Here is a 111,408-nt window from a genome sequence, read left to right on the forward strand (position 1 = left end):
GATCAATGCCTTGTGTATGTCATTCATCGGCGTACTAAGCTATATCAGCGATGACCAACAGCTGCGTACTTTTAGCTTATGGATGATGGGAACACTTGCGAATGTCGACTGGACTTCCTTAACGATTGCCGCCAGTGTTATCTTACCGACCTGCTTTGTCTGCCTTTGGCAAGGTAATAGACTTAATCTACTGCAACTAGGTGATGAAGACGCTCACTATCTCGGGTTAAATGTGGAGCGAACAAAATTTATTTTACTATTCCTTAGCGCCTTACTGGTAGGTTGTGCTGTTGCAATGAGTGGCGTGATTGGTTTCGTCGGCCTCGTGGTGCCCCATTTAATCCGTATGACGCTAGGCCCTGATCACCGCTGGCTAATACCTGGCTCTGCGATTGTTGGAGCGACCTTACTTTTAATTGCCGATACCATTGCTCGAACTGCGGTTTCTCCTGCTGAAATTCCTGTTGGATTACTAACAGGGCTCATTGGCGGGCCTTACTTTTTATGGCTAATTTTACGTCAACCAGCAGGGAGAGTTTAAACATCATGAATACACAAACTCTACTTGAAGCACGTAACCTCAGTTTTCACGTTGCCGATAAGGTATTAATAAAAGATATCAGTTTATCCATACAGCAACATGAAATGGTCGTCATTATTGGTCCAAACGGTGCAGGAAAATCCAGTTTATTAAAACTACTGACTGGTTTTCACTCTCCCACTCACGGGGAGTGTCTGTTAGAAGGTTTAGATTTACGCAAATGGCAACATAATGCATTGGCAAAAAAACGTGCGGTGATGAAGCAACAAAGTAGCTTATCATTTGCCTTTACTGTTGAAGATGTCGTGGCGATGGGGCGTAGCCCGTATGGCGCTGAGCATAAGCAACAAGCCATTGAAGAGGCGTTAGCACAAACAGATTGTTTGGAATTACGCCAACGCGATTTCCGTCAGCTTTCTGGTGGTGAACAACAACGCGTTCAGTTAGCACGAGTACTTGCTCAAGTCTGGCAACCCAACCATAGCCCTGCTTGTCTTTTTCTTGATGAACCAACTTCAGCTCTTGATCTTTACCATCAACAACATAGCCTACGGTTATTACACCAATTAACACGTGAGCGGCCTTTTGGCGTGTGTTGCGTCTTACACGATCTTAACCTTACCTCACTGTATGCTGATCGCGTGTACTTAATTCACCAAGGCCAACTTGCGGCGGCAGGTACGCCTGAAGAAGTTCTGACGACAGAAAATCTAACTCGTTGGTATAAAGCAGATTTAGATGTGATCTCACATCCTGAAACAGCCACCCCACACATCTACTTGCGTCGTTAATCACCTATTAGGTTTCTTGGGTCTTCTCAAGAAACCTAATAGTCTTCCCTTTGCATAATTTCATCTCCAGCTAACCTCTTTGCCAAAACAGGACATGAATGCCACGCCATGTATTTTTTGCTTATACCATATTGAGTCAAGTGATTTTTTTAAATTGTTAAAGATACGTTAAGTAAATTGACTTATTTGATAGTTCAACTAAAGTTAAACAGTCAACCATTAGCATCAAAAATCACAGATTATTGAGCATTAACCCCCGTCACTATTACCTCGGTATTTCCTAAGTATTGATGGTAAAAATCAGCACACCTGTCACAACTTAAGTTAAATTAATTTTTCAATATTTTACTTGGTTAATAATTTCGAATACATCCAACAAAAAAATTGAACTTGATATATCCGACTGTTTTTTTGATATATCAACCCCTACCATTTACACTCAGCTATTTGATTTTAATAGATAAATAACATACACTCTTGTATGTATAAGTTTGAGTTATTAATAAAATCTATCGTATCAATAACTATTCTCATTAAAAAAAAGCACGTTATGCCTATCGATATATCGGAAAAATGGGAAGAATAGACAGTAATTTCTTTAGTTATTATTAGTTATTAATGAACAATAACCCATAGAAGTGGGAGGTAAATATGTCTGAGAGTGTAGTCAACGATATTGTTAAATGGCTGGAAAGTCAGTTACAGCGCAATGAAGGCATCAAAATCGACACAATTGCCGATAAAAGTGGTTATTCAAAGTGGCATTTACAGCGTGTTTTCAAAGAAATGAAAGGTTGCACGCTTGGCGAATACGTTCGTAAACGCCGTTTATTAGAAGCTGCTAAATCATTACGCAATGGTAACCTGCCAATTTTAGATATCGCTCTGCAATATGGTTTTAGCTCACAAGCCACTTTTACACGTATCTTTAAAAAACACTTTGACATTACCCCAGCAAAATTTCGTCAAAGTGGTCAGTTGCCTGAATGTAAAACATTTATGTCTTGCAACTGCAACAACTAAATAAATTTCAGTTGTATAGTTGAGTATTAATAGTCCCCTTAATTATTTTTTCATTCCCTAAACATTGAAGTCTATGTCCGAGCCGGTAAATACCGGCTCTTTTTTTGAAATTTGCCCATATCGCTAACAAGTTTATCCTCAATACCGCCTTATATAGCAACAAAAGAAAGCTATCTTCTCTTAAAAGATCATTTCAGAACGGATAATAGAGTGATGTCATGCCTTTAAAGCACACACGTCCAATGTGTATTTTTTTGACATTCAGTGAAAAAAAACATAATCTGCGGCAACTCATTTATGAGTGTTATAGTTAAATTATTATTAATATTATTTTCTTATTGTTATAAAGGCTGTTTTTGTGGGACATTCCAGATTATTTGCATGGTATAAAAATAGAATGCAAAATAAAATCTTAAAAATAAAACACTATTTTTTATACATTATACCACTCATCATTCTTATCGTTTCATCAAAATTAATGTTGAAAGGTTCTGGGTATGCTCATCCAACTCCGAGAGACATTACGCTCGTCTGTGCTCTTTATATTATCCTTTACGCTTCAAAAAAAGCTTATTATTGGATAGGTGTACCAATAGCAATATTGTATGCTATTTATACGCCTATTGGACTGACCTTTGATAAACCAACCTACCAATATTTTGCTTCGGTTATTGCAACTGATGCTATTGAGGGCATTGAGTTTTTCACACAAATTCCATTTACTCATTATCTTTATGCCGTCCTCATTATTGTTGGAATATTCGCCTTCCAAAAATTATGTACAAAATTAAATATTAATTATTATCGAAACAAAACACTGATGATCATTCTGGTGATAATTGCCTTGATTAATCAATCGCCATTTGATTATTTCTACAATATTTATGAATCCATATCTAAGGTTAAGGGTGAGGTTAGCGCACTACATGATTTTACCAAATCCAGCGAATGGGGAAAATCAACGTTAAATAACAACAGCCGTTATGATGACTATGTATTAGTGATCGGAGAGAGTGTTCGCCGTGATTATATGGGTGTCTATGGATACCCTATAAATAACACCCCCTTCTTAAGCCGCGTGAACAGTACCATTATTGATGGGTTAAACAGTGCTGGAAATAACACTATTGGCTCATTAAGATTAATGTTAACACAGTCAGATAAAGAAAAATTAGAACCTAATTATGGCTTAAATCTAGTTGGACTCGCCAAATCAGCCGGTTTCAAAACATACTGGATATCGAATCAAGGTTATATCGGTAAACACGACACTCCAATTACCTTTATAGCAAAGCATGCTGATGTGAAAAAATTCAATAAACTCGGTGCCTTCAATTCTAATGATGAAAGTGATTTTTCCCTTATTCCTATCTTTCAAAAAGAATTAAATGCCCCTATCCAAAAGAAACAAAAAAGATTATTTATTATACATCTTTATGGTTCACACCCGAACCCATGCGGTAGAATTCAGGATTATGAAAATCATTTTATTACCCAAGATAGGCAATATCATAATATCTCCTGCTATGTTGCAAGCATTAATAAAACAGATGAGATCCTTGAGTCAATTTATTCATTGTTAGAGACGCAATACCAACAAAAAGAACGTAAATTCTCAATGATTTACTTTGCTGATCATGGTCTTTCCCATCAAGAAGAGGGAGACCAAATAAAGCTCCTACACGGAAAAACAAAATATGCGTATCGTGTTCCATTAATCCAGCTCTCTTCCGATCACCAATCAACTCAATATATTGTTGCTAACAAACTGGGATGATGTTTATTGATGGTATTGCTAATTGGTTAGGCGTTTCTAATCCGCTTCTAAATGAAAATTATCATTTATTTAATTCAGAAAATTATATAGAAGATTTTGGTTTGAGTGAAAAAATAGAAGACAAACCGGATGACGCTATTAATATTCATGGTAAATAACGCTTAATGTTACCTACCCCTTACCTATTTTTATTTCGGGTTAGGTAACATTTAAGCAGCATAGAAACAAAGCGTATTTAGCTTAACTCATGCACTAGCCAGCTTTCAAGATCAGATAACTGTTCGGTTAATTCAGGCCATATTTGATGCATTTCTAATATTAATTTACGAATGGTTTCTGTTTGGTAAACTTGATCGGTAAGTTTCTGGCTTAACCATTCTAATGGGGATGGGTCAAGACTGTCCGTAAAAAATTGGCAACGTTTAATAACCCCTTTTTCGATATCAAAATGAAATTCGATACCTCCCCATGGGAAACGTGTATCACTGTAATGGGTAAAAGCAGGTGCTTGACCGAAATTCCATTCCCAACTACTTTGCTTCGCAAAAGTTTCACGAAAATGCGGTAAGTCCGGTAATTTCTCAGGTGAGATAAATTCAGCCTCAACGGTTTCACCATAATAATCGAAAAAGCTTTTTACGATACCCTCGCACACTTTTTCATGACTGATATCTGATACCAGTTCACATAAATTCGTGACTCTTGAGCGAACTGAAGTGATCCCTTTAGCCTGTAATTTTTTAGGGTCAGGATTAAGATAATCTGCAAGCCGATTTAAATCAGAATTGATAAGTAAAGTACCATGATGGAATCCTCTGTCACGGGTTTCTCGGTAAGCAGATCCTGATATTTTCCTTGGCCCATCATCGGTGTTTAATACCAAATCATTGCGACCAGAAACCTCAGCATTGATCCCCACCCTTGCTAAGCCATCCACAATAATTTTTGTCGAAATACTTTTATCATATTCTGGTTTGCCCGCCATGAAGGTAAAACACGTATTGCCGAGATCTTGAAAAACGGCACCGCCCCCGCTACTACGGCGAGCTAAGCGTACATTATCCTCTTCCATACGACGCGTATTACACTCTTTCCATGGGTTCTGTGCTCGCCCAATAACGACCGTGTCAGCGTTACGCCATAAAAACATAACACGTTGATCGGCGGGCATTTGACGAAAAATCGTCTCTTCAACCGCAAGATTAAACCAAGGGTCGAAAGATTCTGAAATCAGTAAACGTAAGCGAGACATTAAGCTATCCTAGAAACAAAAGTTGCAACTAAGATAGCATAATTGAAGACAAAAATGAGGGGATCACACGGGAAATCAGATACGCCGCGCTTGCCAAAACACTTTTCGCCAATACACATTATCCATTGACGAACGGATCACACCCTTACTGGTCGATGCATGAATAAAGGTATTATCTGTATCATAAATTCCGACATGTAAACCATTTTCACCGGACCCCGTTTTAAAGAAGACGAGATCACCCGGCATCAGATCGGATTTATCAATACGCGTTCCCAATCGTGTTTGATCTATCGTTGTACGCGGCAATTGGATAGCAAAACGGTCGCTAAATGTACGGTAAACAAACCCAGAGCAATCAATACCGCTTTGACTCATCCCACCATAATTATATGGCGTACCATACCATTGCTCTAACTGTTCTTTAAGTTGTGCAATGGTCATTATAGGGTCAGATAATTGCGTTTTTAGTGGCGGTGGTGGCGTTCTTTTTACCGACGTGGAAGAGCAGCCAATCAACACTAATGAAAGCAATAATGGTAGGTGTTGCCATTTTATTATCATGTTGCACCCTTAAATAAACAATCGACACGCTTAATTTATTATCATAGTTGCTCAAATATGAAAAATAAATTATCACGCAACCAAATTATTCTACTTTTGAGATTGCCCTTTTGTTGGACGGCTAATTAACCAAACACCAAGGATAATAAATGCAACGCCCCCTGCTTTTAGCCAAGTCGCGGGTTCATGATACCAAGGTAAAATAACCGCCAATAGATAAACAAATACATAGCTTAAACTAATCAGCGGATAGGCTTTATTAAGCGGGATGGATTTTAGTGCAAACAACCAACATAGCATTGATAAGGCATAGCAGACTAACCCCACGAACACTATGCTAAGATTTGCCAGATTTGCGAGTAACCACTCAGGTTGTAACCAATGCCATCCTAATGTAAACGAAGGCAACCCCACTACACCTGCTTTTAAGCTTAATTGTGCAATGGTGACTAATAGCGCACTTCCTATTACCCAAAAATAGCCTTTGTTCATCCGCTTATACTCATCAAGAAAATACCAAACATAATTGCCGCCACACCTAACCAATGATTAAGCCCTGTCTGCTCATGGTAGACAAACTGACCAATCAAAGTAACCAACACAAAATTAATACTAAGCATTGGATACGCAATGCTAAGCGGCATGCTTTCGAGCAATTTAAGCCAAAACAGCATACCTAACCCAAGCATTAGCAATGCCAGCACCAGCCAACGAATGGCTGATGCCGTTTTATTATGTTTATCACCCTGCCAGCATACCACCGCTTGCTTTTGCGCTATTTGCCCAAGGCAAGTGAGTACACTAACTAAAAGCAGTAATAATAATTGAGCAATCATTGTTTGTGATACACCACTATCGCAATTCGCGAATTACTGATCACCTCATCTGGCTTAGGAATATCCGGTAATCCTTCTTTACGTCCAAGTAAGAAAACCACTGTCACTTGGCCTTCTTGGCGAGCTTTTGCCAACCAAGCCGCAAATTGATCAGGCTTCACTAAACGGTGTTGGCTATCCGGGTATTCCAAACCATAAGTCAGCTCACCGCTGCTATTATACAGGTAGATATTAGCGTTTTTCGTTTCCCACGCTAACCCGGCTGCAATGCCCACATTACTCGCCATAAGATATTTGCTATCCATCAACAAGTCATGGTTTTGGTGGATAAAGCTCTGTGGCAGTTTGGAATTTATCGTGTTATTTGGCAATGCACTACCGATACACAGGCTCACCGCCAACGAGCAAGAGGCGGCCCATAGCCAATATTTGGCATTTAACACGGTACATAGGTAACCGATGATACCCCAAATCGAAAAAGCAACGATACCAAGCACCATTTTTGACCATTCGTCGGCTTCGTATAACGGGCGCTTAATCACCGTACTGACAACAATGACAGCGATTACGGCGAGCACCCCAATCGCAACGTTGATCATGCCATTGGCCTTTAATGCTTTCATCTTCCCACTGCGTACACAATCCACCCCATATTTAGCCATGAGCAGTGCTAGTGGAGCCATAAATGGCAGCATATATGTTGGCAATTTGCCGCGTGAAATGCTGAAGAAGATCACAGGCACAATAAACCAACAGAGTAAGAAAAACATATCTGGACTTGATTTGCGCTCTCTCCAACCTTTCAGCAAAGAGCCAGGTAATAACCCAACCCAAGGTATACTGCCTAATAAAATAATCGGAATGTAATACCAAAAAGGAGCAATGTGTTGCGCATCATCGGCGGTAAAACGTTTAATGTGCTCTATCCAGAAGAAGTAATTCCAATAGTCAGGCTCCTGTTTAGCGATGGCTAGTGCCCAAGGTAAACTAATGATAACCGCTGATATAATCGCCAATGGCCCATACTTCACCATCTCAAGAAAGCGCTTTTGGTAGATTGTGATAGGCAACATTACAATCACAGGAATGGCAAGCGCAAGGAACCCTTTGGTCATAAAGGCCATCCCACACGCTAAACCAAGACATATCCATGCAGCAAGTTTTTCTTTTACTCCCCGCGCCTTCATTGCCCATAGGCAACAATACATACTGGCTGCTATCCAGAGTGATAGCATAGGGTCAAGTACACTATAGGTGCCGACAGCAAATACCAAGAACATCGACACATAAATAAAACTTGCGACATAAGCGACATGGTTGTTACGCCACATCATTTTTGCCATTCGGTAAACAAGTAATGCACTGAGCAAAATACAAAATACCGAACCAAAACGAACTGCAAAGTTAGTATCGCCAAAAATCATTTGGCTAATATTGTTGATCCAATAGCCTGCTACTGGCTTTTCAAAATAGCGTATATCCAGCATATATGGCACGATCCAATCACCGCGTTGTAACATTTCACGGCTGATTTCTGCATATCGTGTTTCGTCAGGTTGCCAGAGTAAACGGCTATTTAACGGTAGCAGATAAGTTAAGATAAAAAAAAGAGCCAGCAGAGAGGCTCCTACTTTGCTCGCTCGATTATTCAACATGCTTATACTATCCCTCTTCTTGGCAGCCAAGCCAACCCTCACGCCCTGGGAATGGCGCTCTCACGACTTTCCCTTTAGGTAAAGTGCTAATGTCTTCTGGCAGCAAATCACTCAATGTACAGAATTGGATTTCTTCTTGGGCAATTCGTTCCAATAATTGTGAAAATTGTTCTGATTTAGACATACCTTCAACTTCAGTATGAATGGTGTAAACGGGAACACCTTGATCCTCTTTTATCGCTTGAAGGATAAAATCATTAAAATTTTCATCACTGACAACGGTGCCAACGACTTCATCATAAGTCGGTAATGTGACAGGAATTTGTACCGTGCCTATTGAACCATCACGTAAAATGGGTCTAAATGGATACTTACCGCGACAATCGCTGTTGTAGTTAAAACCAAACTTTTGTTTAACCTCAAGCACACGTTCATCGCCTCGCCAGCCAGCAACCGCCGAACACGTAACAGGCTGACCGATGGCTTGCTGCAAAGCATCAACTCCCAATTTAACCTGCTCCGTTAATTGGGCTTCGCTCCATTTAGCCACTTTGGCTTGCCAACCTTGGTGATCCCAAGCATGCAACCCTACTTCATGACCTGCATCTAGCGTTTGTTTCATCAAATAGCCTAAATCTTTGGCTATTTTTTTACCTGGCCACGCTGTACCCGCCAATAAAATATCTAGCCCATATAGGGAGGCGGCATTTGACCTCAGCATTTTCCACAGGAATTTAGGACGCAAAAGGCGCCATAAATGGCGCCCCATGTTATCGGGTCCTACACTGAAGAAAAAGCTGGCCTGAATGTCATGCTGTTTCAGCACGTTGAGTAGTTGTGGTACACCTTCTAATGTGCCTCGATAGGTATCCACATCAATTCTCAAGCCAACTTTTTTCATTAGTTCTTACCTAATTCTTCTACCGCACCTTGCAAGAAGAAATCCAGTGTCTCTTCAATAGTATCTTTCATATCGATTGTTGGAACCCAATCAAGCAGACGACGTGCATTTTCCACGCTTGGTTTACGGTGCTCAACATCTTGATAACCTTTACCATAGTAGCTGCTACTTTCGATTTCACGGAAACCTGCAAACGGAGGGAAATGGCCGCGTAGAGGGTGTTTTTCGAAACTTTCAAGTAACATTTCAGCTAATTGGCGAATGCTTGCTTCGTTTGTTGGGTTACCGATATTGATGATCTGACCGTCGCATTTGCCGTCTTTGTTTTCAATAATACGGAACAGTGCTTCGATACCATCTTTAATATCAGTGAAACAGCGTTTTTGCTCACCACCATCAACCAATTTAATTGGCGAACCTTCAACTAAATTCAAGATTAACTGAGTGATCGCACGAGAGCTACCAATACGTGCTGAGTTCAGGCTATCCAAACGTGGCCCCATCCAGTTAAACGGACGGAATAACGTAAATTTCAAGCCTTCTTTCGCGCCATATGCCCAAATTACTCGGTCTAACAGCTGTTTAGACACAGAGTAGATCCAGCGCTGTTTATTGATAGGACCAACAATCAAACGTGACTCATCTTCATCAAACTCTTTATCATCACACATACCATAAACTTCAGAAGTCGATGGGAAGATAATACGTTTGTTATATTTCACGCAGTAACGCACGATTTTCAGGTTTTCTTCAAAGTCTAATTCAAAGACACGCAGTGGGTTACGGGTATATTCGATTGGTGTTGCAATCGCCACTAATGGCAGAATAACGTCACATTTCTTAATGTGGTATTCGATCCATTCGGTATGAATACTGACGTCACCTTCGATAAAGTGGAAACGTGGGTTACCAATAAAGCGGTCAATCGCCGATGAGCTGATATCCATACCATAGATATCATAATTATCATCTTGCAATAAACGCTCTGTTAAATGGTTACCGATAAAACCGTTAACACCTAAGATCAGAACACGCTTACGACGTTTAATTTGTGCAGTCGGTTTTGGCCCTACACGAACATCAGTCACGATACCCATTTCATTTGCTAGACGGTTGCCTTGCATATATAAACCGGAGTCACCCTGACCACTAACAACTTCAATAGCCCCTTCGCCACAAGCAATACGCAGAGGGTCACTTGATAATACTGTACCCGCGCGTTTACCTTGATTATCATCGAGCACACGTGCACGCCAAATTACCATTTTACGCTCACCTAAATAGGTAAATGCGCCTGGGTATGGCTCAGTAACAGCACGAATTAAGCAATCAATTTCTTTTGCAGAACGGTTCCAGTCGATCAAGCCATCTTGAGCGGTACGACGACCGAAATAGCTTGCTTGGCTCTCATCTTGCGCCACTGTTTTATAGCTACCTGCTTCAATCAATGGCAGTGTTTTATCTAACAGTACTTCAGCCGCTTCACGAACTTTTGCGTGTAACGTTAATGCAGTATCAGTATCGGTGATTGTGACTTTTTCTTGTGCAACAATGTCACCAGCGTCGGCTTTAGTGACCATTTTGTGCAACGTCACGCCTGTTTCTTTCTCGCCGTTCAGCAATGCCCAGTTAATTGGCGCACGACCGCGGTATTTAGGCAGTAAAGAGCCATGCAGGTTAAATGCACCTTTAGGGGCCAATGCCAGCAATTCTTCACTGAGCATATCGCGGTAATAGAATGAGAAAATTACATCAGGTTTTAATTCGCGAATACGTTCAATCCATAGCGGATGGTTTACGTTTTCTGGCGCGTAAACAGGAAGTTCCATGTCCGCGCTGACACGCGCTACTGAAGAGAAAAAGTGGTTTTCGTTAGGATCATCAGTATGAGTAAATACTGCTTGAATATCGAAACCTGCTTTTTTTAGCGCTTTCAGCCCTACACAGCCAATATCATGATAGGCAAAAACAATAGCTTTCATTAGTTTTCTTCCTGGTTTTTGTCAGTCTTAGCCTTAGCACCGACGACTTTTTGAATAAAATAACGGGGTCTCGCGCGCACATCATTATAAATCCTGCCGATATATTCACCAAGCAAGCCCATAGCAACAAATTGTGCACCGATAAACATAAAGAGTATTGCAAACAGTGTGAATACGCCGTCAGCGGCCCATGTTGCACCAAAGAGCAAACGTAATACGATTAACAACACTGCAAGCAAGAAACCGCCTGCTGCAATAATACTCCCAACAACACTTAACAAACGCAAAGGTGCTGTTGTTAAACACGTCAACAGGTCATACATTAAATTAATCAGCTTCATAAAGCTGTATTTAGAATCGCCAAACTCACGTTCAGCATGCGCTACATCAATTTCAATGGTTCTACGAGCAAACGTGTTGGCTAAAATTGGAATAAATGTACTTCTTTCATGGCATTGTAACATCGCATCAATAATATGACGGCGATAAGCACGCAACATACAACCATAATCGCCCATAGAACGACCGGTCGCTTTTGTGATCATCGCATTAATCATTTTAGATGCCGTTTTACGGAACCAAGAATCTTGACGGTTAGCACGACGCGTGCCAACAACATCATAGCCTTGTGCCGCCGTTTGCACTAAGCGAGGGATCTCTTCTGGAGGGTTTTGTAAATCAGCATCCAGTGTAATCACCAAATCACCATCCGCTTGATTGAAACCAGCCATAATTGCAGAATGCTGCCCATAATTACGATTCAAAATAATCGCGATAACATGGTTATCAGGATTTTCTGCTGCCTCAGTCAACATTTTAGCGGAACGGTCACTACTCCTATCATCCACTAAAATCAACTCATACTCTTGCGTAAGTTGTTTACACGCTTTAATTGTACGCTCAAGTAACTGAGGTAGGCTTTGCTCTTCATTATAAACAGGGATTACAACAGAGACTTTTTTTATCTCTTCAAATTCATCTACAAATGACACTATTTTGACTCCAAAAGGATTTCATTTATCGCTTTAACAACCCGATCAACATCTGCATCAGACATATCAGGGAAGAGAGGCAGGGAACAAAGGGTCGCGGTGTTCCATTCTGACTCTACGAGTGAGAGCTCTGGGTATTTCTCACGGTAATATTTCTGTGTATGTGCGGCACGGAAATGTAAACCTGTACCGATATCATACGCTTTTAGTTTTTCCATAAAGCTATCACGATCAATACCGCATACACTTTTATCGACACGCACCATAAATAAGTGGTTAGCATGCAAATGTGAATATTCAGGAACTGAAAGCATTTGTAATGGGGAGTCTTTCAGTGCGGCACGATAACGCGCTACCAATTGTGCACGACGTTGATTCATTTCTTCAACACGAGACAACTGAACAACAGCAATCGCTGCATGAATATCAGATAAATTATATTTTAAACCAGGTTCAACCACTTCTGCTTGTGGTTTTCGACCTTGCATTTGTCTATCAAAGGCGTCAACCCCGAGACCATGGAATTTTAAGGTACGAACGCGCTGTGCTAATTCATCATCATCAGTGACGACTAATCCACCTTCCGCACACGTCACATTTTTAATTGCATGAAAAGAAAAAATAGCGGTTCCCTGCTGACCAATCCATTCTTCTTTATAGCGCGTTCCCACCGCATGAGCCGCATCTTCAATCAACGCCACTCCCGCTTTTTGCGCGATAGCACGCAAAGCGTCAAGATCACAAGGAGCACCTGCGTAATGTACAGGAATTATCGCTTTCGTTTTCGCAGTAAGCGCTTTTTCTACCGCATCGGGTTGTACCATTAATGTATCACGGTCGACATCAATCATAACGGGTGTCGCGCCTAATAACTCAATCATATTAATGGTGGATACCCATGTCTGCGACGGGGTGATCACCTCATCGCCTGGGCCGATACCCAATGCCATTAAAACAACATGCATACCCGCAGTGGCTGAACTTAGCGCTATTGCATGCTTACAACCATAACGTTCACAAAAATCTTGTTCCAACTGATGGTTCTGAGGCCCTGTCGTAATCCAGCCTGAACGTAGAACTTTCTCTACTGCCTTAACCTCTTCGTCACCGATTGCCGGTTTTGAAAACGGAAGGAAATTGCTCATATAATCTGTAGCCTAATTTTTTATTAAGAAGAGAGTATTCTAGTTAAAGTTACTTTAACCGAACATCAACACCTGAAAACATTTCTTATATCGTAAAGCATAATGAAACCGACGATTAAAACAATTTTTCTGCTACTCGTCAAAACTAATTACTTGCCAAGTTTTCGTTTCGCTATCTGTACTTGAAATAATTTTACTTGCAAATATCTCAGATAAATTAAAGTCGGTCATCACTTGCTCAGGTTTACCTGAAAAAATAATTTCACCTTTTTTTAACATCCATATACGACTTGCATGTCGATATGAATGACTCAAGTTATGCCCACTCATTATAACCGTTCCTTGGCAATCACAAAAATATTTCACCCATTTATCAAGCTTGGATTGTTGAATAATATCTAAATTGTTTGTTGGTTCATCAAATAGAATAAATTTTCCACTTAAATCTTGACGATCCCAAACTTGCAAAAAAGTTGCAATAATACGGACTCGCTGCCATTCACCACCCGAAAGTTGTGTAATAGGTTTCATTAACAAGCACGCTAATTGGAAATCTTCAGTTAATTGGTTAAATAACGCTATTTGATACTCATTTGATGAATAAAACAGCGCCAGATATTGAAAGACTTTTAAAATAGGTTGCGTTGATACTTGCTGAGGAAAATAGGCTCTCTGCTGACGCAAAGCTTGCACCCGATACTCGTTGAGCGCCCGACCATTAATATTTAATTGTCCTTGAAAAGCTAAAAAACCACTCATTCCACTGAACAAAGTACTTTTCCCCGCCCCATTTGCACCAAGTAAATGAATTTGCTCTCCCGCAAACACAGTTTCATTAATATTGATAAGCCGGCTATCAATGGAAAATTGAATTAGCTCAATGATAGGTTGTCTATTCATCATTTTATTTTATCGCCATTGATTGTTACGCGCTAATAGCCAAATAAAGATAGGTGCCCCTAATGTCGCGGTTATCACACCAATAGGTACCTCAGCATTAGCAATCAGTGTGCGTGAAAGCATATCGGCTAATAATAACCCTCCCGCTCCTGTGATAGCACACCCCGGCAATAATGTTCGGTGGTCAGTCAATCCTGCCAACCGTAAAATATGGGGAATGACTAACCCAACGAAACTAATAGCACCCGCAATAGCAACGCTCAAACCAATTAGCACCCCCGTCACGATAATCAGAGCAAGACGCCAGCGATGGTGAGAAAAACCGAGTTGATAAGCTTGCAATGATCCAAGTGATAAGTAATTGAGTGTATTACCTTGGCAAATTGCCCACAATAAAAAAGGAATACAAGCAATGACTAGAGCAAATTGACGCCAATCAATACCGCTAAAGCTTCCCATCATCCAATAGAGGAGTTGACGTAGGTCTAGGCTGCTACTCATATAGACCATCCAGGTCATTATCGCACCACAAATCACACCAAGCGCCACGCCAACTAGCAGTAAGCTCGTGTTATTAAAATGCTTTCGTTTGGCAAAAAACAGCAGTATCGCGGTTAACAATAATGCACCAACAATTGCACCTGAACTTATTAGCCAATACTGAGTTACCCCATGAGAGAGCAAAACAATCAGAACGACGGCGACACCAGCACCATTGCTGATCCCCAATAACCCAGGTTCAGCCAGTGGGTTTTCGAATAAGGCTTGCATGATAGCCCCTGTTACCGCAAGGGCTGCACCAATGGTAATGACTGCCAATAATCGAGGAAAACGAATTTGCCAAATAAATAATTGTGCCGATTCGCTCGCCCATTGGTTTGGCCATAACCCTACTTCACCGACACTCAAAGCCAAGACACTGACAACGATTAAAAAACAGACCAATACACACAGTAACCGTATATCGGCGTGCCTCTGACGTTTTTGAAGGGTAAGCAATTGATTATTCATTAAGTAGAAAATATCTTAAATATTAACAGTATTGCCCAATTATAGCTTTTTGTGCAAGCGATACCAATGCAGCAAATTTATACTGCACATCCATTTTTATTTGAGCATTTGAAGGGACAATATGAAATCGACTTTATCAACATCAACGCCCGACTTCACTTCCACAACTAAAATAGCCGATACACCCCTTAAGCCTATCAATCAACCCAAAACAAGCCTCTTTGCTGCATCAATCCAACGAGTGACTAATGTTTTAAAAAAATTTTTAGGATTACCTTCGCAACACCAACATGAATCTATTGAAATAAAAAATAAAAATATTGATGTATTAAATTACAAAAAATTAAGCGATAGCGATCAAGAAAATGCGCTCCCCCCTTCTCAATACAAAACTCCGGCTGAATTAAACGCAATGCAAATGCGGATAGCGCAACAACAAACAGCAAAACTCATTGAAAAACAGAATATAGATGCTATCAATGAGTATATTGGTATCGCTTATGAAGATCGCCTTAAATACCAGCAAATTAATGAGATTGGTACTGCTATCTTATCTCATCCAAATTACTTACATGAAACAGGACCATTTCGAATATCAGGCAACAAACAGAGAGTTGAAATAATATTAGAGCATCTCGCTAGCAATAAATCTATTGATATCTTTTTTATTCAAAAAAATAACATTGACGTATCTGATCTAACATCAGCATATAAAAAATTAGTTGGCAACGTTTTAGATAGTTCATCGAGTGAACAAAAAACATTATCGACTCTCTTCACAAAATATCATGATGCAATCGGAAACAAAGCTACAGTGAAACGTGCTATTGAAACAAACCCAACATTGGCAACGAGCGAAAATAATATTTTAGCCGTTTCTGATACAAAAATTTTAGACTCACTGCCACCGCTAAAAAAACTGCCATTGATATTGCAAATAGCGGTGCCCCTACTTACCGAAATCAGCCGTCATGCAGAAAAACACCAGATGACCCCAGAAAATTTATCGATCGCCTTTGCCCCGACTCTCGATAGAACCGATTATTCTAAAACGGCGGGAAATCCTCTTGATCAACTCAAACAAATAGGACTTGCACAATTACCTATTAATTATTTTACCGCATTGTTGCAAAGATAGGCGACCGAATATAAATTTTTCCACCTTAAAAGTTATAGCTACCGATACCATAGGTAGCTATTTAAAATATCGATAAATACATCAGTGTGATCAATCCTCAATATCCTCTAAATATTTTCTAGCTGATAGTGTGGAAACCCTATTCTGCATCCAGATAGATAGCATAAAATATATTGAAATAATGCTGTGCCATGAAAAACAAAAGACCGCCTAAACGGCGGTCTTTTACTCGCAATGCAAGTCTACTATCACTCTTTTGGTGTCGCTTTTTCGACGCGGCTCTTCAATTTTTGGCCAGGACGGAAAGTGACAACACGGCGTGCAGTAATTGGAATATCTTCCCCAGTTTTTGGGTTACGACCGGGACGTTGATTTTTATCACGTAAATCAAAGTTACCGAATCCAGATAATTTCACTTGCTCACCATTTTCTAAGGAGAGGCGAACCTCCTCAAAGAAAGATTCCACAAGGTCTTTAGCATCACGTTTGCTAACACCCAGTTTTTCAAACAAATTTTCTGACATTTCAGCTTTAGTAAGCGCCATAGTTTTAGTCCCTCAAGGAGGCTTGGAATCGCTGTTTTAATGCAGCAATACACAGATCAACGGTCGCGGTTATCTCTTCTTCTTCCATGGTACGCGTTGTATCTTGGAAGACGAGACTGATAGCGAGACTCTTATAACCGTCTGCTATCCCTTCACCACAATACACATCAAACAAGTTTATGCCAACTATATGATTTATGCCAACTTTTTTACATTCTGCCAAAACATCTGCGGCGGCAACGTTTTCTGGCACAACAATCGCAATGTCGCGACGGTTCGATGGATAGCGTGAAATCGCCTTCGCATCAGGGATTGCACGGTGTGCTATCGCATCACAACGAACCTCAAATACCACAGTTCGACCATTTAAATCGAGTTTACGTTCTAGTTCTGGATGAACAACACCAATAATACCAATATGTTCATTTTCCAGATAAATCCCAGCACTTTGACCAGGGTGCAATGCCGGATGTACTTCAGGTTTAAATGTAATTTGATTCAGTTTGCCAGTCAATTCCAAAACAGCTTCAAGATCACCTTTTAAATCAAAGAAGTCCACAACTTGTTTATCTAATGACCAATGTTCATCGAATCGGTTACCCGCAATCACGCCAGCCAGCATGGTTTCCTGACGGATTTGATATTCTGCTTGATTATCAGGGATAAAGCGCAAACCTGTCTCAAATAATCGAATTCTATTTTGTTGACGATTTTGATTATAGACTACCGTAGTCAAAAGACCTGTTAAAAGTGACAAACGCATCGCCGACATATCAGCAGAAATTGGGTTTGGTAACACTAATGCTTCCTGCTCTGGGTGAAGCAAAGCTTGCACTTTCGGGTCGACAAAGCTGTAAGTAATTGCTTCTTGGTAGCCTTTATCAACTAACATCGCCTTAATACGCTTAAGCGGCAGATTAGCTTCTTTGTGCTTAGTCATGACTAAATCTGCACGCAGCGGTACATCTGGAATGTTGTTATAACCATAAACCCGTGCAACTTCTTCAACCAGATCTTCTTCGATCTGCATATCGAAACGCCAGCTTGGTGCAACCACATCCCAACGCCCTTCAGAAGCTTTCACTTGGCAACCTAAACGGGTCAAAATATCTGTCACAACATCATCCGCAATCGCATAACCAATCAATCGTTCGAGTTTATTGCGAGTCAGAGTAATATGAGCGACTTTCGGTAAATGTGCAGAGCTTGTGACATCAATAATGTCACCAACTTCACCACCACAAATATCCAGAATCAATTGTGTCGCACGTTCAATGGCTTTGAACTGTAATTCAGGATCAACACCACGCTCAAAGCGGTGAGAAGCATCAGTGTGCAAACCATAATTACGTGCACGGCCTGTAATCGCTAGTGGATTAAAAAACGCACATTCTAGAAGGATGTTTTTGGTTTCGCTGTTAACACCTGAATGCTCACCACCAAAAATACCCGCAATACCGAGTGGATTTTTCTCATCAGCAATCACTAGCGTATCAGCGTTCAGCGTCGCTTCGCTACCATCTAACAGAACCAGCTTTTCATCTTGTTTTGCCATACGCACCACGATAGCGCCATTTAGGCGATCGAGGTCATAGGCATGCTGAGGTTGACCCAGTTCAAGCAATACATAGTTTGTGATATCAACAACAGCATCGATTGAACGCACGCCACCACGGCGCAATTTCTCTTTCATCCACATTGGGGTTGGTGCAGAGACATCAATATTTTTGATAACTCGACCAAGAAAACGCGGACATGCTTCAGGTGCTTCAACGCGGATTGGGAAGGTATCGGTTGTAGTGGCTTTCACCGCCTCAATCTTAGGCGCTGTCAGTGCTTGTTTATTGATTACAGCCACATCACGTGCTACACCAAGAATGCTTAAACAGTCCGCACGGTTTGGCGTAATGCTAATTTCGATGATGCTGTCATCAAATTTCAAATAATCACGTAAATCAGTACCAATTGGCGCGTCTAATGGCAGCTCAATAATACCGCTATGATCATCAGAAATACCTAACTCAGAGAATGAACAAAGCATCCCTTCTGACGGCTCGCCACGGAGTTTTGCTGCTTTGATTTTAAAATCGCCGGGTAGAACTGCACCAACCGTTGCGACAGCTACTTTCAAGCCTTGACGGCAGTTAGGTGCCCCACACACGATATCAAGCAAGCGATCGCCGCCAACATTGACTTTTGTGACTCGTAGTTTATCTGCATTTGGATGCTGACCACATTCGACCACTTCACCAACAACAACACCTGTAAATTGCCCCGCCACCGGTTCAACACCATCAACTTCCAAACCGGCCATCGTGATTTGTTCAGATAATGCTTCACTGCTAATGGCTGGGTTCACCCATTCACGTAACCAAAGTTCACTGAATTTCATGAGAAAGTCCCGCCTTATTTAAACTGTTTGAGGAAACGAAGATCATTTTCGAAGAATGCGCGCAAATCAGAAACACCGTAGCGCAACATTGTAAGGCGCTCCATTCCCATGCCAAATGCAAAGCCTGAGTAGATTTCTGGATCAATACCCACATTGCGTAGTACATTTGGATGAACCATGCCGCAGCCTAACACTTCTAACCACTTACCATTTTTCCCCATAACATCCACTTCAGCAGAAGGCTCTGTGAATGGGAAATAAGATGGACGGAAGCGGACTTGGACTTCTTCTTCAAAGAAATTATTTAGGAAATCATGCAATGTGCCTTTTAGGTTAGTAAAGCTGATATCTTTATCAACAATCAATCCTTCTGTTTGATGGAACATTGGCGTGTGTGTTTGGTCGTAATCGTTACGGTAAACACGACCAGGTGCGATAATACGGATTGGCGGTTGTTGCCCATTCATGGTACGAATTTGCACACCGGAAGTTTGGGTACGCAGCAAACGCTTCGCATCAAACCAGAAAGTATCATGATCGGCACGAGCTGGGTGGTGGGCAGGAATATTTAATGCATCAAAGTTATGGTAGTCATCTTCGATTTCAGGCCCTGTCTCAACACTAAAGCCTAACTCACCAAAAAACTCTTCAATTCGCTGAATGGTACGGGTAACTGGGTGTAATCCCCCATTTTCCATACGACGCCCAGGTAATGAGACATCAATTTTCTCCGATGCTAAACGTGCATTCAGTATTTCAGCCTGCATGGCTGCTTTACGCATATTCAGTGCATCTTGAACCTGTACTTTGGCTTCATTAATCACAGCCCCTGCTGCTGGACGTTCATCAGCAGGCAGATCACGCAACGTTTTCATCTGTAGTGTGAAGTGGCCACTTTTGCCTAAATATTCAACACGAACTGACTCTAACGTAGCAACATCTTGGGCCTGTTCAATGGCTGCTTTTGCCTGTGCAACCAACTCAGCGAGATGTGGCATTATTTCCCCTTTATGACCTTACGGTCGTTTTGCTAGTTATTCACCGATTTATTAAGTTCTCACTTGCCATTTATTGAATGGATAAGCACTTAACTGATTTTACTGTATTTTTCTTCAATCAAAAACAAAAAAGCCTCCTGACGGAGGCTTTAGCGTAACTTTTCGTTTCTTTTCTTACGCGCGCAAGCCCCCGAAACTCAGGTGCTAAAGTAAAAGAAGAAACGAAAAGCGACGATTTGCATATAATTAATTCACTAAACAGATTGTATTACTTAAGTATTAACATAAAACCACATAAATGAAAAGAGGAAGTCTCCTTCCTCTTTTCAAGCAAACATTAAGCTAAAGCGCCTTTCGCTTTTTCAACTAAAGCAGTGAATGCTGCTTTGTCGAATACGGCGATGTCTGCCAGGATCTTACGGTCGATTTCAATTGAAGCTTTTTTCAAGCCATTGATGAAACGGCTGTAAGACAGACCGTTTTGGCGAGCCGCTGCGTTGATACGCGCGATCCACAGTTGACGGAACTGACGTTTACGTTGACGGCGGTCACGGTAAGCGTATTGACCAGCTTTGATTACCGCCTGAAACGCTACGCGGTAAACACGAGAACGTGCACCATAGTAACCTTTCGCCTGCTTCAGAATTTTTTTGTGACGTGCACGGGCGATTACACCACGTTTTGCGCGAGCCATAGCTATCTCCTATCGTCTTTAATCTTATTAACCAATGTTTACTTATGCGTAAGGCAGGCAGGCAACTACCAGACCCAGATCGCCCTTAGATACCATTCCTTTCGGACGTAAATGGCGTTTACGCTTAGTAGACTTTTTAGTCAGAATGTGACGAAGGTTTGCATGCTTGCGCTTAAAGCCACCGCCTGCAGTTTTTTTAAAGCGCTTTGCTGCGCCACGTACAGTTTTAATCTTTGGCATTTCTTTAATTTCCAACTTCGCATTGTGATAAACTACGAATTAATTAGGCGAATAGCATCTACATTGCTGTAAACACAATTACTTGATGGCCTAATTATTTCTTCTTAGGTGCCAGCACCATGATCATCTGACGCCCTTCAATTTTTGAAGGGAATGACTCCACAGACGCCAGCTCATCCAAATCGGACTTAATACGGTTAAGTACATCCATACCGATTTGTTGGTGAGCCATTTCACGACCACGAAAACGCAGTGTAACTTTGGCTTTGTCACCATCTTCGAGAAAGCGAATCAGGTTGCGTAGTTTGACCTGATAATCACCTTCATCTGTACCAGGGCGGAATTTAATTTCCTTCACCTGAACAACTTTTTGCTTCTTCTTCTGTTCTTTTTGAGACTTGCTCTTCTCATAAAGGAATTTGCCGTAATCCATGATACGACAAACTGGCGGTTCGGCATTTGGGCTGATTTCAACAAGGTCTACCCCTGCTTCTTCGGCTTTTTCTAGTGCATCACGCAGGCTCATAATGCCGAGCTGTTCGCCGTCTAAACCGGTTAAACGGACTTCATTCACACGAATTTCATCGTTAATACGATTTGGACGTGCTGTTGGGATTCTTTTTCCGCCTTTAATACTTTATTCCTCCAACTGGATAAAGAGATTTGCTTATATTCTCTAAAGCATACACCCTAGTTACCGTTTAATCTAATAGATTCAATACGTTGATAACTAAAGTGCCATATTCTTTGCCTACGTCACCTCGGGTAATTACCGAATGATAAGGCGATTCGACCGCGGATTTTAATGCTTATTGCCCGATTACTCAAGTAGATAATCAATTTTTTCGCACAAACCCATGTCTTTTCATACTATCAAGCCTATATTCAGCGCATCCAATATAGGTTGTTAGAGATTTTCAATGATTGGTTCAACAAGATATAGCACCCGCTTTTATGCGGGTGCTGTTCATAATGATAAACTTATTTTTTCTTTGGTGCTAAGACCATGATCATCTGGCGACCTTCAATTCTTGAAGGGAATGACTCCACAGACGCCAGTTCATCCAGATCGGCTTTAATGCGGTTAAGCACTTCCATACCGATCTGTTGGTGAGCCATTTCACGACCGCGAAAACGCAAGGTAACTTTGGCTTTATCACCATCTTCCAAAAAGCGAATCAGACTACGTAGTTTAACTTGATAGTCGCCTTCATCTGTTCCTGGACGGAATTTAATTTCCTTCACTTGAACAACTTTTTGTTTTTTCTTTTGCTCTTTCTGAGACTTACTCTTCTCATAAAGATATTTGCCGTAATCCATGATCCGGCAAACAGGTGGCTCAGCATTAGGGCTAATTTCAACTAGGTCAACACCAGCCTCTTCCGCTTTCGCAAGTGCTTCACGCACACTCATGACACCGAGTTGCTCACCGTCAAAACCGGTAACTCGAATTTCAGTTGCACGGATTTCTTCGTTAATACGATTTGGACGTGCTGTTGGGAGTTTTTTTCCGCCTTTAATACCTTATTCCTCCATCTGATTAAGCTGACGACTGCGAATTTCTTCTAGCAGTTTGTTTGTAAATTCATTGACATCTAGGCTGCCTAAATCTTTACCGCGACGGGTACGTACAGAGACTTTACCTGATTCAACTTCTTTATCGCCGCAAACTAACATGTAAGGAACACGACGCAAGGTGTGTTCGCGGATCTTAAAGCCGATTTTCTCGTTACGTAAGTCCGCTTTCGCACGAATGCCAACACTTTGTAGCTTGCTGACTAATTCTTGAACATAATCCGCCTGAGTATCAGTGATGTTCATCACAACCACTTGTTGTGGCGCCAACCATGTTGGGAAGAAGCCTGCATATTCTTCTGTCAAAATACCGATAAAGCGCTCAAGTGAACCTAATACCGCACGGTGGATCATCACAGGCACAATACGTTCGTTGTTTTCACCAACATAAGATGCATTGAGGCGGCCTGGCAAGAAGAAGTCTAACTGTACAGTACCACACTGCCATGCGCGGTCTAGGCAGTCATACAGTGTAAATTCAATTTTAGGACCATAGAATGCCCCTTCGCCTGGCTGGTATTCAAACTCAATACCTTGATCTTTTAACGCCTGAGCCAGATCCGCTTCTGCGGTATCCCACATATCGTCAGTACCGATACGTTTTTCAGGACGTGTAGACAATTTAACAACAATTTTTTCAAAGCCAAATGTTGCATAAACGTCATAAATCATTTTAATACAGTCGGTGACTTCACTTAAGATTTGATCTTCAGTACAGAAGATATGAGCATCATCTTGTGTAAAGCCACGTACACGCATTAAACCATGTAACGCGCCGGATGGTTCATTACGATGGCAGCTACCAAACTCAGCCATTCTTAATGGCAGATCACGGTATGATTTCAAACCTTGGTTGAAAATTTGTACGTGACCTGGGCAGTTCATTGGTTTCACGCAATACTCACGGTTCTCAGAAGACGTTGTGAACATCGCGTCTTTGTAGTTTTCCCAGTGCCCAGTTCTTTCCCAAAGTACCCGATCCATCATAAATGGACCTTTTACTTCTTGATAGTTATAGGCTTTTAGTTTAGTACGTACAAAAGTTTCTAATTCACGGAAGATTGTCCAGCCATCATTGTGCCAGAACGCCATACCCGGCGCTTCTTCCTGCATATGGTATAAATCTAATTGCTTACCAATTTTACGGTGGTCACGCTTAGCCGCCTCTTCAAGGCGTAATAGATAGGCATTTAGCTGCTTTTTATCTGCCCAAGCGGTACCGTAAATACGTTGCAGCATTTTATTATCGCTGTTACCACGCCAGTATGCACCCGCCACTTTCTGTAATTTAAAGTGGTGACAGAAACGCATATTAGGTACGTGTGGACCGCGACACATATCAATATATTCTTGATGATGATATAAGCCTGGGCGGTCGTCTTGACTAATATTTTGATCAAGAATTTCAACTTTATAATCTTCGCCACGGGCAACAAAGGTTTCGCGAGCTTCGGCCCAAGAAACACGTTTTTTAATTACATCATAATCTGTTTTGGCAAGCTCAAGCATACGCTTTTCAAGCTTTTCCAAGTCTTCCTGCGTCAGCGCATAATCTAGGTCAATATCATAATAAAAACCATTATCGATAACTGGACCAATTGCCATTTTGGTGTTTGGCCATAATTGTTTGATTGCATGACCTAGCAAGTGAGCACAAGAGTGACGAATGATTTCTAACCCTTCATCATCTTTGCTGGTAATGATAGCCAAATTGGCATCATGCTCGATCAGTTCACAGGCATCAACCAATTCACCGTTTACACGGCCCGCAATACACGCTTTTGCGAGACCTGCTCCAATATCACGCGCAACATCCATCACAGAAACGGCATGGTCGAACTGACGCTGACTTCCATCAGGAAGAGTAATAACAGGCATTAATAAATCCTTATCAGCAGTGGTGACCCACACGAAAGATCACTTGCTTGATTATTCCAAGTTTATAAAACAATACGTTACGATTAATTCCTCACTTCACTATGCGAGATATGTACACAAATGACTAACTGACTATGCACATTAAAAGTAACTCATTGACAATGATAACACAGACTGATTTATTCGCGATAGATGAGTGGTTATTATCGCCGAATAGTTCAAGCTTGCTCAAATAGAGCGATGGACACAATTTGAATAGTGCAACATAGAAAATGGTGAGTTTATATGAAGTACCAATCAATACGAAAATGAGCGCAATAAAAATACTGAGTCTATTTTCTACAATTAAAACAAGATATGCCGCATTGCCACAACAATATAAATAGGTATAAATACTAAAATAATCAACCCTTGGCTTTGCTCAACTGGAAAAATATTTGGATTGTCACCACAGGTTGCTAATAGCTGCTTCCCATTAAAGGCCGCCTATTTTTCAAAATGACGAGTGAAAAACTGAGCCTATATATCAGCGCAATGATAATCACAATTCAGTCAGCCCCTTTTTCACTAATGCTGACTTTCTATCCGATTTATTTAATCGTAGGTTTGCTCAATATTCATTCCCGTTTCGATTGGTTTAATTAACTCAATTGTGCGCGTGGAGGTATATAGCGGAATGTATAGGTGGTATGCGTCTTTCCACCAGCCTGCCTACACTCCCCATATACACCATAATGCTGTATATCCACTATCACTTATCCGATAACCCAATATTTCCCTTTTTGCCTTACTGTTGAGGCGATAAGATATTATTGGAATATCACTGATATCGCACTTGCCGCAAGCAATAGCCCCATAATTAAATTAAACTTTTTCAAAACATTAGGGTTCTTCAATCGTTCGCGCAACTCACTACCAAACATAGCCCAAATCGTGACAGATGGAAAATTAATTAGGCTAAAAATAACCGCCACAAGCAACATTGAGCTATAAGGGTTCGTTGAGTCTGTGTAGAGGGCCATACCCGATATCGCCATCATCCATGCTTTTGGGTTTACCCATTGAAACAGCGCTGCTTCTAACAACGTTAGCGGTTTTTCATTACTGTTTTTTGCTGATCCAACTGAACGGCTGATTGTCGTCTTCCAAGCTAGCCATAATAAATAGGCTATCCCTAGATACTTCAAAATATTATAAACGATCTCTGACGACTTAATTAAAGCCCCCACTCCCATTCCCACTGCAATTAGCATCACCAAAAAGCCTATTGAGACCCCTAATGCGTGTGGCATAGTTCGCTTTAGTCCAAAATTCATCCCCGATGCAAGTAACATGATGTTATTGGGGCCTGGGGTAATGGACGTGACAAAAGAAAACATCGATAACGAAATGAAAGTTTCAATATTCATAGTGTGTGCATCTATTGAGCAAATGGTTAATAAAAAATAGCAATGGATTGTTTACTCAATGCATTGGCCTTCAGGCCGCTGAATACTGAGTGAAGAGCAGTGTAAAGTGATCTGAATTCACTTTTTTTATCTCTGCGTGCGCATGCCTCGTTTTACGTCATCAACCAGTAAATAGATACCTCTAGTCGTGATACGCTCCGCTGATAAATAAACAAGACAATATGATAAACAACGATATTTTGCGCTAGTTGTTAAGAACAAAATGCATATTTAACGGTTATTTTAAAATACACACCGTATTCTTAAGTTACAGCCAGCGTCGTGTTTGTTGGCTATAACGTTGCCACTCCTCTTGAAAACGTGCTGATAAGAACTTTTCTTCTTGAGGGATGGTATACAGATCGGTCACCAGCCAAAATACAAGGCCTGATACAAGAAAATACGGTGATTGGGTAAACAGTGCCAAACTGACACACAAGGATGTAAACGCCAAATAGAGTGGATTACGAGAGAATTTAAATGGCCCCTCCGTGATCAACGCTGTTGCCTGAACGATGGGATTAGGGGATGTCTTGTAACGATAAAAATAATATAAACTGGCGGCTATCCACCCAAAGCTTTCCAACGCAACCAGTATCGCCAATATTCCCATCCAACCAGAGAAACTCCAAGACAGGCTATTTTTCGTATAAAGATAATAGAAGGCGATGGCGTTGAAAATTAGCCAATTTAAGAAAGGAAGTCTAAATATGCGCATGATACGCTCCCTAAATCAACACGGCATACTTAGACTAACACAAATCATGTAAGATGTTTTAAATAACAAATTTTGCTTTCTATCCTTGCGATATTTTCTGCACTATTTTGATTAAATTAACGCTAATTATTTCCCAAAAAGAACACACTTTTTAACCCTTCTAAGCGTGCATATTCTTGTTGGCAAACTAATTTCCGTACTTGTACTGGCATACTCTCAACCCGTGAGCGTATGGCATTCAATTGGTCGTCCAGTCCATTCATACCTTTAACGTTGACAACATCTTCATTTGTCTTTAAATATTCGGCAAAGGTTTGCAAATTACTTTCTAAACTGTCACATGCATTATAATCCGCACCCCAGCTTGGCATTAGCGCATTAATAGATTCAGGCAAAATACTTGCTACACTAGGATAGATGTCCTGCTTCCATTGCTGCGGAAAAACAATAAGCAGTGCAGCTATTGCGACTCCCATTAGCATGACGAATGCCGTCAGAGCCGTCATTACATTTTTCATTTACAACCCCAAAACTTACCTGTTTGACTTTAGTTAGCATAGTGCATAGGGCGTAAAGCAATATTTATAATAAAAAATAGTTTGTAAAGAAAACTCTAGCAATATTAATAGGCTAATAAAAGCAAGCAAATTAAGATGATACGTTTACGCTTAAGTGCTTATAGAAAATAGTTGTACTCTCAAACTCCTGTTGAGCATTCGATACAAAATGAGGAATTTCGCCCACCTCGATATAATCTTGTTGGCGATACAGATGTGCAGCAACATCACCTGTACGAGTATCTAATACAAGTAATGTTCGTTGATGGCTTAGCGCTACCTGCTCCACAGCGAGAAGTAACTGTTTAGCTATGCCTTGCTGACGAAAAGCTGTGTGTACCATGAGTTTTTCAACTTCTGCCCGATGGCGACCATTTGCCTTTGCGCAAAATGAAAGTTGAATTGCCCCAGCTAACTGTTTGTCGACTAATTTTACGAGTAATAAACGTTCACCGGTTTGCAAGCCTTGATCAACTGTTTGCCAATAATTGCGCGCTTCAACCTGTGTTATTGGAGCAATAAATCCAATCGAAGCCCCGCTGTTTACACAGTCGATTAATAACCAATCTAATTGTTGTTCCAACCCACCAACAGTCGCTACACTTTGAATAGACATAATGTTTCCCTATAACTTTCACCTGTGTTATCACCTATTCGCCGCGGTGTATTGACTATGAATAAAATACCATTCCGTCGTACGGCTTTTTGCGGCAACTCTTTAATCTATCTATTAATGAACCAACATGAATTTCTAATTGATGACCATCTGGATCTAAAAAATAGAAGGAGTCACCTTCACTGCGGTTATCTTTCCAGACAGTCACGCCGGCTTGATGCAATTTTTCAACGATATCCGAAAAATCCTCAGCTAACACCGTAAAAGCATAATGGGTGTAATCACGACGCTTTGCAGCAGCAACCTCTTGTCTCATCGGGTCATAAGAAAGGCATACCCATAGTGCACCACAGGTTAAATAAGCCCCTCGCTCCCAACTTGCATGTAACTGCATTCCTAATACCGTCTGATAAAAAGAAATACTTTTTTGTATGTCACTAACGGCTAGAGTTAAATGATTGATTCCAATTAGCATTTTTTCTCCCTCGCTCACTAATAAATAATTGTACACGTATTCTTTTAATGAATTTACATAACCAGTAAGTAAATAACAAAATTAACGGTATAACTTAACCATATCGAAATTTTGACAACCTACTAATAGATGCCCTTTCCCTTTTTATGTCCCCCATAAAAAGGGTTTTTTTTATCTTAAAAATTGAACATTTTTTAGCTCACTGTTATATCTCACTGTTATAAAAAGAGTAAATCAACTTATTCACAATAGAATGCGAATGTTATCCACAGTTAATGTGTACAACTACTTCTTTTTAAATCTTAAAAAAATCATCGCAATAAGACTGATAACTTTATCGCGTGATATATCAGAGATTGTGTAGCGAGATAAGCGGTTTTACGGGGCATCTGTGCATAATTTTTGCTATAGTGCCAATTCGCACTGAATTTTAACCTCCATTAAGAGCTTAATTTGCCTATTATGAATGATTTTCTTCAGCTATTTCAGGCCATCGGTATTGGATTGGTTTTAATACTTCCTCTTGCCAACCCATTGACAACAATTGCAGTGATGCTGAGTTTGTCTGGCAACATGACCAAAGAGCAGCGAAACCATCAATCACTTTTGGCTTCTATTTATATTTTCGCGATCATGACTATTGCCTTCTACGCAGGGCAATTAGTGATGAATACATTTGGTATTTCGATTCCCGGATTACGCATTGCTGGTGGGTTAATTGTGGCATTTATTGGTTTTGGTATGCTATTCCCTAGCGGTGAGAATAACGATGATACCAGTGCCTTAACACCTGATGACACAACCGTCTCTAAAAAACGTCAAAAATCACCTAATATTGCGTTTGTTCCCCTTGCCATGCCGAGTACTGCAGGGCCAGGTACCATCGCTATTATCATTAGCTCAGCGGCCTCTTTACAAGGTGATGTTGGCTTTGCCCCTTGGGTATTAAAAGTCGCTCCGGTAATCACCTTTTTCATTGTTAGCTTAATTGTTTGGTTAGCATTACGAGGTGCCACTTCTATCATGAAATGGTTAGGTAATGGTGGAATTGATGCGATATCAAGGGTAATGGGGTTCTTATTAATTTGTATGGGAGTGCAGTTTGTTATCAACGGTATCGTTGAGATTGTCGCGCAACTCCCACATTTAGTGGCGGCACATCATTAATTCATGGCTAATGAATTATAGGCATTTTTGACTTTCCATAAATAACGCGGAGCTTGAGGCGCTGGGTGTTTCGTTTGAACGTGTTGATAAAACTCTTCAGGTGTCAATCGATTAATCATCGCGATAGCTCTGCCTTTATCATTATCAAATGTCCTTAACAAGGCGCCAGCACCATTGACGTAAGCCACGACAGTCGCATAGTACATCGTTTGGGGATTGTTAATCCCAGCAAGGTGTTGCTCTTTTAATATCCGAATATAAGCTGTGCCAATATCAATATTTTTTCTCGGATCTTTTAAATCTCGCGTTGAAGGCTCCCCAGACTTCCCTTGGTAACGATATGCATCACGCCCCGCAGTTGAAGCTTTGATTTGCATTAAACCAATCGCATTCGACTTACTGACGACATCCGGCCGGAAATTTGATTCAACCTCAATGATGGCCCGAATTAAGGTTTCATCAACATTATAACGACTCGCAGACTCTCGAATGAACTCATCAAATGGCGTACGAGGAAAGGAAATATTTTGCTGCACTGTTGATAAATTGCTACTTTTATTTAACATCCGTTGTGTTGATACTTGTTTTTCTGGTTCACTAGAGCAACCCGCTAGCAACAGAAATACCAATGCGCCACTGATATTTTTTTTCACCGAGATATCCTCTGCTAATAAAACTGACGGAAGAATAACTAATAGTAAGAAAAATAAAATAATTTTTACTTAACTTTTACTTCAAGACATGTTTTAGTCATTGAAAAAAGTAATCACAATAATAGAAAAATCACACACTTTTTGTCTTGACTTTACCCAATTGATATTGATAATCATTATCAATTGACTTTTACTCCTGCTATTCTTTTTATGCGTAACAGGGTAATTAAAAAATCCACTAAGCCAATGATGTCAGGGTCTGAATAATGAAGAAAACACTATCTCTACTGTCTAAACCACTACTTTCTGCTGTCTTTGCTTTATCTACTATTTTACTAATCAGTCAACCTGCATTAGCTAAAAAGTTTAAGGTCGTCACAACTTTTACCATTATTCAAGATATCGCACAAAACGTCGCAGGGGATGCCGCCGTTGTGGAATCGATAACCAAGCCTGGCGCTGAAATCCACGGCTACCAACCAACACCAAAAGATATCATGAAGGCCTATGATGCCGACCTGATCTTATGGAATGGCTTAAACCTTGAAGTCTGGTTCCAACGCTTCTTTGAAAATTTCCAAAATGTTCCTGCTGTTGTCGTCACTGAGGGGATTGATCCTATGCCAATTCGTGAAGGCGAATATAAGGGGAATCCGAACCCACACGCATGGATGTCACCTGCAAACGCCCAAATTTATATCGAAAATATTCGCAAAGCATTGGTTAAGTATGATCCAGAAAACGCAGAAATCTACAACCAAAATGCGAAAAAATATGCTGAACAGATTGCACAACTTGATGCTCCACTGCGTGAGCGACTCAACCGTATCCCTGAAGAGAAACGTTGGTTAGTCTCAAGTGAAGGCGCTTTCAGCTACTTAACAAAAGATTATGGCTTTAAAGAAGCTTATCTCTGGCCAATTAATGCGGAAGAACAAGGAACGCCACAACAAGTTAAAAATGTGATTGATACTGTACGTAAATATAATATCCCTGTGGTATTTAGCGAAAGTACAATTTCAGACAAACCAGCACGCCAAGTTAGTAAAGAAACTGGGGCAAAATACGGTGGAGTCCTTTATGTAGATTCACTATCAACCGCAGATGGCCCAGTACCAACCTATATCGAACTGTTAAATACAACCGTTGACACTATAGCGAAAGGATTTGATCAGTAATATGAGTAACTCGAAACGCTTTGAACACCCTAATTTGGTTGTGGATGATGCCACTGTCACTTACAACAACGGTCACACTGCAATTTATGATGCAAGTTTTGATATTACAGGCGGATCAATATGTGCATTGGTTGGCGTCAACGGCAGTGGTAAATCCACCTTATTTAAAACGATCATGGGGTTAGTCACCCCATCATCTGGCAGTGTCACGCTCAATGGTGAGCCAATCAAAGAGGCTCTCAAAGAAAACATTATTGCCTACGTTCCTCAAACAGAGGAAGTGGATTGGAACTTTCCTGTGCTTGTCTCCGATGTGGTGATGATGGGGCGTTACGGCAAAATGGGCTTTTTTCGTATTCCTAAAAGTGAAGACAAAGAAGCGGTAAAAAAAGCACTTGAACGTGTAGATTTGGCAGGGTTAGAGCATCGCCAGATTGGCGAGCTTTCTGGCGGGCAGAAAAAACGCGTCTTTTTAGCTCGTGCGCTAGCCCAACAAGGTAAAGTGCTCCTACTTGATGAACCCTTTACAGGGGTCGATGTTAAAACAGAAAACGCCATTATTGACCTGTTACGTAGCCTACGTGATGAAGGCCACCTGATTTTGGTGTCTACTCACAACTTAGGGAGTGTGCCTGAGTTTTGTGACCAAGTCATTTTGATTAATCGCACCGTACTCGCAAGTGGTCCGACTGAAACCACATTTACCCAAAAGAATTTGCAAGTGGCTTTTGGTGGTGTGCTACGCCATATCAATCTTTCAGGTCAAGAGCTGCATGACGACGACGATCCACGCTCTGTCACGGTGATTACCGATGATGAACGCGCCGCCGTTTTCTATGGCCATGACCACAATGCCCCCGTTAGAACAAACCAGCCTATGGATCCAGTATGATCGAGTTGTTACTGCAACCTTTCGAGTACAACTATATGGTTAAAGCCATTTGGGTAAGCGCTATTGTGGGTGCCGTTTGTGCATTTCTTTCAGCTTACCTAATGCTCAAAGGTTGGTCATTAATGGGCGATGCCCTCTCTCATTCCGTTGTACCGGGTGTTGCCGGAGCTTATGCGTTAGGCTTACCCTATGCCGCCGGCGCCTTTTTTACGGGGATCCTCGCGGCCCTAGCTATGACCTTTATTAAGCATATTACTCGGTTACGTGAAGATGCCGTTATCGGCTTTATCTTTTCAACTTTCTTTGCCGCGGGGCTATTAATCGTCTCTTTAAACCCAACTTCAGTGAATGTGCAAACCATCATTTTCGGTAATATTTTAGGTATCGCCGACGCCGATGTATTGCAGGTTGAAATTATTATCGCCATCTCCTTTATCGTGCTACTGGCTTTATGGAAGGATTTACTCGCCGTGTTCTTTGATGAAAGCCACGCTCGTTCAATTGGCTTGAATCCATTGCGCTTAAAGATTATCTTTTTTACTCTACTAAGTGCTTGTACGGTAGCTGCATTACAAACGGTTGGCGCAATCTTAGTTATTGCTATGGTGGTAACTCCCGGGGCAACAGCTTATCTACTCACTGACCAATTTAAGCGTTTATTAATCATTGCAGTCGCTATTGGTACTGCCACCAGCGCGATTGGTGCTTATGCCAGCTATTTCCTCAATGGGGCAACTGGCGGCTTAATTGTGACGCTTCAAACGGTTATTTTCTTGTTGGCATTCTTCTTTGCGCCAAAACACGGCATTTTTGCTTCTCGTCGTAAGGCAAAACAGGAAGTCGAGAACCTGCATAAAATAAAACAACAAGGAGCCTCTAATGAGTGATTTTATTGACTTACTAACGGCACCGTTTATTTTCCCGTTTATGCAGAAAGCGATTATTACGGCTATCGTGACAGGTGCAGTCTGTGCGATTTTATCTTGCTTTTTAGTGCTTAAAGGCTGGTCATTAATGGGGGATGCCATCTCCCATGCTGTATTACCGGGGATTGTTATTGCTTCTGTTGCGGGTATACCACTTGCTATTGGGGCATTTGTTTCGGGCCTGTTTTGTGCATTTGCCACCGGATACCTCAAAGAGAATAGTCGTATCAAAGAAGATACCGTGATGGGAATTGTCTTTTCAGGCATGTTCGCCGTCGGCTTAGTGATGTTTGCCAAAATCGATACCGAGCAGCATCTTACTCATATCCTATTTGGGGATATTCTTGGTATTACCGACGCCGAATTTAAGCAAAACCTATGGTTTGCAGGCATTACCATCGCTATTATCTTACTAAAACGTAAAGATTTTATGCTGTATTGCTTTGACCCTAATCAAGCGCGTGTGATTGGCCTGCCTGTGAAGTTGATCCATTATGGTCTGCTCTCATTGCTCGCCCTTACCATTGTCGCCTCGCTTCAAGCGGTTGGGATCATCTTAGTCATTGCGATGCTTATCTCCCCGGGCATCATCGCTTTTGTCCTATGTCGAAGCTTTGGGTGGATGCTCTTTGTGGCCGTGATTGCCTCCGTCACCTCTAGTGTGATTGGAACCATTGTCAGTTTCCACATTGACGGTGCTACAGGCCCTTGTATTGTTATTACTCAAGCCATCTATTTCATCATTGCCCTGCTCTATAGCAAAATGGTCTTAGCGCGCAAAAAAGCGAAATTACCGCAAGAAAAGTTACAGTCGGCCTAATGCGCTGTTAGCGATAATAAGCAAAATAAAAAGCCACCCAATCATCTTAAGGGTGGCTTTTGTCTCTATGTCATCAAGAGATGGTGTTAAGACGCTACATCCACTTTTTCTAGTACCACTGGAATGTTTTTGTAAGCCGGAATACCACTTTGCGGGTCAAAATTATCCAACGCAATTAAGTTATTCGCTTCTGGGAAATAGGTCGCCACGCAGCGATCAGCCATATCATGGATAACCACTTTTAAGTTATCTAAGCGGCGATGAGTGCGCTTTTGTTCACTATCCAGTGCAATAATATTGACTCTATCGCCTGCGGCTAAGTTCTGTTTCTTAGCCTGTGCTTCGCTAATAAACATCACATCACGTTGGCCAAAAACACCGCGATAGCGGTCATTGAGTCCATAGATAGTGGTGTTATATTGGTCATGGCTACGTACTGTCGCCAAGACTAATTCGCTATTCACCGCTGATTTAGGGTCTTCAATAACGCCTTGCGTCGTAATGAAGTTTGCTTTTCCTGATGACGTCAACCAGCGTCGCTCTGCAGCCGCATTGGTTAAGTGAAAACCACCGGGCACACGGATCCGCGCGTTATAATCTTCAAAACCCGGTAACACCGCCTCCATCGCGTCACGAATTTTATCGTAGTCATCGATAAACTCATCCCATTCTACTTTAGTATTTGGCAATGTAGCCTTAGCCATACCGGCTACGATGGCACACTCTGATTTCAAGTGAGGGCTAGCCGGTTTTAGCTTACCGTGTGAAGCATGTACCATCGACATAGAATCCTCAACGGTAATACTTTGTGGTCCGGTTTTTTGTTCATCCCGTTCAGTACGCCCTAATACGGGGAATAGGAATGTGTTTTTGGCTGTCAACAGATGGGAGCGATTAAGTTTAGTCGCTGCATGCACTGCTAAGTCTAATTTTTTCATACCGCTATAGCAGGCATCCTGATCCGGCATCGCAACCGCTAAATTACCGCCCATACAGATCAATGCACGCGCACTTCCTTGAGAAATAGCTTGCATACTCGCGACAGCGGCATGGCCAAATTTAGCTGGGGGTTTAAAACCAAACCGTTGTTCGATTTTATCGAGAAAAGCTTGGCTTGGTTTTTCGGTGATCCCAACAGTACGGTCTCCTTGTACATTGGAGTGCCCACGTAAAGGACAGATGCCGGCCCCTTCACGTCCAATGTTCCCTTTGAGCAGCAGCAGATTCACTAATTGCTGAATATTTTGTGTACCGTGCTGGTGCTGAGTGATCCCCATTCCATAACAAATAATCGTGCTATCCGCCTCAATATATAATTGGGCTATTTGTTCGATTTCATCACGAGTCAGACCGCTAACACGTAATATATCTTCCCAACGCGTCGACATCACATCATGTTTGAGTGCCTCAAAACCGGCAGTGTGAGCCTGAATAAAATCATTATCTAATATAGGCGATTTACCTTGTGCGACCGCAGCCTCATGCTGCTCAATAACAACACGCATCACGCCTTTTATTAATGCAGTATCGCCACCGATGCGTACTTTATAATAGTGTTGAGCTAATTGAGTTGACTCTAAAGTCAGCATCTCAACAGGATCTTGTGGGTACTCAAACCGTTCCAACCCACGTTCTTTTAACGGATTGATCGCGATAATTTTTGCACCACGTTTTGACACTTCACGCAATGAGCTCAGCATTCTTGGGTGGTTAGTGCCGGGGTTATGACCAATACAGATCACTAAATCGGCTTTATCAAAGTCTTCCAATAACACAGTGCCCTTACCCACCCCAATAGATGCAGCAAGTCCAACACTCGTTGGTTCATGGCACATATTGGAACAATCAGGGAAATTATTCGTTCCGTACTCTCTTGCAAACAGTTGATATAAAAACGCAGCTTCGTTTGAGGTGCGCCCAGAGGTATAAAACTCGACCACATTAGGGTCGGCATAGCCAGATAAATGTTTACCTATTTGTGCAAAGGCTTCTTCCCATTCAATCACTTCATAATGGTCAGTTTGCGGATTATATTTCATTGGATGCGTTAAACGACCTTCATTTTCTAAATCGTAATCATCCCACTTTAATAATTCAGTTACTGAATGTTTTGCAAAAAATTCAGGTGTGGTTCTTTTCGATGTTGCTTCCCATGACATGGCTTTTGCGCCATTTTCACATATATCGAAGGAGGCATAATGTTTCGGATCAGGCCATGCACAACCAGGGCAATCAAACCCCTGAGGCTTATTCATTTCAAACATAGCAATCACATCATGACCAATTTCCATTTGGCCTCGAATAGCTTCAGCCACGGCTTTTACCGCGCCCCAGCCAGCGGCAGGACCAGTGTAATTTTCAATTTTCTCTTTCATTTTCATTACTCTTTTTAATTTAAATATTGCAAAAAATAAACATCGAATAATTACAATCTAATTATGTATAAAATTAATTTTATTATATTCATTAGAAAATATAGCAAATAATAGTCATTACAATAAGGCTTTATTTTTTAAAAAAGAAAAATAACATTTGAAATATATTCATAGTCTTATTTCAATATTTATTTATGACTAGTTATTAATTTAAAAACAATATATCGATAATAATGAATATCTAAAATAATCCATTCAACATAATGTTATAGTTGAGCCATTTCGTGATAGGCTCTTCTTTTTAAATAATTATTGCTGTTAATTCCTAAACTGTCGCTATAGAATCGTGTTAGTGAAGACCAAAGCAAAGCGAGGTGTATCATGTGGCAAGCAATGTACCGTTTATTAAGCGAACACTTAGGTGAAGCAGAACTTCATAACAAAGAAATACTTTCTGGGGGTGATATTCATCACACGATGAAAATCGATTACGGTGACCATACCATTTTCGTCAAACAGAATCTGCGTGAATTTCTGCCTTTATTTAAACAAGAAGCCGAACAGCTTGAAATGCTTGCCAAAAGCAAAACCATCACCGTGCCTAAAGTGTATGGTGTAGGGAGTAATAAACACCACAGCTTTCTGCTATTAGAATATTTTCCTTTAAAAAGTTTTGATGCAACTAACGCATGGCGTTTCGGTCAGCAATTAGCCCACCTACATCAATGGGAAGAGCAACCGAGCTATGGTTTTGACTTTGATACAATGTTAGGCACCATCACTCAGCCAAATGGTTGGGAAAAACGGTGGAACTCTTTCTTCGCCGAAAAACGTATTGGTTTGCAATTACAAATTGCCGCTGAGAAAGGAATGGTCTTTGGCGATATTCAGCAGATCGTTGATATTGTCAAAGAGCGCCTGACAGGACATCAACCGCAACCTTCCTTACTTCATGGGGATTTGTGGCCTGCCAACTGCGCTATGACACAAGAGCAGAATGGTATTTTATATGATCCCGCCTGCTATTGGGGGGATAGAGAATGTGATATGGCAATGTTGCCTTTATACCCAGAGTTACCCATCCAAATTATTGACGGATACCAAAGTGTGTGGCCTTTACCTTCGGGCTTCCTCGAAAGGCAACCTATTTATCAACTTTATTATCTACTTTGCCAATCCAATATTTTTGGCTTTGAAAAAAGCTATTTGCACGCACGTACCATTATCGATGAGTTAATTGGCGAGAAATAATGACGGTGTTGGCCCAGCGATGCCTGACTGGGCCAGATAATTACCAATTCAGCAACTTTAATGCCAAATAGATAACTATACCGAATGCGATTGGCGAAAAATAAAGAATAAAGAATTGGGTAAATATGGTGTGTCGAGGGATCGTCACTTTAGCTTCAAGCTCTTCTTTCGAGACTTCATTTCCTTTGGCTTTTTCCAATATCACGTGATCTTCGAGGCTTTCACGAATAAATTTAATTTGTCGATACATGCGTAAGCCAGAAGCGCTTAGTGCTAAGCCAACAAAGATAAAAAGAAAGATAATGATAAAGCCGATATTCGCGCCTGAAAAACCATTGGCAACTTGAGGTACTGGGGAGTTGTTCCAGAAGACATTAAGAAACGGTGTACTTTGGCGCGTCATTTCAGCCATTAATTTAATAAAATCATTGGCTACTGCATTAATACCCTCTCCTTCTAACCCTTTCATACCCGCCAATTTGACTAATGACGCTAAAGTGGAAATCAATGCTACAAGAAAAACAATCCAACCGATAATACGCTTGCCGATTGCGACATAACTTGCAGTCTGGTAATTCATTATTGACCCTCTAAAAATTTTTTTATAACTAATCATAACTGAATTTTTATAAAGCCACCAAATTTACCACAAGGAATAATACGGATACTCGCAATTTCAGATTATTTAACTTGCGCTTTCGTGACTGCCCATTGTCGTCAGTGGCAAAGCTGCCCACTTCTTAGACCGCAACCGCGATATGACGGATTTAGGGGCCTTGTCATTCCCATATTCCCGTGTGTCGGATATGGATTGCTGTGTTGATGTCTCAACCATGTTATCGAGCATTTTCAATCCATAACTGAATAGTTTCATAAAGATCCAACTTTTGGGGAACGTTCACACTCAAGATAAAGATGACCGTTTCGATATATATAATCAGTCAGTGACTTGCTACAATACTCATCGCAATAAAGGGCTATCAGTTTCAGATGATATGCAATACCTTGAATTGATACGGTGACAAATTAATTGGGTCAATCCTGTTATTGCATACAACACCTTGAAACATGGCAAGGTCACACATACATGAATGGAGTTTTGACATGTACCACAACTTATCCATCCAGTCTGTTATCTTTGATATGGATGGCTTGCTGATTGACTCTGAGCCTTTTTGGGCGCAAGGGGAGCGTGAAATTTTTACTCAATTAGGCATCGACCTATCCATCGCTGATAAACTACCCGATACACTAGGCTTACGAATCGACCATGTCGTAGAGCTTTGGTATCACGCTTCTCCGTGGCAAGGACATAGCCTAAAAGAAGTCGAACAGATGATTATTGATCGTGTTATTGGCTTAGTTGAAGAGCAGCGCCCCCTCCTTCCCGGTGTGCATCACGCATTAGAACTATGCCGTTCAATGGGATTGAATATCGCCCTTGCCTCTGCCTCGCCGCAATACATGTTAGAGAAAGTACTGAACTTATTTGAGATCCGTGATTATTTTTCGGCGGTTGTTTCGGCGGCTGATTTACCTCACAGTAAACCGCACCCAGAAGTTTATCTCAATGCAGCTGCTTTACTGGAGACAAAACCCATCCACTGCGTATCACTAGAAGACTCCTTTAACGGTATGATTGCTGCAAAAGCGGCAAGAATGCGCTCAATCGTTGTTCCTGACCAACAGCATTTTCATGATCCGCGTTGGGGATTAGCGGATGTTAAACTCGCATCACTTAATGAACTCACCGAAAAATATTTGCGTTAATTATCTATTGCCGCTTTTTTCGCCCGTCCCTATCACGTTTTGATAGGGATATTACATAAAAGTATAAAACTCTGATGTTATTTGCTAATAACTAAGAGTTTTTTGCATTTCTAGCCCTATCATATTCTTTTTAAACGCTTTATACTGCCCTCCTAACTGTATAGATAAACAGATGGTAATTTATCCACCATGACCGCTGAAGGGCACCTGCTATTTTCTGTCGCCTCATTAATAATGGCACATAAGCTAGAGATCACACCTGAGCTTGCTCAAGGTGATTGGCTGCATATGGTGCCAGGTGCGCTATTGGGGGCATTACTCCCCGATATCGACCACCCTTCATCGATACCCGGTCGGATGTTAAGGATCCTTTCCCTGCCGATTTCCAAATTATGTGGGCATCGAGGTTTTACACACAGTTTAATCGCATGGCTACTATTAGTGCTCGCCTGTTACCAATGGCTACCGGCCAACTGGCCTATTCCTAATGATTTGATCCAAGCATTTTTACTGGGTTATATGAGCCATTTAGTGGCTGATATACTCACCCCTTCCGGAGTTCCCTTCTTATGGCCTCTGCCTTTTCGTTTTTGTTTTCCGTTACTGCGTAGCAAGTCAAATAAACGTGCAGAACGTTTTATCGCGATCGTTTTGGCTGTTTGTGCTTGCTTTATACCCGTTAGTTATAGCTTTGATTTTCATAGTCAATTTGAAAGCATAATAAAATATATTCATAATCAAATAGATATACGCATGTCTACATAGTCATCTATTTTGTAATATACTGTAAGCATCATTCATCATAAGTTATTACTTTTCAGTATAAGAATTGTCTTTTATCTGCTGATAACATATAACCAGTTGTTAGGATGAGCTAATTCCTTATAACCTTTAAGGTTTACAGCGCTAATAACATAATTCAAAAAACTGCGATTGGAGTTCGGAATGAATATTCCTTTAATTATTAATGTGCTTGTCTTTGTAGCACTGCTCATACTACTGGCAAAACTAGGGGCAAAAGGCTGGAGCCTGTCGAAAAAAGTTCTATTAGGTCTGGTTTTTGGTGTGGCATATGGCGTCGCTCTCCATTTGGTGTACGGTACTAATCACCAAACACTGAAAGACTCTATTCTCTGGTTTAATATCGTGGGTAATGGCTATGTACAGCTATTGCAAATGGTGATTATGCCATTAGTTTTCGCATCGATACTGAGCGCGGTCGCACGTCTGCACAAGGCATCATCGTTAGGTAAAATCAGTTTCTTAACTATCGGAACACTGTTATTAACCACTGCAATAGCCGCACTTATTGGTATTTTGATTGCGAATCTTTTTGGCTTAACTGCCGAAGGTTTGGTTCAAGGTCAACAAGAAACTGCTCGCCTTGATGCAATTCAAAATAATTATGCGGGCAAAGTGTCTGATCTAACTGTTCCACAACTTATTTTATCATTTATTCCTAAAAACCCATTTGCTGATCTGACGGGAGCTAGCCCAACATCTATTATCAGCGTGGTTATCTTTGCTGCCTTCTTGGGGGTTGCTGCTCTGCAATTACTCAAAGATGACCAACAACGTGGTGAAAAAGCGCTCGCGGCTATCGATGTGCTGCAAGCTTGGGCAATGAAACTCGTCCGTCTAGTTATGCGCTTAACACCTTATGGTGTCATGGCGTTGATGATCAAGGTTGTTGCAAGCTCTAACCTATCAGACATCATTAATCTAGGTACATTCGTGATAGCGTCGTACGTCGCACTAGCACTGATGTTTATTGTTCACGGTATTTTCATTGCGGTAACAGGCCTCAGTCCTATTAAGTTTTTCAAAAAAGCAGGCCCTGTATTAACATTCGCGTTCACAAGCCGTTCGAGTGCCGCCAGTATTCCTCTGAATATTGAAACTCAAACTCGTCGCTTTGGTGTTCCTGAATCTATCGCCAGCTTCTCGGCTTCATTTGGCGCGACAATCGGTCAAAACGGTTGTGCTGGTATCTATCCCGCTATGTTAGCTGTTATGGTTGCCCCCACCATGGGCATTAACCCATTTGATCCACTGTGGATTGCGACATTAGTTGGGATTGTTACTGTTAGCTCAGCAGGGGTTGCTGGTGTTGGTGGTGGTGCAACATTTGCCGCGCTGATTGTACTCCCTGCTATGGGGTTACCTGTCACACTGGTTGCCTTACTGATCTCCGTCGAACCTCTGATTGATATGGGTCGTACCGCCCTCAACGTCAGCGGCTCTATGACAGCGGGCACGGTCACTAGCCAATTAATGGGTGAAACTGACAAAACCATCTACAACCAAGAGGATGATGGTGAGCTAAAACACGTCTAATTTACATTAGCGTAATTTAAGATAAAATTATCCACTGACTGCACCCCAAAAGTTGCAACACGACTGATTAAGGTGCAGTTTTTGTTTTTTAAAATTCTAATCGAATTTATTTATCGTATAGATAATGAGAAATATCAGTATGAAACACTGAAAAATCTTGCCAATCGGAAATAATACGTAAGATAATAGCGTTTGAGCAACGATTCTAGGCCTCCTGCCTATGTTGCGTCAGCCCGTTTTCTGCGGGTCATTATTTCCAAAATTTTTTAGTGATTTTATATATGACCAATATTACTCATATAATAAAAACTGATCCTGAAAATAATCCCTGTGTAAGTTGTGGTGCTTGCTGTGCTTATTTTCGCGTCTCATTTTATTGGGCAGAAAGCGAAAGTGGTGGTGGCACGGTTCCTCAAGATCTCACTGAGCAAATAACACCATTTATGAGTGCAATGAAGGGCACCAATCAAAAACACAATACACGCTGCACAGCATTAACCGGTACGGTTGGTGAATGTGTCTCTTGTGCTATCTATAGTCAAAGGCCTACCCCTTGCCGCGAATTCGAGCAATCATGGGTTGATGGCGTTCATAATGAAGCTTGTGACCGAGCTAGAGCGGCTCATGGTTTGCCCCCTCTTGAACCCCATCTGCCACAAATCGCTTGTTAGCCGTCTATGACCCAGATTATTCTGGGTTATCTCACTTATCCTCTAAAATAATAGCTAAATGCTACCACGTTGAACGTACTCTGCCATTTTGAGTCGCCCTCTAGCATTGGGAAAATAGGCCGATTCATTGTGCTCAATTGACAGAGCATCGTTTAAAAGCCAGCGTCTTGAATGCAATCTAGCCGAACAGAAGAAGCTTGGGCCACAGGTCAATACCTCTCGTTATCGCCTGTAGCCCATAAAAATGCGATTAACTCGTGATGCTAAACGGATTTTATATTAATGGAGTAAATAGTGTCGCTACCGCTATTCATAAGCGTTACTGCTCTCTCAGCGCCTGCATTGCTTGCATCGCTAATTCAAATGAATATAAGCGGGCTTGATGATCAAAAATTTGCCCATTAACCATGATTTCATCCGCTTGAGTTTGACGTAATACGGATGCTAGCCCATGGCGAATTTTGGCTTTATCCCCCACTAATGACATCCCGAGCGCTTGTTGCACGCCAAATTGTTCAGCAGGCGACCAAATTTTCCCCATATCTTCCACTGGAGGTGGTAATTGTGCAGGCTGACCTCTACGTAACATCACAAAAGCTTGCTGCATAGATGTAAATAAAAACTCCGCATCACGAACAGTATCAGCGGCAATAATATTAATACAAACTATTGCATATGGCTTAGCGAGCCTAGATGAGGGCGTAAAGTTTTCCCGATACGTCTGTAATGCCTGTAATAACAAATCAGGGGCAAAATGAGAGGCAAAGGCGAAAGGTAACCCCATTTGAGCTGCAAGTTGCGCACTGTATAAACTTGATCCTAGCAGCCACACAGGTATCTTTTCACCATAACCGGGAACTGGCCTGACAGGAGGATTAGGATCTGTTGCATCAAACCAATTCACCAATTCAGCCACATCGCGAGGGAAATTATCAATATCATGACTCATATGGCGACGTAACGCTCTCATGGTTTGTTGGTCACTCCCAGGCGCTCGACCGATCCCTAAATCAATTCGATTAGGATATAACGTATTCAATGTGCCAAACTGCTCAGCGATCACTAGCGGTGAATGATTGGGTAACATCACGCCCCCAGAGCCAAGATGCAGTGTTGTGGTATTGGCGGCAAGGTAACCAATCAACACCGAGGTGGCGGCACTGGCAATTCCCGTCATATTATGATGCTCTGCAAGCCAATAACGGTGGAAGCCAAGTTTCTCGGCCAATTGGGCTAAATCTAAAGAGTGAGAGAAAGCCTCCTTCGCAGAAGCGCCTTGTGGAATAGGTGCGAGATCTAATATTGAAAATGGAATTTGTATCTCAGACATAACGGCTCACTTTGTTGCTATTTTGTTATTTAACTACCATGCTAATCGATTATCATGCCGCCTTCCAGCCACTCAAGTAGACACAGCACAAGTGATGCTTTTTTATAGTCCTTGTCGATACGAGCGGGGCTAATTAAGTAGAAAATATGGAAAAAGTGCAGTAATTGTGAAGCTTCGGTCAAAGGAGGTAAAAGCGATTGCGGCAAAAAATGAATTAATTGATTATCTGAATCAATACAAATAAGAGGATATATCAATGAACAAACTAAATTCTGGTTTACTTGCTCTCATGTTAATGTCTGTTGGATTTGCCGCAGCAGCCAACGGCCCTGATAACCGCTCTTCACGCCCACATATGGGGAACCACCACAATGTGTTGTTTAGTGTTGCTCAACAAACAACGACACCGAATGAGACATTGAAAAAATTAGCGAATGACGCACCAAAAGCGGCTGATGGTAAACGTTACCTTGTTAAAATGAGTATTGTTGAAGTGCCTGAATATGTGCCAGCAAAACAGAAACCCACATCACAACCAACAAAGAGTGCACCAGCACCAGAGCCTGCTGCACAATAAACGCTAAAATAAAATATCTATAGATGCGACCTTTTAGATTAATATGCAGAATCAAATAGCATCTATTCTTCATATTCGTTATCTTAAACTAACAATAATTAGTTCTATTAATCCTACGATTGCCTCTATGTTATAGAGGCTTTTTTTTCAAATTAAATAGGCTCTGAAACTAGTAAATTTGCCTATTTATTTCTAATCTTAAGAGGCAATAGCGAGTATTGCGACATTCTGAGTGTCCACTTTATACCATTTTTGGAGTCAATCATGGGTTATTTTGAACTGAAAAAATCAACAAAAGACACCGCTCAGCCTTATTATTTTGTTCTTAAAGCGGCCAATCATGAGATTATCGCCAGTAGCGAGATGTATTCAACTAAACAAGCGGCATTAAAAGGGATTGCTTCTGTCCAAAAAAATGCAGCAACGGACGAAATCAAAGATCTTACCGTTTAATTTCCATCCACTCGTTTTATCAAATTATTGTGAATTAAACGCCCTTGTCCGTTTGAACGGGGCGTTTTAAGCTAATATCAAAAAATTAAGCGCAGTAATGCGGTCACCACAGAAGCAGATAACACAATGACAATAAAAGGTTTTTGATACCAAGTAAGCAATCCGGCTACACACACACCAATTATTTTAGGTATATCCGAAAAATGGTCACCTTCAAATACTGTCGAAGTCATCGCAACTGAAAACAAGATCACAATAGCTGCTGCTGAAAACAGAGCCTTGCTATTATCTGATAAAATAATTTTTCCTTTGAGCAAGGCACCCGATGAGCGCATTAGATAAGTGCCCACTGCCAGCAATAAAATTCCACTCAAAATCAGCCATGGGTTATCCATCATTATTAACCTCTCACATATATAACTAAGCTTAATAAGGCCAGTAATACGGGGATCCCTGCTGGTAAAAAGGGAGTAGCGATCACGGCAATCACAGCACCAACGATTGCCGCTAACCGCAATCGCTTATCTTTCAATGCGGGTAATGAAAGCGCCAATATAATTGCGGGGAACATCGCATCCATACCAAGTGTATGAGTATCTTGAATAAAGCTTCCTACACCTTCACCAATCAATACGCCTATTGGCCAACAAATTAATATCCCTAATCCGCATAACCAAAATGCCGCTCTTTTTTCTTTTTCAGTTTCCTGAGATAACCCAAATACCACACTTTCATCATTCATAATATGATAGCCCAATAGCGCTTTTGGGCCTTTCCCCGCTAACTCACTGACGGCAAAGCTAAATGGAATATGCCGTGAATTCACGAGTAACCCCGCCAAGGCAGCAGAAATAGGGCTTCCGCCTGAAAAAATGACCCCAATAAAAAGAAATTCTGACGCCCCTGCTAACACTAAAATAGAAAGAGTCAAAGGAACCCAAAAATCAAATCCTTGAGAATGCGCTAGTGCCCCATATGAGATGCCGACAATTAAATCCGCAAGACAAACCAGTGCAATGTTTTTTACCGTGCTATGATTAAGCGTTGAGGTTAGCATAATGAATCGTTCGATATATAATACGTTCGTTCATTATGTCGGTAGTTATCTAAAAGTGCAATCAAAATAGGAAACTAAAACTTGAGCTCCTTCACTCCACCTATTGAGTTAATCGCCAAAGCATTAGTCAGAGAACGGCAAAAAAGTGGTCTGTCACTCTCCGAACTCTCTCGTCAGGCGGGCATTGCTAAATCGACACTCTCGCAACTAGAGGCCGGAAATGGCAATCCAAGTATTGAAACTCTATGGGCTATCTGTGTCGCTTTAGATGTGCCGTTTTCTCGATTAATTGAAGATAGACATGAGCCAGTCACCGTCATTCGCCATGGTGATGGTATTCAAGTCAGTGCTGAACATGCTAATTATCTCGCTTTTTTACTTTCAGCAGCACCCGCGAACTCACAACGTGATATCTATACTGTGGTTGCTGAGCCTGGGCGAGATCGTATTTCAGAACCTCATATGCGTGGTGTGAGTGAACACATTATTTTGATGAGCGGTCGTGCCATGGTTGGCCCTTTAGATAACCCAACAGAGTTGTTTCCCGGTGACTATATCCACTACCCCGGTGATGAGCCGCATATTATGCGAGCACTTGAGCCAAATACCATGGCTGTCATGATCATTGATAAACAAAATTAGATGTCTACCATTTGACGCATACTCAATAGATAGAGCCTCAGTTATCACATAAGGCTCTATCTGAGTTTTTATCTAATTAAACGCTAGCAAGCGCCTATTCCCAAAAGTAGATATTTTTCTCTTGCCACCCTTTTCTTTTCATACAACTCATATATTCGCGATGGCGGCTATCTTTATTCACATCCAAAACATAACTTTCCGTCTTGGGAACTTTTTCCTCATAAGTTTTCTCTTTACCGCATTCATCGTTTTTCTTGCATTTTTTCGTAATTGTTTCATACACCGTTCTTTGGGCGACTTCGTTACGAACTGGAAATCGCTTAAAAGAATCAAATTCACATTGTGAATCTGCCTCTTGGTAAGTCCATTCCACAGGGCCTATTGGTTCCCATTTTGATGTACAAGCACACAGTAGAAAACACAGCAGTATAACGGTTAATTTCAATATCTTATTCCTATGCTAGATGTAATAAAAAATAAATCATCGACAGCCACAATAAATAATACTACCCACATTCCATGTGTTATAATTTTTAATCATGTCTATTGGAGATAGTTATGCAACACTACGACAATATTGTTAAACACGTTGACGCACTATTAGCAGAAAACTCAATCTCAAATATGAATATATTACTGGCACAGCTTTCTCACGACGCTCAATTAACACAAGAGCAACGTTTCGAGCAGCAACAACGTTTAAGAAAAGCGATATTTAAACATCATGAGTCTTAGCTTAATTGTGATGAGTTTCAATTATTGTTACTCATCACAATATAAGTAAAACTTCACCGAATTATATTAATGAAAACAAGCATGTCAATAAAACAGGCCACTTAAGTGAAATATACAATCATTTGTTTATATTTGACTATGCGTATTTTGGTAAAATATTTTAAACACTATATTAATAATTTATTTATTCGTCGCAAAATCACCATTTTTAATAGAATAAAAATAAAAACATTCTCTCTCTTTATATTTATAGCTAAATTTTAATCTCAATACTTCACGTATTCTAAAAATTTTAAATTGCGTCTCTTTTAGGGGAGATGACATTTATGGCTAGATTTATTTTTGATGTTCACAATATCCATCAAGGTATCTTGTGATTTAACGATGAGATAAAACGATTCTATCGGCAGGTAATAATACAAATAAAACCTTGCCGCGATTATCGCGACAAGGTGAACCATCAACTAGAAATTATCCTGTTGTAAATAGGACCATGCATATTGTGCATACAGTTCAGCTCCCGTTGCCATTGCGTCTTCATCAATATTAAAACGCCCATGATGGTGCGCCCACTGTGTATCTTTATCAGGGTTTCCTGAACCTAATAAAGCAAAACAACCTGGAATATTTTCGATATAAAAACTAAAGTCTTCGCCACCTGTCGTTGGTTTTTCAAACATCAACGCATCTTCACCAAATGCTTGTGTAATGACAGATTGCGCCAATAGCGCACTACGCTCTTCATTGATCACAGGCAGTGTTCCATACGTATAAATAACTTCTGCTGTAGCCCCATACATCGCTGCGGTATGTTCTGCATAACGTCTGATAGCCGCTTCAATACGATCCCGAGTTTCGATATTAAAACAACGTACCGTTCCGTCTAATACTGCATTCTCCGCAATAACATTAAAACGCGTTCCCACGTCCATTTTACCGATACTGACCACTGCAGACTCAAGTGCCGATGTTTCCCGTGAAATGACAGCTTGTAAGTTCATCACAAAAGAAGAAGCCACAACAGCCGCATCGACCGTTGCTTCAGGCATCGAACCATGGCCGCCACGTCCTTTAAACTTCACGACAAGTAAATCCGCCGACGCAAAGGTTCCCCCCACATTACAAGAGACTTTCCCAGAGGGGGTTGTAGACCAAATATGCATCCCAAAAACGTTATCAACATTGTCAATTGCACCTTGCTTGACCATTTCACGTGCACCTTGAGCAATCTCTTCCGCCGGTTGGAAAATCAACCTTACGTTGCCTTTCAAATCTTCACGAATTTCATACAACGCTTTTGCCGCCGTCAGTAACATAGAGGTATGCGCATCATGACCACAAGCGTGCATTTTTCCTTGATTTTGAGACTTATAGTCTAATGCATCATTCAGCTCAAGTACGGGTAGCGCATCGATATCAGCTCGTAATGCAACGGTTTTTCCCGGTTTACCGCCCTTAATTTCCGCGATAATGCCTGTTGGCTCTGTTAAACGATATTCGATACCGATTTTACTTAACTCTTCCGCAATCCGTTTAGTGGTTCGTACTTCTTCCCATGGCAATTCAGGGTGTGAATGCAGGTCTCGACGAAATGCAATCATATCTGCGGTATGTTTTTTGATTGCTGCTGTAATTGTTGTGTTTACCATTTTTCTACCTTTACCTTCTTATGCACAGACGCCTTCATCTGCTTAATCACATAATACTTCTCTTCACTTTAACACTCTGTTAGCGAACGAACCGTCGCGAACATTACATCAGTTCCTAGCGCAATTTGTGCATAATCCGTCCATTCATCAGGGTGATGACTTAACCCATTACGGCTAGGCACAAAAATTAACCCCGTGCGCGTAATACCGGCAAAAATCATCGTGTCATGTCCTGCACCACTGACCATAGTGCGATAACGCAAACCTTGCTTTTGTGCATGTTGTACCATCAATTGATGGATTTCAGGGGCTAATTCGGTAGGAGACACATAAAGAGGCTGAACGATATCACTTTGAATATTGCCTTTAGCACTCTCTTGTTTCACCAATGCAATGATCTGCTCGATGGTGTTACGCAAAGCGGATTCATTTCTTGAGCGAATGTCGACGCTAAAAGTCACTTCACTTGGGATCACATTTGCGCCATTTGGTAAGACGTTTAATCGCCCTACTGTTGCAACCGTATTATCCCCAGCGGCAGTAGCAATATCAGGAATTTGGCTAATGATACGGCTAGCGTTGACTAATGCGTCAGCGCGCATATCCATTGGTGTCGTTCCTGCATGTCCCGCCTTACCGCTTAGCTTCACTTCCAGTTGTGCAATACCAACAATAATATCTACAATTCCAATATCTTCATTGGCCTGCTCTAGCACTGGACCTTGTTCAATATGCAATTCTAAAAAAGCTTTGACTGATGAAGGTGCCAGCACCGCCTCTGCCGCCTTATCTGCATTAAAGCCCGCATCTGCCATGCGTTGCGCTGCCGAAACACCCTGCCTATCTTTCAGTTGATATAGCGGTTGAGTTCCGATAAGCCCAGTAATGACACTTGATGCCATCAAGCCACGACCAAAACTCGTTCCTTCCTCTTCGACTAATGCGATCACTTCAAGAGGGTAACGGGGTTGCAATTGTTGTTCACGAATACGCGCAACCACATCTAACCCTGTCACAATTCCTGCCGGGCCATCAAAAGCGCCGCCATGGGGAACAGAGTCAAAGTGTGAACCAATAATCACAGCAGGCAATCCCTCCTCAGAGCCTTCTAAACGACCATAAATATTACCGATGGCATCTTCTCGAACTTGCAAGCCAAGTGCACGCATTTGCTGTTTTATATAATCACGTGCTTGCTTATCTTGCTCGCTATAGCTCATTCGTGTCGTTCCTTGACCCGGCGTTGCTGTAAATTCAGCCAATTGTTCTAAATGGCGTTGTATTCTTAATGTACTTGTTTCCATCATCATTTACCCTGCAAGCGGTGTAATAAAACCAACCATAATCCCAGCCAATACCACAGAAACCATGGTTACTGAGATAAATCCACCGACTAACATCGGCCCTAACATATGTCCGGTCAAAATTTGACGCTCTTTCTCATCTTTGGTCAGCGCATTGATGGCTTCATTCGTAATGATATAGTCGGCAGGGAAGCCATACAGTGCGGTTAACGACACGGCAAAGGCCATCTCTTTAGAGACACCCAGTATTTTTCCCACAATCCACGAAGCTAAATACATCCCAATGACGGCTGCAATGATCAGCACCAACATAGGGTAGACAAGCCTTAATAACATGTCTGGGGTTGCATGATTCAGAGTGTCAAAAATAAATAGCATTAACGCCATAATGGCAAAACCAAAACCATTCGCTTTTTGTAGCGGTTGTCTTTCCAAAAAGCCCAGTGACGATGCAATAACGCCAAATAGTAAACATAATACAAACGGGCTAATACTCACGATAGGTGCTGCCCATGTAGAAACTAAATAAGCAAGGTACCCCACCGCTGCTAAGCGCAAAAACTTGAAGTAACTGGTATTGTAGTGAGAAGGAATTTTTTTAAATAATCTCGGCATCTCATCTTCTGAAACGACTGTTTTCACTTCAACATTATCAGCCCCTTCAACCGATAATGACGCCTTCCACTGACCATGACGATATTGCTCAAGCACTCGACGCCCTTCACGTTTTAACATTACCGCTGTCAATGGATAACCCGCAAACCCCTGCATAACGTAAATAAGGATGGCAAAAACCGATAGGTCAATAAGACCCGCATCAGCAGCACCTTTAGACATGATCAAGGATGACACGATACCACCGACTAATGGAGGGATCGCCACTAATACTGTATTCAGGTCAAATAACACCATTCCGACAGCATAAATAAAAACAATGATGCCCAAGATCCCTGATAACGAAATTAAAATGGTTTTCCACTGCCGCAACAGCTCTTTGAGTGATAGCAGCGTTCCCATATTAGTAATTAACAGATACATCAACATCACCGCCACGACTTGCGGTATTCCGGCAATGCTGACGATATCTTTAGGGAAGAATGTCCAATAACCGAATAGGAATAAAACAGCACATACAAATACGGAAGGGATCCACGCTTTGGTTCTTACTGCAATAGCATCCCCAATGTATAAAATCAAAACGATAATAAACAGTGCTAACATCTGTGACATAACTTTTCCCCGTCAATATCTGTTTCTAATTCAATTTTCTTTAGATGATAAATTTTATTATTTATTTTTATACAAAATATATTTTTAGTGATGGTGTGATATATAGCCAAAATTAAGATTATTTCGCTGCTATTAATAAAAACAGCAGTAAAAATCATAATATCATCGAAAATCAATATGTATAGATAACGTTCTAGAAGAATGGGCGAATAGCAAAATAGAAGACTCATCCCCTTAGCAGTGACAAATGACACCATAGCGTCATATAACATTAGAATTAGTCTGTTTTTTAGCTAAAGAGCAGCGTTATCGTTCTAATTAAAGCTCATTAACAATGAATAACACTTTAGTTTATTTATTAATCAACGGGATTATATTCTGTTGTCAGATGGAGAGTTTGCAAAAAATATACTTATTATTTTTAGAAAAGAATAATTTTGTAGGCAAGTAAAAGCAGTTATTCCAAACAATCTACTTTATTACTAATTTGTTAAATTTAACCCTCGAAACGTGTTTTTTTACTCACAATAACCATAAAATGACGACTAACCATCACTAAGATCACATACTATCTGGTGATATTTTATCCAAAAATAATGGGGGATTTATTGTCGAGATAGTCTTTAATAATATCATAGCTAAAGTGCGTTAGATTTCTTAAGTCATCCTTTTAGCCATAATGGAAAAATAACCACCTCAAAATACACCATCGTGGAATAACAGACTATTTATTGCTGTTGATCTCGATTTTACAGATCAATTGGGGAAATATTTTACGATTGCCGCTCTCAACACAGCAATATCAGAAGATGATTATCGAATGCCTAACAACCACATTTTTCACCTACATCTATCTACCCTACTCGTTGATTACGACTGAGTGAGCCAGTGGTGACTCATCATGCCTAAAAAAGTAAAAATGAGTGCGCCTATGACATGAATGGCGATTGTGCTCAATGCAACCATTAACTTCCCTTCTTGGATCAACGTTAATACTTCCAAAGAGAAAGTGGAAAATGTAGTAAACGCGCCACAAAAGCCGGTGACAATAAATAGTTTATAATTGGGGCTAATATTGGCATTGGCAAAATAAGAAATGGCAAAACCGATAACAAATCCCCCGACAAGATTGACAAAAACAGTTCCCATCGGAATATTTGGGTATAAGTTATTCAGCTTCAGCCCCACAAACCATCTTAGCCAGCCACCTAAAATTGAGCCTAATGCGATAGAAAAAAGTGATGCATACATACGAAGCCCCTTATCGCGCTTAAGGGGATAAATGAACGGGATCTCTCTCATTTATACCCCAAATATTCAGGGCACATAATACCTGTACCCTATCATTTAAAAAGGTGAACGTAGGCATCATCAGCCCTTTATTTGGACGGTTTTTAAACAGGAGGAATGCCATCTCCTTTTGTTAGAATATCTGCAATTAACAACAAGGTAAATAGCCCCAGCTTTAAGAATTTCTCTTGTTAAACACAATGTAACGTTAATTTCTTTGCACTACCATTAATGACATTCCTATTGCTACATATCGTTATTTGATTAAGCCATGTAATATGGTTTAAAAACCATCAATAGATGTATTTTCTTAATCCTAATCATCTTCTTTATTTGATCCCTGCTCCGCTTAATATGTCAATCTTAGCGTGAATGGCGCATAATATTTTGGATTACTATACAAGGTAAATTCCTTGTTCCGTTTCATGTCGCGAGCAAATCAATGATCAATTATAAAATTGCCTGCATGACGTCACATTAACTCTATGGGCTAAGCGTAAAAATGGATAAAAACCGCGGTTTATTGCAATTAGAAAATATTGGATATGTTATTGATAACAAAACAATACTAGATAAAGTTCAGTTTGATTTATCGGCTGGTGAATTTAAACTCATTACGGGGCCTTCGGGATGCGGTAAAAGTACGCTACTTAAGATCATCTCTTCATTACTTTCCCCTACCTCAGGGCAAATTATCTTCAATGGCAATGACTATTCAACCATCCCCCCTGAGGAATATCGCCAACAGGTTTCTTATTGCACTCAAACCCCCTCTTTATTTGGAGCCACCGTTTACGATAACTTATTTTTCCCTTATCAGATACGTAAGCTACCGTTTAATAAAGATAAAATTTATAAAGACCTTGGTTACTTTTCTTTACCCGATTCAATATTAGAAAAAGGCATTAATGAATTATCTGGTGGAGAAAAACAACGTATCTCGTTGATTCGCAACCTTCAGTTTCTACCAAAAATATTACTGTTAGATGAAATAACCAGCGCATTAGACGAAGCAAATAAAGTAAAAGTTAATGAGTTAATCCACCAGTTAGCGACACAACAAAATATCGCTATTCTTTGGGTGACTCATGATCAGGATGAAATTGCACATGCTGATGACATTATTACCCTTCCCGTCCATAATGCAGATAAATAGGAATGAGTCATGCACCAACCCACTATTACCAATGAATCTCTGGGCTTTTCTATTATGCTTGTTTTGGTCGCTATCTTTATCAGCCATAAAGAAAAACTGGCATTAGAAAAAGATATTATTTGGAGCACTCTACGCGCTATCATCCAGCTATTGATTGTTGGCTATATTCTAAAATACATTTTTAATGTTGATCATGAAGTTCTGACTATCGCGATGGTGATGTTTATCTGTTTTAATGCGGCTTGGAATGCCAAAAAGCGCAGTAAATATATTGATAAAATCTTTTTGACCGCTTTTATCGCCATTACCTCAGGAACACTCTTAACCCTATTAATACTGATCATCACAAAAGCAATAGCTTTTACCCCGATGCAAGTTATTCCAATCACAGGTATGATCGCAGGGAACGCCATGATTGCTGTCGGTCTGTGTTTCAATAATCTAGGCCAACGATTTAGTAGCCAACAACAACAAATACAAGAGATGCTAAGTTTAGGTGCAACACCTAAGGTGGCCTCTATCGCCATTATTCGAGACAGTATTCGCGCATCCTTGATCCCGACTGTAGATTCCGCAAAAACCGTCGGTATTGTCAGTTTACCCGGTATGATGTCTGGATTAATTTTTGCTGGGGTTGATCCATTAGAAGCAGTGAAATATCAAATCATGGTCACTTTTATGTTACTAGCAACAGCCAGCTTATCGACCATTTTGGCAGGTTATATGACCTACCTTAAGTTTTACAATAGCCGCCATCAGTTATTAATCAATACATTAAATAAATAACAATAAAGAAAACGCTTGATAATAGCGACGTTATCAAGCGTTAATCTTTATAGCCAGTTAATTTACAGCTTTGCTAATATTCAAGCCTTTCCTGTAGATACCTAATAATATTAAACAGTTATTACTTTACGTTTTAAATGTTAATAAAAAGTAAAATATCTATTTACTGACAATATCTTGTCCATAAAGATTCCATGACCGATAAAGGTAACAAATCATAATCACCTTCTACGAGCGGAATCGATAGTGCAATCCTGCCATCTTGATTTTTATACGTTTTTACGGCAAATCGCTTATAACCCTCGATTTTTGCATTTTTAACACGCAGTACTTCACCACAAACATAGCCGACCTCCCCTTTATCAGCCGTTGAGCGAATAAAATTATACTTAATATTCCTAAATGATGCGGATTCAGGATAAGACAAGTAATCTGCCACATTGTATTTGGCCAATTTAATCAGATCTGGGTTTGGCTTATAATTAACCATTACCCCTAATAAAAATGAACAACCAATAAGTAATACAGTAATGAGCAATTTAACCATATTCATACTTTTCGCTCTTGTATAACACAACGAGTAATTTGATAATAAAGACAGATCACTTGAACAGTAGGTATCTTAATCAAGTATTTCTAAATAATATGGATTGAGGTGCTATTTCTAATAGAGATATACATCCTATTAATTACTTAAAGTTACCTTACTATATAAATTAAAATGAACTCTCATCGATTAAAAAATCCTTACAATATAATAGATAGTAACAATTAAATGCTCGCCATTTCAGTCTTTACGCATTCCTTCACACAAACCGAGAGTAATCCTAACAGTAATAATGTTTAAAAATAAGAGTCAGCAATACAGCAAACTGTTACAATTTGTGTCTTCCTTCCAAAAAGAACTCTTGGGTATAACACTCAAAATAGTTATTTAATTTAAGTATTAATCATATTTCATTTTCAAGCATGAATAAACATAAATAAATTATTCAATTAGATAATATGTATTACAGAGTATTAACCAACCCTAAATAGGAGTAAATTGATCATAAAAAAATAAAAACTATCCTCTCAATTGCAATATATTCTGCAACCTATTCTGTTTTTTAGTGTTTATCACATGATGCTTTTGCTGATATTTGCTTGTATGTATCTTGTTTTCAAGATAACCGACATGAAGAAAATCCTCAGCTAAATGATCAGTTACCCTCTTTAGTTGTAGTGTGTTTCTTTATGTCTTTTTATACAAAGTACTCACCTGCATTCTGTCATTAACGTTCTCTATCAATTTTGAACGGGTACGATGATGCAACTTTCCTCTCTCGCGTGGAAACATGCTGTAGTACTACATGCCCATATCCATAAGCTAAATGTTACAACAGACACTAAACATAAAAATAATTTACATATAAACTCAAAAACCACTACTCCTATTGCGAGTATTTGTATTTCTTAATGCTATATTCATTATGGAAATTAATGAGTTTGAGGGGGTTTAGCGATTAGTAAGAAAGGGGCGATTAAATAAAGGCCATACCAGCAAACAACAGCAAATACAGAATATTCCTATAAATAGCCCTTTGATTGAAAAACTAAAATTTTACGGCTAATTTTGACAATAGATTTTATTTTAGTCCGGTAGCATCTACGTGTCTCTCTGATAGGGTGTACCATGACAAACATTCAATTGCTATTACTTGCAACCAACAATTTTAACGCAAGTGCTCCTCTCTCCCATACACATGCATCGTATGTATATCAATTTTATTACGCGCAGATTGCTCACAAGCAGTTAAAGCTTAATGATTTTATGAAGGGATTTATCGAACAAGTTGAACCTATATTGAAAAATAATAGCGATTTATACGATCGACGCGACGAAATCTACCAATTAATTCAAAGCTACTTGCAGCAAGCAGAAACGCGTTTTATTCAAAGAAAAATGCAAATTAATAAAGAATAATATTAAAAAGCGCCTCCTTAGTTTTCACTTAAGAGGCGCTCATCGAAAAAATGTGAGTTTCATTAAATAGACACAAATTCAAGTGCCGTAACTTCTTTTAACGATCCCCTCCGCTTTTGCATGGCACACAAGCTAACTGTTATTTAATCAATAAGTTAATCTTGTGCTTATTGTCACTCCTCAAACTGTGTGTCAATCACGACAGATTGCCGTTGAGTTTGCATCTCTCCATCAACATCATATTTGGTCAAAATTTGACAATTTGTTGGTGCACCAAAATGATTATATTGGCATTTTCTCTCAGAAATATAGCCCAAATCACCTAACATTTTCTGCTCTATTTGAATATCCGCATAACGGTTTATATCAGCTAATGGCTTGAAGAGAGTTTGCATATATAACTGATTTTTATCATAGTAATTCATTTCCTGTAACTCACCTAAATTACTATATACTACCTTATCAACGGTGCCGTTATCCTCTTTAGAATGGATACTCTTAATGTAGTTACGTTCATCATATTCAAAATACGTCGTACCATAAGAGTCTTTTTGGGATATAAAACGGCACTGTTCGTCTAAATCGATGATAATTTCCCCTTCATTGCTGCTGCCCTTCAGTTGGTTATTATCTCTTTTGAGTTGAATATGCTGCTGTATGCCATGAGAAATTGATTCAAAGCTTTCAATGCAACTCTTTTGATCCAATTTTAATTGGATATCCTGTGTCACCGTCTTATCTTCGGTATAAAAAGTCGCTTTTATCTCTTTCACTGGGCCTTTTACTAATACCCCACTAAACAATACATATATATTCTGTACTGCTGGTAAATATCCTTTCGCTATCGATGCCGCTGATACCGTTGATGTTGATAAACCCAATAATGTTAACAAAAAAACAACAAACTTCATCATTATGCGCTTTGCCTTGCTTCGAATTTATAGGGAAAAATAATTTCTTCTTGTTGATGCGGAGAACCACTATCAGGATCAGCTAACCATTTTTGTAATTTTTTCGCCGTTTCTTTCGCCATTTTATTGTAATCAATACGCACCGATGTTAACGACGGGTGAATATAATCACAATTAGACGACCCTTCAACACAAGCCACTGCCAACATAGAAGGCACTTTAATTAACCTTCTTTGGCATTCAAACAAAACACCTAGCGCAATCATTTCATGACTGCATATTACTGCATCTAATTCCGGCTGCCGAGTTAACATTTCACTAATCGCTTGACGACCAAAATCCATTGTCGCCACATACGGTGTCGTAATACTTTGCTCTGCGCTATGATAATGATTTAGCATCGCTTTAGTCCAACCACTCAGTTGTTGGCTCTGTATTTTGCTATCCATCTGAGCACCAATATAGCCTATTTTCCGATATCCCTTTTGCAACATGTAGTTGGTTAGAAAAAATACGGCTTCACCAATATTACTTCTTATATTTAATGAGAATAGATGACTCGACTCCCCCGCCACACCAATAACAGGAATATCAAGGTTTTTGAGATAACTAAATACGCTCTCTGAATTAATCCCACCAAAAATAACCACAGCAGCAGGGTTACTTTGCAGTAACGTAAATAGGACTTCAGACTCTTTTTTCTGCTGATAGTTATGACTACCAATAACAACCTGATAGCTATTTTTATTGAGGACCTCTTGTAATGGTTGCAGAAATGCAGAGCTTGCGTAATCCCTTAATGAAGGCACCAATACAGCAACTGTACGACTTTGACCTGATGCCAATATACCTGCGGCTGAATTTGGTATATATCCTAGCTCAGTGATTGCTTCATTGATTTTTTCTCGCAGTTTATCTGAGACCAAATCAGGTGTACGCAACGCTCTAGATACAGTCATTGAACCAACGCCTGCATATTTAGCCACATCCTGTAGCGTAACTCGTCCTGTATTCTTTCTCTTGCGTATTTTTTCCATAAAAAATTATTTTTTGCTCTATTCACTCTTATCTCACTATAACTTACCACAGGTTAGTTTTGTTCATGAGTGGACTTTCGTGTTCTTGAGTTTTTATTGGCTTTATTTATGCGAAATGATAGCGCTATCACGAAAATGAATAATTCGACTAGATAGCGCTACCATTGATCACTACTATGCCCTTAGTTAGAAAAAAAGCTAAAAATAGTTTTACACCACCAGGAGCAAACTTAATGTTAACCACATTATTGACCCCCAACGTCATTCAGGTTGTTGAAAGTGCCACCGATTGGCGCGATGCGATCCAAATCGCTTGCGAACCACTCCTCAAAAACCACCGTATTCAACAATCTTATGTTGATGCCATCATTCATTCACATGAAAAGATTGGTCCTTACTATGTACTAGGCCCAGGCATTGCAATGCCACATGCTCGCCCTGAAGACGGCGTCAATCAGCTATCTCTTGGCCTTACCGTTATTAAACGCGGTGTTGAGTTTGGTGCCGATGGCAACGACCCCGTTAAGTTATTAATTGTTCTTGCCGCAACCGATAGCAACAGCCATATCGGCGCTATCGCTAAACTCGCTGAACTTTTTGATAACCAAGAAGATATTGACAACATCATGCAATCAGAAAACGTCGATGACATCCTCAACATCATCGCGCGTTATTAATTATTAAAAGGAAACAATATGAAAATTACAGTCGTATGCGGAAATGGTTTAGGCACTAGCCTAATGATGGAAATGAGCATCAAAAATATTTTAAAAGATCTTCAAGTCAGTGCCGAGGTTGACCACGTTGATCTTGGCTCAGCTAAAGGTACCGCCAGTGATATTTTTGTTGGCACCAAAGATATTGCCGAACAATTGGTTGCTCAACAAGTTGCTGGGGAAATTGTTGCTTTGGAAAATATGATAGACAAAGTGGCAATGAAAGAGCACTTAAGTGTGGCTTTACGTAATCTCGGCGCACTATAAGCGGAGGCTGTATGTCATTTTTTCGTTTTCTGATGCAAGATGTGTTATCTGAACCCGCTATTTTAGTGGGTTTGATAGCGCTTATCGGCCTTATCGCTCAAAAGAAACCCGCCACCGAATGTATTAAAGGCACCATCAAAACCATTATGGGTTTTGTGATCTTAGGAGCGGGTGCTGGCTTAGTTGTTAGTTCATTAGGCGATTTCTCCGCTATTTTCCAACACGCATTTGGTATTAATGGCGTCGTTCCAAATAACGAAGCGATTGTTTCTATCGCCCAGAAGAGTTTTGGCCGTGAAATGGCAATGATCATGTTCTTTGCCATGTTAATTAATATCTTAATTGCACGCCTCACCCCTTGGAAATTTATCTTTCTCACAGGGCATCACACACTCTTCATGTCGATGATGGTTGCCGTAATTTTAGCAACAGCGGGTATGGAAGGCACTCTATTAGTGGTTGTTGGTTCATTAATCGTCGGCTTTTGTATGGTGTTCTTCCCAGCCATTGCGCATCCATACATGAAAAAAATCACTGGCTCTGATGACGTTGCAATTGGTCACTTTTCAACGATATCGTATGTCCTTGCAGGTTTTATTGGTAGCAAATTTGGCAACAAAGAACATTCTACTGAAGATATGAATGTGCCAAAAAGTTTGCTTTTCCTACGAGACACACCAGTTGCCATCTCATTCACTATGTTCATTATTTTCATTATTACCTGCTTATTTGCGGGAGGAGATTATGTTCGTGAAGTCAGCGGTGGCAAAAACTGGTTCATGTTCTCATTAATGCAATCCATTACATTTGCTGCGGGTGTTTACATTATTCTGCAAGGTGTACGTATGGTAATTGCGGAGATCGTACCCGCATTTAAAGGGATTTCGGATAAATTGGTTCCAAATGCTAAACCAGCGCTAGACTGCCCTGTTGTTTTCCCTTATGCACCAAATGCCGTGTTAGTCGGCTTTTTAAGCAGTTTTGCTGCGGGTATTATCGGTATGTTCATACTGTATGCGTTGAATATGACCGTCATTATCCCAGGTGTCGTGCCACACTTCTTTGTTGGTGCAGCGGCGGGAGTCTTTGGTAACGCAACAGGAGGTCGCCGAGGCGCTATTTTAGGTGCCTTTGCACAAGGTTTACTCATTACCTTCTTACCTGTCTTTTTATTACCTGTCCTTGGTGACATTGGTATCGCTAATACCACATTTAGTGATGCAGACTTTGGTGCTATTGGTATTCTTTTAGGCATTATTGTCCGCTAACCATAGTGCCCCGTAATACTTCCGTTACGGGGCATATTTATTTAATCAAGTTTCCCGACTAACGCCCCTTCTTTAAATAAGAATTCCTGTAATGATATTAAATCATCCGGCGTCACATGAATGACCCCCTCACCGGGAATATCAATTTCTGCGATCATAAATAGTGCCAGTGTTGTTAATGATGGCAATATGAGGATCAGCCAGTTTTTACCTTTAGTTCCTCGAATGTTATAACCAATTAAAACGTTAGAACAAATCGCAAAGAAAATTAATAAGAACCATGCTGCATTCGGTATTTGATGCCGCCAACTCGCCATCGTTTTTTGTTGTGAAAGATAAAGATCACTAAATGCAGTTAATACCGAGGCGATCACTGGATTTGGTGATTGATTTGCCTCTTTAACCGCAATTTCCCACAAGGTAGCTTGTTTTTCTAATGAGACTCTCCGCCATTGATTATTTTCATCGCTGACACCTGATTTAAAAAATTCAATTCTCGCGTCTAGGTACTGCTGCAATAAATGGATTGCTTCACGTCTGTCACTGCTGTTTAATAATTGCGCTCGTTGGTAAGCATTCCCTATCGCAATCGCTTCATTCTCTTCTGTTTGCTGACGATTGTTGTAGCCACTGATCGAGATTGAGAGAACAAAACCAATCAATAAGCCTAATAACGATAAGATAGCCCCTAATATAATTTTTGCTTCGTCATCAGCAATATCATCATTCAGCTTCTTACGCTTAAAGATAAATTTACCGATATAAGCTGAAATAATGAGCAAGAAAAATGTAATTATAAACAATAAGATAGAGTCAATTGGTGTATCATTAATAAACTCGGAAAAATTAAACATAAAACATGTCCAGACAAGTAATTTTCCGATGATATAACACATCCAGAATAAATTTTTCTAGCTTTTTCACTGGCAAAAATCAGTTTAGATTTTAACGCTAAAATGTCATCATCAAACGATAAAAACATGATAGTATTAACGATGCAATCATAAAAAACAGTCGCTTAACCTACTGTTTTTTAGTCACTTTTAGATATGTAATTTAACTTCAGTACAAGACAGATTTAAATGACAACATCCTTCTATTTTTAGAAGGATAGAAGAGTGCTTAGATACGGTATTATTGAACTAAACCGAGTAACTTTTGATAAAGTATTGCGCCTAATGTGTTCTCATCATACTCAAGGCTCGATGCAAGCTCATCAACGGCAGCGTGCATACTGTGATACAGCATAGAGCTAACCAGCCCAATTGGCTCTGCTGACCAAACACCTTGCGCCTTTCCATGTAATAAGATTTTTTTCACTTGTGAAATTGCCCGCTGTTCATGTACGTTGCTACACGTATGAAAACTTTCATGAAATAGCATGTCATGAATACGTCTTTTTTCAACATAGTATTGTACGCTGCTTTCACACCACTGGCTTAGCATCGCTTGACTGCCCACCTTCTCTTTCAGTGCATCATCAATTTTTCCCAAATACCATGTCATATAACGCTCGCGCAAAGCCTCTAAAATCTCATCCTTCGATTTAAAGTAGTGGTAAAAAGTACCTTTCGCCACATCGGCTTGGCTAACTATTTCACTCACTGTTGTCTCTAAAAAACCTTTCGTGAGAAATAAATGCTCAGCAGCATTCATTAAATCATCCAATCTCTCTTTTGCGGGTTTTGTTCTCGGCTTGTTCATTGGCTCCGTCATCAGCTTAAACCTTTTAAGTTAATTAGAGATAATGCAAAGAGTAATAGATTTTATGGTTTCACACAAACTTCCTACCGCTTTAAGCTAGCCAGAGAAATAACATGTTTAATAAACAAACAAAACACGAGATCTTACCCATCATTGCAGAACACCACAAGATTGTTCTCTTTTAGAGCATAAAATTATCCATTATGGAGTTCATTAGCATTTGATTAATGATATCAATATACTTCTTCTTATATTGATACCGATGCAGTAAAAAATAAATAATTCTCTTATTGAAGGGATCAGAGATGATAGTTAGGTAATCACTAAATGGTAATTAAGATAGCAGTAGAATTATAATCGTTTTAAATAACAGTACCTCCTTAAGGTAGGTATCTCGATAAGCCTCATTTTGGGCTTATCGTACAACTTATTTCTGATAAGAATGATTTTTCTATACTTCAAAATATTATTCTTTATTTCTATAACGTTTTTGAATTGCAATCAACATCGAATCAATAACCCAACTGAGCTTCTTTGTACCCAGGAAACCTATCATCGCACCACAAAACTCGGCAAGTGATGACCAAGCATCAGAATAATTTAAATAGACAAGTAACCATTGAAGCGCTCGAATAGCACTGACTGTAATAGCACCACATATTACAGCTTCTGCTAATGATTGCCATGTACTTTTACTCTCTCGCCACTCTCTAACAAATGCAATCAACGTTGCTAACATAACACCACTTAATAAAGGTAAATTGAGTTGAACCCAGCGGAAAACTTGCGCCCAAAAATCGATATTTTTTTCATGCATAATGGTACCTCCTAAATGGAGTGCTAGTTTATTGTCAATAAATGAAGCCCCCTTATTGTTTATATAAAACTATCGAAATAATGGGCATCACAATCATATGATATTAAATATTAATTATTTCAATAGTCATTAAAATTAATTTCACATTCTACTTATGTATCGTAATAACAAAAGAATAGTATTACAAACATTGTGAAAACCAAGCCAAATAAGATTAAAATAAAATCACAATCATTAATTGTTTACATATCTTAATTTACATTATCTAATATAAACTAGCATACAGAATGGATCCTTACACAAACTCTTCTCGACCTAAATATGCTATTTCTTTAGTGATTAATAATTATTACTCTTCAAATGACAACACAAAAAATATAACCCTACTGACAACAAAATATTACCTTTATGATTATCACTTTAATTATCTTTTTTTATGTATTGATAAAACACGCCTAAAATAATCAATAGCAACCCTATCGATTGTAAGAGTAAATGATTTCCAGCCTGCCCGTTGATGATATCTAAGATAAAGCTTGATACGACTTGACCAATAATAGCGAAGCGACTGTTCAAGGAGTGGGAATTTCGCTGCTACCCTGCTTTATCGCCGCCCCTTATATTGAAAAAGGTATGCTAACCCCTTTACTGACGGATTACTCATTGCCAGAACACTCTATTTATGCGGTTTATCCTAATAGACACTATTTACCCCATAAAACAAGAATGGCTATCGATTTTCTGTTTGAAAGACTGAATCCCAAGAGCGAATATGGCCAGCGTTATGAAATTAATTATTATGCTTCGCGATAACAGTCTGAAAGCCGCACTCGCGGCTTTGCAGAGCCATCGTCAAATTTTAAAGATGATGTTTTGCGACAAATGCTTTTTCTTCATCGCGTAAAGTTAAGACTTCATAACCGGTTGCGGTCACTAAAACAGTATGTTCTGATTGGGCCGATAATTTTTTATCTCGCGTCACAACTGTCCAACCATCTTTTTTGGTCTTAATTTTCATACCACCTTGGTTGATCATCGGCTCTATTGTGAATGTCATCCCTTCTTTTAAGGTAACCCCTTGCCCACGTACACCATAATGTAGCACTTGTGGAGCTTCGTGCATTTCACGGCCTATACCATGACCACAATATTCACGAACCACGCTATAACCATTTTTTTCTGCATGGTGTTGGATTGCAGAACCAATATCCCCTAGTGTTGCCCCTGGTTTGACTTGTTTGATCCCTTCCCACATAGCCTCATAAGTATCCTTAACAAGTTTACGTGCTAATGGTGAGGCTTCGGGCATCACATACATCTTACTTGAGTCTGCAATAAAGCCATTTTTCTCTAATGTGATATCAACATTGATAATATCTCTGGCTTTCAAATGTTCATCAGCTTTCGGTACGCCATGGCACACCACTTCATTAAGGGAGGTATTTAATACATATTGATAACCATACTGGCCTTTGCTGGCTGGTCTCGCCTGCAATTCATTAACAATATAATCTTCAACCTTGTCATTAATTTCCATGGTCGTAATACCCGGCACAATAAAAGTATCTAACATCGCAAATACTTTGGCTAATAAACGGCCAGATTCACGCATCAATTCAATTTCTTCAGCTGTTTTGATTGTGATATTACTCATGGTACTTCCCTTTATGGTTAACAGTTTCTTTTTCTAGCATTTCGCTGATAAGCGTTGTGAAGGTTTTATCGGGATTTAATTCGGCTTGGATACCTATTTTTATCCAAAATTCAGCCTGAGAATTGATCGAGCGTGACATCACTTGGCTAGCACGGCGCAAATAGTCATGCAGATCATCTGAAATTTTCACGATTCCCAAGACAGCACCTCATTAACATATAAAATATTACGATTTATATATAAACCATATAATAACTAAGATGAGAAAGATAGTCATTCAATGGGGAACCGCACAAATGAACTGTTTTTTCATCAAACCGTTTTAATTTTCTAACTTCAAGCCGCCGTCAAAGTATTGTTCGTTACAACGTTGTATTGTTATTGTTAGCTAACTCCATTTTTGTATTGGCTATAAGATGTTAAATTGATTAAATATTAAACTTATCTTTATTTTTACTGATTGTTTTTAACGGATAGATTTTAAATAGGCTTGGATAATTGTTCGGAGAACAATATGTATAAAAAAATTTTAGTTCCTATTGATATTACAGAGAAAAATTTAGCAAACCTTGTACTTCCTCATATTCAATACCTTTCGGAGGAAGAAGGCGCTCATATTCATTTTTTAGCCGTTATTCCTACTATCCCTTTTTATACCTCTATGGGCTTTGGTTTTGCCGAAAAGGCAGATAGCGAACAAGATAAAGTAACAAATCAATTAGTTGATATTATTAAAGATTTTAATCTTCCTAAAGAAAAGTTTACCGCTCAGGTCGTCATGGGAACGCCTAGGGATGAAATTTTGCGTATTGCCGATGATATTCAAGCAGATTTGATTGTTATTGGTTCTAGACGCCCTGGAATGTCAACGTATTTCTTAGGATCAACAGCTTCGATGATCATCCAAAACTCTAAGATTTCTGTCTTAACAGTACGATAATTCACTAACCCACTTCGGTGGGTTTTAATTTAATTCTTAGTAACAAACTAAAAAATATAAACTTTTAAATCTCATTCCTTTCAATTTTCCTATTCCTTCTCTCTGAAGAAAATAAAAAAACGCCTTAATGGATAAAGGCTTTCTCATATCAGAAATAATTCTCACTCTTTGCTGTTATTTATTTTTTACCACTATAGTGGGTAATTTACCGTGAAATAATGATAATCCCTTATTTTATGATTTTATCCATCAAACGATAGTCACACTATTTTCAGCCCATTTTGTTTCTCATATGAAACTAAAAATGACCATAATCTCGACACACTGCACATTTCAAAACAAATATTTTACATATGAGTAACATTCGATTGACTGTTTATCGCTCAGCCTATTAGGCTAGTTTTAAATAATAAACAATGTTTTATATATGAAACAACACTATTTTGCTGTGGAGGAAACAATATGAGTTGGGTCGCGATTTGTGATGTCTCGCAAGTACAAGAAGAATTTCCTTATTCAGCCCGAGTCAATGATACCGAGATCGGTGTTTTCTTAGTGGATGATCAATATTACGCCATGGAAGATGTTTGCCCTCATGCCTATGCCCTACTCAGTCAAGGGTTTGTTGAGGATGGCAAAGTGGAGTGCCCACTTCATGAGGCTGTATTTGATATCAAAACAGGAAAATGCCTACGTGAGCCAGGTGGTCGCGATCTCAAAACCTACCAGACTCGCATTAATAACAACCAAATCGAAATTAGCTTTATTGAGGAGTAGAAATGGAACCGATACAGAATTTCAACCCTTACTTACCTGCTAATCACCAAATTATACCGGCTCGTGAAGGCGGTAAAGGGCAAATCCAAGCACCGGGAACGGCGCCAAATATCGTTTGGCAAACTCGCTCACGTCTCCCTGATGACTATGAAACCGCTCTCATTGCCACATTGGAAATCTTATTTGATTCAGGTATTGAAACTCTCGAGCAAATTATTAGTGCACTCAATCAAAGACAACTCTTTGATAGACAAGGACAACCATGGAATGAAGCCAGTTTTCGCGAATTTCTTCAAGTAAACGGGTATTAATCTCCTGCCAGTGACGCAGAAATAATAATAACCAACGATACCCCACGACAACAGGAAGCAGATTATGACAACTCATGCACAACTTCAGAACTATCAAGATTATTTAGACGTTGGACTTAGAGGCCAGTGGTATCCCGTTTTATCCAGTTGGGAAGTCACTAGCAACCCAATCGGTATCACCCGCTTAGAAGAACAAATTGTGTTATGGCGTGATCAGCAAGGTCAAATTCATGCGCTTGAAGACCGCTGCCCTCACCGTGGTGCACGCTTATCAATGGGCTGGAACCTAGGTGAACGTATTGCCTGCTGGTATCACGGCGTTGAAGTTGGAGGCGATGGTATTGTCAAAGATGTTCCTGCTGTTAGCCAATGTCCATTAGAAGGTCAAAAGTGCCTAAAAACCTACCCAGTTCAAGAATATCATGGCGCAATCTTTCTTTATTTTGCCATTACTGATGAAGAGCCACCGACGCTAGCGTTCCCTGAAGAGCTGGCGGATAGTGAAAATCATAGCCATTTCTTATGTACAGCCACTTGGCATTGTAATTATCAATATGCACTCGAAAATGTCATGGATCCCATGCATGGCACTTATCTCCACTCTTCTTCGCATTCAATGGCGGACGGTGATAAGCAATCAGAGATGATTTTAGAACCGACTCAAAATGGGTTTATCTTCCGCAAAAATGACCAAATGGGGGTGAATTTTGATTGGGTTGAATTTGCCAGTACTGGCGCGAACTGGCTACGCCTATCCATCCCTTATCAAAAACGTTTCGGACCGGGTGGCCACTTCTGGATCATCGGAATGGTTGTGCCAGAAGATCGCTTCAATACCCGCGTCTTCTTTTGGCGTATCCGTAAAGTAAAAGATTGGCAACGTGATCTCTGGCGCTTTATGTACCGTAATCGCTTAGAGGGATTACATTGGGATGTTTTAGAGCAAGACCGTATTATCCTTGAAAATATGGCGCCTAATGCTCGCCAACATGAGTTCCTTTATCAGCATGATGTTGGGCTATCTCGCCTACGCCGTATTATGCAACGTGAAGCCAAAAAGCAATTTGACCAAATTTATAATAAGGAAACGTCAAATGCATAATTTACTGGCAGGCAAACGCATCGTCATTACGGGTGCAGCAAGAGGCTTAGGCTTTGAATTTGCGAAAGCGATCGCACAACAAGGTGCTCACGTCATCCTGTGCGACATATTAAGTGATCGCCTACAGCAAAGCATTACCCAGCTACGCCAAGCCAGTTTGACTGCCGATGGTTTTAACTTAGATATTGCCGACCCCGAGGCCATAGCGCATGTTTTTCAGCAGATTGGTCAACAAGGCAATATTGATGGCCTCGTTAATAATGCCGCCCTTGCCACTGGCGTTGGCGGCAAAACATTGGATGAGTACGACTTAAATCTATGGGATCGCGTCATGACCGTTAATGTAAGAGGCACATGGTTAGTGACAAAGGCGGCACTCCCATTTTTGCGCCAAAGTAGAAATGCCAAGATAGTGAATATTGCTTCTGATACAGCTCTATGGGGCGCCCCTAAGCTGATGGCTTACGTCGCGAGCAAAGGGGCAATTATTAGCATGACACGCTCAATGGCAAGGGAGCTTGGCACACACCGGATCTGTGTCAATGCTATCGCGCCTGGCCTAACTAAAGTTGAAGCCACCGAATATGTACCAGTTGAGCGCCACCAGCTTTATGAAAATGGGCGTGCTATTCAAGGGGAGCAAAAGCCCGAAGATGTGACCGGTACTGTCTTATATTTGCTTTCGCCAATGGCCGATTTTGTGACGGGCCAACTGATCCCCGTCAATGGTGGGTTTGTATTTAACTAAAGACGCCGCTTAATGCGGGGAGGTTAACGCTTTGAGTTCAACATGCAAATATTTGATCCCCGGTTTGGAAAAAGGATTGCAGCTTTTGTTACTCCTAGCACAGCAGCACCGAGAGCTAACCTTTGCTGAAATTTTACGTCTAATCGATATGCCGAAAGCGACGGCCTATCGTGCAATACAAACTTTGGTGCATTTAGACTTTATCGAACAACACCCAAGGACAGGGGCTTTTTCACTCGGTCGCAAAGTGCTTAGCTTAGGTTTAGGGTACATTGCCTCACTCGATCTAACACAGTTAGGCCAACCGATCATTGAACAATTACGCGACCGTAGCCAGTGCAATAGTCACCTCGTCATACGCGATGGGCGAGACATTATTTATATTGCTCGGGTTAGTGCTGCCGAATCAAAAATTAACCACGTGAGTGTTGGTACTCGGTTATTAGCTCACCGCACCTCAATTGGTCGGATGTTACTTAGTGGCTTAAGTCGAGAGGAGTTCGATACCCTCTATCCTGATGATGAGTTACCTGATGATGCGGGAAGTAAACAGGCATTTTGGACAATGATCCAAGCAGACCGGCTACGGGGTTATGTTATCGGAGAGTCTTTTTACCGTCGGGGTATCTCTTCCATTGTTTACCCTGTTTACAACCGAGACCACGGTGTCGAGGCGGCGATCAGTATTATGGTGCCAATGGATAGCATTCCCGCGCAAGAACGCCAACGATTACAAAATGAAGTGAGCAATGCAGCCCAAAAACTTACTGAGTTTATTGGCGGAATAACCTCCGCTAAAGCGGTATAGCGTTACCCATAAATAAAACTAAATATTAGGTTTATTGCCATAAGCCTCAGGCCTCTGCTTGCCCAAAAACAAGGTCGGCAATAAAAAACGATTATATAGAGGGTCAAATTATGTCAGTCATTGGTATTGAAAAATTAGAGTTTGGTGTTGATAACCTTGCCGCTTGTCAGCAATTCTTGCAGGATTTTGGACTGCAAACATCACCCAATAACCCTTCTTATTTTACAACACTGTCCGGTGCAAGCGTCGCCCTTTCATCGATTGATGATCCCCGCTTGCCTACACCTTTTGAATCAGGCTCCACCTTACGACGGATCACTTGGGGCGTAAAAGACCGCGTTACACTCGAACAGGTCATCAAACAGATTGAAGATTGTGCAGGCTTTCAACTCACCTCTGATGGGGCACAGTGCCTTGACCCAAACGGTATGACGGTGGCTTTTACGATTAGCCAACAACAAGATGTTACCGTCGATATTTCCCCTATCAACCAGTGGGGAGATATTCGTCGTATTGATGCGCCAAGCCCTGTTTATGACAAAGCAACCCCCATTAATATTGGTCATGTGGTCTTTTTTGTTGATGACCTACAGGCCACAGAAGCATTCTATTGCCAAAAACTGGGCTTCCAAGTGTCTGACCGTTATATCGACCGTGCGGTTTTTTTACGTACACAAATTAATGGTTGCCACCATAATTTATTCCTACTCAAGCTGCCTCATCGCGGGCGGGGCCTGAATCATGTGGCATTTACGGTTCGCGATATTCATGAGGTGATTGGCGGTGGCCTCGCCATGAACCGCCAAAAATGGAGTACTTTTATTGGCCCGGGTCGTCACCCTATTTCGTCTGCCTACTTCTGGTATGTCAATAGCCCAACGGGCGGTGCGTTTGAGTACTACACCAACGACGACTATCTAACCGAAAAATGGCAACCCCGTGAACTAGAGCACTCTCTCGTTTCCTTTACCGAATGGGCGGTTGAAGGTGGTATCGACCACGAAACACGCCGACAAGTGAAAAAAGACAAGGAGTGATGCCATGACACAACTTATTGATGGCGGTATTGTCATTATCGGCGGCGGGCAAGCCGGTGGCTGGGCCGCAAAAACATTACGAGATGAAGGCTACCAAGGCATTTTATCTGTTATTAGTGATGAGCCACATGATTTCTATGAACGACCGCCTTTATCAAAGGCAGCTTTGAAACAGGAGGGCACCCCTCTATCACGCCTATTTAGTGAAGATGAAACGGACTCTCTGAATTTGACTTGGTATCGCCCTGTTCGTGCGACCCATATTGATGCCAACAAAAAACAGGTGCAGCTCAGTGATGGTCGCCATTTAGCTTTTGATAAATTATTAATTGCAACGGGAGGCCGGCCTCGTTTTCTCTCTTCTGCTTGGCAATCGCATCCTCGCGTATTTGCACTGCGTACTTGGGATGATGGGCAACGTTTACGTGAAGCGCTGTTGTCCGCTAAAAAAATGGCCATTATTGGCGGTGGATGGATTGGCTTAGAAGTTGCGGCCTCTGCACGCCAAATGGGCATTGACGTTACCGTTTTTGAACGCCAAGAGCGCTTATGTCAGCGTAGTGTACCTGCATCTGTTTCAAACGCACTCGCGCAACGCCACCAGCAAGCGGGAGTAGAAATCATAACCGATTGTGGCGAAATTTTGCTCGATGAAAGTCACGATGATTTACGGATCAGTTGTGCTAAGCAGCCTAGCCAATCCTTTGATCTTGCTGTTATGGGGATCGGTGTTGAATTAAATCTTGAGCTAGCGGCAACAGCAGGCCTTGAAGTCACACACGGTATTGTGATCAATGGACAAGGGCAAACATCTCACCCTGATATTTATGCTGCTGGCGATGTTGCTTGTCATCCCACATTATCCCTGTGTTTACAATCTTGGGCTTATGCACAAAACCAAGCCATTACCACCGCCAAAGCCATGCTTAATGCCCACAGTGAGGATTTTAATGACCCTGCATGGCTATGGTCAGATCAATATCAAGACAATATCCAGATTTTAGGGATCCCAACCCCACTAGCAACCCAACATATCCAACGCATCACACCAAATGCTGAAGTGCATTTTTCACTGAATGATGACAACGAATTAGTTCAGATGGTCGCATTTAATGACCCTCGTTCCATCAAGCTAGGCAAAAGGTGGATGCAAAACAGCCGCAAGTTATCCCCATCGGAACTTGCAGATCCTAATTTTTCACTGATGTCACTGAAGTAAATGTGCAGGTAGGAGAAATAATATGGCAAACCAACCGATACCCGTGCCCTCAGTGACACAAGAAAATGAAATGGCATCACCGCAAGAAAGCGTGAACTGGTTGATCCCAATCGCACTATTTTCCTGCGTACTGTTAGCCTTTTTCGACAAAATTAGTATTGCCGCCCTATTTTCTGATGAACAGTTCCAAAAAGCTCTAGGAATTGATTTTGATCCCACACGTCTTGGGCTATTGATGAGTGCATTCCTGTTTGCCTATGGCGTGTCATCCATGCTGCTCAGTGGGATTGGCGATAAATTTCACCCCACCAAAATGCTGCTATTTATGATCAGTAGCTGGTGTATTTTAATGATTTTTATGGGTTTTACTCACCATTACGCCACAATGGTTTTTCTTCGAGTATTACTAGGTATTGCTGAAGGGCCATTACTTGCCATTTCCTATGCCATCGTGCGCCGTACTTTTCCACAAAAAATGCAAGCAAGAGCGACAATGCTTTGGTTATTAGGCACGCCTATTGGTGCGGCTCTTGGTTTTCCAATTTCCTTGTACTTACTGAATAATTTTGGCTGGCAAAGCACCTTTTTCGTTATGGCGGCTTTCACTGTACCCGTATGGTGGCTAGTCGTTATCGGCATTCGCCACCCCAATTTAGTCAATAAGCAAACACAAAACGTGGATGGCAAAGTCTCTACCAAAGACATGGCAGAAGCTAAAATTCAACGTAATACCCTGTTACGCAATAGCCATTTTTGGATTATCTGCTTATTTAATATTGCCTTCTTAGTTTACCTCTGGGGCATGAACGGCTGGTTGCCAAGCTATTTAATCAAAGGCAAATCAATCAATTTAGAGCACGCGGGGATCTTATCCTCACTCCCCTTTATCGCCATGTTATTTGGTGAAGCGATAGGAGCATGGATTTCTGACCGTTATGATCGTCGTGCCTTAGTCTGTTTTATCTCATTACTTGGCGCCGTAATCGGCCTTTCAGGTGTGCTATTTCTCACCAGTACCTACAGCATTATTTTAATGATGGCCTTTAGCATGTTTATGTGGGGGGCTGGTGCTCCAAATATATTTGCTCTTCTGGCCAAAGCGACACAAAAGCAAGTCAGTGCACTCGCTGGCGGTATTTTCAATGGATTAGGCAACCTTGCGGGTGCCGCCGCACCGTTGTTAATGGGGGTATTAATCACCCTCACCCACAATATGGATAGTGGCCTGTTATTTATTGTCATTATCGGTTTGATCGGCAGCGTATTACTTATCCCCCTTATAAAAAGATACTGATTTAACTACTCAATATCAGGAGATATCACTATGTCACAACAACTGAATCAAATAAAACCACAAGGCATCTCGATGGCGGATTGGGTTGAATCACGCATCGCCCGTTTTGAAGGCCGCAAATATGACTGGAATGCATTGAAATTTCAGGCGGATTTTGACCCTAAATACCGCCGGGCGCAGATGCGTTACATCGGTACGGGGGCGACAGGGGTTGCCAACGATGCCAATACCGTTCCCGCGGAAAACTTTACCTTCTCAACCATGGTACTGCCCTCAAAGTGTGAAGGACCGCTGCACCTGCACCCTGATGTTGAAGAAGTCTTTTTCATGCTCAAAGGAACCATCACCTTATTTATTAAAGATGGGGATGAGGAGTATGAAACCGTGCTCAAAGAGCGTGACCTAATTTCGGTTCCAGCTGGGATTTACCGTGGTTTATTTAATCATGGTGAAGAAGAAGCGTTGATGTGCGTAATGATCGGTACGCCTAAGCCTGCCATTCCGACTTACCCAGACGATCATCCATTATCAAAAGTCAAACGTAGTTAACAGGAGAATTCAGTGATGAAACTGCCTATTGAACATTTACCCACTATCCAAACCGCTGAATTCGGCTCATATCATTTGAATTGGCGTGAAGCCGGGAACGGTGAAACGGTGATCTTACTTCATGGTATTAGCTCAGGCTCTGCATCGTGGATTTATCAACTGACAGATTCATCACTGACCCAGCAATACCGCTTGCTGGCATGGGATGCACCAGGCTACCTCAATAGCCGAGCCCTGACTACCGACACCCCAACCGCCAATGACTATGCAGAAGCATTAGCGGCCTTTATCGATGGCTTAGATCTTCCTCAAGTTGTATTGGTTGGTCATTCACTTGGTGCCATCATGGCCTGTGCGTTCGCTGCAAAATATCCACAAAAAATAAAAGGTTTATTTTTAGCTAATCCGGCGCAAGGCTACGCAACTAAACATAAAACTGAACAGAGACAGGTTTATGAACAACGACGAGAAATCGTCTTCAATTCAGGTATTGAATATTATGCACAGCATCGTGCCGCCGCCCTACTAAGCCCATCTGCCAGTGAACCACAGATTGATTGGGTAAGGCAAACCATGCGTAAACTTAACCCTCGCGGTTTCTTAGCCGCAGCATGGATGTTGGCTCACGATGATATTAGCCGTTACCTCAATCTTTATTCAGGCCCCGTCCAAATGGTTGTTGGCCTTGATGACACCATTACGCCGCCTGAAAAAGTGCACATACTCGCTCAGCAACACAGTTGCCCCCTTACCTATATTGAACGAGCAGGACATGCAAGTTATCTCGATGCATCTCAGCCATTTAATCATTACCTGAAGCAATTTTTGGCGACCTATGCCGTAGTAGAAGTTTGATTAAGGAAAGCGCTATGAATTTACAATTAGAAAATCGTGTCGCCGTCGTCACTGGAGGAAGTTCAGGAATTGGCCTAGCCACAGTCCGACTCCTGTTAGCCGAAGGATGTCATGTCGCCTTTTGTGGTCGAAACCAAGATAAACTGACCGAGGCACATCACGCATTACAGGCGGCCTATCCACACGCTAAGTTGCTCGCTGTCTGTTGCGATGTGCTGGATAAAACGCAAACTGAGGCATTTGCACAGCAAGTACAAACACATTTTGGGCAAGTCGATTTACTGATTAATAATGCAGGTCAAGGATATGTGGCTCACTACGCTGATACGCCTGAAGAAGCTTGGTTACAAGAAGCGCAACTTAAATTGTTTGGCGTTATCAATCCCGTTAATGCATTTATGCCCTTGTTAGAACAGTCAGATATCGCGTCAATTACCTGTGTCAACTCGCTATTAGCAAGACAACCAGAGCCTCATATGGTAGCGACCTCTGCCGCTCGCGCGGCTTTACTCAATCTCACGCTTAATCTATCGAAAACCCTTCTGCCGAAAGGCATTCGTGTCAATTCTATCTTGCTCGGCATGGTGGAGTCAGAGCAATGGCGTCGCCGCTTTGAGGCGCGTAGCGACAAAAGTCTTGATTGGCACAGTTGGATTGGTGAGATCGCCAAAAAACGCGGCATTCCAATGCAACGCTTAGGGAAACCAGAAGAGCCTGCTAGAGCATTGGTGTTTTTAGCTTCACCAATGGCTTCATTTACCTCTGGTGCGGCGTTAGATGTCTCCGGCGGTTTTTGCCACCACATTTAAGGGAACGATGATGAAAACACTGATGCTTATCGGATATGGTGCTATGGCGAATGAAGTGATCCAACGGCTTCCTGCTGGGATTGAGCTAGGCTGGATAGTGGCCCGCGAACATCACCACAATGATATCAAACAACGCTTTCAAAACCGTGTGATACCACTAAGCTGCCCGACGCACGCCTCACAAAAACCAGACTTAGTCTTGGAGTGTGCTAGTCAACATGCTGTCAAACAGTATGCCCCCATGGTTTTAGAAAAAGGCTGGACGCTAGCCGTGATTTCAACTGGCGCATTGGCGGATGCGCAATTAGCACAAACGCTAAGCCAAAAAGCTCAACAACACCACGCTATCTTTATCCCATTATCAGGGGCTGTTGCTGGTCTCGATGGACTACGTTGTGCAAAAGAAGCCGCAATCCGCCAAGTAACCTACCAATCACGTAAAAGTCCTGCCAGCTGGCGCAATGGTCCGGCTGAAAATTACATCGACCTAGATACGGTTACAGAGCCAACGGTTTTTTTCCACGGAACAGCACGCGAGGCGGCACTGAAATTCCCCGCAAATGCCAATGTGGCGGCGACGGTTGCCCTCTACGGTATCGGTATGGATAAAACAAAAGTCGAACTTATGGTCGACCCGACGACCAAGCAAAATAGTCATCGCATTGAGGTTACTGGTGATTTTGGCCATTTTTGTATCGAATTAAATGGTAACCCATTACCTTCAAATCCTAAAACATCCCTGCTATCTGCATTAAGTGCCGTCGAAATTTGCCGTCGCATTGCAGATCAAGATGCCATTATCTGACTGGAGAATTCCCATGAAAAAACTCAATATATTTGTCGGTGGACGATGGCAACAAGGGCGCGGTAATGAAATGTGCTCTCGCTTTCCGGGTGACCAACACATTATCGCCACGCTCAACAGCGCCAGTGTAAGTGATGTTGAAGAAGCGGTTCAGGCGGCAGAGCGTGCATGGCGAGCGCCAAGTTGGCGCAATATGCCCCCACATCAACGCGCGACTATTTTACACAACGTCAGTATGCTAATCGAAGAGCAAGCAGACGAGCTAACCCGCTTACAAACTCTCGACAATGGTAAACCTTGGGCAGAAGCTCGTGGGCTAGTCATGAGTGCCGCGGCAACAGCCCGTTATTTTGCCGCCGTATGCGAAGTCAGTGGCGGAGAGCTGCCTCCTCGTCGCCAGCCCGATATGATGACATTAAGTACATATCAACCCCTAGGTGTTATTGCCGCTATTACACCATGGAATTCACCGATTGCTAGCGATATGCAAAAAATTGCACCTGCACTAGCTGCGGGCAATGCTGTGATATTAAAACCCGCCGAGGCGACCCCGCTTATCTCATTGAAACTCGCGGAATTATTTGAGCAAGCGGGTCTACCGAGTGGCTTACTCAGCGTACTCCCCGGTAAAGGCTCTATCGTTGGTGATGCACTTGTCCGCCATCCTTTAGTGAAAAAAATATCCTTTACTGGCGGCACCAATACAGGCCGACAACTCGCACATATTGCGGCAGAAAAACTGATCACAACGTCACTAGAGCTTGGTGGCAAGTCTCCTACTATTGTCTTAGAAGATGCGGATCTCAACCTTGCGGCACATGGCGTTTGTTATGGTATTTTCAGTTCAATGGGGCAAGCTTGTATTGCAGGCTCTAGGCTGTTCGTCTCACGTGCTGTTTATGAACCTTTTATGGAAAAGCTCACTGCACTGACTCAACAACTCATTATCGGAGACCCTCGCCAAGAACGGGTTCATGTCGGCCCTTTGATATCCCCCGAACACCGAGAAAGTGTTATTCGCTACGTCAACCAAGCAATCGCTGAAGGTGGCACAATTCGCCTTGGCGGAGCTATCCCCCAAGACCCTAACTTACAAGCAGGGAATTATTATTTACCAACCATTATTGAAGGGCTGAATAACCAAGCTTCTGTCTGCCAAGAAGAGATCTTCGGGCCTGTGCTGGTCGTTATCCCTTTTGATAATGAAGCGCAACTCATAGAAGAAGCCAATGATTCTATTTATGGCCTTGCTGCGGGGATCTGGACGCAAGATTACACTCGCGCCTTTAAATTAGCAGATGCTTTAGATGTTGGTACTGTTTGGATCAATACCTACAAAGTTTTCTCCATTTCAACACCTTTTGGTGGGTTTAAAGAGAGTGGACTCGGTAGAGAAAAAGGCCTTGAAAGCCTCAAAGCTTATATGCAGCAAAAAAGTATTTTTCTGGCACTAAACCCACAACCAAACCGTTGGTGTGAATAAATGACCATGCATCCGTAAATATCTTCACGTTGCAAATTATTGGTTATCAAATTCTAAAGGAGAACACTATGTATGAGACAATCACGGTTGGCGAGGCGATCGCCAGAACATTAGAACAATACCAAGTCAGTACCGTCTATGGCGTTATCTCAATCCACAACCTGCCGATTGCAGATGCAATTGGTCGCCGTGGCATGATTGACTTCACCCCTAGCCGTGGGGAAGCGGGTGCCGTTACCATGGCTGATGCACATGGTCGCTTCACCGGACTTGGCGTCGCCTTAACCAGCACAGGAGCCGGCGCGGGTAATGCCGTGGGCTCAATGATTGAAGCCATGAATGCTTGCTCGCCAATTATCCATATTACAGGGCAAGTAGAAAAAGCGTATCTGGATATGGATGCCGGTTTTATTCACGAAACGCGCGATCAACTTGGCTTTTTAAAAGCCAGCTCTAAGCAAGCATTTCGCGTCCATAGCGCCGAACAAGCGGTTGCCGTCTTACATAAAGCCATTCAAGTTGCACAAACCGTTCCTTGTGGCCCCGTCTCTATCGAAATACCGATTGATATACAAAGCGCACAAGTTCCCTTATCGCTACTCAGCGCACCACTGACAGTTCAACCTTTACCAGAAGCAACGGCGGATCAAGTCGATGCGATTTGGCAAAAATTACAGCATGCACAACGCCCTTTATTATGGATTGGTGGTGGTGCGCTACACGCCTCTGATGCGATTAAAAAATTGGCAGATCAGGGGGTAGCGGTGATCAGTAGTACGCATGGGCGAGGTATTTTATCTGACGAACATCCATTTAGCTTACGCGCTTTCCATAACGCAGATGCTATTGATAAATTGATGCGTTCTTGCGATATCACACTCGTCGCTGGCTCTCGTTTACGCAGTAATGAAACCAAAACGTGGTCATTACCCTTGCCGCAACCTTTAATTCAAATTGATATCGATCCGCTAGCGGCTAATCGAAACTATCGTGCAGATTTGGTGGTTACTGCCGATTGCCATAGTATTCTGAACGCATTAGCCAGCAAACTCGAGCAAGCTAAGCGAACAATTTCACCACAATGGCAACAACAAGTCCAAGAAGCCACTCAGCAAGCCGAAGCACAACTCAGAGCGCAATGTGGACCATACAGCCAATTAAGCGATGCGGTTGAGCAGGCACTGCCAGATCACGGTATATTTGTGCGAGATATCACCGTTTCAGGTAGCTTATGGGGAAGCCGCTTACTAAAAGCGACTCAGCCATTACACAATATTCACTCTTTGGCTGGTGCGATTGGATTAGGCTTAGCAATGGCTATCGGTAGCGCTAAAGCGAATCCTCAGACTCCCGTTATTGGCTTAGTTGGCGATGGTGGTTTAATGCTAGGTATTGGGGAGCTTGCTACCATGGCACAAGAGCAACTACCGATTGTGCTTCTTATTATGAATGACCATGGATATGGTGTTATGCGCGGGATCCAAGAGAAATATTTCGCTGATCGGCAATATTATAATGAGTTACTCACTCCTTCATTTACGCGATTAGCAGAATCAATGGGAATTAAAGCACTAACCGTTGATAAGGCAGAAGATTTTAAATCTACGTTACAACGTGCCGTCGAATTAAAACAGCCTGTCGTTGTAGAAGTCCTTATGGAAAATATTGGTAAAATGAATTTCTCAGGGCCTCCCCAGAAAAAACTATTTTAATTCACATTGCTAAATGCTTAATAGCGCATAGAGTGTCTATGCGCTATTTCATTAAGCTTATTTAGTTTGGCTTCTTGCCATATGTTGATTAATCACACGTTGTACAGCATACGATTGGCTATTTTCTGTGAAACTTAATGCCGTCGCGGCTTTTTCATGGGCATCCATATTTGAAAACGTTTTCGATAGGCCATTAATCGTTGGCTTTTCAATATTGGCTTTTTCAGCATGCCTAGCCATCGCAATTTGGTTAGCTTGAGAGGTACTGTTTTCTGTAAAACTTAAAGCAATCAGCGCATTTTCATGCGTACGTACCTTATCGTGAGCCTGTGATTGTGCTACCGCTGAAGAACAAAAAAAGAATGTTGCTATAATAGAAAATAATACTTTATTCATAAAATAACCTTAGACTGATTAATATAAAATGATTGATAAAAACCCAGCAGTCGATAGGTTTTTATCCATAAATTAAAATGCTAATTAATAAAAATAAAATAAAACATATAGCGAGTTCAGATTTTAAAAACGCAATCATAAGATTATTAATAAGCATTAACTAAATTCAAACTGAATGGGGAATTAAGCGAATAATATTCGTTTGAAATTTAGACTCTCACCATCGTGGTTAATATGGCGAATAACAAACTCAAAGGAATATCAGCCTGAATGATTTCTCACCAACAGAAATAATTTACTGGCTACTGCATTTTTCCTTTATATCCTAAGGATATCAAACCTAATATACTTCGCTAGCGGATCACTGAACATTGATCTTTATGCAAATAAACAATGCGTTTTATGCAATCTCCTTTTTACCCTATAAACAGGTAGTTTATTTATCCTACGCTGTAGCACCATACTGTTTGCCTTAAAAATCACTTTTATTCTAGAGACACTTAATCACCGTTTTAATATTAGAGGTTACTTGCATATTTTATTTTACTGTAATTCAAGTTAAGTGCTATATTAGGTTCGATGGAAAAATACATATATCAACAACAAACCTGATATCTAAGGGATTACTATGAAAAAGTATTTGTTGCCAATTAGCCTTTTTGTAAATGTGGTATTGCTGATCACCATTATTGTCGTGGGAGCTCTGTTTTTTAACTTAAAAAGCAAAATTGACTCAACTGTCGAACAAATTAAAAATGGGCAATATGCTGAATTAGTTAAAGATAATACAGCAAACTTAATTCCCGAAAGGCTAAAAAATTTCAAGAAAATTGAACCCAATCAAAGTCAATGCGACTATTTCTATCAACAAATAGATTCACTGATAGGTTATTTAGAAGAGAACCCGACAATTGCAGGTTCAGAAAAATATGTTAAGCAGCTAAACAACCTTAAAAAATCAGCAGAAAAAACCCCTTCTACACTGAAAGAAACAGCCTGTGAAAAAGGGATTTCAACGATTAACTTTATTGGCGAAAAAATATCTACGGCAACTGAATGATGTGTGCCACCCACAATCGCTATTTAAATTCAATTTTAAAGGTGACTATGTGAGCAAAGCCGGAAGGTGGCTTCCCTACTGACTGGCTTTTTTCAACAGCAGCGAGCGCAGCGTTATCCAATAGTTCACTACCTGAACTACTCACAATACGCGCTGACATTATTTCTCCCGTCTCCGTTAACCTAAATTGGACTTGAGCAACACCTTGTTTCTTCATACTTTTGGCGCGCCGAGGATAGCGTTTATGCCTTTCAACTTCTTGGCGTAATTTTTCCCTGTATGCATTGATTTGCTGAGTATCTGCTAGGTTTGACATCCCATTTTTAGGTTGCCCCACCTTCCCCATCGAAGGGGAAGATGCCGCCGTTTCCCCTTGTTGTGACTGCTGTGGTGTTATTGCCGACTTGGTTATTTTATTGGTAGATACTTTTTGCTGTTCAACCTCTTTTTTCTCGCTTAAACGCTTATTTGGCTCTTTGACCTTTTTTTTAGGTCGCTCAATTTTCTTCTCTTTTTTTGGTAGCACTACCTGTGCCGTCTCCACGACAACAGGCGGAACAATCTCCGCTTCAGGCTCAACCATGGGTGTCATATCTGAGTCTGTTGGCGCAGTTTCTTCAATAGCGTGTGTTAACGCAATCGACATCACTGGCGCATCCATTACCGCTTGATGCTGTTGATTTTTTTCTTCTTGAGCCAGATGAATAAAGCCCATAATAATGACAGCGTGCAGCAAAACAGACAGAGTAACAGTTAAAAAACGCGTCTTTTTCATGAGAATCTTAAGATGCCCTTCTTAGTACCACAAGAAGGGCATTTTGCTTTAAAAATGGCTTGTAAAATTCAATCGTAACGTTCTACCCGGAGCAGGCATCATGGTTCGAGTGAGTGGATCCACATAATATTCATCAAGAATATTTGTCGCTAACAATTCCATTTTGACGTTGTCTGAAATGCCATAACTGACGTAAGCATCGGCAACAAATACAGGCTCCCAGCGCATTGGGCTATTATTTAAAGGTGCGTAGTTGGCCGGATATTTATCCATCATTTTCTTTTCGTCATTATTTTCAGCACGGCTGTGATAACGCATGCGGCTACCAATTTCTAAACGCTCATCCAAAAAACGCATCCCTAAATTGGCATTAATACTGTATTTAGGTTGTAATTGTGTGCGTAAGAACCCACCAGGAAAGCCCGCATCAACACATTCAGACATATTAAACTTGTTAGTTGGATCTAAAGCAGCAATGGAGGCACTATCACACACCTCATTTTGCAAACGGTAATCAAGCCCAATATCCCCAAAATAATTACCATTGTCATAACGAGCTTGTAGCTCAATACCTGATGTTTTGTGCTTATCTACTTGTGTAAACTTGAGATAGATATCCCGTTCAAACGCGTTTTCAATGACCGTGTGATAATAATTAATACGCACGTCAGCAAAACGTTCTGCACCCAGTAGACTTTGTAAATTACGCACATAACCCACTTCCACTGTTTTACCGCGTTCAGGCTCAAACTTCTCGGTGAGTGACGCATAACCCCTTGAGCCAGAAAAACCTACCGTATCCTCAAAGATACTAGGCATACGTACCGTTTCCGTATAGCTCGCGTAAACTCGGTCATTATCAGTTAAATAGGCAGAAGCGGAAAAGGAAGGCGCCCAAGCATGTGCTTTCTTTTTCCCCTGATGGCGGAATCGTTCTTCTTCGGATAAATAGCGAATATCTTCCTGTTCATCGCTAGAGCGAGATTGATTGGGAATATATTGATTAACCACTTTGCCTGTAAATGGATCGACAGTCTGTGCTTTTGTATCAATCGTACCATTATAAAAAGGGTTGGTTTCTCGGGTCAGTTTATTTTTTCCATCGGGTCGCCATTTAGCCTTATTTTTTTCATCTATGCGGAACTCCCCTTGCCCATTTGCAGATCTGAATCCCGCATAATCGAGAGAATGTTTTTGTAAATTTAGCGCTTCCTCAACAAACCTTTCTAAATAATAAGGCGAATCCATGACGTCATCTAATTTTTGCCCTTCAGCATTGGTAAAACGAGTCAATGTGTCATATTCATTTTGTGTAATTGTGCGTGAAATATCATAGTTTTTGGAGAGTAGTTGATGAGGTCTCGCAAAGTTAACATCTTTCGCATCGCGTCGTTTATCTAATAAATGATCTTTCGACCAATAACTCGTTCGTTGAGCACCAGCCGTCACATTCAACCAATCTGTTGGCCGCCATTCAAAATTAAATGCGAATGTATTCTCTTGCCTTTCCCCTTCTCTCGGTACAGCTCGGAAAATCGTCGATGTAGAACTCCCTGAATATTCAAAAATATCATCCTCTGTATCAACCGTTTCTTTGCTAAAACTCCCCATTAAAGTTAAATCAAGGCTATTTGTTAATGCCATTTGGTTAGATAAATTTAAGCCTTGTCGTTTGTTCGTTGAATTCAAGGATGCACCCGGTACTAACGTACCATCAATATTAGGGTTGCGAGGCATCCACCCATATTCAAACCCCATATCACGCTCTTTAGGCTCTCGAGGAAAACCGCCTGAAGTATTCGTATCACTCGTTGTTTTGGTCATCCAGTAACCAAGTTTCATATTTACGTATGGATTATCTTCAGGATTTAAATAATAGTCGGCATGAAAAGCTTGAATATTAAATTTCGCGAGTGTCCATTGCGGCACTTTTCCATCTAACTCCATGAAACTGATCCTTGATGGCATGATTTCCCCATAGTGGTTCGTCGTATGGGTATATCCTAATGACACCTTTTGTGAGTCAGATAAAAATAGATTCGTTTTCACTAAATAACTCTCCATTTCACTGGAGGTATTAGTTACCTCTTTACCTGGTGCAAACACGTTCGCAGCAAAAGGCAAATAGGGGTCAACCGGTTTAGATGGGTTCTTCGGGTCATAACTAAACACATCATCTTTATAGCGATTAGCTCCACGTTTACCCGCAAAGTAGTTTCCTTGGTCTCGATAACTATAAGCCGCCATGATATCGAAACGTGATTGCCGAGTTCCCACCGCGACCCTAACTGCATTATCTTTAAAATTAAAAAAGTTTGCGTCTCCACGAGATTTAGGCGTAACTAGCAGCCCTGGATCATTAAACAGCATTCTTGCTTTGTTACCATTTTTTATATTATCCATAATCGCAGGGTCATCTCGATAGTCATGCCCATAATCTAAATTAGGTACTCTTGGTTTTGTTGAATTACTGCTGGTTTCCAATTTTAAATCAAAACCAAACGTTTCATCTGGAGCAACGACATCATCAATATTAAGTGTCTTTATCGCAATGCCCCCACCAACCGATGTTTTCACATTAGGGTTTAAGGATGCACTTTTTTGAATCGTTATACTGCTGATCATATTTGGGTCAACATAATTACGATTATTGGCTCCGTTATATCCTCGCCACACTGTTTGGGCTTGCTCTGTGCCATCGACAGTGACTGGTACTCGGCCTTGACCTTGTATCCCCCGAATATTGGGGTCTAATGCACCACTATTACGTGCATCTCCACTATACACCCCTACCGCACTATTGAGCACATCTGCTGGGTTAGTTCCTTTATAACGTTCAACAAGATCTTTTCCGAGGTAAATATTGGATTCATTTTTATCATACTGATCGTCATAACCTTTTTGATCGCGTTCCTTAATTGTTTCTGCGTTATCTTTAACAATAATAGTACCGAGGTCTTCTTGTTCTTTTGCTAACACTAAACCGGAAATTAAGGTAAGCGAAATCCCTGTCACAATATTCATTGTGATGATTTTTTTTATTTTCATTGTTAACACCTAAAATATTAAAAGCGTTTTTCTAATCTAATTTCAATTTCACTTTGTTGATATGAATACAGTGCATCAATATTACTTTTATTGACTCTATACCTATAAGAAATGGATGGTGTCATTGTGGCAATACTGTATTTAGGTAAACTTAACTTAGCCAAATACAGTTGTTCATCATCCATTCGATTTTGACTTCCCAACGCATATTGCGGAGCATTAAATCGAGTTTGCTTATAACTGGCGATCCCCAATAGATGATAATACTGACTAACGTCCTTAAATATTCCTCCTCTTATGCCATATTGTTTATAACTGTCACTATCATAAACCTTATTCACATACCCACTATCTACACCACCAAATATCACTGCATCTGAGCTAAGAGCATAAATCCCTGTGATATAAGCCTGACTCTTATTACCATCTTGGCTTTGATAAGGTGAACGATAGTTTATTTTTTGGTGATCAATCACTGTACTCAGCGAAAACTGGGGTAAAAAACGATACTCCGCTTCCATTCCCACTCCAACACCATAATAGTGTCGCCGCTCTCCTACCCATTTAAATTCACTAATTGGGCCAATAGCGAATGATTTTTTTGCATCCTGATATTGATAATAAACCCGTATGTGGCTGGTATTTTCATTATACTCGGCAGCACCATCATACTTATTGCCATAGGTATATGCTTTAAACAGTAAACTGTGATGCTGGTAAAGTGAAAAGGTACGTTTAATATCACCATCATAGATAAATTTGGTGCCTTTATCCGCCAAGCCAGCACCATAACAAAACTGCTGCACTGCATTTCTGTAGCAACGCTGTCTTTTATCCCCCGGTACTTGATTAATATTAGAGTTGTAACCGTAACCTACCGAAAAACTTCCTGACCAACTATTTCGTTTACTTAATTCCGTAATAAATTGTGAAATTGTAGCTAATACACTTTGTGGTAACTGCTGCTGATACTTTTCCAATACCCGTTTAAACTGTGAAGATGCCTCATTATTTTGTTGATCTTCAAAATAAGTTCGAGCTAATTCAAGCTCGACACGCAAAAAATCAGGTTTTAGCGCTAAAATAGTTTGGTAGTGAAAAATAGCCTGAGCATAATCATGATTTGCACGTGCCATTTGTGCTTTAGCAAACTCAACAAGTAAAACGTCATATCCACTTAATTGTTGGTAATATGATAATAGACGTTCTACGTCATCGTATTGCCCACGATTTAAGGCAATATAAATAGCCACTCCCATCTCATTAAGCGTATTACTAACCTGATATTCTTTACCATCGAAATTAATTTTGATGTCATCTTTAATAAACGGTTTATTATTTTCAATAACGGGAGATTTTCGACTAAATTCCGCTTTATCTTTTAATAAAAAGCGATAATTATCAATATCACTTATCTCTCCGATGGCGACACTACTATAAAGTAACAACCATAGGATACCCGCTCGAAATAACCCCATAAATATCAACCAATGTTCTATTAAAGTAATCGTAATAGGTGGAAATCCTTTCCACCCGCAATATAAGTTATTGCACTTTTGAACCGCCAAACGAAGTGTCTTTTGTATGGTCACTATCAAAGGTGGTTATACCCGCGACAACATCAGCATTTTTGCCAAAAAACTGCCCTGAGCTTTTACCCTGAATTGAACCATTTGCTATTGCACTACCAGAAAATTGCCCTTTGTCTTGAATGTTACCATTCATAGTAATATTAAGAGATTGACCATTTAGAGCGCCTGTATATTTTTTCGAACCAAAATCAGCATTAAATACACCGCTTAATTTACCTGGACCATCAAATTGATTGATACCAGCAATGGTATATTCCGCCTGCCCCGCGGTTGGTACCGACTCTGTGGCTTCTTTACCTGAGAAGAAAGCAGTATGAGTTTGGTCACCTACACTCCCCGTTTTAGACCAGTCGCCAAAATAGACTTCTGCATTAGCAACTTGTGTAAAATGAAACTCCCCCATCGCCCCTCCATGGCCACCACTTGATGCAGGTAATACATTGACACCTTGCTCATTCTCTGGTGCTAATGATTTAAAACCAGAAAAACCAATTCTTGTACCGTTAGCGATGGTTTTCAAACCGACACCAGGATCACCAATAACCCCACTATGGGTGCCTTGTGCAAACTGTGTTTTTCCAACATTCACCTCAACTCCATTGGAATCATACGCTTGGCTCTGTCCTGAAACCGTCTCTCCACTAGTACTAAACGCGACACTCGATAAAACAATTGTTAATGCTGTTAATGATAGGTTTTTCATAATATTCCTTGCCATATAAATGATAAATGCATATTAAATATAACTATCTACTCACAACAGATTCATTAAAATAAATGATCGATTCGGAGTATATATCAACCCCACCCAATTGCAAATAGTTATTATTATCATTACCATTTGTAGGTATTTTACTTCTTTTTACGCTATAACCATGGCCAAATCGAATAAAAAAATAACAAATATCATTAAAAAACAGACGGTTAAACAATTATCCTAACTTAGGATAAATTTAGGCCTATAGAATGGAAAAATAGAAAAATTAAGACTATTATATTGCCTATATAAATTTCAATTACCTTTCATATAATAACCACAATGAAAACATAAGAATTTATTATGTGATCTACATCATAAAGCCTCATACATTGATTCTTTCCCCCACTCCATTTCCTTTTTTTAAGCACAATGACTGCATAAAAACTCAACAAATAAACATACAACATTGCAGATGCGCTCCCCTATCAGTAACTGTTATTTGCAATAACTTTCAATATTATTTTTGATGGCATAGCAACACTTTGAACATCAGTAAATAACAGTAAAAATAATGAGTTGATTATCACTCAAATAAGGATTCAAATTTACAGAATAAAATATCTATGTTAATTTTCATTTTTATAAAAATTTTCCTGCCTGCTATTTATTGTGAAGACCATTATTTAATAATATAAATAATTTTAAAAACGTAATAAATATAACAGCTTCACTCCATTAGCTATAAAAAGGATTTTTAATATTTATAGAATTAACCCAACCTAATTATTCTTAATCTCCCCCCGTATTAAGAGACTATTTCTGCATAGCCATTAATAACCCCTGAATCATCACCACACCTGTTTAAATCAGAGTATATAACAACCTAGAATAGACTCTCAAATAGAAATCATTATCATTAACATTGATAATTTATTTTATGAAATTTAAATAAAAAGATATACTTTAACAATAAAGCCTAAAAAAACTTCAACCTTAAAATCAATCAATTACCACATAAACCCCATATTTAAAAATAATTAAAGAGTATATTTACATGGCGAACAATACATAAAACCAATAACACCACGCATCTAATTATCCATTCGATTTATATAAACCAGTAAAAAACAGATAAGCGCTTATTCGAAATTTTTGATATAGATCACTATTATAAAGAATCGTTATTTCATTTTATCATACCACTATTTTCAGACTCACTGCGTCTTTCTCAATTAAATGAGTTAAGTATAAAAATCAATTTATATGTAAAATAAATTAAATCTGTTATTACCCCATTGACCTTAACCTTAGGGGAAGCTTTATCGTCAACCTAACTTAATCCCCTTTTAATAAGGTATTTATCATGAAAAAAATGCTTCCTATCGCTGCAATTTTAACCATTAGCATCGCCTCCTTTAGTTCTTTTGCTAATTCAAATCATTCTATGCATGCTCAAGCCCCTGCCAGCAACGAAATGCAAAAAGAGTTAAACCAATCTATGGATAAAATGCATGCAGATATGGCCAAAAGTATGAATGAAGAGAATGCAGATATTGCATTTGCGCAAGGTATGATCGCTCATCACCTAGGGGCAATTGATATGGCAAAAATTGAATTAAAATATGGCACCGACCCTGAAATGAGAAAGCTTGCAGAAGAGATTATTAACGCCCAAGGTCCAGAAATAGAGCAAATGCAAAAATGGTTAGAAAAGAATAAAACGAAATAATAATCCCTTTGATTGCATAGCCCTCAAAAAATTGAGGGCTAATGGGATAACGTTTATCAAATGAACGGTCTTTTTCAATTTAACAGGTATATATTACTTAATGGCTTCAATACACATTACTAAGATCAGTCAAATACATTATTAATAATCGAAGTGACTACCGCTGTACTTAATGCAATAAGTACTAAGTCATTACCAACAATACTCCATTCATAGCCTGGATAATGAGGTAATTGTACAAGCATAGAAGGCGGAACAACCTTTTTAGCTATCCCTGGCGGCAATGGTTTCCCTCTAGCTAAGTTTTTGGCAATACCGGGTGGTAACGCGTGATAGCCTGTAATACCACTGTCTAAAGCGAGTGCTCTTGCTTCATTGTAAGTTAATGATACTGATATTGAATTACTCTTATTTAAGGATAAATGATCTGCTTTTTCTTTTCCGTTACCATTATGACCTTTGTTAGGCTTATTTTTTTGATGCTCTTTTCCTTGCCCATGACCATGACCGCCATTGGGATCTGCATAGGAAGATAAAGAAACCACTGAGAAGCTTGCAGTTAATAGCAATAGGTTGCACATTCGAAAAAGCTTATTCATATAAATACCTCCACCGAGCTGGTATTTTCAAAATACACATCAACGCCCCTCCTCACCATAGGTAATATTCCTATAATAGCCTCCATGTACAAAATATCATAAGCCTTATTCTGACTTCGCATCAAGGCTAACAGTCTTTTATTCTGCATGATAAGTGAAAATCACTAAATCTTATTGAGGGTGTGCTAGAAAGGATAAGGTAGAAATTTTAAGTTATATTAAAACGTATTTTTAAGCTGCCTATATGGCAGTGAGCTACCCAGATGATTTCGGTCGAATTATAGCAATTTTCTAAGCTGCCTATACGGCAGTGAACTCATGGCCTTTTACCTATACAGGAATGAAAGATTTCTAAGCTGCCTATACGGCAGTGAACCCCCGTCAACATCTCAAAGCCAAGGCTCTGCTTTTCTAAGCTGCCTATACGGCAGTGAACGCTGTTTTTGAAAATCTTCTAAATTAATATCATTTCTAAGCTGCCTATACGGCAGTGAACTTGCGTCGTCCACCACCCGAGGCTCGGATACCCTTCTAAGCTGCCTATACGGCAGTGAACTCACCGGTTGATTCGTTTGCAGGAATTACAATCTTCTAAGCTGCCTATACGGCAGTGAACAAATCAGGCAATGAAACGCTTAGTGTTGGTTTCTTCTAAGCTGCCTATACGGCAGTGAACAGCTTTATGCGTTTTAAGCCACCTTGATTTATCTTCTAAGCTGCCTATACGGCAGTGAACTATAAATTATCAGTAAAAAAACTTTATGCAACAGTAAATTATAACAATTTCCCCTTAAATACCTTCTTTTTTATCAGGTAACATAACCTATTGTTTTAAAAGGATATAAAAACCTTAAAAATTTAAAGGGTAAAAAACAAGGAAAATCACTTGCTGATTAGACGAAAAAATTAACCCAACCTTTTATACATTAAATACTATCAAAATAAATATTTCACACACCTAACAGATAGTTTGATGGCCCTATAAAATCATTAGTTAAGCTGAAAGTCGCTTTTTACCTTTTAGAGAAAATAAAATCCCGGTTAACAAAATAAGTAAAGTTAAACATACCTATTGACCAATTATCCCCTAGCCCTTTCTGCATCACCATTAAAAATAAAATAACCATCAGCTATACACTAATGGCATTAAAATAGAGTTACCCAAATGATTTTTATCGAAAAGAAATTCTATAGTGTTTATATTTTAGCTAGAGCGTCATCCATAAATATAAAAGAAGGCTCTTTTCGCTGATATTGATTAATCATGGGAACAAGGCGTTGAAAATGTTCGCTCTTACAATGTGCATCTAAGGCCGCTTGATCAGGCCACTCTTCGATAAAAATAAAATGCCCCCTATCTTTTTGGTCAACATATAAATCATAAGCAATACAGAGAGGCTCACGCTTAGTCGCTTCAACTAATTCACGGTAAAGTGGGAGTACGATATTTATAGCCTCAAGCTGGATAAAATCTTCTGCAATTACTTTTAACATATTATTACCCCTAAGTTACGTCAAAAATGACAACATAATCATAACTCAGTACATAATAAATCTATACTGGTGTATCTACTTCCCTTATTAGCAACATCATGGTTAATTTTGCAAATGTGCGACTGCTCACATTAAAAGTAAATATAGAAACAGCTTTGTATACCCACTAACAGAAGATGGCCCTATTATTCCCAAGTTTATTGAGTCCATCGACAATCCTGCAAAGAAAAAACTGATTGTTGTTCATTTAATTGGTAGCCACTCTCCATTTTGTAAAATGATCTCAAATAAGTATGATGAATTTTATAAAAGCAAAGACTTATCTTGCTATGTTCAAAGTATAAAAAATACTGATTTACAGTTATCTCTATTACATGACATATTATCAAAGTCTAAAAACTCATGGTCTATGTTATATTTTTCAGATCATGGGCTTTCTTTTATTGATAATCAACAAGATCTAATCCATGGTGATAAACATCGTCAAATTTTTGAAACGCCTCTTTTTATTACTTCTTCAGATTCAAATACGAGAGAGATAATATCAGCGCAAAGGAGTGGACTGAATTTATTTCATTTATTAGCTGAATGGTTAGGCATCCATGAAAAAAACATACAATCTTCCTGTAAAATGATATCTAATAATGAGTGTAAAGATCAAAATATAGCTATTGATTTTGACCAAAAAATCATTTATTTCAATGAATTATTAGATGACAGTATTAAATAATGATTGAATGGCGAACCTTTTAGTAGGTTCGCCTAATTTATTGTTAATTATTTGAATCATTTAAATACCTTTATCTCTCCATACTAACACATCACGTTATACACAATATCAGTTACACCATAATCAATAAAATATTTTAATGATTACGCCATAACAACCTTAACCTATAAATTACCCATATAGTAAAATATCATCTCTTATTTTTAAGAGCATTAAATCAATCACTTAAATAAAAGATGATTTAAGAGACACCCATCACATTAAGTAATGGAATATGAACTTCGCCTACATAATTAAAATAAAGTAGTCATGATTATCAAATAGAAGGAAGTAATCATGAAAAAACTATTATTTATTATTTCAATTCTTTGTTCATCGGCTTACGCGACTAACACTGTTACTTGGTGCTCACCTGAACCAAATCCTGTTACAGGCAAACCAGATTGCATAACTTATACACCAGGAATGGGAGGGATTGATTCAGGCGGCGAAGGCCCCTAATGCTGATTGAATAATGCTATTGGTTCTAACCCTCTTTTCCTTTGGAGGGTTAGGATAATACCACTCTACCCTATTTCAACTTCTCATACCCTTAAATCTCATTAAATAATACTTAGATTTAACTAATTAGATGATTAATCAGCAAAGATGACGCAAAATTTAATAAATAAAGAACTAAATTATTCAATTTTGCTGCAAGTCAGTATGATAAAAATATTATTACTGAAACGATGAATGAGTTCTCTGACACATCATTCAATAATCGTTCAGTAAATATTCTTTATCTTTATGTCCGAGGTGATTATGAAAAATCTAATCATACCATTAATATATCCAAGTATATTAGGCACTGTATTAACGTTATTTTCATTCTACGCGAGCGCCCATGGCTATATAAGGATGCCAGAAAGTCGCGCTTATCTATGTAGCTTTAACGACTATCTTAAGGAGCCAAAAACACCATTAAACAATGATTGTGGATTAGGGCCTGAATATGAACCTCAGAGCATTGAAACTCAAAAAGGCTTTCCAGAATCTGGGCCTCCTGATGGATTAATAGCTAGCGGAGGTGGTATAGAACGTTTCAGTCCTCTTGATGTGCAAACACCTACCCGTTGGCATAAAATTGATATGAAAACGGGTCTCAATACCTTCACTTGGTATCTAACTATGGCTCATGCAACCGATAATTGGCGGTTTTTTATTACAAAAAATGACTGGGATCAATCAGCACCATTAACTCGTTCAGCTTTTGAGTTAACGCCATTTTGTCAAAGAGATGATCATGGAGCAATGCCATTGATCGAAGTGGATATCAACTTTATATGTGATGTGCCCGCTGATCATGAAGGTTACCATATTATTCTTGCAACATGGGATGTTGATAATACCCAAAATGCTTTTTATCAAGTTATCGATGTGAATTTAAGTAATTAACATTCAATTTGTTGAGAATAACACATGAATGACGTTTATAGATGAGAGCCCATATTTTGGGCTCTTATTAGCACTCTATACTCAAATAGTGAAAATACCTCTTAGCTCAGTTAATTTAACTAGCTATTAAGTTTTCCTATCATGTATTTTACTAATAGGATGTATAAAAAACCTACTTCGCCCTGATTTTAACATTAGATGGTGATTATACCGATGCCTATCCGTAGTAAATTTAGTTGCTATTGTTTATAAAATGCAAATTTCTCATATACTTTTTATTAAAGTTGTCATCTAGGAACAATGCAATAAGGAGAAATAACAATATGATGTCTATTTTGGCTGATTATAATCAGATTTTTCTTAACATATCCTAGCTAGGTATGAATAAATGAATCATTCACGACAAAAAATCATATTAAATACACTAATCCAGCTCACACAAGGAACTAATAATGAAGTTAAACTCACTGCGATATCCATCCTTGGTGATTACAAATACGCAATCCAAAATGAAGAAACCTTAAACCGATTAATAGAACTTTGCTTTGATCCTAATAAAGAGGTCGCAATTACCGCGCTTAAATCACTCGGAAAATTGTCAATTCATTTTCAATAGTTATATTTTTTGTAACCATCTGATTTTAATGTGATTCTGAAAATATCATGTTTGCTAATTTTTATCAGCGATCATTTATCTAAAGCATCAATAACTTTTTCAATTGCCGCAAACCAAATGAAATGATGCCCCATTGCTAATACCTTCGGATAGTTTCTAGCTGAGGCACCTGAGATTGATATGCACTCTATATAAAACAGAATAAACATACTGTTCTGTAAAGGATTTAAATAGGGTTTAAAGCTTCTTCGCTAAAAGAATTTTTCCGTTAAATTGTATAAGTGGCGTTTATTTCAATCAACATACTCTATTTAGCATTAATATATTGATAAATTTAAATAGTTAAATTGATAATGATACCGTTATATTTATCATAAAATTTAATAGATGATATGATACAGATAACGCTCTAAATATTTCATAACATACAGCCTGACAAATTGAATACATTAAAACTATCATGATATTTCATTATTTCTCATTCTCTAATAAAGTAATAAAAGCCATAGCTAACGTGTTATTTAATGTACCTAAGCATCGTGCGTGTAAAGGGATTAATGTTGGCTTTTCTAACTCCAATACTATGTGAGAATAATTCCCACCTCTCTTTATGGGATCTTGGCTTCGAACAGTCGCATTACCAATGACATCCTGACAAGCAAATGCCAATACCGTTCCATCAGTGATGATAGTATTATCGCTTGCTTCTTCCTTTGTAAACACATAGGCATAACTATGTATTTCAGTCATTAACGTGTTAGGCTCTGGACTAAATTTAGCCATAATATTTTTTTGTAACTGAAATTTTTCTGGAAAATCTCTTTCCCAATCATAATAAGCCCCTGTTATTTGGATTTCATACAGATCCAATAATTCGTTAACTTCCTTAACAACAAGTGTCATTAGCTTCTTAAAGTCATCATCATTAAGCATCTCTTTTGGTAAATGCTTACCATGATAATAAACTTGGACAGAATTATGACCTGATTGCCTTGCTATTAAGATGGATTCTCTAAGATTTTGAGTTGGTCCATCCGCCATGTTAATAACCAAAATAATACTGTCTTGATTAAATGCTTGTTTAACCTGCTGAATGAGTGAGTCATTCTTTCCATGAGTTACAAATGTTGCCCCTTCTAGCTCCTTAACTAAGGTATGCCTATAATCATCGCCAAGGATCATCACTGAGTTTTCAGCTGAGAATGCAAAAGATGAAAACAGCAACCCCAGTAATAAATATATTGCCTTCATTGACACGCATTTCCTCTTACTCTAATACATTAATGGTAATCTTTTCATACTAGTGTATTTTAATCAAAGATTATCTCACTTGACTAAGCAATAAATACAATGAGTCGTACCCAATATCATGGGTTAAGCGCCTCAAAAATTAGCCATCCCCAGTGTGGAAAAAATAATGACCATTTACTAAAGAGATTAATTGATAAGATATCCATGAGCAAGTTTGATTTGTAAGCCTATAAGCCCGTGTTTACGTCAATTCAGTGTGTTTTTATTTAACATACTGTTATATTTATCACTCTAGGTAATTTTAAGATATTTATGATGTTTTTATCTAACATTATGTATTATCAATATTGGCGATAATCTTATTCTAAATCCAGAATTATGAGGTCAATATTAAATGTCTAAGTTTCAATGTAGCTGCGGTCATATAATTAGGGATAATACAGATTATCTTAGTTATAAGGCTTATTACATCTCTGATCAAGACTTCTATGATTTTCTTGATGAACTAGAAGGGGAGTCTAGAGATAATTTTGCTTCTGTAGCATACAAGTATGTAAGAGATATCTATCAATGTACTAAATGCAATAATATTTTTATCTTTAGAGGTGATTTTTTTCATGAATTTCAAGCAACACAGCCTGATAGCCACTCTCTGTTGATATCTAACATGCGTGATAAATGGCCTGGATTTTTAAGAGGATACTTCATAAAAGGAAAAGGTGAGATTTATTGGGAAACAAATCAACAAAATGATTACCTCACAGGCCTTACCCGTGAACAGGTAGAGTCGACGTATTATCATAAGTTAAATGAGTTTCAATCATTGGGAATACTAAGAGATGCCTTTTTGCATGTTGATGGTGTAATGCTTCACGAATATAATCGATAAACTTTGCTGTTTTAGGTTATGTCAAATATATGGTTCCCGCATAATTTGTTTTACTTTCACTATTTGTTTTGGTTTTACAATTTCCTCTGGTGTTGCCAGCGATAGCGGGAGTTGCATCCGGAGTACACCAAAAAATCATCCATGAGTGCGATATCGCCAATTTCTAAGCTGCCTATACGGCAGTACACTTGGATTATTTTTGTTTCATCTCCACAGTCGTTTTCTAAGCTGCCTATGCGGCAGTACACATCCCTGTCGCTTTAAATAGCTGATAGTTTCAGTTTCTAAGCTGCCTATGCGGCAGTACACGCAGGTAAGCGCGGAGAACTACAAATGTTTATTTTCTAAGCTGCCTATGCGGCAGTACACGCGTCATGGTACTGATTGTTCCAGTTGATGCCTTTCTAAGCTGCCTATGCGGCAGTACACCCCCGCTAGTCGGGGTTTTCTTTTATCATCGTTTTCTAAGCTGCCTATGCGGCAGTACACGGGATCCATCAGTAGAAGAAATCACGGCTCAACTTTCTAAGCTGCCTATGCGGCAGTACACGCAGGACGGATAACAATATACTGCTGGATTTTTTTCTAAGCTGCCTATGCGGCAGTACACTATAAATTATCAGGAAAAAATCTTAGCGCAACAATAAATTACAACGATTTTATGCAAAATACCTTCATTTCTACGACATAATATAACTTATTATTTTTAAAGGGAAATTTTTTGAGCAAAAAATAAAGGGTAAAAAAAGATAAAAATATCGTACCTTCAGTCACTCATCACAAACGAATAGCAGGTTGCCCTATTTCATTTTTCTACGATACTTTATGTTTTCAGTTTTATGCCATACTGCCAATTACTTGGCCAAAACATAATGTTCAACACTGCAAAGAACCGGAGTTTTGTGATGAATATTGGTTGCATGGTATAGGTCACAAGTGATATCTACCTTTTTACCTTGGATCTCTTTTAGCTGATTAAATTGATCTGAATTTCTTGGTGCTAAATGCAAAGCACCTATCCCCCATTCAGTGGGCTCTCCCTCACTATCTTCCGGTTCTTTTGATGAGACAGAAATTATATTATCTGTTCTTAATGTTAAGAACCCATCTGGTTTTTCTAATCTAATAACGCCTCTTAACTTTACTGGCGAATTATAATAATAATTAAATTCAGATATATCTTGCTCATCTACTGGTTGGCTAGCAGCAATATTTCTATAAATAATCGTTGAGCGATGATACCAATCTAGCAAGCACGACTTTGTATCGCAATTTTTAACCCGCAATTCCCAATTCTTTTTAACTAACCTCTTAAATTCATCGCTGTTTCCAGTTACTAACTTTGCTTGCAGATAATCAACATATAATTCATCATCTGCTTTAGATAGCTCAGGAGTATTGCATATTAGTTTTTCCACATTACTCTGAGCCTTAGCACAATCAAAACTTGCAGCGTATGTGATTGAAGGGAACACAAATATTAAAAATAGAAATAATCTAATCATTTAAATTCTCTATCGCATTTTCATCGGTAGAATGATTCTAGCATTTTAACTAAAAGCGAAATACTCTATTTTTCTATCACGACTCACCACTCCAATCTCTAATTTTAGAATTTTGTTGTAATATCTTTGGCATCCCCCATAAAATAGACAATAAAGACCAAAGCAGATAAGATTCCACTTATAAACAATCATTATCATTTATAAAATAAACACTAGCTATTCCGCTGTAACCAATAATACTAGCAGAATTACCTATTTTATTTTCTTGCACGGCTCACTTGATACGTCGTTTCTAGCCTCTTGCGAACCCCTGCTAATTTGTCAACATTATCAGATTATGGTTCATCTATCCATTTCACAAAGCTAATCGTCACTCGCTTCATAAGTGAAAACCGCGGCATGATACTGACAATAAATATTGTCAATATAAATTGGAATAATAGCTATAAATAATATGTAACAATTACTGTCATAATTTATTTACTCTTTAGTGAGTCATTTGAAGATAGCCATTGCTATAAATACGCCTCCACTAATCTGAAAAATTATATATCTAAGAGCAAAACATTCTTTTTTGAAAGCATCCTACATTTTCCAGTTAGCTTGAATTTAATTTATTATTGGCAGGAAAAGGTTTCACCTTACCCTCGTTAAAAAAACGCATTATATCTTTACGCCCACCAATATTGGCGCGTGTGGAATTAATCTTACCTAAAATAACGAGGTTACTATGAGCTCAGATAACATTATCAATACACAAGTCGTAGATGACGCAGCCGCCATGCCGGATATCTCTAATAAAAAAATTATGATGGGTTTTTGGCACAATTGGGCCGCGGGTGCCAGTGATGGCTATCAGCAGGGGCAATGTGCCAATATGAATCTGACAGACATTCCTGAAGAATATAACGTGGTGGCCGTGGCCTTTATGAAAGGCGAAGGTATTCCAACCTTCAAGCCATACAATCTGTCGGATGCCGAGTTCCGCCGTCAAGTCGGAGTATTAAACAGCCAAGGCCGCGCAGTACTCATTTCCCTAGGTGGTGCCGATGCGCATATCCAATTGAAAACTGGCGACGAAGACAAGCTAACTAATGAAATTATCCGTTTGGTGGAAACCTACGGCTTTGATGGCTTAGATATCGATTTAGAGCAAACCGCCATTAGTTCAGCTAATAATAAAACAGTTTTACCTGCCGCATTGAAAAAAGTAAAAGAACATTACGCCGCCGAAGGGAAAAACTTTATTATCAGTATGGCGCCAGAATTCCCATATTTACGCATCAACGGTGCTTATCTAGATTATATCAATGCCCTAGAAGGATATTATGATTTTATTGCTCCGCAATATTATAATCAGGGTGGCGATGGTATTTGGGTTGATGAAACCACGAGCGGTAAAGGTGCTTGGCTCTCCCAAAATAGTGACGCAATGAAAGAAGACTTTTTGTATTACCTGACTGAAAGTCTAGTTACTGGTACCCGCGGTTATACAAAAATTCCACCCTCTAAATTTGTTATCGGTTTGCCTGCCAACAACGATGCTGCTGGCTCTGGTTATGTGATTGATAAACAAGCTGTCTATAATGCTTTTGCGCGTCTTGATGCCAAAAACTTGTCGATTAAAGGCCTAATGACTTGGTCGGTGAATTGGGATAATGGCAAGAGCAAGGCTGGTGTGGCCTATAACTGGGAATTTAAAACTCGTTATGCCGCACTACTCTAAAGGAAGCTACCTTGCAGCCGCTGTCACTACAATGTCATTGGCACTGACGGCCTTACTAGCTGGCAGATATAAATGGCCATTTATGTACGTGAAATGACAATATAAAGAGCCAATTTAAATAGGGTTAGTTATGTTTAAATATTTGGATAAGTATCTAACTTATGTATCTATATTAGGAATTATCATCCCATTTTTATTAATATTTTTCCTGAGAAATCCAAAATCCGTAAGCTTTTTTAGACATTCAATCCTTTTATTGCTAACCCTGATATTGGTACTTTCAGCAATATTCTTTATTCATTTACCGTGTATAGGATCTTTAGTGTTTCTTTAGCAAAGCGCATATACATAAGCCTCACTTCCGTGAGGCTTTATTTTGATGTTTTTGGTTAGTTGAGGGATCACTCAAATACTAATAATCACTGTAGCACATTGTTATATTAATCATCAGCTATGCGCAGTGATAAAAGGGGGTTGATAATAATGCTATCAAAACAGTAATACACCCGATAATATTAAAATAAGCCTTATCAAGGTCATTCATTGAGCAATATGTATAATTAAACACTCACCACGCGGCACCATTTTTTTCTATCAGCCCTGACGTTGTTCATCTATAACTGAACAATTCTGTTTTTGATTTTTCATCAATATTCAAGGTAAAAAATGACATATTTAATAAGAATAGCGATGCTATAGCACAAAACATAACCACCCGCTGAGCAGATGGTTCAGACTATTGCGCAATCCATTTCGCATTTAAAAACCAATAAAACTTATTGTAATTTAGTGTTGGGCTTCTGTAATTGCATTAACAATAATTTGTTCATATAACTCGTGTTGGTTTGCAGGTAATATCTGACGATGCATTTGTCGACGTTTGTCACTATCAAAAAGTTTTTCAGCTATCCATCCCGTTAAATATAAGGCGGATAAACAACCCCCTGCTGTACCGATATTACCACGAATAACCAGAGGCTTATCTTCAACGTCTGCTCCCATATTAATAAACGCATTTCTTGCATCGGGATGTGTCGTTGCTTGAATGTCATTCAATAATCCAAGCTTATGTAAGATAAAGGAGCCTGCGCAAATAGAACCAATGATTTGTTGCTGACTGTTAAGTTTAAAGGACTGCATAAAACTTTTATCGGCAAGTGCATTTGGCACACCTTGCTGACCGCTGCTGAATAAAACGACATCAGCTTGATTTGCAAGTGAGACGTGACCATCGGTTTCGACCTTTTGCCCAAGAGTAGATGTGTGAAAGGGTTTAGTGCCCAACACGCTAACATTCCAATCCTCACGGCAGCGACCAAAAATATCACGCATCAAAAAATAATCGATATCAGTAAATTCATCAAAAATAATAATAGCAACATTAAACATTTTTATTCCTTATTAAATAAACCGCTATTTCCATGATAAATATTTATGTTGTTAAAGGAAGCGATTGCTGAGAGGGAAGCATTTACGGATAAATTTATATCCGCACCTAAAATACCTTTGTGTATTTGCCTTGCATTTAAGATAGTCATCTATGCTGTCACTAAGCTCAATAATAAAGCGATGCATCGCCTGCCTTCGGCTTCAAATTGACATACGCCACTGTTTAGAGGCTGACTTGGTAGCGTGATAAATTACTTTACAGACAGAATCATTGTCAGGAAATTTCACTAAATACAGTGTACAGATAGGCAATTATCTTACTGAATATTTTGAATCCATCAAAAAACGATTTGTCATGAAGTGACCGCATTTTGAACGACTATCCAAACACAGTCATGAGTCAATATCGTTCTTTTCTTCAGAAATAATTCAAGAGCTAAACGAACCATAGATCATTATGAACGCCTACTGCTGACAGAGACCTGATCTTCTGTTTTGTCCTCAAAAATTGGAGAGCCAGTTGCTAGGGATCATTCACTATGACGGGTTATAAATATATAGTTATTTAAACCCTGAATTGCTAAAAGGCTTATAAATGAAGAATAAACACACCACTCAAGACTATATGCAGAAATTTATGATAAAACAAAATGAGGTGATAGTCCCTTACTTAAGGCAAGTGATTCATCCTACCGAATTAAAATCAGTATTTTGTATTTATGAGATGATTGAACAAGGTGAAAATATTTATACCTACTTAGTTAATGGAGAGATGGTTGTAGTGGCATAGTGAATTTGGTCACTTAGTTAGAGGTGATATCATCACCTCATAAGTTAACAGGTGACACTATGACAAAACGTACAAGACGACTATTTAGCGCAGAATTTAAGTTAGAAGCAGCGCAGTTAGTCCTAGACCAAAACTACTCAGTGACTGAAGCAGTCCAAGCCATGAATGTGGGCAAGTCCACTATGGATAAATGGGTTCGCCAGCTCAGAGAAGAGCGCCAAGGAAAAACACCTAAAGCTTCACCGATGACCCCTGAACAAATAGAAATTCGGGAATTAAAAAAGAAGTTGGCTCGCCTTGAAGAGCATAATGAAATATTAAAAAAAGCCACGGCTCTGTTGATGTCGGACTCACTGAACAATTCTTGATAATCAAGAAACTCAAGCAGAGCTACAGCGTAAAAACATTATGCGAAGTCTTCAATGTTCATCGAAGTAGTTATCACTATTGGCTTAAACGCCCAACGGTAATTAATGCTGAAACAGTAAAACTGCGCAGCTTGGTCAGTGAGGCTCATGCCGCAAGCAATGGCTCTGCGGGTGCGAGAACCATTGCAGATATAGTCACAAATCAGGGTGTAAATCTGAGCCGATACCGAGCGACAAAGCTTATGAGAACGCTTGGGTTAGTGAGTTGCCAAGTACCAAGACATCGTTACCGAAAAGCTTCACAAGAACATATTGAAGTTCCAAATCACTTAGGTCGTCAGTTTGCGGTTACTGCGCCAAATGAAGTCTGGGCTGGCGATGTTACGTATATTTGGACAGGTAATCGGTGGATGTATTTAGCGGTTGTTATCGATCTTTTTGCCCGCAAAGTGATTGGTTGGTCGATGTCGTTATCACCTGATTCTAGGCTAACAGGCAAAGCTCTTTCGATGGCTTATGAGTCTCGTGGTAAGCCTAAAGGTGTCATGTTCCACAGCGATCAAGGTAGTCACTATACCAGTCGTAAATACCGCCAATTATTGTGGCGTTTTCAAATAAAGCAGAGTTTATCGCGCCGAGGAAATTGCTGGGATAATGCGCCGATGGAGCGCTTCTTTAGAAGTCTGAAAACGGAATGGGTGCCAACGGTGGGTTATCGTAGCTTTGCTGAGGCTCAACAAGAGATCACTCGCTACATCATTGGATATTACTGTCAACTCAGGCCACATCAGTATAACGGTGGTCTAACTCCCAATGAGTCAGAACGATTATATTGGGAAAACTCTAAAACAGTGGCCAATTTTAGTTGACCACTACAGGTTGTTATATTTGAAATTTCTCGAATCGACCACTCTATCACTCATGACCGAACCCTCCCTATTCGTGAATACGCTCAAGAAATAAAGGGAAGGCAATGGCATAGATATATCAGGGAATTACAAGCATTCGCTGAGCAAGAAGACTCTCAAGTCAATTAAAATATCACACAATGTATTTATTTGGTGAACATTGTTAGTTAGCGTCATTAAAGAAAGAGGGGCATGCAGTATCGGTTGCACCCTCCTTTGCTCAAGATGATGGCATCCCCCTTTTCTTTATATCTGCATATGTGTAGCGATGTTGCTTTTTGTTGACTTGTTATTTTAACTATTGCTGTTCCCGTATGGCTAGTTAATATAAATCCTATTCAGACTTAAATAAGATTTATATTGTTATATTTGAACGCAATCAGCACACGGGAAAGATTTTTGATATAATCGTATATATTTTAGTGATATATCTCTTGTTAACATTATTCTTTATATCTTTTCAATACTGGATACCTTCCCTTTCTAATCAGTATCACTTATTTGCTATTCAAATAAACACTTCTGTCTTACATAATTCTGCGACCTTAAAATCATGTGCTATCTGAATAACCAATAATTTTGTTAGCGAAATGAGCAGGTTGGTCGATGATGGTATTATCTATAGCTGAGGTGATAACACCTTCGACTTTTTTATACATAGGAAAATCGCCACAGTGAACTAGTCTATCTTTATCTTGATGATTGAGATGGCTGCTGTCTCCGTTTACTCACACAATTGTCTTAAGTCAAAAGGCCTAAATCAGAAACTTAACCAACCATCTCACTCAATAAGCGAATATTCTTTGGTCGCCATTCCATTAGCCATCTCTATGACCTCATTCTTTGGGGTAGTTAACTCATAACCGTTAAGCAGTAGATAAACACAACTCGCCATCATAGCGGTTCATTTATTCGCATTAGCAACTGGGTGGTTTCTTATCCAGCTTTTAATTAAAGATGAAACAAGAACAAACATATCATCTGTTTGCTGGTAATAGTTCACATGACTTGAACTTGATTGGGATAAACTAAGATCATTGAAGTTCAATACTTCTATTGGCTCATTAAGAGTTTGCAGCACTATCAATACGCTGTTGATACTTTTTAAGTCATCAACTGGCAGATAAGTAATTCCTGCAACAAATTTCCCTGTGATATTCAGCACTCACTTTACCTTAGCTAATTTTCCATGGTTTTTTCGTGGCAAGCAAAACCAAGGTCAAATGCATTTTTAATTTACTCATCCTGAGTGTGATTTTTGCTCGTGGCTGGCCTTGGTATTGCGATTTTACTTTTATTACGAGCAGGTATATTTACTTTTGCAGTGCGTGCCCCACATCAACATCATTGTAAGCCTACGAGCTATACACCATATCTAGATATATGATAGCTATTACTCCAGATAAGAGTTAAAATTAAGTTTCATTAAGCTAATAGCATTGTTTTACATTATCATACGTATCATTCTCGCTCTGGGAGATTAGCGCCGCCTCATTACAGACGACGATATTTTGTTAGTGCGTTACTGATAAACCGTTTAGCCCATTCTTCCTGCCAAGGAAAGAGCAGTAAATGGAATATACGAGGGTAAGCCACGCTCAGGATTACGTGGGTCGTTAATCATCCCCCAATCAATGATAAATTGGGCTGGATTGTCTTTGTCACATGCTCATCATGCAGGAAATAGCTCAGTATTTTTAAATCAAATGGGAAGGAGTTGGCTTAGTCAATTCCTTACATTTAGGGGCTATTTAATATAATCCACTTAAGCGCTTCGACAATGGCAAATGAAACAAAACCAATATTTTTTGGTTTTTTATTGGTAATACATTAAAATCAACGTTTATAAACAACAAAACAATGTGGATAATAATGATATCTATGGACAGAGTTCTACACAGCTTGGTCTGCGTCAGTTTTTTTGTAGGTTGGTACTTAATTCAGTATGCCTTACTGGCATTTCCTGGAATAACCACCTATAACGATGCCTTAGCCGCTTGGCCACTATTTACGATTCTATTTATCTTACCTTATTCCCTGTTCTCTCGAGCATATTACCAGAAACGAACCGGGCTAATGCCTTTCGGCACAGTACGATTTTCAGATCTCAGGCTTCCAATAATAGCAATGGTCATATTATCTGTTGCAACTATGTTTTACGGAGAAGATGAAACATCGATACTTGAGATGCTCGCCCTATCACCATTGCATCAGTTTATTCTGGTCGTGTCAGTCGTTTTCGCAGCGCCAATTATTGAAGAAATTATTTTCAGAGGCTTTTTACTGAATGCCGGAATGGGCTACGGCCCAAATGGCAAGCATGTGATGATTATTATCACCTCTGTACTATTTGCAATGATACACCATCAATATAATTCACCTGCCACATTTATTATGATTTTTGTGATGTCCGTTATTTTTTGCCATGTCAGAATTCAGACTAATTCGCTTATGGCACCAATTATTTTGCATATGATTAATAACGCCGTGGCAATGCTTTTATTGTTTCTTTTAAACGACACCCCCTAAGGGGCATCCTGCCCCCCACTTAAATGTGACTAACACATTTTTATTTAAAATTATGGTGCTTACCCCTACGGAAAACAGGTTCAATTTAGTTTCTGCAGATAAGCACCATTTATCTAAATTACTCCTTAAAAATGCATAAATTCTCAGTGAATAAAACGTACGTAAAATAGGTGTTTTTGCATAACCTATTTTTTCGCTAAAACGGCTATTTCCAGTAATTAACCCATTAGTTTTTTATAAGCGTCGGCAACTTCTTGTGAAATCATGTTTGCAACTTCGGTTTTGATAGGTTCGCCGCCTTTGCTGGTTAATTCAGTTCGGGTTTTCACCACCCCTAAATGTTGTGTGGCCATTTTAAGCGCATCACCTTAATAGCGAGTGATTGCCTCAACGCCAAACTTCCCCTCCTTCCCCCCACAAATAACTGGCAAGATGCACCGGCTAAAGTCCCCCAATCTGGTTTAGCCATCGTGTTTATCTTCTTCGCTGATTAAAAAGCCCACTCATAAAAATAGATTTTTGATTGTCCCGCTGTCACGTCATTTCTTCTATCCACAGCAAACGTTACTGTGATCTCCAGAAAAACAACCCAAACGGTGGTATTCATTGTGTTTGATTCTCAGTATGCGCTCACTACATAAGGAATATAGATAACACATGAGGCAGCAACAATGCGCCGCACTCCTCTTATTTAACATGACTGTTTCCATAAATGAAAAAACCACTAGCGATTAGCTGATGGCTATAAATATTTAACTTATGTATACTGGCAACTTCGATTGAACAGGAACTTATCTATTATGGCTGACTTAGGAGCTGCTCTTTTTATTGCATTCATTGTTTCGTTTATTTCATTCACAGCCATAGCCCTTTATATGGATCATAAATATAAAGGTGATACTTCTATGTCTGGGTGCCTTTACTCATTTTTTGCTTCATTTTTTATTCCATTAATTATTTTTGTTACCGTATTTTTGTATAATTTCTCCTTATGAAACCTGCATCGCAAGATTAGGAATACATTATGGCTTTAGTCCCCATTGTCTTAGGTATTACTACGCTCATTCTAGGTCCCGTGTTGCTCTTGATTATTTGGCTGTCGTTTAAAGGGATAAGTTCCAAGCCAATCAACAAAAATGACAACAAATCTAGCATTGCCATTGATCTGCTTAATATGTTTCGTGTATTAGTTGGTCTATCTGCCATTTTTTTACTGATTTTTATTATCTTTTTCTTGATTACTTCATTGAATTATTAATTAACCTGAACTCGGGATAAGAAAAACAAAAAAGAAAGGAACTAAAAGCGGGTTCTGTGATCAGATCTTTCGACCAAGAAATAACTTTTCACTGAGGAACCCGCTATGCGTAATCTAGTTAATTTATTCTGTCATGTCGATGATTTTTGCAAATTATTCATGCCTCAATGGCAAAAGTAGGCTTTTAAGCCCGTATCCCATAAGATGAATGCAACGCCGCTGGCAATGCATCATGAACATCATAACATTCAAGAAAGCGCCTTTGTTTTTCAGTGGTACTTTCTAGCTATCTATGCCACTGCTTTTTTTACCGTTGCTTATTTCTAGGTTAAGTACATATCATTCGTTGGGAAGATATCTTCTTTTTAGTCGGAACAATATCACCATTCTACTGGAAGGATTTTGCAGGATATATCAGCGCCAGACGTAGATAATCAGAAATCATGCATAAAATTTCCTAACGTAAAATTTATATTCTGAACGGGCATCTGAAAATATCATGAAGCATGATTTTCATCGAAAATAAATTCATCTAGTCATTTAGTAATAAAGGTTATTTTTATTGCCAACGCGGGGACTAGCAATTTGATATAATTAATTTTTAATTATTTTAAAAGATAGATTGAATGCCCCTTTTTATTCCCTACATACATTTTTCTGGCTATCTTGTGAGCACGATTATCATTCTATTATGCTATGATAGGGTTTATTACGAATGTTGCATAAGTATCATCAATAATCAATTTATTGCAGATACTGAAACGCCAAGCAAAGATAATCTTAACCGTGTAATACACTAGCCCCATTTTCCGTTCTGTAGAACAACTCTATACCCATCACAATCACTGAATGTCACTCCCTCAATATCCCAATATGGATTAAATGATCTCACTCTATTAAATCCTGCATTATCCATTTTCAAACAAACATCAAGCCACTCTTCTCGATTTGGGATATACAGCACCAATAAATCCTCATTTGTAGGGGATGGTGATACGGGGTGCTCATGGCATTCCGTAAATTCAATATGCCAACCCAGCTCTACTTTTCCTAACATGCACCCACTAAAACCATCATGATTTGAAAATGAGCCAATTATTTCTAGCCCTAGCCCACCGCAATACATTTCACGACTTTTTGTTAAATTGCTCACTGGCCTAGCTATTCGAAAATGCTGAAAATTCATGATTACCACCTTCGTTTAGAGTTTTACGCTAACCTAATTATTCATTAACAACAGTAGCGCCTTGTCAAATATTGAACTATTAACCCAAAAATAGTTTTCATCTGATAGGTGTAACTATTAATGAGTTTTATCTACTAACGGTCAATTTGACCACCTGAAACCTTAATGTAGCACTAGGGTAATTTTATGATAACGTATTGATGTATATCCTGAGTGCTTATTTGCACTGTGGTTATTCAATTTTTTCACCTCACAATTAAGTCTTTCGTATCTAGCTGGATATTTAATTCTTCTGCTATTTCGATGAAGGAATTATATTCATCATGAGTAATCACTACATCGTATTCTTCGATATAATCACGTAACGTTTCTAAAGCTAAAGGACTTTCACAATAATTAACATATTCGACCGCGAAAATAACTCGCTCTAGTGGCAGTCTATCTTTAAGCTTTTCACCCAATTCCATTATCTTTTTGTTAGTTTTCATTTTTGGCCTATCATTTATTTTAAATTTGTCCATCAGTACGAGCTTGTAATTTCAGCGTCTCCTAATGTTACAATAACTCATGTTGAATTTATTAGGGTTAATTTATGTCACACAATAGTTCGAGATCAAAAGCCCTCAACTCTGAATTACCTTTAAATCAAAGAGCATCCCATGTTAGAAGCTGCGCTAATCATGTTTCTGCTAGACTTGGTATAACACGGGAAGAGCTATTTAAAATCACAATGAAAGCGACAGGCGTAGATTTGAATAAGCCAGAAAGCGAAAGTGATCTCATGAAAGCCTTTAGCTATTTTGAACAACTTTGATGTACCACTATTTGCCCTATTCTTTCCTGATATCAAGGGATAAAAGGAGAACTCTTGAGTATGTGTGATACACAACTGGATACGTGCCTACGGATACATGGCATGGGGGCCTTTCCGCCCGTCAACGCGCAATGGGGATATCATTCAGACCACGGTTTTTCAGCTCTGTCAGCATATTAAGCCAGAACTTTGCGCCTTCATTTTCGGTCTGCCACATATTTAATAGCTCTTTCTGGCCTTCGATATTGATACCCAGTGCTAGAAATACGAATTTGTTAATGACGAGGCTGTTCTGTTGTACTTTTAGGGAAATACAGTCAAGGTAAACAATGGGATAGACAGTATCAATTGACCAATTCTGCCATTTAACAACCTATTCCATCGCGGCATCAGTGACCTTTGAGGCCATCTCCGGCGAAACATCGGCGCCATACCGCTCTTTGAAGGCAACAGCATCCTCACGGGTGGTCATACCTTTGGGTACAGCAACAGGATCAGGTTATCCATATCGATCTATTTTTCACCAATTGCGGTTCGAAGGAGTCGTTACAATCGCGGAAAGTGCGCACCGTCGCCAGTAGAAACCGTCTTTGTCGAATAGCTATTGCAGGCACTGACGCTTACTCTAGACTGGTTTTTATCATAGCCGATGTAGTAAGTCATTTCAGCATTGAGCGCTGCTTCAATACTGATTTTTTCAGCAGGCGATCGAACTGGTTGAGATCTTCAAGGGTTTTGAGATTTTCGACCAATTCGTTAGCCAGAGCCTATAATTGTTTTCGTCCATAAAACAACCTGCTTTTGATGTTAGATTGAACATATCAAAATCAGGCAAATACACAAATTTCTAAACAGGCTCATATTACCTTGGCTTATGCTTTGACGGTCTTTTTATTTGGATTTATGGCTAGCCATCTGCTCCCTAACAAACTGATATAACTCTTGAAATTCACCATCTGCTAGAGCACTCGCTGGGATAACGGCTCCTTCACCATCAAAAGCAAAAATAAACATGTATTCTTCCTTGATATAGCATTCTTCTATATTTTGCCAAAATACCCTTATTAGAGTACCTTTCATAATACTGTCTATATATTTCCTATTAATTTTAATCTTAACTAGTCTGTCAGGATTACTTTGTTCTTTTTTCTCGTTTTTTTCTATGTAACGCTGCTCTATGCGAAATGTTATATACAGACATATCAATGAGATAATCAAGCCACAAAAGGAAAAAAAACCTAAGTCTTTAAGAACAGAAAATTCATCCAAAACTGAATAAGCCTCATATCCAATTATTAATAATACGCCCCCTAATGCAATCGATATCATTGAAAATATATTCCATAGCTTAGTGAATAACCTGTATGGCATTTTTTCTTTATCTATAACAACAGGCTGTTGTATTAGCTTTTGTATTTTCTCTACTTCCAATCTCGATAGTGAAAATTGAATCTGATAACGGCTTTTCATCAACCTTAGTTCCTTAATTAATCATGGAAAGTAAGCACCGGAATCAACAACGTGACTTGATGCTTAAATGCAATTTATTATTTATTGTTCCATTCCGCCAGCTTTTCTCTGCTACTATTTAGGGGTTGAAATATCTTGTCGGGAGTTGGTTGTCGCAGAGAGTGAAGCATCTACTAAAGTGGGTCGCTCAAGGAAAGCGGTTTCATCGACAATATAAAAACTCGCACGATCTCCCCACACAATACTATCACCACACTCATCTGATATGATTGAGTAAGTATAAGGGAATTTAATTCTCATGTGAGGTGCGTCTTTAGCCCTATCCCAACCGAAACAAAATTCAGCCGGTAGATAAGACATAAAAATACGCGCTTTTTCTAACAACGATTTAGGCACACCAATTTTATCGACGTACTCTTCTTTACAGCTACCAATGCCTACGCTGATGCCACGATTAAAATTACATACTGTGCAAGCCAATCCTACAGTTAACCAACTCATTCCCATATCACGTTTTTTTCCGTAACGCCTGGCTCCTGTGATTTCCATCGCTCCATTCGCCATTCAAACACCTACGTATAGCCAGGATTTTTAAAATCAAATGGAAATGGGATTGGCATAGTAAATTTCTTATCGTCATTACGCACTGCAAATCAAGCACCCATAATTAGTTAAAATCGATTGATAAGCTTAAAAATATCACTTAAGTTAGATAGAATAAATATAATCTTATAAGGAAATAAATTACGATGAACAAACTCGCTCTTTCGCTAATAATATCATATTGTTTTACCATTCCGTTCGCTCACTCCAAACCATTCAACTACGATGGGACTTATGGATCCGGCCTCGTCGCATTTACAGTTGTTAGCTTGCAAACTGCTATTGAAGGAACACCGGAATCTTACTACTTGCTCGGTGGCGCTTATGAATTTGGTATCGGGACAAATGTTAATATGACCGCAGCAATTAAAGCATTTGAAAAAGCCGCAGATTTGGGTTCTCTAAAAGCATTAGAGAAGCTTGGTTATATATACCACTACAGTAAGAACTACCCACATGACTACCAAAAAGCTTTTAATTATTACGAACTAGCAATCAAGAGAAACTCAGCTGAAGCATACTATGGTTTAGGCACTCTTTTCTTACATGGTAAAGGAGTTGATCAAGACGCTATCATAGCAGAACGTTACATTCGCAAGTCTGCTGAGGCTGGCTTTCCTGAGGCACAACTAGCTTTATCAATATTTTATGACCGAGGTTTTGTGGTTCCCAAAGATAAAAAGATGGCAAAATATTGGTCTAATGAAGCAGAAAAACAAGGCGTCTCTTTTTCTACAAGGCAAATGGAATATTCTATTCAAAAGTAACTAATTTGACATAATGGGTCTTATCTACACCCAAAATGTAAGAGCCATTATGTTAAATAGAATGATAATTGACATAATTATCCTGCTTATAGCCCAG

At 39.7% G+C, this 111,408-nt stretch carries 114 protein-coding genes, 2 pseudogenes, 2 CRISPR repeat arrays, 1 riboswitch and 1 other annotated feature (1 of these 120 cut by a window edge); of the genes and pseudogenes, 55 read left to right on the forward strand and 61 right to left on the reverse strand.

Annotation, left to right across the window (positions count from 1 at the left end; all coding sequences use genetic code 11):
- The 5 genes from PR833_RS07430 to PR833_RS07450 all read left to right on the forward strand — a co-directional run.
- A protein-coding gene (locus PR833_RS07430; RefSeq protein ID WP_004919125.1) for a FecCD family ABC transporter permease crosses the window boundary here: on the forward strand, positions 1 to 541 show its 3' portion. The gene continues 461 nt to the left of window position 1, outside the view; the window shows 541 of its 1,002 coding nt (coding positions 462-1,002); its start codon lies beyond the left edge, outside the window; its stop codon occupies positions 539 to 541.
- A gap of 5 nt (positions 542 to 546) precedes the next feature.
- Positions 547 to 1,332, forward strand: coding sequence for a heme ABC transporter ATP-binding protein (locus PR833_RS07435; RefSeq protein ID WP_004919124.1), 786 nt, complete (start codon positions 547 to 549; stop codon positions 1,330 to 1,332).
- Between the two features lie 651 nt (positions 1,333 to 1,983).
- Positions 1,984 to 2,355, forward strand: a complete 372-nt coding sequence (locus PR833_RS07440) for a helix-turn-helix domain-containing protein (protein ID WP_014658208.1) — start codon at positions 1,984 to 1,986, stop codon at positions 2,353 to 2,355.
- A 397-nt stretch (positions 2,356 to 2,752) separates the two neighbouring features.
- Complete coding sequence (locus PR833_RS07445) at positions 2,753 to 4,132, forward strand: phosphoethanolamine transferase (RefSeq protein WP_272525997.1); 1,380 nt, start codon at positions 2,753 to 2,755, stop codon at positions 4,130 to 4,132.
- The gene (locus tag PR833_RS07450) at positions 4,129 to 4,290 is read left to right on the forward strand and encodes a hypothetical protein (protein WP_272525998.1); all 162 of its coding nucleotides are present in this window, start codon (positions 4,129 to 4,131) and stop codon (positions 4,288 to 4,290) included. Before PR833_RS07445 ends, PR833_RS07450 begins: the two co-directional genes overlap by 4 nt.
- Positions 4,291 to 4,367: 77 nt before the next feature.
- Here PR833_RS07450 and PR833_RS07455 read toward each other — a convergent pair whose 3' ends face one another.
- From PR833_RS07455 to btuC, 11 genes are all read right to left on the reverse strand, one after another.
- Entirely contained in the window at positions 4,368 to 5,384 is a 1,017-nt protein-coding gene (locus PR833_RS07455; protein ID WP_004919115.1) for a lipoate--protein ligase, read from the reverse strand.
- Positions 5,385 to 5,459: 75 nt separating this feature from the next.
- Entirely contained in the window at positions 5,460 to 5,948 is a 489-nt protein-coding gene (locus tag PR833_RS07460; protein WP_014658203.1) for a C40 family peptidase, read from the reverse strand.
- Positions 5,949 to 6,038: 90 nt separating this feature from the next.
- Positions 6,039 to 6,440 carry a 4-amino-4-deoxy-L-arabinose-phosphoundecaprenol flippase subunit ArnF gene (gene arnF, locus PR833_RS07465; RefSeq protein ID WP_036943871.1) on the reverse strand — a complete coding sequence of 134 codons (402 nt, stop codon included), beginning with the start codon at positions 6,438 to 6,440 and terminating at the stop codon, positions 6,039 to 6,041.
- Positions 6,437 to 6,784, reverse strand: coding sequence for a 4-amino-4-deoxy-L-arabinose-phosphoundecaprenol flippase subunit ArnE (gene arnE / locus PR833_RS07470; protein WP_004919105.1), 348 nt, complete (start codon positions 6,782 to 6,784; stop codon positions 6,437 to 6,439). Before arnE ends, arnF begins: the two co-directional genes overlap by 4 nt.
- Positions 6,781 to 8,439, reverse strand: coding sequence for a lipid IV(A) 4-amino-4-deoxy-L-arabinosyltransferase (gene arnT / locus PR833_RS07475; RefSeq protein ID WP_004919103.1), 1,659 nt, complete (start codon positions 8,437 to 8,439; stop codon positions 6,781 to 6,783). The genes arnE and arnT overlap by 4 nt, the downstream gene beginning before the upstream one ends.
- Positions 8,440 to 8,446: 7 nt before the next feature.
- Positions 8,447 to 9,340, reverse strand: coding sequence for a 4-deoxy-4-formamido-L-arabinose-phosphoundecaprenol deformylase (arnD, locus tag PR833_RS07480; protein ID WP_004919102.1), 894 nt, complete (start codon positions 9,338 to 9,340; stop codon positions 8,447 to 8,449).
- Positions 9,340 to 11,322 carry a bifunctional UDP-4-amino-4-deoxy-L-arabinose formyltransferase/UDP-glucuronic acid oxidase ArnA gene (arnA, locus tag PR833_RS07485; protein ID WP_004919101.1) on the reverse strand — a complete coding sequence of 661 codons (1,983 nt, stop codon included), beginning with the start codon at positions 11,320 to 11,322 and terminating at the stop codon, positions 9,340 to 9,342. The genes arnD and arnA overlap by 1 nt, the downstream gene beginning before the upstream one ends.
- Positions 11,322 to 12,314 carry an undecaprenyl-phosphate 4-deoxy-4-formamido-L-arabinose transferase gene (arnC, locus tag PR833_RS07490; protein ID WP_272525999.1) on the reverse strand — a complete coding sequence of 331 codons (993 nt, stop codon included), beginning with the start codon at positions 12,312 to 12,314 and terminating at the stop codon, positions 11,322 to 11,324. Before arnC ends, arnA begins: the two co-directional genes overlap by 1 nt.
- On the reverse strand, positions 12,314 to 13,459 hold the full coding sequence (gene arnB / locus PR833_RS07495; protein WP_004919097.1) for a UDP-4-amino-4-deoxy-L-arabinose aminotransferase: 1,146 nt from the start codon (positions 13,457 to 13,459) through the stop codon (positions 12,314 to 12,316). Before arnB ends, arnC begins: the two co-directional genes overlap by 1 nt.
- Positions 13,460 to 13,591: 132 nt before the next feature.
- On the reverse strand, positions 13,592 to 14,362 hold the full coding sequence (locus PR833_RS07500) for a vitamin B12 ABC transporter ATP-binding protein BtuD (RefSeq protein ID WP_040133060.1): 771 nt from the start codon (positions 14,360 to 14,362) through the stop codon (positions 13,592 to 13,594).
- A gap of 6 nt (positions 14,363 to 14,368) precedes the next feature.
- Positions 14,369 to 15,370, reverse strand: coding sequence for a vitamin B12 ABC transporter permease BtuC (gene btuC / locus PR833_RS07505; RefSeq protein WP_004919093.1), 1,002 nt, complete (start codon positions 15,368 to 15,370; stop codon positions 14,369 to 14,371).
- A 121-nt stretch (positions 15,371 to 15,491) separates the two neighbouring features.
- Between btuC and PR833_RS07510 the strand changes: the two genes are divergently transcribed.
- Entirely contained in the window at positions 15,492 to 16,508 is a 1,017-nt protein-coding gene (locus PR833_RS07510; RefSeq protein WP_004919091.1) for a RhoGAP domain-containing protein, read from the forward strand.
- Positions 16,509 to 16,756: 248 nt separating this feature from the next.
- Here PR833_RS07510 and ihfA read toward each other — a convergent pair whose 3' ends face one another.
- The 14 genes from ihfA to fos all read right to left on the reverse strand — a co-directional run bounded on the left by ihfA (position 16,757) and on the right by fos (position 28,644).
- Positions 16,757 to 17,053, reverse strand: coding sequence for an integration host factor subunit alpha (gene ihfA, locus PR833_RS07515; protein WP_004919089.1), 297 nt, complete (start codon positions 17,051 to 17,053; stop codon positions 16,757 to 16,759).
- Positions 17,054 to 17,057: 4 nt separating this feature from the next.
- Entirely contained in the window at positions 17,058 to 19,445 is a 2,388-nt protein-coding gene (gene pheT, locus PR833_RS07520) for a phenylalanine--tRNA ligase subunit beta (RefSeq protein WP_272526000.1), read from the reverse strand.
- A 14-nt stretch (positions 19,446 to 19,459) separates the two neighbouring features.
- A complete protein-coding gene (gene pheS, locus PR833_RS07525) occupies positions 19,460 to 20,443 on the reverse strand; it encodes a phenylalanine--tRNA ligase subunit alpha (protein ID WP_014658197.1) in 984 nt (327 codons plus the stop codon).
- A gap of 123 nt (positions 20,444 to 20,566) precedes the next feature.
- Positions 20,567 to 20,691 (reverse strand) — a sequence feature (Phe leader region).
- On the reverse strand, positions 20,641 to 20,685 hold the full coding sequence (gene pheM / locus PR833_RS20410; protein ID WP_120752679.1) for a pheST operon leader peptide PheM: 45 nt from the start codon (positions 20,683 to 20,685) through the stop codon (positions 20,641 to 20,643). (Overlaps the previous feature by 45 nt.)
- 89 nt (positions 20,692 to 20,780) lie before the next feature.
- Positions 20,781 to 21,137, reverse strand: coding sequence for a 50S ribosomal protein L20 (rplT, locus tag PR833_RS07530; protein ID WP_004263714.1), 357 nt, complete (start codon positions 21,135 to 21,137; stop codon positions 20,781 to 20,783).
- Positions 21,138 to 21,179: 42 nt separating this feature from the next.
- Positions 21,180 to 21,377, reverse strand: coding sequence for a 50S ribosomal protein L35 (gene rpmI / locus PR833_RS07535; protein WP_004263702.1), 198 nt, complete (start codon positions 21,375 to 21,377; stop codon positions 21,180 to 21,182).
- A 94-nt stretch (positions 21,378 to 21,471) separates the two neighbouring features.
- Entirely contained in the window at positions 21,472 to 22,011 is a 540-nt protein-coding gene (gene infC, locus PR833_RS07540; RefSeq protein WP_036943861.1) for a translation initiation factor IF-3, read from the reverse strand.
- A 347-nt stretch (positions 22,012 to 22,358) separates the two neighbouring features.
- The gene (infC, locus tag PR833_RS07545; protein WP_071599650.1) at positions 22,359 to 22,898 is read right to left on the reverse strand and encodes a translation initiation factor IF-3; all 540 of its coding nucleotides are present in this window, start codon (positions 22,896 to 22,898) and stop codon (positions 22,359 to 22,361) included.
- A 3-nt stretch (positions 22,899 to 22,901) separates the two neighbouring features.
- Positions 22,902 to 24,830 carry a threonine--tRNA ligase gene (gene thrS / locus PR833_RS07550; RefSeq protein ID WP_014658195.1) on the reverse strand — a complete coding sequence of 643 codons (1,929 nt, stop codon included), beginning with the start codon at positions 24,828 to 24,830 and terminating at the stop codon, positions 22,902 to 22,904.
- 809 nt (positions 24,831 to 25,639) lie between these two features.
- Positions 25,640 to 26,239, reverse strand: a complete 600-nt coding sequence (locus PR833_RS07555; protein ID WP_014658194.1) for a LysE family translocator — start codon at positions 26,237 to 26,239, stop codon at positions 25,640 to 25,642.
- A gap of 307 nt (positions 26,240 to 26,546) precedes the next feature.
- Entirely contained in the window at positions 26,547 to 26,996 is a 450-nt protein-coding gene (locus PR833_RS07560; protein ID WP_061064124.1) for a methyltransferase family protein, read from the reverse strand.
- Between the two features lie 122 nt (positions 26,997 to 27,118).
- Complete coding sequence (locus PR833_RS07565; protein WP_004919070.1) at positions 27,119 to 27,514, reverse strand: hypothetical protein; 396 nt, start codon at positions 27,512 to 27,514, stop codon at positions 27,119 to 27,121.
- Positions 27,515 to 27,644: 130 nt separating this feature from the next.
- Positions 27,645 to 28,169 carry a GNAT family N-acetyltransferase gene (locus tag PR833_RS07570; protein ID WP_004919069.1) on the reverse strand — a complete coding sequence of 175 codons (525 nt, stop codon included), beginning with the start codon at positions 28,167 to 28,169 and terminating at the stop codon, positions 27,645 to 27,647.
- 55 nt (positions 28,170 to 28,224) lie between these two features.
- A complete protein-coding gene (gene fos / locus PR833_RS07575; protein ID WP_014658192.1) occupies positions 28,225 to 28,644 on the reverse strand; it encodes a fosfomycin resistance glutathione transferase in 420 nt (139 codons plus the stop codon).
- A 462-nt stretch (positions 28,645 to 29,106) separates the two neighbouring features.
- On the opposite strand from fos, the gene PR833_RS07580 reads away from it, so the two are divergent.
- Positions 29,107 to 29,811: a MarC family NAAT transporter gene (locus tag PR833_RS07580; RefSeq protein ID WP_004919062.1), complete on the forward strand. Its 705-nt coding sequence runs from the start codon at positions 29,107 to 29,109 to the stop codon at positions 29,809 to 29,811.
- On the opposite strand, the gene PR833_RS07585 is transcribed toward PR833_RS07580, so the two are convergent.
- A complete protein-coding gene (locus tag PR833_RS07585; RefSeq protein ID WP_004919061.1) occupies positions 29,808 to 30,464 on the reverse strand; it encodes a transglycosylase SLT domain-containing protein in 657 nt (218 codons plus the stop codon). The two genes, PR833_RS07580 and PR833_RS07585, sit on opposite strands and share 4 nt — an antisense overlap.
- Positions 30,465 to 30,730: 266 nt before the next feature.
- Here PR833_RS07585 and PR833_RS07590 point away from each other — a divergent pair, with 266 nt between their 5' ends.
- From PR833_RS07590 to PR833_RS07605, 4 genes are read left to right on the forward strand one after another with little or no spacing between them, the layout of a single operon-like run.
- Positions 30,731 to 31,642 carry a metal ABC transporter substrate-binding protein gene (locus tag PR833_RS07590; RefSeq protein ID WP_004919060.1) on the forward strand — a complete coding sequence of 304 codons (912 nt, stop codon included), beginning with the start codon at positions 30,731 to 30,733 and terminating at the stop codon, positions 31,640 to 31,642.
- Position 31,643: 1 nt separating this feature from the next.
- A complete protein-coding gene (locus tag PR833_RS07595; protein ID WP_272526001.1) occupies positions 31,644 to 32,534 on the forward strand; it encodes a manganese/iron ABC transporter ATP-binding protein in 891 nt (296 codons plus the stop codon).
- Positions 32,531 to 33,421 (forward strand): metal ABC transporter permease, encoded by an 891-nt coding sequence (locus PR833_RS07600; protein WP_004919054.1) that lies wholly within the window; start codon positions 32,531 to 32,533, stop codon positions 33,419 to 33,421. The genes PR833_RS07595 and PR833_RS07600 overlap by 4 nt, the downstream gene beginning before the upstream one ends.
- Positions 33,414 to 34,280 (forward strand): metal ABC transporter permease, encoded by an 867-nt coding sequence (locus PR833_RS07605; RefSeq protein WP_004919051.1) that lies wholly within the window; start codon positions 33,414 to 33,416, stop codon positions 34,278 to 34,280. The genes PR833_RS07600 and PR833_RS07605 overlap by 8 nt, the downstream gene beginning before the upstream one ends.
- An 86-nt stretch (positions 34,281 to 34,366) precedes the next feature.
- Here the strand turns inward: PR833_RS07605 and PR833_RS07610 are convergent, their stop codons facing one another.
- A complete protein-coding gene (locus PR833_RS07610) occupies positions 34,367 to 36,655 on the reverse strand; it encodes an FdhF/YdeP family oxidoreductase (RefSeq protein ID WP_102780574.1) in 2,289 nt (762 codons plus the stop codon).
- 381 nt (positions 36,656 to 37,036) lie between these two features.
- Between PR833_RS07610 and PR833_RS07615 the strand changes: the two genes are divergently transcribed.
- Positions 37,037 to 37,906, forward strand: a complete 870-nt coding sequence (locus PR833_RS07615; RefSeq protein WP_272526002.1) for a fructosamine kinase family protein — start codon at positions 37,037 to 37,039, stop codon at positions 37,904 to 37,906.
- A 40-nt stretch (positions 37,907 to 37,946) separates the two neighbouring features.
- Here the strand turns inward: PR833_RS07615 and PR833_RS07620 are convergent, their stop codons facing one another.
- The gene (locus PR833_RS07620; RefSeq protein ID WP_014658188.1) at positions 37,947 to 38,486 is read right to left on the reverse strand and encodes a YniB family protein; all 540 of its coding nucleotides are present in this window, start codon (positions 38,484 to 38,486) and stop codon (positions 37,947 to 37,949) included.
- Positions 38,487 to 39,010: 524 nt separating this feature from the next.
- Here PR833_RS07620 and hxpB point away from each other — a divergent pair.
- The 4 genes from hxpB (at position 39,011) to PR833_RS07640 (ending at position 42,684) form a co-directional block, all read left to right on the forward strand.
- Entirely contained in the window at positions 39,011 to 39,676 is a 666-nt protein-coding gene (hxpB, locus tag PR833_RS07625; protein ID WP_014658187.1) for a hexitol phosphatase HxpB, read from the forward strand.
- A gap of 189 nt (positions 39,677 to 39,865) precedes the next feature.
- Positions 39,866 to 40,441: a metal-dependent hydrolase gene (locus PR833_RS07630; protein WP_004919040.1), complete on the forward strand. Its 576-nt coding sequence runs from the start codon at positions 39,866 to 39,868 to the stop codon at positions 40,439 to 40,441.
- Between the two features lie 180 nt (positions 40,442 to 40,621).
- Positions 40,622 to 42,013, forward strand: coding sequence for an L-cystine transporter (locus tag PR833_RS07635; protein WP_004919037.1), 1,392 nt, complete (start codon positions 40,622 to 40,624; stop codon positions 42,011 to 42,013).
- Positions 42,014 to 42,294: 281 nt separating this feature from the next.
- Positions 42,295 to 42,684 (forward strand): YkgJ family cysteine cluster protein, encoded by a 390-nt coding sequence (locus PR833_RS07640; RefSeq protein ID WP_004919036.1) that lies wholly within the window; start codon positions 42,295 to 42,297, stop codon positions 42,682 to 42,684.
- 319 nt (positions 42,685 to 43,003) lie between these two features.
- On the opposite strand, the gene PR833_RS07645 is transcribed toward PR833_RS07640, so the two are convergent.
- Positions 43,004 to 44,014, reverse strand: coding sequence for a luciferase-like monooxygenase (locus PR833_RS07645; protein WP_004919035.1), 1,011 nt, complete (start codon positions 44,012 to 44,014; stop codon positions 43,004 to 43,006).
- Positions 44,015 to 44,270: 256 nt separating this feature from the next.
- On the opposite strand from PR833_RS07645, the gene PR833_RS07650 reads away from it, so the two are divergent.
- Together PR833_RS07650 and PR833_RS07655 are read left to right on the forward strand one after the other, a co-directional pair.
- The gene (locus tag PR833_RS07650) at positions 44,271 to 44,591 is read left to right on the forward strand and encodes a hypothetical protein (protein ID WP_004919034.1); all 321 of its coding nucleotides are present in this window, start codon (positions 44,271 to 44,273) and stop codon (positions 44,589 to 44,591) included.
- A gap of 264 nt (positions 44,592 to 44,855) precedes the next feature.
- A complete protein-coding gene (locus PR833_RS07655) occupies positions 44,856 to 45,044 on the forward strand; it encodes a YegP family protein (RefSeq protein ID WP_004919033.1) in 189 nt (62 codons plus the stop codon).
- A 77-nt stretch (positions 45,045 to 45,121) separates the two neighbouring features.
- Here PR833_RS07655 and PR833_RS07660 read toward each other — a convergent pair whose 3' ends face one another.
- Together PR833_RS07660 and PR833_RS07665 are read right to left on the reverse strand one after the other, a co-directional pair.
- Entirely contained in the window at positions 45,122 to 45,442 is a 321-nt protein-coding gene (locus PR833_RS07660) for an AzlD domain-containing protein (protein ID WP_004919032.1), read from the reverse strand.
- Positions 45,443 to 45,444: 2 nt separating this feature from the next.
- Positions 45,445 to 46,101 (reverse strand): AzlC family ABC transporter permease, encoded by a 657-nt coding sequence (locus PR833_RS07665; protein ID WP_014658184.1) that lies wholly within the window; start codon positions 46,099 to 46,101, stop codon positions 45,445 to 45,447.
- 81 nt (positions 46,102 to 46,182) lie between these two features.
- Between PR833_RS07665 and PR833_RS07670 the strand changes: the two genes are divergently transcribed.
- Entirely contained in the window at positions 46,183 to 46,743 is a 561-nt protein-coding gene (locus tag PR833_RS07670) for a helix-turn-helix domain-containing protein (RefSeq protein WP_004919030.1), read from the forward strand.
- Positions 46,744 to 46,837: 94 nt separating this feature from the next.
- Here PR833_RS07670 and PR833_RS07675 read toward each other — a convergent pair whose 3' ends face one another.
- Complete coding sequence (locus PR833_RS07675; RefSeq protein ID WP_014658181.1) at positions 46,838 to 47,188, reverse strand: hypothetical protein; 351 nt, start codon at positions 47,186 to 47,188, stop codon at positions 46,838 to 46,840.
- 113 nt (positions 47,189 to 47,301) lie between these two features.
- Here PR833_RS07675 and PR833_RS07680 point away from each other — a divergent pair, with 113 nt between their 5' ends.
- On the forward strand, positions 47,302 to 47,478 hold the full coding sequence (locus tag PR833_RS07680; RefSeq protein WP_004919027.1) for a DUF2526 family protein: 177 nt from the start codon (positions 47,302 to 47,304) through the stop codon (positions 47,476 to 47,478).
- A 464-nt stretch (positions 47,479 to 47,942) separates the two neighbouring features.
- Here PR833_RS07680 and PR833_RS07685 read toward each other — a convergent pair whose 3' ends face one another.
- The 4 genes from PR833_RS07685 to crcB form a co-directional block, all read right to left on the reverse strand.
- Positions 47,943 to 49,127: a M20 family metallopeptidase gene (locus PR833_RS07685; RefSeq protein ID WP_004919023.1), complete on the reverse strand. Its 1,185-nt coding sequence runs from the start codon at positions 49,125 to 49,127 to the stop codon at positions 47,943 to 47,945.
- Positions 49,128 to 49,195: 68 nt separating this feature from the next.
- Positions 49,196 to 50,434, reverse strand: a complete 1,239-nt coding sequence (locus PR833_RS07690) for a Zn-dependent hydrolase (protein ID WP_272526003.1) — start codon at positions 50,432 to 50,434, stop codon at positions 49,196 to 49,198.
- 3 nt (positions 50,435 to 50,437) lie between these two features.
- Positions 50,438 to 51,661 (reverse strand): hypothetical protein, encoded by a 1,224-nt coding sequence (locus tag PR833_RS07695; protein WP_004919020.1) that lies wholly within the window; start codon positions 51,659 to 51,661, stop codon positions 50,438 to 50,440.
- 870 nt (positions 51,662 to 52,531) lie between these two features.
- Positions 52,532 to 52,912: a fluoride efflux transporter CrcB gene (crcB, locus tag PR833_RS07700; RefSeq protein ID WP_014658179.1), complete on the reverse strand. Its 381-nt coding sequence runs from the start codon at positions 52,910 to 52,912 to the stop codon at positions 52,532 to 52,534.
- Positions 52,913 to 53,016: 104 nt separating this feature from the next.
- A riboswitch (Fluoride riboswitch) is annotated at positions 53,017 to 53,088 on the reverse strand.
- 365 nt (positions 53,089 to 53,453) lie between these two features.
- Here crcB and fetA point away from each other — a divergent pair.
- Positions 53,454 to 54,107 (forward strand): iron efflux ABC transporter ATP-binding subunit FetA, encoded by a 654-nt coding sequence (fetA, locus tag PR833_RS07705; RefSeq protein ID WP_004919017.1) that lies wholly within the window; start codon positions 53,454 to 53,456, stop codon positions 54,105 to 54,107.
- Between the two features lie 9 nt (positions 54,108 to 54,116).
- Positions 54,117 to 54,893: an iron efflux ABC transporter permease subunit FetB gene (fetB, locus tag PR833_RS07710; RefSeq protein ID WP_004919013.1), complete on the forward strand. Its 777-nt coding sequence runs from the start codon at positions 54,117 to 54,119 to the stop codon at positions 54,891 to 54,893.
- 163 nt (positions 54,894 to 55,056) lie between these two features.
- On the opposite strand, the gene PR833_RS07715 is transcribed toward fetB, so the two are convergent.
- A complete protein-coding gene (locus PR833_RS07715; RefSeq protein WP_004919010.1) occupies positions 55,057 to 55,446 on the reverse strand; it encodes a hypothetical protein in 390 nt (129 codons plus the stop codon).
- 1,122 nt (positions 55,447 to 56,568) lie between these two features.
- Here PR833_RS07715 and PR833_RS07720 point away from each other — a divergent pair.
- Entirely contained in the window at positions 56,569 to 56,859 is a 291-nt protein-coding gene (locus PR833_RS07720; RefSeq protein ID WP_004919006.1) for a hypothetical protein, read from the forward strand.
- A gap of 173 nt (positions 56,860 to 57,032) precedes the next feature.
- Here PR833_RS07720 and PR833_RS07725 read toward each other — a convergent pair whose 3' ends face one another.
- Complete coding sequence (locus PR833_RS07725) at positions 57,033 to 57,773, reverse strand: YnfC family lipoprotein (protein WP_004919004.1); 741 nt, start codon at positions 57,771 to 57,773, stop codon at positions 57,033 to 57,035.
- On the reverse strand, positions 57,773 to 58,807 hold the full coding sequence (locus PR833_RS07730; RefSeq protein WP_004919002.1) for a LacI family DNA-binding transcriptional regulator: 1,035 nt from the start codon (positions 58,805 to 58,807) through the stop codon (positions 57,773 to 57,775). The genes PR833_RS07725 and PR833_RS07730 overlap by 1 nt, the downstream gene beginning before the upstream one ends.
- Before the next feature lie 233 nt (positions 58,808 to 59,040).
- Between PR833_RS07730 and PR833_RS07735 the strand changes: the two genes are divergently transcribed.
- The 3 genes from PR833_RS07735 to PR833_RS07745 are packed head-to-tail and all read left to right on the forward strand — an operon-like array spanning position 59,041 to position 61,058.
- Complete coding sequence (locus PR833_RS07735; RefSeq protein WP_014658177.1) at positions 59,041 to 59,484, forward strand: PTS sugar transporter subunit IIA; 444 nt, start codon at positions 59,041 to 59,043, stop codon at positions 59,482 to 59,484.
- Positions 59,485 to 59,502: 18 nt separating this feature from the next.
- The gene (locus PR833_RS07740; protein ID WP_004918996.1) at positions 59,503 to 59,790 is read left to right on the forward strand and encodes a PTS sugar transporter subunit IIB; all 288 of its coding nucleotides are present in this window, start codon (positions 59,503 to 59,505) and stop codon (positions 59,788 to 59,790) included.
- A gap of 11 nt (positions 59,791 to 59,801) precedes the next feature.
- The gene (locus tag PR833_RS07745) at positions 59,802 to 61,058 is read left to right on the forward strand and encodes a PTS ascorbate transporter subunit IIC (protein WP_014658176.1); all 1,257 of its coding nucleotides are present in this window, start codon (positions 59,802 to 59,804) and stop codon (positions 61,056 to 61,058) included.
- Positions 61,059 to 61,099: 41 nt separating this feature from the next.
- Here the strand turns inward: PR833_RS07745 and PR833_RS07750 are convergent, their stop codons facing one another.
- The 3 genes from PR833_RS07750 to PR833_RS07760 form a co-directional block, all read right to left on the reverse strand.
- Positions 61,100 to 61,912 carry a bestrophin-like domain gene (locus PR833_RS07750; protein ID WP_036943840.1) on the reverse strand — a complete coding sequence of 271 codons (813 nt, stop codon included), beginning with the start codon at positions 61,910 to 61,912 and terminating at the stop codon, positions 61,100 to 61,102.
- Positions 61,913 to 62,192: 280 nt separating this feature from the next.
- Complete coding sequence (locus PR833_RS07755; protein ID WP_272526004.1) at positions 62,193 to 62,762, reverse strand: TetR/AcrR family transcriptional regulator; 570 nt, start codon at positions 62,760 to 62,762, stop codon at positions 62,193 to 62,195.
- A gap of 466 nt (positions 62,763 to 63,228) precedes the next feature.
- The gene (locus tag PR833_RS07760; protein WP_004918982.1) at positions 63,229 to 63,579 is read right to left on the reverse strand and encodes a phage holin family protein; all 351 of its coding nucleotides are present in this window, start codon (positions 63,577 to 63,579) and stop codon (positions 63,229 to 63,231) included.
- Between the two features lie 546 nt (positions 63,580 to 64,125).
- Here PR833_RS07760 and PR833_RS07765 point away from each other — a divergent pair.
- Positions 64,126 to 64,392: a LysR substrate-binding domain-containing protein gene (locus PR833_RS07765; protein WP_004918980.1), complete on the forward strand. Its 267-nt coding sequence runs from the start codon at positions 64,126 to 64,128 to the stop codon at positions 64,390 to 64,392.
- Positions 64,393 to 64,438: 46 nt separating this feature from the next.
- Here the strand turns inward: PR833_RS07765 and map are convergent, their stop codons facing one another.
- Entirely contained in the window at positions 64,439 to 65,233 is a 795-nt protein-coding gene (map, locus tag PR833_RS07770) for a type I methionyl aminopeptidase (RefSeq protein WP_004918978.1), read from the reverse strand.
- Positions 65,226 to 65,432, reverse strand: a complete 207-nt coding sequence (locus tag PR833_RS07775; protein ID WP_036943836.1) for a ParD-like family protein — start codon at positions 65,430 to 65,432, stop codon at positions 65,226 to 65,228. The genes map and PR833_RS07775 overlap by 8 nt, the downstream gene beginning before the upstream one ends.
- A 315-nt stretch (positions 65,433 to 65,747) precedes the next feature.
- On the opposite strand from PR833_RS07775, the gene PR833_RS07780 reads away from it, so the two are divergent.
- From PR833_RS07780 to PR833_RS07850, 15 genes are all read left to right on the forward strand, one after another.
- A complete protein-coding gene (locus PR833_RS07780) occupies positions 65,748 to 66,173 on the forward strand; it encodes a universal stress protein (RefSeq protein WP_004918975.1) in 426 nt (141 codons plus the stop codon).
- Positions 66,174 to 66,635: 462 nt separating this feature from the next.
- Positions 66,636 to 66,950, forward strand: a complete 315-nt coding sequence (gene nirD, locus PR833_RS07785; protein WP_004918973.1) for a nitrite reductase small subunit NirD — start codon at positions 66,636 to 66,638, stop codon at positions 66,948 to 66,950.
- A 2-nt stretch (positions 66,951 to 66,952) separates the two neighbouring features.
- The gene (locus PR833_RS07790) at positions 66,953 to 67,261 is read left to right on the forward strand and encodes a recombinase-like helix-turn-helix domain-containing protein (RefSeq protein WP_004918964.1); all 309 of its coding nucleotides are present in this window, start codon (positions 66,953 to 66,955) and stop codon (positions 67,259 to 67,261) included.
- A 64-nt stretch (positions 67,262 to 67,325) separates the two neighbouring features.
- A complete protein-coding gene (locus PR833_RS07795) occupies positions 67,326 to 68,363 on the forward strand; it encodes an aromatic ring-hydroxylating oxygenase subunit alpha (protein WP_004918962.1) in 1,038 nt (345 codons plus the stop codon).
- Positions 68,356 to 69,111, forward strand: coding sequence for an SDR family oxidoreductase (locus tag PR833_RS07800; protein WP_272526006.1), 756 nt, complete (start codon positions 68,356 to 68,358; stop codon positions 69,109 to 69,111). Before PR833_RS07795 ends, PR833_RS07800 begins: the two co-directional genes overlap by 8 nt.
- 31 nt (positions 69,112 to 69,142) lie before the next feature.
- Positions 69,143 to 69,919 (forward strand): IclR family transcriptional regulator, encoded by a 777-nt coding sequence (locus PR833_RS07805; protein WP_060561321.1) that lies wholly within the window; start codon positions 69,143 to 69,145, stop codon positions 69,917 to 69,919.
- Between the two features lie 110 nt (positions 69,920 to 70,029).
- On the forward strand, positions 70,030 to 70,956 hold the full coding sequence (locus tag PR833_RS07810) for a VOC family protein (protein ID WP_060561322.1): 927 nt from the start codon (positions 70,030 to 70,032) through the stop codon (positions 70,954 to 70,956).
- Positions 70,957 to 70,960: 4 nt separating this feature from the next.
- Entirely contained in the window at positions 70,961 to 72,175 is a 1,215-nt protein-coding gene (locus PR833_RS07815; RefSeq protein WP_004918952.1) for an NAD(P)/FAD-dependent oxidoreductase, read from the forward strand.
- A 70-nt stretch (positions 72,176 to 72,245) separates the two neighbouring features.
- Positions 72,246 to 73,469: an MFS transporter gene (locus PR833_RS07820; RefSeq protein ID WP_376738366.1), complete on the forward strand. Its 1,224-nt coding sequence runs from the start codon at positions 72,246 to 72,248 to the stop codon at positions 73,467 to 73,469.
- A 30-nt stretch (positions 73,470 to 73,499) separates the two neighbouring features.
- Positions 73,500 to 74,018 carry a cupin domain-containing protein gene (locus tag PR833_RS07825; protein WP_004918950.1) on the forward strand — a complete coding sequence of 173 codons (519 nt, stop codon included), beginning with the start codon at positions 73,500 to 73,502 and terminating at the stop codon, positions 74,016 to 74,018.
- Positions 74,019 to 74,033: 15 nt separating this feature from the next.
- Entirely contained in the window at positions 74,034 to 74,873 is an 840-nt protein-coding gene (locus PR833_RS07830; RefSeq protein ID WP_036943831.1) for an alpha/beta fold hydrolase, read from the forward strand.
- Positions 74,874 to 74,887: 14 nt separating this feature from the next.
- Complete coding sequence (locus PR833_RS07835) at positions 74,888 to 75,682, forward strand: SDR family oxidoreductase (protein ID WP_014658164.1); 795 nt, start codon at positions 74,888 to 74,890, stop codon at positions 75,680 to 75,682.
- Between the two features lie 10 nt (positions 75,683 to 75,692).
- On the forward strand, positions 75,693 to 76,487 hold the full coding sequence (locus PR833_RS07840; protein ID WP_014658163.1) for an aspartate dehydrogenase: 795 nt from the start codon (positions 75,693 to 75,695) through the stop codon (positions 76,485 to 76,487).
- A 13-nt stretch (positions 76,488 to 76,500) separates the two neighbouring features.
- A complete protein-coding gene (locus PR833_RS07845; RefSeq protein ID WP_060561325.1) occupies positions 76,501 to 77,970 on the forward strand; it encodes an aldehyde dehydrogenase in 1,470 nt (489 codons plus the stop codon).
- Between the two features lie 68 nt (positions 77,971 to 78,038).
- Positions 78,039 to 79,682, forward strand: coding sequence for a thiamine pyrophosphate-binding protein (locus PR833_RS07850; RefSeq protein ID WP_060561326.1), 1,644 nt, complete (start codon positions 78,039 to 78,041; stop codon positions 79,680 to 79,682).
- 57 nt (positions 79,683 to 79,739) lie between these two features.
- On the opposite strand, the gene PR833_RS07855 is transcribed toward PR833_RS07850, so the two are convergent.
- On the reverse strand, positions 79,740 to 80,078 hold the full coding sequence (locus tag PR833_RS07855) for a hypothetical protein (protein ID WP_036943823.1): 339 nt from the start codon (positions 80,076 to 80,078) through the stop codon (positions 79,740 to 79,742).
- A 628-nt stretch (positions 80,079 to 80,706) separates the two neighbouring features.
- Here PR833_RS07855 and PR833_RS07860 point away from each other — a divergent pair.
- A complete protein-coding gene (locus PR833_RS07860) occupies positions 80,707 to 81,138 on the forward strand; it encodes a hypothetical protein (RefSeq protein ID WP_272526008.1) in 432 nt (143 codons plus the stop codon).
- A 19-nt stretch (positions 81,139 to 81,157) separates the two neighbouring features.
- Here PR833_RS07860 and PR833_RS07865 read toward each other — a convergent pair whose 3' ends face one another.
- The 4 genes from PR833_RS07865 to PR833_RS07880 all read right to left on the reverse strand — a co-directional run bounded on the left by PR833_RS07865 (position 81,158) and on the right by PR833_RS07880 (position 87,256).
- Complete coding sequence (locus tag PR833_RS07865) at positions 81,158 to 81,913, reverse strand: energy transducer TonB (protein WP_053110717.1); 756 nt, start codon at positions 81,911 to 81,913, stop codon at positions 81,158 to 81,160.
- 48 nt (positions 81,914 to 81,961) lie between these two features.
- The gene (locus PR833_RS07870) at positions 81,962 to 84,961 is read right to left on the reverse strand and encodes a TonB-dependent receptor domain-containing protein (protein WP_072502199.1); all 3,000 of its coding nucleotides are present in this window, start codon (positions 84,959 to 84,961) and stop codon (positions 81,962 to 81,964) included.
- Positions 84,962 to 84,978: 17 nt separating this feature from the next.
- Positions 84,979 to 86,439 (reverse strand): porin family protein, encoded by a 1,461-nt coding sequence (locus PR833_RS07875; RefSeq protein WP_249890338.1) that lies wholly within the window; start codon positions 86,437 to 86,439, stop codon positions 84,979 to 84,981.
- 67 nt (positions 86,440 to 86,506) lie between these two features.
- Positions 86,507 to 87,256 (reverse strand): Slam-dependent surface lipoprotein, encoded by a 750-nt coding sequence (locus PR833_RS07880; RefSeq protein WP_036943816.1) that lies wholly within the window; start codon positions 87,254 to 87,256, stop codon positions 86,507 to 86,509.
- A 1,360-nt stretch (positions 87,257 to 88,616) separates the two neighbouring features.
- Here PR833_RS07880 and copM point away from each other — a divergent pair.
- Entirely contained in the window at positions 88,617 to 88,982 is a 366-nt protein-coding gene (gene copM, locus PR833_RS07885; RefSeq protein ID WP_036943814.1) for a CopM family metallochaperone, read from the forward strand.
- A gap of 125 nt (positions 88,983 to 89,107) precedes the next feature.
- On the opposite strand, the gene PR833_RS07890 is transcribed toward copM, so the two are convergent.
- Positions 89,108 to 89,581 carry an anti-virulence regulator CigR family protein gene (locus PR833_RS07890; RefSeq protein WP_163767579.1) on the reverse strand — a complete coding sequence of 158 codons (474 nt, stop codon included), beginning with the start codon at positions 89,579 to 89,581 and terminating at the stop codon, positions 89,108 to 89,110.
- Positions 89,582 to 89,809: 228 nt separating this feature from the next.
- Positions 89,810 to 90,317: a CRISPR direct-repeat array (repeat unit 28 nt; unit sequence TTTCTAAGCTGCCTATACGGCAGTGAAC).
- A 461-nt stretch (positions 90,318 to 90,778) separates the two neighbouring features.
- The gene (locus tag PR833_RS07895) at positions 90,779 to 91,075 is read right to left on the reverse strand and encodes a putative quinol monooxygenase (protein WP_004918910.1); all 297 of its coding nucleotides are present in this window, start codon (positions 91,073 to 91,075) and stop codon (positions 90,779 to 90,781) included.
- A 130-nt stretch (positions 91,076 to 91,205) separates the two neighbouring features.
- Between PR833_RS07895 and PR833_RS07900 the strand changes: the two genes are divergently transcribed.
- The 4 genes from PR833_RS07900 (at position 91,206) to PR833_RS07915 (ending at position 93,858) form a co-directional block, all read left to right on the forward strand.
- Entirely contained in the window at positions 91,206 to 91,805 is a 600-nt protein-coding gene (locus PR833_RS07900; protein WP_318574120.1) for a sulfatase-like hydrolase/transferase, read from the forward strand.
- 336 nt (positions 91,806 to 92,141) lie between these two features.
- A complete protein-coding gene (locus PR833_RS07905; RefSeq protein ID WP_004918906.1) occupies positions 92,142 to 92,306 on the forward strand; it encodes a hypothetical protein in 165 nt (54 codons plus the stop codon).
- Between the two features lie 303 nt (positions 92,307 to 92,609).
- A complete protein-coding gene (locus PR833_RS07910) occupies positions 92,610 to 93,242 on the forward strand; it encodes a lytic polysaccharide monooxygenase (protein WP_272526009.1) in 633 nt (210 codons plus the stop codon).
- A gap of 388 nt (positions 93,243 to 93,630) precedes the next feature.
- Positions 93,631 to 93,858, forward strand: coding sequence for a HEAT repeat domain-containing protein (locus PR833_RS07915; RefSeq protein ID WP_004918896.1), 228 nt, complete (start codon positions 93,631 to 93,633; stop codon positions 93,856 to 93,858).
- Between the two features lie 471 nt (positions 93,859 to 94,329).
- Here PR833_RS07915 and PR833_RS07920 read toward each other — a convergent pair whose 3' ends face one another.
- Positions 94,330 to 95,109: an elongation factor Tu-B gene (locus PR833_RS07920; protein WP_014658151.1), complete on the reverse strand. Its 780-nt coding sequence runs from the start codon at positions 95,107 to 95,109 to the stop codon at positions 94,330 to 94,332.
- Positions 95,110 to 95,503: 394 nt separating this feature from the next.
- On the opposite strand from PR833_RS07920, the gene PR833_RS07925 reads away from it, so the two are divergent.
- Positions 95,504 to 95,998 carry a hypothetical protein gene (locus PR833_RS07925; RefSeq protein WP_014658150.1) on the forward strand — a complete coding sequence of 165 codons (495 nt, stop codon included), beginning with the start codon at positions 95,504 to 95,506 and terminating at the stop codon, positions 95,996 to 95,998.
- A 160-nt stretch (positions 95,999 to 96,158) separates the two neighbouring features.
- Positions 96,159 to 96,608: direct repeats of the CRISPR family, unit length 28 nt; unit sequence TTTCTAAGCTGCCTATGCGGCAGTACAC.
- A 244-nt stretch (positions 96,609 to 96,852) separates the two neighbouring features.
- On the opposite strand, the gene PR833_RS07930 is transcribed toward PR833_RS07925, so the two are convergent.
- Positions 96,853 to 97,503 (reverse strand): DUF4431 domain-containing protein, encoded by a 651-nt coding sequence (locus PR833_RS07930; RefSeq protein WP_004918873.1) that lies wholly within the window; start codon positions 97,501 to 97,503, stop codon positions 96,853 to 96,855.
- A 730-nt stretch (positions 97,504 to 98,233) separates the two neighbouring features.
- Here PR833_RS07930 and PR833_RS07935 point away from each other — a divergent pair.
- Positions 98,234 to 99,226, forward strand: a pseudogene (locus tag PR833_RS07935) (chitinase); the annotation flags it as partial.
- Positions 99,227 to 100,015: 789 nt separating this feature from the next.
- Here PR833_RS07935 and PR833_RS07940 read toward each other — a convergent pair.
- Positions 100,016 to 100,618, reverse strand: coding sequence for a DJ-1/PfpI family protein (locus PR833_RS07940; RefSeq protein WP_014658147.1), 603 nt, complete (start codon positions 100,616 to 100,618; stop codon positions 100,016 to 100,018).
- A 595-nt stretch (positions 100,619 to 101,213) separates the two neighbouring features.
- Between PR833_RS07940 and PR833_RS07945 the strand changes: the two genes are divergently transcribed.
- Positions 101,214 to 101,408 (forward strand): hypothetical protein, encoded by a 195-nt coding sequence (locus PR833_RS07945; RefSeq protein ID WP_272526010.1) that lies wholly within the window; start codon positions 101,214 to 101,216, stop codon positions 101,406 to 101,408.
- A gap of 59 nt (positions 101,409 to 101,467) precedes the next feature.
- Positions 101,468 to 102,645, forward strand: a protein-coding gene (locus PR833_RS07950; protein WP_272526011.1) for an IS3 family transposase whose coding sequence is annotated in 2 segments (ribosomal slippage) — positions 101,468 to 101,726 and positions 101,726 to 102,645 — 1,179 coding nt in all. Because the reading frame shifts where the segments join, the coding sequence is not laid out codon by codon here.
- 943 nt (positions 102,646 to 103,588) lie between these two features.
- On the opposite strand, the gene PR833_RS07955 is transcribed toward PR833_RS07950, so the two are convergent.
- On the reverse strand, positions 103,589 to 103,849 hold the full coding sequence (locus PR833_RS07955) for a type II toxin-antitoxin system death-on-curing family toxin (protein ID WP_193450772.1): 261 nt from the start codon (positions 103,847 to 103,849) through the stop codon (positions 103,589 to 103,591).
- A 716-nt stretch (positions 103,850 to 104,565) separates the two neighbouring features.
- Here PR833_RS07955 and PR833_RS07960 point away from each other — a divergent pair.
- Positions 104,566 to 105,213, forward strand: coding sequence for a CPBP family intramembrane glutamic endopeptidase (locus PR833_RS07960; RefSeq protein ID WP_158002581.1), 648 nt, complete (start codon positions 104,566 to 104,568; stop codon positions 105,211 to 105,213).
- A 218-nt stretch (positions 105,214 to 105,431) separates the two neighbouring features.
- Here the strand turns inward: PR833_RS07960 and PR833_RS07965 are convergent, their stop codons facing one another.
- The 3 genes from PR833_RS07965 to PR833_RS07975 form a co-directional block, all read right to left on the reverse strand.
- Entirely contained in the window at positions 105,432 to 105,566 is a 135-nt protein-coding gene (locus tag PR833_RS07965) for a hypothetical protein (protein ID WP_272526012.1), read from the reverse strand.
- A gap of 1,701 nt (positions 105,567 to 107,267) precedes the next feature.
- Positions 107,268 to 107,657, reverse strand: coding sequence for a VOC family protein (locus PR833_RS07970; protein WP_014658143.1), 390 nt, complete (start codon positions 107,655 to 107,657; stop codon positions 107,268 to 107,270).
- Positions 107,658 to 107,902: 245 nt separating this feature from the next.
- Positions 107,903 to 108,145 carry a MafI family immunity protein gene (locus tag PR833_RS07975; protein WP_272526013.1) on the reverse strand — a complete coding sequence of 81 codons (243 nt, stop codon included), beginning with the start codon at positions 108,143 to 108,145 and terminating at the stop codon, positions 107,903 to 107,905.
- 104 nt (positions 108,146 to 108,249) lie between these two features.
- On the opposite strand from PR833_RS07975, the gene PR833_RS07980 reads away from it, so the two are divergent.
- The gene (locus PR833_RS07980; protein ID WP_004918835.1) at positions 108,250 to 108,471 is read left to right on the forward strand and encodes a hypothetical protein; all 222 of its coding nucleotides are present in this window, start codon (positions 108,250 to 108,252) and stop codon (positions 108,469 to 108,471) included.
- Between the two features lie 90 nt (positions 108,472 to 108,561).
- On the opposite strand, the pseudogene PR833_RS07985 reads toward PR833_RS07980, so the two are convergent.
- The 3 genes and pseudogenes from PR833_RS07985 to PR833_RS07995 form a co-directional block, all read right to left on the reverse strand.
- A pseudogene (locus tag PR833_RS07985) lies at positions 108,562 to 109,235 on the reverse strand (IS256 family transposase); the annotation flags it as partial.
- Positions 109,236 to 109,362: 127 nt separating this feature from the next.
- Entirely contained in the window at positions 109,363 to 109,941 is a 579-nt protein-coding gene (locus PR833_RS07990) for a hypothetical protein (protein ID WP_014658140.1), read from the reverse strand.
- Positions 109,942 to 110,055: 114 nt separating this feature from the next.
- Positions 110,056 to 110,505 carry a hypothetical protein gene (locus PR833_RS07995; protein ID WP_272526014.1) on the reverse strand — a complete coding sequence of 150 codons (450 nt, stop codon included), beginning with the start codon at positions 110,503 to 110,505 and terminating at the stop codon, positions 110,056 to 110,058.
- 185 nt (positions 110,506 to 110,690) lie between these two features.
- Between PR833_RS07995 and PR833_RS08000 the strand changes: the two genes are divergently transcribed.
- Entirely contained in the window at positions 110,691 to 111,311 is a 621-nt protein-coding gene (locus tag PR833_RS08000) for a tetratricopeptide repeat protein (protein WP_053110726.1), read from the forward strand.
- Positions 111,312 to 111,408 lie beyond the last annotated feature (97 nt).

The sequence above is a fragment of the Providencia sp. PROV189 genome (genome assembly GCF_028480065.1).
Taxonomy (GTDB): domain Bacteria; phylum Pseudomonadota; class Gammaproteobacteria; order Enterobacterales; family Enterobacteriaceae; genus Providencia; species Providencia stuartii.

Coding starts and splice junctions, on each gene's coding strand:
- PR833_RS07435 (WP_004919124.1), top strand. CDS start 547: ATGAATACACAAACTCTACTTGAAGCACGTAACCTCAGTTTTCACGTT.
- PR833_RS07440 (WP_014658208.1), top strand. CDS start 1,984: ATGTCTGAGAGTGTAGTCAACGATATTGTTAAATGGCTGGAAAGTCAG.
- PR833_RS07445 (WP_272525997.1), top strand. CDS start 2,753: ATGCAAAATAAAATCTTAAAAATAAAACACTATTTTTTATACATTATA.
- PR833_RS07450 (WP_272525998.1), top strand. CDS start 4,129: ATGATGTTTATTGATGGTATTGCTAATTGGTTAGGCGTTTCTAATCCG.
- PR833_RS07455 (WP_004919115.1), bottom strand. CDS start 5,384: ATGTCTCGCTTACGTTTACTGATTTCAGAATCTTTCGACCCTTGGTTT.
- PR833_RS07460 (WP_014658203.1), bottom strand. CDS start 5,948: ATGATAATAAAATGGCAACACCTACCATTATTGCTTTCATTAGTGTTG.
- arnF (WP_036943871.1), bottom strand. CDS start 6,440: ATGAACAAAGGCTATTTTTGGGTAATAGGAAGTGCGCTATTAGTCACC.
- arnE (WP_004919105.1), bottom strand. CDS start 6,784: ATGATTGCTCAATTATTATTACTGCTTTTAGTTAGTGTACTCACTTGC.
- arnT (WP_004919103.1), bottom strand. CDS start 8,439: ATGTTGAATAATCGAGCGAGCAAAGTAGGAGCCTCTCTGCTGGCTCTT.
- arnD (WP_004919102.1), bottom strand. CDS start 9,340: ATGAAAAAAGTTGGCTTGAGAATTGATGTGGATACCTATCGAGGCACA.
- arnA (WP_004919101.1), bottom strand. CDS start 11,322: ATGAAAGCTATTGTTTTTGCCTATCATGATATTGGCTGTGTAGGGCTG.
- arnB (WP_004919097.1), bottom strand. CDS start 13,459: ATGAGCAATTTCCTTCCGTTTTCAAAACCGGCAATCGGTGACGAAGAG.
- PR833_RS07500 (WP_040133060.1), bottom strand. CDS start 14,362: ATGATGAATAGACAACCTATCATTGAGCTAATTCAATTTTCCATTGAT.
- btuC (WP_004919093.1), bottom strand. CDS start 15,370: ATGAATAATCAATTGCTTACCCTTCAAAAACGTCAGAGGCACGCCGAT.
- PR833_RS07510 (WP_004919091.1), top strand. CDS start 15,492: ATGAAATCGACTTTATCAACATCAACGCCCGACTTCACTTCCACAACT.
- ihfA (WP_004919089.1), bottom strand. CDS start 17,053: ATGGCGCTTACTAAAGCTGAAATGTCAGAAAATTTGTTTGAAAAACTG.
- pheT (WP_272526000.1), bottom strand. CDS start 19,445: ATGAAATTCAGTGAACTTTGGTTACGTGAATGGGTGAACCCAGCCATT.
- pheS (WP_014658197.1), bottom strand. CDS start 20,443: ATGCCACATCTCGCTGAGTTGGTTGCACAGGCAAAAGCAGCCATTGAA.
- rplT (WP_004263714.1), bottom strand. CDS start 21,137: ATGGCTCGCGCAAAACGTGGTGTAATCGCCCGTGCACGTCACAAAAAA.
- rpmI (WP_004263702.1), bottom strand. CDS start 21,377: ATGCCAAAGATTAAAACTGTACGTGGCGCAGCAAAGCGCTTTAAAAAA.
- thrS (WP_014658195.1), bottom strand. CDS start 24,830: ATGCCTGTTATTACTCTTCCTGATGGAAGTCAGCGTCAGTTCGACCAT.
- PR833_RS07555 (WP_014658194.1), bottom strand. CDS start 26,239: ATGAATATTGAAACTTTCATTTCGTTATCGATGTTTTCTTTTGTCACG.
- PR833_RS07560 (WP_061064124.1), bottom strand. CDS start 26,996: ATGCGCATATTTAGACTTCCTTTCTTAAATTGGCTAATTTTCAACGCC.
- PR833_RS07565 (WP_004919070.1), bottom strand. CDS start 27,514: ATGAAAAATGTAATGACGGCTCTGACGGCATTCGTCATGCTAATGGGA.
- PR833_RS07570 (WP_004919069.1), bottom strand. CDS start 28,169: ATGTCTATTCAAAGTGTAGCGACTGTTGGTGGGTTGGAACAACAATTA.
- fos (WP_014658192.1), bottom strand. CDS start 28,644: ATGCTAATTGGAATCAATCATTTAACTCTAGCCGTTAGTGACATACAA.
- PR833_RS07580 (WP_004919062.1), top strand. CDS start 29,107: ATGAATGATTTTCTTCAGCTATTTCAGGCCATCGGTATTGGATTGGTT.
- PR833_RS07590 (WP_004919060.1), top strand. CDS start 30,731: ATGAAGAAAACACTATCTCTACTGTCTAAACCACTACTTTCTGCTGTC.
- PR833_RS07595 (WP_272526001.1), top strand. CDS start 31,644: ATGAGTAACTCGAAACGCTTTGAACACCCTAATTTGGTTGTGGATGAT.
- PR833_RS07600 (WP_004919054.1), top strand. CDS start 32,531: ATGATCGAGTTGTTACTGCAACCTTTCGAGTACAACTATATGGTTAAA.
- PR833_RS07605 (WP_004919051.1), top strand. CDS start 33,414: ATGAGTGATTTTATTGACTTACTAACGGCACCGTTTATTTTCCCGTTT.
- PR833_RS07610 (WP_102780574.1), bottom strand. CDS start 36,655: ATGAAAGAGAAAATTGAAAATTACACTGGTCCTGCCGCTGGCTGGGGC.
- PR833_RS07615 (WP_272526002.1), top strand. CDS start 37,037: ATGTGGCAAGCAATGTACCGTTTATTAAGCGAACACTTAGGTGAAGCA.
- PR833_RS07620 (WP_014658188.1), bottom strand. CDS start 38,486: ATGAATTACCAGACTGCAAGTTATGTCGCAATCGGCAAGCGTATTATC.
- hxpB (WP_014658187.1), top strand. CDS start 39,011: ATGTACCACAACTTATCCATCCAGTCTGTTATCTTTGATATGGATGGC.
- PR833_RS07630 (WP_004919040.1), top strand. CDS start 39,866: ATGACCGCTGAAGGGCACCTGCTATTTTCTGTCGCCTCATTAATAATG.
- PR833_RS07635 (WP_004919037.1), top strand. CDS start 40,622: ATGAATATTCCTTTAATTATTAATGTGCTTGTCTTTGTAGCACTGCTC.
- PR833_RS07640 (WP_004919036.1), top strand. CDS start 42,295: ATGACCAATATTACTCATATAATAAAAACTGATCCTGAAAATAATCCC.
- PR833_RS07645 (WP_004919035.1), bottom strand. CDS start 44,014: ATGTCTGAGATACAAATTCCATTTTCAATATTAGATCTCGCACCTATT.
- PR833_RS07650 (WP_004919034.1), top strand. CDS start 44,271: ATGAACAAACTAAATTCTGGTTTACTTGCTCTCATGTTAATGTCTGTT.
- PR833_RS07655 (WP_004919033.1), top strand. CDS start 44,856: ATGGGTTATTTTGAACTGAAAAAATCAACAAAAGACACCGCTCAGCCT.
- PR833_RS07660 (WP_004919032.1), bottom strand. CDS start 45,442: ATGATGGATAACCCATGGCTGATTTTGAGTGGAATTTTATTGCTGGCA.
- PR833_RS07665 (WP_014658184.1), bottom strand. CDS start 46,101: ATGCTAACCTCAACGCTTAATCATAGCACGGTAAAAAACATTGCACTG.
- PR833_RS07680 (WP_004919027.1), top strand. CDS start 47,302: ATGCAACACTACGACAATATTGTTAAACACGTTGACGCACTATTAGCA.
- PR833_RS07685 (WP_004919023.1), bottom strand. CDS start 49,127: ATGGTAAACACAACAATTACAGCAGCAATCAAAAAACATACCGCAGAT.
- PR833_RS07690 (WP_272526003.1), bottom strand. CDS start 50,434: ATGATGGAAACAAGTACATTAAGAATACAACGCCATTTAGAACAATTG.
- PR833_RS07695 (WP_004919020.1), bottom strand. CDS start 51,661: ATGTCACAGATGTTAGCACTGTTTATTATCGTTTTGATTTTATACATT.
- crcB (WP_014658179.1), bottom strand. CDS start 52,912: ATGTATGCATCACTTTTTTCTATCGCATTAGGCTCAATTTTAGGTGGC.
- fetA (WP_004919017.1), top strand. CDS start 53,454: ATGGATAAAAACCGCGGTTTATTGCAATTAGAAAATATTGGATATGTT.
- fetB (WP_004919013.1), top strand. CDS start 54,117: ATGCACCAACCCACTATTACCAATGAATCTCTGGGCTTTTCTATTATG.
- PR833_RS07715 (WP_004919010.1), bottom strand. CDS start 55,446: ATGAATATGGTTAAATTGCTCATTACTGTATTACTTATTGGTTGTTCA.
- PR833_RS07720 (WP_004919006.1), top strand. CDS start 56,569: ATGACAAACATTCAATTGCTATTACTTGCAACCAACAATTTTAACGCA.
- PR833_RS07725 (WP_004919004.1), bottom strand. CDS start 57,773: ATGATGAAGTTTGTTGTTTTTTTGTTAACATTATTGGGTTTATCAACA.
- PR833_RS07730 (WP_004919002.1), bottom strand. CDS start 58,807: ATGGAAAAAATACGCAAGAGAAAGAATACAGGACGAGTTACGCTACAG.
- PR833_RS07735 (WP_014658177.1), top strand. CDS start 59,041: ATGTTAACCACATTATTGACCCCCAACGTCATTCAGGTTGTTGAAAGT.
- PR833_RS07740 (WP_004918996.1), top strand. CDS start 59,503: ATGAAAATTACAGTCGTATGCGGAAATGGTTTAGGCACTAGCCTAATG.
- PR833_RS07745 (WP_014658176.1), top strand. CDS start 59,802: ATGTCATTTTTTCGTTTTCTGATGCAAGATGTGTTATCTGAACCCGCT.
- PR833_RS07750 (WP_036943840.1), bottom strand. CDS start 61,912: ATGTTTAATTTTTCCGAGTTTATTAATGATACACCAATTGACTCTATC.
- PR833_RS07755 (WP_272526004.1), bottom strand. CDS start 62,762: ATGAACAAGCCGAGAACAAAACCCGCAAAAGAGAGATTGGATGATTTA.
- PR833_RS07760 (WP_004918982.1), bottom strand. CDS start 63,579: ATGCATGAAAAAAATATCGATTTTTGGGCGCAAGTTTTCCGCTGGGTT.
- map (WP_004918978.1), bottom strand. CDS start 65,233: ATGAGTAATATCACAATCAAAACAGCTGAAGAAATTGAATTGATGCGT.
- PR833_RS07780 (WP_004918975.1), top strand. CDS start 65,748: ATGTATAAAAAAATTTTAGTTCCTATTGATATTACAGAGAAAAATTTA.
- nirD (WP_004918973.1), top strand. CDS start 66,636: ATGAGTTGGGTCGCGATTTGTGATGTCTCGCAAGTACAAGAAGAATTT.
- PR833_RS07790 (WP_004918964.1), top strand. CDS start 66,953: ATGGAACCGATACAGAATTTCAACCCTTACTTACCTGCTAATCACCAA.
- PR833_RS07795 (WP_004918962.1), top strand. CDS start 67,326: ATGACAACTCATGCACAACTTCAGAACTATCAAGATTATTTAGACGTT.
- PR833_RS07800 (WP_272526006.1), top strand. CDS start 68,356: ATGCATAATTTACTGGCAGGCAAACGCATCGTCATTACGGGTGCAGCA.
- PR833_RS07810 (WP_060561322.1), top strand. CDS start 70,030: ATGTCAGTCATTGGTATTGAAAAATTAGAGTTTGGTGTTGATAACCTT.
- PR833_RS07815 (WP_004918952.1), top strand. CDS start 70,961: ATGACACAACTTATTGATGGCGGTATTGTCATTATCGGCGGCGGGCAA.
- PR833_RS07820 (WP_376738366.1), top strand. CDS start 72,246: ATGGCATCACCGCAAGAAAGCGTGAACTGGTTGATCCCAATCGCACTA.
- PR833_RS07825 (WP_004918950.1), top strand. CDS start 73,500: ATGTCACAACAACTGAATCAAATAAAACCACAAGGCATCTCGATGGCG.
- PR833_RS07830 (WP_036943831.1), top strand. CDS start 74,034: ATGAAACTGCCTATTGAACATTTACCCACTATCCAAACCGCTGAATTC.
- PR833_RS07835 (WP_014658164.1), top strand. CDS start 74,888: ATGAATTTACAATTAGAAAATCGTGTCGCCGTCGTCACTGGAGGAAGT.
- PR833_RS07840 (WP_014658163.1), top strand. CDS start 75,693: ATGAAAACACTGATGCTTATCGGATATGGTGCTATGGCGAATGAAGTG.
- PR833_RS07845 (WP_060561325.1), top strand. CDS start 76,501: ATGAAAAAACTCAATATATTTGTCGGTGGACGATGGCAACAAGGGCGC.
- PR833_RS07850 (WP_060561326.1), top strand. CDS start 78,039: ATGTATGAGACAATCACGGTTGGCGAGGCGATCGCCAGAACATTAGAA.
- PR833_RS07855 (WP_036943823.1), bottom strand. CDS start 80,078: ATGAATAAAGTATTATTTTCTATTATAGCAACATTCTTTTTTTGTTCT.
- PR833_RS07860 (WP_272526008.1), top strand. CDS start 80,707: ATGAAAAAGTATTTGTTGCCAATTAGCCTTTTTGTAAATGTGGTATTG.
- PR833_RS07865 (WP_053110717.1), bottom strand. CDS start 81,913: ATGAAAAAGACGCGTTTTTTAACTGTTACTCTGTCTGTTTTGCTGCAC.
- PR833_RS07870 (WP_072502199.1), bottom strand. CDS start 84,961: ATGAAAATAAAAAAAATCATCACAATGAATATTGTGACAGGGATTTCG.
- PR833_RS07875 (WP_249890338.1), bottom strand. CDS start 86,439: ATGGGGTTATTTCGAGCGGGTATCCTATGGTTGTTACTTTATAGTAGT.
- PR833_RS07880 (WP_036943816.1), bottom strand. CDS start 87,256: ATGAAAAACCTATCATTAACAGCATTAACAATTGTTTTATCGAGTGTC.
- copM (WP_036943814.1), top strand. CDS start 88,617: ATGAAAAAAATGCTTCCTATCGCTGCAATTTTAACCATTAGCATCGCC.
- PR833_RS07890 (WP_163767579.1), bottom strand. CDS start 89,581: ATGAATAAGCTTTTTCGAATGTGCAACCTATTGCTATTAACTGCAAGC.
- PR833_RS07895 (WP_004918910.1), bottom strand. CDS start 91,075: ATGTTAAAAGTAATTGCAGAAGATTTTATCCAGCTTGAGGCTATAAAT.
- PR833_RS07905 (WP_004918906.1), top strand. CDS start 92,142: ATGAAAAAACTATTATTTATTATTTCAATTCTTTGTTCATCGGCTTAC.
- PR833_RS07910 (WP_272526009.1), top strand. CDS start 92,610: ATGAAAAATCTAATCATACCATTAATATATCCAAGTATATTAGGCACT.
- PR833_RS07915 (WP_004918896.1), top strand. CDS start 93,631: ATGAATCATTCACGACAAAAAATCATATTAAATACACTAATCCAGCTC.
- PR833_RS07920 (WP_014658151.1), bottom strand. CDS start 95,109: ATGAAGGCAATATATTTATTACTGGGGTTGCTGTTTTCATCTTTTGCA.
- PR833_RS07925 (WP_014658150.1), top strand. CDS start 95,504: ATGTCTAAGTTTCAATGTAGCTGCGGTCATATAATTAGGGATAATACA.
- PR833_RS07930 (WP_004918873.1), bottom strand. CDS start 97,503: ATGATTAGATTATTTCTATTTTTAATATTTGTGTTCCCTTCAATCACA.
- PR833_RS07940 (WP_014658147.1), bottom strand. CDS start 100,618: ATGTTTAATGTTGCTATTATTATTTTTGATGAATTTACTGATATCGAT.
- PR833_RS07945 (WP_272526010.1), top strand. CDS start 101,214: ATGAAGAATAAACACACCACTCAAGACTATATGCAGAAATTTATGATA.
- PR833_RS07960 (WP_158002581.1), top strand. CDS start 104,566: ATGGACAGAGTTCTACACAGCTTGGTCTGCGTCAGTTTTTTTGTAGGT.
- PR833_RS07965 (WP_272526012.1), bottom strand. CDS start 105,566: ATGGCCACACAACATTTAGGGGTGGTGAAAACCCGAACTGAATTAACC.
- PR833_RS07970 (WP_014658143.1), bottom strand. CDS start 107,657: ATGAATTTTCAGCATTTTCGAATAGCTAGGCCAGTGAGCAATTTAACA.
- PR833_RS07975 (WP_272526013.1), bottom strand. CDS start 108,145: ATGAAAACTAACAAAAAGATAATGGAATTGGGTGAAAAGCTTAAAGAT.
- PR833_RS07980 (WP_004918835.1), top strand. CDS start 108,250: ATGTCACACAATAGTTCGAGATCAAAAGCCCTCAACTCTGAATTACCT.
- PR833_RS07990 (WP_014658140.1), bottom strand. CDS start 109,941: ATGAAAAGCCGTTATCAGATTCAATTTTCACTATCGAGATTGGAAGTA.
- PR833_RS07995 (WP_272526014.1), bottom strand. CDS start 110,505: ATGGCGAATGGAGCGATGGAAATCACAGGAGCCAGGCGTTACGGAAAA.
- PR833_RS08000 (WP_053110726.1), top strand. CDS start 110,691: ATGAACAAACTCGCTCTTTCGCTAATAATATCATATTGTTTTACCATT.